The following is a 103,768-nucleotide window of genomic DNA, read 5'->3' as shown; positions in this document are numbered from 1 at the left end:
TGTCATCAGAACCTGGTGCATGAAGAAGCGCCGATGACGGACCTGGATGCCAGCAAAGAGCAGGGCGAGCTTGTGCTGAAGGAAGACGGCTGGGACGATTGGGAGGAAGATGACGATGACGACTACGAAGATGACGACGACGAGGACGACGACGATTATTAATTCGATCGAATTTTATCAAATGTCGTATCTTAAAACATTGCAATAATTTGCAAGTGGGTTATCTTTGTAGAATTATCGATGTTGTATTTAATAAATTCAGGTGATTAGACATGCGCTGGCCGCGTGGCCTCACCTGAATTTATATAGGTTCAGACGTTGTTGAAACCGGCAGTTAGTACGATACAGATTGAAAGATGAAGTTTTTTTGATTTAGTGACCCGCTATAGGCGGGTTTTTTATTTTAATTTGGGGTTGACTATGTTGCAGCATTTACCACAACCTGGTGTTGCTTATCCGCATCGCGGTCGTGACTATTTTATTGCTGGTTTTACATTTTTCTGTGTTGGAGTAAGTCTGGTAATAGATGGTAGCGCCAGTATGGAAGTGCAAAATCTTCTGGGCATTATTGCATGGGTTTTTTTGCTGGGGTTGCTGGTTGGAGAAAATAAAGAAGTCAGAATGCAGGTTATTATTGCCGTTGCATTTGCAACTGCCGGCGAACATTTTGCTTCTATCTACATGGAAGGTTACACATACCGATTTGAAAATGTACCGCATTATGTACCTCCTGGGCATGGGATGGTTTATTTAACAGCTGTTGCATTGGCGCGCTCAGGGTTTTTTCAAATGTATGCACGGAAAATAGCTATATTTGTATTTGTTACGGGTGGTTTATGGTCTCTTTGGGGTATCAGCGGAATCCCTGAACAGGGAGATCAAGTGGGTGCATTTTTATTTGTTATTTTTGTTTTATGTGTGCTCAAAGGAAGATCGCCACTTGTTTATTTGGGTGCTTTTTTTATTTGCACATGGCTTGAGATTATAGGTACTGCCGCTGGTACATGGAGGTGGGCCTCTATTGAACCTGTATTTGATTGGTCGCAAGGTAATCCACCCAGTGGTGTTGCAGCATGGTATTGTTTGGTTGATGCTGTAGCAATTGGATTTGCGCCAATTTTTTTACGCAAATTGCAAAAATTTAATCTATGGTATAAATCAACTATTATGAATCGTATATAGTTAATACTATTTGTGAATATAATTTTAGAAAATATTGTGTAATGCTGTGTTTTGGGATTGAGGAAAGGTTGTGACAGTAATAAGACTGCCGGATGGCACAGAAAAGGTTTTTGATTACCCTGTAACCGTGTTGGATGTTGCTTCTTCGATAGGACCTGGTCTTGCGCGCGCTGCTGTAGCAGGCAAGGTTAATGGGAAGCTCGTTGATTTGAACAGTCAAATAGATCAGGATAGCGAACTGACAATAGTGACGGAAAAAGATGCAGATGGGCTGGATATTATCCGTCATTCCAGCGCACATTTACTGGCACACGCTGTCAAAGAACTTTTTCCTGAAGCGCAAGTGACCATTGGGCCGGTTATTGAGGATGGTTTTTATTATGATTTTTCATATAAACGTCCATTTACACCGGAAGATCTTGCCGCTATAGAAAAACGCATGCATGAAATTACCAAGCGGGATCTTACAATAAAGCGCAAGATATGGGATCGTTCAGAGGCCATAAATTTTTTTAAACAACAAGGAGAGCATTATAAGGCTCAGATAATTGAATCAATTCCTGGCGATGAAGATTTATCGTTGTATTCACAAGGAGATTTTACTGATTTGTGTCGGGGACCACATGTGCCGACAACTGCCAAACTAAAAGTTTTCAAGCTAATGAAAGTGGCTGGCGCTTATTGGCGAGGTGATTCCAATAATGAAATGCTGCAGAGAATTTATGGAACAGCCTGGTTGACAAAAGATGATCAAAAAAAATATTTGCACAGGCTTGAGGAAGCCGAAAAAAGAGATCATCGAAAGATTGGCAAACAGTTGAATTTGTTTCACATTCAAGAAGAAGCGCCCGGTATGGTATTCTGGCATCCCAAAGGTTGGGCGCTCTGGCAGCAGATAGAGCAATATATGCGACAAATCCAGAATGATAATGAGTATAAGGAAATACGAACACCTCAGGTCATTGATAAGGAACTGTGGGTGCAATCCGGTCATTGGGATAATTTTCGTGAGAATATGTTTGTTACCGATACTGATGAGCGCAGCTTTGCGATCAAGCCAATGAATTGTCCGGGTCACGTTCAGGTTTTCAAGCAAGGTTTGAAAAGTTATCGTGATTTACCTATACGCTTAGCAGAGTTCGGGTCGTGTCATCGCAACGAAGCATCAGGGGCTCTGCATGGTATGATGCGCGTACGTGCATTTACTCAGGATGACGCACATATTTTTTGTACAGAAAACCAAATCCAAGAAGAAGTCGTCAAATTTATTCACTTACTTAAATGTGTTTACGCAGATTTTGGTTTCAAAGATCTGTTAGTGAAGCTTTCTACACGACCTGTGAAACGTGTGGGCTCGGATATGCAATGGGACAAATCTGAGGCAGCATTAGAAGCCGCTCTGAAGGAGGCTGCTCTTGACTGGGAAGTACAGCCTGGTGAAGGTGCGTTTTATGGGCCCAAAATAGAATTTTCTCTTAGAGACTGTATAGGGCGTGTATGGCAATGTGGTACGTTACAACTCGACTTTTCCATGCCGGAAAGACTGGGTGCGGAGTATGTGGCCGAAGATAATTCCAGGCAAATTCCTGTTATGCTTCACAGAGCGATTCTTGGGTCGCTCGAACGTTTTATTGGTATTTTAATTGAAAATTATGCGGGAGTATTTCCATTATGGCTTGCGCCTGTGCAGGCTGTTGTACTGAACATTTCTAAAAATCAGATGGATTATGCGCAAAAAATAACCAAAGAGCTTAACAGTCATGGATTTAGAGTTGATCAGGACTTGAGAAATGAGAAGATAACCTATAAAATCCGGGAACATAGCTTGCAGAAACTCCCGTATCAGATCATTGTGGGTGATGCTGAAGTCAGTTCAAACCAGGTTTCAGTGCGAAACCGAAGTGGACATGACCTGGGTCAAATGACTGTGATTGAACTGGTAAATCGCTTTAATGAAGAGATTGCTTTAAAGATATAATTCATTCTTTTTTAACTTATTGGAGAATTGCCATAGTACAAGAAAAGACAGCACGCATAAATGATGAAATCGATGTGCCTGAAATTCGCCTGATTGGTGTCGATGGAGAACAAGTTGGAATAGTAAAACTAGCTGATGCCAACGCACTTGCAGAAGAAGCGGGAGTGGATCTGGTAGAAATAGCACCAACCGCGAAGCCGCCGGTGTGTCGGTTAATGGATTATGGCAAGTTTCGTTATCAGGAAAGTAAACGTAAGCACGAGGCAAAACTCAAGCAGAAACAGATCCAGATAAAAGAGATAAAATTCAGGCCTAATACGGATGAAGGCGATTACCGTATTAAATTACGTAATCTGACCAATTTCCTTAATGAAGGGGACAAAGTCAAGGTCACGCTCCGTTTTCGAGGTCGAGAAATGGCTCATCAGGAATTTGGTATCAGACTACTTGAACGTGTAAGAGATGATCTTGAAATGCATGCTGTAGTAGAACAATTTCCAAAAATGGAAGGACGCCAACTGGTAATGGTATTGTCTCCGAAGAAAAAAGATGCCAAAACTGGCAAGGCAAGCCAGGCTGATAATAACCCGACTACAACCACATAACTTCTGCATGATTGGTTTAATTCATGTTTGTTAAGTAGTAATTGTGAATTTAATAATGCATTCGTAAAACACGGTTACGTGGTTAACTTATTTCACAAGTGACTATGGGTTGACAAGCTTTCCACAAGGGAACACCCATTGTCATATTATAAAAATGGAGGATAGTAAATGCCCAAAATGAAAACCAAAAGTGGTGCTGCAAAACGCTTTAAGGTTCGTGCAAGTGGTAGTATCAAGCGAGCTCAAGCGTTTAAACGTCATATTCTGACAAAAAAAACAACCAAAAATAAACGCCAATTAAGAGGAATTGCCGCAATTCATCCTAGTGATACGGCGTCGGTTCGTTCTATGCTGCCCTATGCCTGAAGGAGAAAACCATGCCTAGAGTAAAACGTGGTGTAACCGCGCACGCAAGACATAAAAAAATCCTGAATTTGGCAAAGGGTTATCGTGGTCGTCGCAAAAATGTTTACCGTGTTGCGAAACAAGCGGTAATGAAAGCAGGACAATACGCTTATCGAGACAGACGTCAACGTAAACGACAATTCAGATCATTATGGATAGCACGTATTAATGCTGCTGCACGAGAATGTGGATTATCTTATAGCGTATTTATGAATGGCTTGAAAAAAGCTAGTATTGATATCGATAGAAAGGTACTGGCCGATCTCGCAGTTTTTGACAAGCCCGCATTTGAGAAAATTGCTGAGCAAGCTAAAGCTGTTCTGGCGTCTTAATTCAGTGACGCTATTTTTACAGGGAGGTTGGGTTCGGCCCAGCCTCCCTTTTTGTTGTGAAATGTAAAGACTGTATGTCCGATTCGGATTTGAGTACACATGAGAAACTTGGATGAAATCGTAGATGAAGCAACCGAATTATTCAATTCAATAGACGATACCGCTGAATTGGAACAGGTCAAAGCGCGTTATCTTGGTAAAAATGGAGAATTGACTGATTTGTTAAAAGGACTGGGTAAATTACCCGCAGATCAACGTCCAGCAGCGGGTTTGCAAATCAATCAGGCCAAGAACCAATTAGAGGTTTTATTAAAAAATCGTCGACTGCTACTTCAGGAAAAAAAGCTGGAAGAAAGGTTAAAGGAGGAAGCCCTGGATGTTACAATGCCTGGCCGTGGATACGGCAAGGGTGGTCTGCATCCAGTAACTCAGACTCTTAACCGAATTGAGGCTATTTTCCATTCAATCGGTTATGAAGTAGCTTCCGGTCCGGAAATTGAGAAGGATTTCTATAACTTTACAGCACTCAATATTCCGGATAATCATCCTGCGCGTGCCATGCACGACACATTCTACATCGAGAATGGTGATCTGTTACGAACACATACCTCGCCTGTTCAAATTCATTTTATGCTTGAAAATGAGCCACCAGTAAAATTGATTGCGCCAGGCCGTGTTTACCGTTGCGATTCAGATGTAACTCATACCCCAATGTTTCACCAGGTCGAAGGTTTATGGATTGATGAACACGCCAGTTTTGCAGCCCTAAAAGGCGTCCTGGCAAATTTCATGGCCTGTTTTTTCGAGCGGAATGATTTGTCGGTACGATTCCGACCTTCTTTTTTTCCATTTACTGAGCCTTCTGCAGAAATGGATATCAGTTGTGTGAAATGCAATGGCAATGGTTGTCGTATTTGTAGCTATACAGGCTGGCTGGAGGTTCTGGGCTGTGGCATGGTTCACCCAAATGTGTTGAAGCATGTTGATATAGATCATGAACGATATGTTGGATTTGCGTTTGGTATGGGTGTGGAAAGACTTGCTATGTTAAGGTATGGCGTTGGCGATCTAAGGTTGTTTTTTGAAAATGATTTACGCTTTCTGAAACAATTCAATTAATTCATTTATTTCTATTTGATTCTAATTAACTAAACTCTAATGAAGTTTTCCGAAAATTGGCTTCGCACCTTTGTCAATCCGAGTTGCACGAGTGATGAATTGGCGCATACGCTGACTATGGCCGGTCTGGAAGTTGAAGCAGTTGAACCGGTTGCAGCATTGTTTGACAAGGTCGTTGTAGCAGAAGTACTTTCAGTCGAAAATCATCCGGATGCAAACCGCCTAAACATTTGCCGGGTTAATGTGGGTGAGCATGCAAAAGAGCCGCTTCAGATTGTCTGCGGCGCACCTGACGTATGCGCTGGTATTAAAGTACCTTGCGCACTGGTTGGTGCTGAATTACCGGGTCTGGTGATTAAAAGTGCGAAACTGCGTGGCGTAGAATCTTTAGGGATGTTATGTTCGGCTCGTGAGCTTGGCCTTAACGAAACCGCAGATGGTTTACTGAAATTGCCAGATACTGCACCTGTTGGGCAAGATTTTCGAACGTATTATGAGTTGAATGACCAGGTTCTTACATTAAGTCTTACACCAAACAGAGCGGATTGCCTGGGGGTGTATGGTGTGGCACGCGAAATTTCAGCTATAACTAATACTCAACTGTTGTCTTTTAAGATACCACCAGTTCAAACAGAAATAGAGGACAGTCATGATATACATATAGATGCACCAGACGCCTGTCCGCTATATTGTGGACGAATCATGCGCGACATTAATTCCGGTGTTGAGACGCCATTATGGATGAAACAGCGGTTGGAGCGCAGCGGTCTCAGACCAATTAACACGATTGTGGATATTACTAACTATGTATTGCTTGAAACGGGTCAGCCAATGCATGCATTCGATTTGGCGAAGCTTGATGGTGCCATACACGTTCGCTATGCTAAAAAGGATGAATCGATACAGCTGCTGAATGAAAGTCAAGTAGCGTTGACAACCGATATGCTGTTGATTGCCGATGACCGGAAACCGCTCGCACTAGCTGGTATTATGGGTGGACTGGATAGTGGTGTTAAAAATGAGACCAGTGATATTTTCCTGGAGTGCGCTTATTTTGATCCGGATACGATTTCGGGCAAATCATTCAGACTTGGCTTTAGTTCCGACTCATCATATCGATTTGAACGGGGCGTGGATTTTGCCGCAACACGCAACATACTCGAGTATGCTACTGATCTAATCAAATCGATTTGTGGCGGCAAAGCAGGGCCTATAACAGAACAAAGAGGTAAATTGCCGCAACGTTTGCCGGTTTTAGTTCGAACCAGCAGGGTACAACGTGTTTTGGGTATTGTCTTGGAGAAGACACAAGTCGCTGAGTATCTGTCTCGTCTGCAGTTCGATTATACCGAGCAAGATAATGAGTTTACTGTTACACCACCAAGCTATCGATTTGATCTTTCTATCGAAGAAGACTTTATCGAAGAGGTGGCGAGGATTCATGGCTACGATGAGATACCTGCACAGCTGCCAAAAGCCGAGCTTAGAATGTTGTCATCTCAGGAATCTATGCGCGTGCCGGCTCAAATCAAACAAATGCTTGTTTTGCGTGATTATCAGGAAGTAGTGAACTATGCGTTTGTCGATAAGGCATGGGAAACCGAATGGATGCAAAATCAGAACCCTATTGCACTAAAAAATCCAATTGCAAATCATCTCAATGTGATGCGCAGTAGCCTCATGAGCGGACTGATCGCTAATTTGCAGTTTAATCTGAATCGAAAGCAAGAAAGGATACGTTTATTTGAATTGGGCTGCTGTTTTGAGAAAAGCGCTACTGAACAATATCTGCAGATCGAAAAACTGGCTGGTCTCGCATATGGCAATGTGTTTCCAGAACAGTGGGGTATATCAGCGCGTTCAGTTGATTTTTATGACGTAAAATCGGATATTGAAATGCTTTATCAGTCTCAAGCAATTTCTTTTCACGCAGTTCAGCATCCGGCCTTTCATCCAGGCAAATCTACGCAAATCATGATGGGTGCTAAAAGTGTTGGATGGTTGGGTGAACTGCATCCTCGTCTGCAGAAACAACATAATTTATCACGCCCGGTTATCCTCTTTGAACTGATACTGGATAGCCTGTTGCCGATACCGCTTGCGCAAATTCACGAGATACCCAAGTATCCAGCAGTCAGACGTGATGTGGCGGTTATTGTCGATAATCAGATGCCTGTGCAGACTATCCTGTCAGGCTTGTATGAAAAAATGCCAGAAATCGTCACAGAAATTGTGCTTTTTGACGTATATCGTGGCAATTCGGTTGGTCAACATAAAAAAAGTCTGGCATTTAAAGTACTGTTGCAGGATACCCAAAAAACGTTAACTGATGATGAAGCCGATGCTGCATTATCCATTTTACTAGAGATTCTGAAAACAAAATTTGGTGCAACACTGAGGGACTAAGTGCACATAAAGGTTGATTAAAATATGCAGCCTGTCTTTATGTAGTGATTGTAACGTCATTGAAAGAATTTTCTTATTTGGTGCATTCATTCCAAAGAATGGACCCCACGGATACTGGTTTGGATGCTATGTCAGTTGAAGACGGCCAGATTTTATTGTAAGTAAAAATGCGCTTTAATTCATTTGATTGAAGTTGTTATACTATGGTATTTGGCTATCATGCTGTGCAAAAAGTAAAAAGAGACGGTTTATGAGGCCTTGATTGATTAGAAACGTGTCTGAATGATAAGTCAGAATATAAGCTGTTCTTAGCAACAAGAATTCTAATTTAAAATTATGTGGAGAAGAATAATATGGCTCTTACAAAAGCTGAGCTAGCTGATTTGTTATTTGAAAATGTTGGACTCAATAAACGTGAGGCCAAAGATATGGTCGAATCGTTTTATGAGGAAGTACGCGCCGCACTCGAAAAGGGAGAAGGCGTAAAACTGTCAGGTTTCGGAAATTTTCAATTGCGTACGAAACCACAGCGTCCTGGCAGAAACCCTAAAACCGGAGAAGAAATACCCATCACGGCACGTCGTGTTGTTACTTTTCATGCCAGCCAGAAACTAAAAAACATGGTTGAGCAGAATTATCATGGAAAGCAAAAAAACAAATAATCAATTTCCACCGATTCCTGCAAAACGTTATTTTACGATTGGAGAAGTAGGTGAATTGTGTGGTGTCAAACCGCATGTTTTACGTTACTGGGAACAGGAATTCACACAATTAAAACCTGTCAAACGTCGAGGCAATCGACGATATTATCAGCACCAGGAGGTTTTGCTGATTCGGAGAATCAGGGAATTATTGTATGATCAGGGATTCACTATAAATGGTGCGCGCAACCGGCTTGAACGAAACACGTCTAATTCGCAGTCTCCTCAGGAAACAGCAGCGAATGTCTCATCGCAAGCCCCGGTCGATCTGAAATATATCCGAAATGAAATTAAAAGCATACGTTCCATTTTGATTTCCTCGACATAAATGTAATCAAAGCCGTAATTTAAGTTTAGTTTAGTTTGCTATAATGACAGGTTTTCGGGGCGTAGCGCAGCCTGGTAGCGTACTTGCATGGGGTGCAAGTGGTCGGAGGTTCAAATCCTCTCGCCCCGACCAGATTACATTGGCGTAGAACTGTTTTTTATGCTTTTGGTGTGTTTTTGGTCTGCCTGGGTTTTGAAAATAACCGTGTCCCGGCTTTACGGGATTACATTTATTCAGCTTATTTTATGCGCAAGATTCTTCACAGATTAATTTTTTGCAAACGCTTTTGAGTTCACAATGCGTATCCTACTTAGCAACGATGATGGTTATTTTGCACCTGGGCTGGCGTGTCTGGCAAATGCTCTGGAAAGCGTCGCAGAAATCACCGTAGTTGCGCCTGAGCGTGACAGAAGCGGATCAAGCAATTCTCTAACACTGGATCGCCCGTTAAGCCTGCAACAGGCGCATAACGGCTTTTATTTTGTCAATGGTACGCCTACAGATTGCGTACATTTGGCGGTTACAGGCATGCTGGATGTATTACCGGATATGGTTATCTCGGGAATTAATCATGGTGCCAATATGGGAGATGATACAGTCTATTCAGGAACAGTCGCAGCAGCAACAGAAGGATTCCTGCTGGGTGTGCCCTCCCTAGCAGTATCGCTGACAGACGTATCTAATGGACATTATACGACTGCTGCACGCGTTGTGGTTGATCTTGTAAACCGCTTCAAGAAAGACAAACTAAAGATTCCGATATTGCTGAATATCAACGTTCCAGATATAGAGTATGAACAGCTTCAAGGCATGCGAGTAACACGATTAGGAAGGCGGCATAAGGCTGAACCAGTCGTTAGAGCCATAAGTCCGCGAGGAAATACTGTCTATTGGGTCGGTCCAGCTGGACCAGCCCAGGATGCCGGGAAAGGTACAGATTTTCATGCAGTGCAGTTTAATAATGTTTCTATAACGCCATTACAGATTGACCTGACGCGTTTTGATCAAATGGAATTTGTTTCGCAATGGCTGGGAAATTAATAAGAACATATATTTTCATTTATTTACAGGTGGTTGAATTCTTTGAGCAGCAATGAAATACTTTTTTATTCACGCTTTTCTGCAGTCAGGCTATCGTAAATTAATTAAAAATGATTTTCATCTGAATGGAAAGTAACCTGTGAGTATTCACCTTTCAGGCATAGGCATGACGTCACAACGGACGCGAATGCGTATGATTGAGCGTCTGCGAAACCAGGGGATAGGTGACGAGATTGTATTGTCAGTCATGGGCTCCGTCCCGCGCCACCTTTTTATTGAAGAAGCACTGGCAAGCCGGGCTTATGAAGATGTTGCTTTGCCGATTAATTTCGGACAAACAATTTCCAGTCCTTGGATTGTTGCACGAATGAGTGAATTGTTACGTGCAAACGGTTCGCTGGATAAGGTGCTTGAAATAGGTACTGGATGTGGGTATCAGACTGCAATACTGGCGCAGCTGGCCCGTCAGGTATATTCCATAGAACGAATTGGTCCGTTATTGACGCGTACTCGCATACGTTTGCATAAATTACAGATTCGGAATATTCAATTGAAGCACGCAGATGGTTTGCGCGGATTGCCTGAAATGTCTCCGTTTGATGGTATTATCATGACTGCGGTCACAACTCATATTCCGGATGCCTTATTGGAGCAGTTAGCCGTAGGTGGGCGAATAGTTTTTCCTAAAGGTGTTCAGAAACAGAACCTGTGTGTGATAGAACGAAATATGCAGGGGTATATTGAAAATGTCCTGGAAGAGGTCAATTTTGTACCCTTGCTGTCCGGTGTCATCAAATCATAGTGATACTGAGGAAATTACAATGGAAAATCATCAAATACATATGAAAAACAGTGTGTTTCCAGTAAAAATCATCCTTGCCGTCTACTGGTTGTTACCGGTTTTTTTGCTCCTTGGCTGTGAGACGACCAAGCCGCCAGCACCCGTTGTTGAACGAACAGTATCGCCTGAAAAAACTGCTGTCAATCTTCAAGATGATAAACAAATCGATCGCTTTTATATAGTGCAGAAGGGAGATACTTTTTACAGTATAGCGCTTAAACATGGTATTGATCAGAAAGAACTTGCTGAATGGAACAATATCACCGACACCACAAAGATCAAAACAGGCCAACGTATAAACCTTTCTGTTCCTTCAAAAAAAGCCGAACCGACATTATTTGCTGTTCCACAACATTCAGAAATGCCTGTTGTGGACCCAAGCCTCGATTTACCAAGTAACGCGCCAGGCGCTACGGTAGCTCCAGCATACGATACTGCCTCTCAACAAATCAAAACATATCCAAAAGCTCTGAAATTACCATACTCAGAACAAAATGTGGCCCGGCTGCAATATTCTGTTAATCCGGCTTTAACTCAACCTCAGACAGAGTATTCATCTTCGGGAACACGGATTGAGAATGCGCCGGAAATGGTTGGGTACAATACCGATACGTCGTTAAATACATCCGAGTCTGATTGGATATGGCCAGCAACCGGAACATTATTGTCTTCCTTTTCCAACAATTCAAAAGGTTTGAAAATATCAGGGCAGGCAGGTCAACCTGTTCTGGCCACTGCAGCTGGTGAAGTTGTTTATAGTGGTAATGGCCTGCGCGGCTACGGTAATCTGATCATCATCAAGCATAATGATACGTTATTGAGCGCATATGCTCATAACAGTAAATTACTTGTGAAAGAGGGTGAATCAGTTGTGCAAGGACAGAAGATAGCAGAAATGGGTGATACAGACACAGACGCACCGCAATTACATTTTGAAATCAGAAAACATGGAAAACCAGTTGACCCACTTGAATTTTTGCCTGCCAGTTCGCAATAATATCCATTTCCTGAATTGTAACGGACTATCTCGTTTCAATTAGCAGCTGCACTGTTTCTGCACGTATCGTTATTTGCAAGTGTATGTTTCTTCCATGTTTCCAGAATAGTGTGATGCATTTTGTTGACGGTTAACCTGGGACCTTCCAGACTGTTGGCTGCTTTACTTGTTGTTACGCATTGTGCAGCCGCAATAATTGTAGGATTGCTGTCTGTCACAGTGGAGGTTAAATTGGCTGGCTTAGTGGCGTTCATTGTCAGCTTGTGCTTCTATATCAGGGGTGAAGCATTACAAATATCTGGCCGCTCGGCGGTTTTGTTGGAGTTTACTGACAAAGTCATATGTAAGCTGAAAACTAAAAATGGGCAGAGCTTTGAATACAAAGTATCCGGATCGACTTTTGTGTCACCTTATTTAACCGTATTGATTTTAAGGTCACGTCATTCCTGGTCAACACAAAGTATCGTTATATTACCTGATGCGATTGATTCTGAGGAATTCAGACGACTCAGAGTTTTGTTGCGATGGAAATGGAAACAGTTAACAGAGAAAGGCGCATGAAATAACCGACTGCTATTTCATGCGATGTATTTTAATGAATAGATTTCTCTTTATTGCTTTTTAGCGCATTTGCCAGGGGGTATAAGTAGTTTCTCGGTCAAAATTGTCCCAGATATAAGCCGGTCTAATGACGGGTGTGGTTGGCACCAAAAAAGTTGCTATGTCCAGTGCACCTGCAAGACTGCGTCCAACACTGTGAAACAGACCGGTAAAGAAACCGGCTGTCATGCCGTATGTTGCACCATGTCTGCGTCCCGTTATCATCATGGTTTTGGGGATTTCAACAACTCCTGTAACTGCATTGGCAATTCCGTTACCAAGCTTTTCACCTACCTTGGTCGGATAATTGTGTGCCAAAGCAAAATTAGGAATACATAGTATTGTGCCGAGTACTATTATCATATAAATGTTTTTTTTCATGAGTCACCCCTCTGAATTATTGAAAATTGTAGTACCTTGTATTTCGTGTGCCTGACTAGAGACGGTGCCCGTCGCAATAGCTCTGGAAAACCGCATGAGAGCTGAAAAATCCTGAATATAATAAATCACTAGTCAGTGAATGAATCAGAATAGCCTGTTAATCAGGTTTTCGTTTCAGGAAATTCATAATTCTTTCGACTTCTGAGCCAATCTGATGAGATGGATAGTTCTGGTTTTCAAGTTCTGTTCTGATCAAAAAAGCCATTTCCAGAATTAAGAGTTCCGTAGTTTTTTTGTCGCCATTTTCGAGCGCTTCCTGATATTCTTTCTGGAACCGATTGATGGCTCTGGTCATACTGGTATTGTTTTCTTCGCTCGGCAAGATAGTACTGAGCTCATATTTCAGGTTGCTGGATATAATGGCAACTTGATCCGTGTTGGTCTGAATAGATTCTACTGGAAAAAGTTTCTGAATATAAATTGAAGTCATAATAAGCGTAACACCCGATACAATAACGGTAGCTACGAAACGTCCAAAACCATATTCTTTTCTAAAAAATCTAATTGTTTTGCTTTTTTTAAAACCACGTCTGATTAATGCTGCCAGTCCAATAAAAAATAAAATGGCACCAGCAGTCATAATAATGGGTACGATCGGATTCACGTTTTTAAACTCTCCCTGTATAAGCTAGTTTTATGATTTCTGGTATGAATACGCTGTTAACAAGCGCGTCTATTTGCAATATAAGCCAATATTATTGTCAAATTATGGCCGTATCGCAATGCCTGTATTTTAGCTTAAAAGGATGACGTCAGCGTTGCCGTGTTGTTATCAGTCACCAGGTTGTCCGCCGAGTCTGGCAAAAGGCAACCTGGATCAATTTATTGTGGGGGTGGCGGTGGTGGATTTCCCGGTGGTGGCGGTGGCGGTGTAAACCCGGGTTGAGACGGTGATATCTTAATCGGCTTTTGGGTCGCCGTTGTGGGTACTTCGCTGGTTATTTTACCGGAAACGGGTACACGGTGGCCTTTTGCATACATACACTGAATATAACTGATGTCATAACGATACTGATTTTCATAACTGGATGTTCTGGCAGTACCGCTTCCAGCCAGGCCGCCCGCAAGTAATCCGGTTCCAGCGCCAATGGCTGCACCCTCGCCTCCGCCAATAGCTGCACCTGCGGCAGCGCCAAGGCCTGACCCCACCGCTGCGCTGGTTAGACCGCTAGATGTTGCAGCTTGACTTGTTGTTACGCCGCCGATCTGCTCATAAGCATAGCGCCTGCAGTCATAATCATCGTAGCGGAACTGTTCAAAGCTTTTACTTGAGCCAGGCAAAACCATAACACTGGGTCCGGTTGGCAGGTTGACACACGCTGTCAATACCGCAGGCAATATGAAAAAAATTTTTTTACGTATTCTGGGCATGTCAAATCTCCTCGTAATGTTTACTGATGTTCTGGGGGGGTGGGACTAACGCGCAGCCAACCGCCTGGGCATTGTTTAACATAAGGATAATAACCTTCCGGGTTCTGGCAGTAATACCAATAATTCATCTGTGGTTGGGTCGGAGTGATTTGTTCCTGCTGTTGTATATATACAGGTGGTGTTGACGGCACAATGACGGGGGGCGTCATAGGAACAACTACAGGCGGGTAGCTATAGATCGGAGGATAAAAAAACGGGTCATAGAAGAACGGGTCATGATAGCCATAACCAAAATAACCCGGATGACCGAGATGTATGCCAAAATTAAACCTGTCTATACGACCGCCATGCGCAGTTGCCTGGGAGCATATCAGGGAACCTGCCAGCGGGATTACAAGCATCAATACAATTTGTTTCTTCATCTGAAAATTATCAACCCGGTGTAACAGTACTTTGCTTTTATGACAGATACGGGTCATATCTGTTTCCCTGATGCTAGAAATATTTAAAGTAAAATTTTTCATTTTTCAATATCGATCAATAGCGATAAGATGAGGGATAGCCTGGCGGTGGCGGCGGAGTTGATATCCTTTTGCTGCTAATGGATGGATTGATATGTGCTCCTATATTGCCAGTGACCGGAACATGATGGCCTTTGGCGTACATACACTGAATATAGCTATTGTCGTAACGTTGCTGGTTGATGTGACCGGAGGTTGTGGCGCTTCCGGAACCAGTAAGTCCGCCTGCCAGTAACCCTGTACCGGCACCGATAGCAGCACCCTGGCCACCACCAATAGCTACGCCGGCGATTGCGCCCAAGCCGGCTCCAATAGCTGCACTGCTCAGACCGCTGCTGATTGCGGCATCGGTAGCTGTTTTGCCTCCTAATTGCGCGTAGGCATATTGTCTGCATTCATCATCGTCAAGACGAAACTGATCAAAACTGCTGTCTGTTTTTGGCAAAACCAGAACACTTGGCCCGGTAGGCATGGCGACACAGGCAGAGAGAAACAGAACCGCAGCCAGCAGCATGATTTTGGCTAATAGGGTTTTCATTGGTGTATGACCGTTTTCAGGGCGATTGCGGGGCTGGCTGGGGAACGACTTGGAGCCATCCCTCAGGACATTGTTTTACATATGGATAATAGCCTTCAGGATTGCGACAGTAATACCAGTAGCTTGATTGAGACTGAGTCGAATTAACAGCAGTCACTTTTCTCTCGATATAAACTGGTGGCGTTGCAGGTGCAATCAGCGGGGAAGGATAAACATATGCGCGGGAATAATAGTAAGGGCTGCGGTATCTTGACCAATACGGATAACCATAAAAGCCGGGTCCATAAAAACCGCCAAAATTAAACCCGAAATTTATCCGCGAATGACGATGGTGTCCAAAATGGCGATGTCCACCGCTAAAATGACCGCGTCCGCCTCCAAAATGGCTTGGTCCGCTACTTCCCCTGAAGTGTCCTCCACCACCACCACCGCCGCCACCGCTTCCGAAGCTAGTGCCTTGTCCACCGCCGCCGCGTGCCCAGAGTGAATTACTGAATGCTAAGCTTAATACTGTAAAAAAAAATAAGAAAAATATTAGCTTTTTCATCGCTGTCACCTCGTTGAGGTTATGCAGGCATTTCATGTGCAGATACAATAAAAAAAGTAAAATACTGCCTGAAAATGATTGCACTGTTTCTTCATTTATCAGCTTTTTGTCCGGTTGACAAAGCTGCAGGCTAATTCTAGCGTGTTCAACCTGAATGTATACTGAACACTGCGATACTTCTTATAGCACCGTCCAAAATATGCGGAAAGCAGACTCATATTAGAGTAAAATGCCTTCGATCGTATTATTACCGGAATGGTAAATCTTTTGTAATAATTTTGAGGAGAAAATCAATATGTCGCAGAAACACCCGGTTATTGCAGTTACCGGATCATCTGGCGCAGGCACATCAACGGTTAAAAACAGCTTTGAGCATATTTTCAGACGGGAAAAATTAACAGCTGCTGTTGTAGAAGGTGACAGTTTTCACCGTTTTGACCGTGAAGCCATGAAAAAAGCGGTTGCTGATTCTGAAAAAGATGGTGGCCGGGCAATCAGTCATTTTGGCCCGGAAGCTAATGAATTTGAAAAGTTGGAAACCCTGTTCAAGGAATATGGTGAGAGTGGTTCCGGTCAGACCCGTTTATATCTGCACAACGAAGAAGAAGCCGCTCCCTGGAACCAAAAGCCGGGTACATTTACGCCGTGGTCGGCAATAAAGCCAGGTTCTGATTTATTGTTTTATGAGGGACTGCATGGCGGCGTTAAAAGTGACACTGCAGATGTTGCTAAGTATGTCGATTTGCTCGTTGGAGTGGTGCCAATCGTCAATCTGGAATGGATCCAGAAAATATTTCGCGATACCAGCGCGCGCGGTTATTCAGCAGAAGCTGTGACGCATACAATATTGCGCCGTATGCATGATTATGTGCATTACATAACACCACAGTTTTCCCGTACTCATATCAATTTCCAGCGTGTGCCGACAGTAGATACATCCAATCCGTTCATAGCCCGTGAAATTCCGACATTGGATGAGAGTATGGTAGTAATAAGGTTTAGACATCCGGAGCATGTGGATTTTTCAAACTTGCTGACGATGATTCATGATTCGTTCATGTCTCGCCCTAATACCATTGTGGTTCCAGGCGGTAAAATGGGTATGGCCATCGAACTGGTATTAACGCCACTCATACTGGATATCGTTGCCAAAAGCAGAGCTTAAATCTGTTGTCCGTGGTGATTAATTTAGAGATCAGATTTGCATGGCGTTGGTATTTTCCTGCCATTGATCTGATTCTGAATTAATCAACAGTTGAACAATTAGCAAAAAAGTTGATTTTTTGCTTTGTCTTTTCTTTCGTAACAATAAAATACCCTGTACCCTGAGCTGACCAATAGTGGTCCCCAGTGTATACAGCAAGAAATTATACCGTATTACCATGACTTCTCCCTTACTGGCGGGCCTGAACGCTCAACAACTGGAAGCCATTACGTTACCGCACCAGTCTGTACTTGTACTGGCAGGGGCCGGCAGTGGGAAAACCCGTGTGCTGACTACACGTATTGCGTATCTGATACAGTCTGGCCAGGCCAGCCCATACAGTATACTGGCAGTTACGTTCACCAATAAGGCGGCGAAAGAAATGCTTACACGGATAAACGCGATGCTGCCGGTGAATACACGTGGTATGTGGATAGGAACGTTTCATGGCTTGTGTAACCGTTTGTTGCGAGCACATTATCAGGAAGCCGGGCTGCCACAATCATTTCAAATTCTTGATACGGCTGATCAGTTGGCAATGATCAAGCGCATTCTGAAAAGTCTATCGGTAGATGACAAGCGATTCCCGCCGCGTCAGATACAATGGTTTATCAATCATGCGAAAGAAGCCGGACAACGCGCTGCTGATGTTGTCGTAGACGATCCATTTTCCCGGCATTTACTAGAGTTTTATCTGGCCTATGAACAGCAATGCAACCGGGAGGGCGTTGCTGATTTCGCAGAGCTCCTGCTACGCAGTTATGAATTACTGAATCGAAACGAAATTTTGCGTGATCACTATCGCGAACGTTTTGATCATATTCTGGTAGACGAATTTCAGGATACTAACCGGCTACAGTACAACTGGCTCAAATTACTGGCTGGTATCGGTTCCGCTCACGCAGCTGCAGTTTTTGTCGTAGGCGACGATGACCAGAGTATTTATGCATTTCGTGGTGCGGATACCGGAAATATGAATGATTTCGAGCGTGATTTTGGTATCTCGACAATTATCAAACTGGAACAAAATTATCGCTCGCATGGCAATATCCTGAGTGCTGCCAATGCATTGATTGAGAACAATGCGCAACGTCTTGGTAAAAATCTGTGGACGGCTGAGGGTGAAGGTGAACCAATTCGTGTGTATCGGGCGTTCAATGATACTGACGAGGCCAGTTACATCGTCGATGAAATCCGTGCATTACATGCGGATGGAGTCATGCTTTCCGATATTGCATTGCTGTATCGTTCAAATGCGCAATCGAGAGTATTGGAACATAGTCTGTTTAATGCTTCGTTGCCATATCGCGTGTATGGCGGTATGCGTTTTTTTGAACGTATGGAAATCAAGCATGCGCTGGCATATTTACGCCTTGTTGCCAATCCTGAAGACGACAATGCCCTGCTGCGCATTATCAATTTTCCTGCGCGTGGCATCGGTGCGCGCAGCCTCGAGCATTTGCAGGATATCGCGCGCCAGCAAGACAGCAGTTTGTGGGAGGCAGCATTGCTACAATGCGGTGGCGAAAAAAATCTCGACACGGCCGCTGCAAGCAACGCAAAAAATAAAAAAGGCATAACGGGTTTTGTGATTTTGATTCAGACATTGCGCCGGGACTGGGAGCACATGCCGCTACCCCAGATCATAGAACGCGTTTTACTGCACAGCGGACTGCTATCGCACTACACAACCGAAAGAGAAGGGGCGGACAGGCTGGAGAATCTGCATGAGCTTGTCAATGCGGCCATCAGCTTTGTGCACGAAGCAGAGGATGACAGCCTGACAGCATTTCTGGCACATGCATCGCTGGAAGCCGGCGAGCATCAGGCAGGGGGTGGTCAGGATGCATTGCAACTCATGACTGTGCATGCCGCAAAAGGACTCGAATTTCATTCGGTATTTTTAAGCGGCCTGGAAGAAGGACTGTTTCCGCACGAGAACAGTCTAAATGAAACAAACGGACTTGAAGAAGAACGGCGTTTGATGTACGTAGCGATAACACGCGCTCGCCGACGTTTGTACTTTACTTTTGCGCAGAGCCGCATGTTGCATGGCCAAACGCGTTATAACATAGCATCACGCTTTGTTGAAGAAATTCCAAATTCATTTTTGAAATGGATCAAACCATCCAGAGATATTACTGGTAGTGGCAGGATGTCAAGTTACGACAGGGGAGCGGCTTTTACGACTGCTTCAGTTGCAAGTGGCGAGAAACTGTTCAGCAGAACACCAGTGACTGACGGACAATGGCATATTGGTCAGACAGTTACACATGCCAAATTTGGCGAAGGTGTAATTCTTAATTATGAAGGAAGCGGCAGCGAGGCAAGAGTACAGGTAAACTTTGCTCGGGCCGGAACTAAATGGTTGATGCTTGAATATGCTAAATTGACACCCGGTTAGTATGCTGGTCTTTATTAATTGCAACAAACGCGTACCGAAGCGGATGCTCGACTGGTCATTTGAAAATCACATACAACATGTACCGGTGATTTTAGGCATCAGCTGTCATTCCGCGCGATTTGGCTGTGTGCTATACAGCATAACGAGGACTTGGTGCTGACCGATGTTCTTGATGTCATTAAAATAGAGTTCGCAAACAGCCTGCATTCCTTTTCCTGTATTGACCTCAAACTTGTGACCGATTCTCGAGAGAAAGCGAAGATAGGGATTGACGCGCCCCTCTGTCTTTTCGATCAGCTCAACTGCGGCCAGTTTGGGAATGACACTGGATATATGGTGTTTCCCTGAATGAGATTGATCCGGCGAATAGCCTAGTAACTGCGAGCCTTTCTGGTTTGCTTCCAGAATCATGCCGTCGTTCGAGAGTATAAAAATTGCCGCTTTGTCTCGATGCAATGGAACCGATGGTTGTCGCGTTATTTCGGATGCAAACGTTTTTGATTGCAGGTTCATAAACTGATCTCCTTTTTATTGCCAGCCCTTTGTCCATGCCTTGAGCGGCTGCCGGACCAAGTTACTGTGTTTAGTGATAATAAAATTTCTGTGCCCGAATAGGGGCGGTAGTTGTTATGGCTGCAAGAATGGTCAACCTGTTTGAATCTGCCTGCCTGGTAATTTGCAAATGGCTGGGTCGCCCGCCTTGTGCTTTACGTTTACGTAACTGGATTACTAAAGTTGCATGGACATCAAATTATCTCGATAGATGGTTTTTGTCAGTGTTGCATTTTTACATGACATTTTTTAGACAGTGGTGCGCGCAGAAAGCCGGCATGGTCGGAGTAATTAAAAAGTCATTTGTGCGCGAAACATGAAGGTATCCAGGTCATCTGCTTTACTGCCGTCACGTTTTGTCAGTGGTGAGTTCCTGATCGTTAGCACACGATCGTAACTTGCCATAAAGCGTACAATACGATTGGGGTACCAGTTCAAACCAACGGTAAGATTGCCCAGTTTTCCACCCTTGTACGTACCGTCATTCAGATCGACCTCTCCGTAACGGGCAGCGATTTCCCAGGCGCCCCAGCCACCGTTGTGTAAACTGAAAGCGCTGTTGGGAATGACCCGGTAAAATAAACCATCTCTATAGACCCGCGGTTCTTTTGTCAGTGTCCATGCAGCTTCTGTATACCAGCCGTGGAAATCCAAATTCGGGTTTCCCTGCAGATTTATCCAGCTGTGCGTATATTCTCCACCGACACTGAAAGGGCCCAGGAGTCCATGTCCCTCGATACCGAGCATGACAATATTATCGATACCGGAAATATCGGTTCTAATCAGATTAAGATTTGACATGTGAGTCGTTTCATACGCCAATGAAAGCGGTGCATCGATGAGTTCACCCGCATCATTTGGTTCGCGGTAGTTACCGGCAATACCGATATGGATAATACGTTCCGCTTCTGCAATCGGTGCGAAAGTCATTCGCGAATTGATCGCCCACCCTTCGTCCGCGAATGTGTTGCGTTTGTTTGGGTCAATTGTGTCACCGTATATCCCGATCTGGCTTGTCCAGTTTTGCCCGAGGCCAGATATATCTTGTCCGCTTGCAGATATATTCAATCCGAGCGCACGGTCTACTGTGGGTCCATTCAATACATTCATGACCGATCGCTCCAGAAACAGAAGGTCGTTTGAGCTTTCCTGCAGTTCACGGCTGAAAGCCTGTTTCTGTTCACCGACTCTGATTCGCGCAAATTCCGTTCCATGATACTGGATGAACATATCCTTGACCGAGACTTCGTTATCTGCAAAATCCACTTCACTTTTGAAAAACCAGTCCCTGAAAAAAGTACCTTCAAATTTCAAGCGTCCGCGGCGTATTTCGGTGCCATCATTCGCTTCGAATAGATTTCCACCAGCATCAACAAAATCGTCACCGTCACTGAAAGTTGCATCAGCATGAATCCGTCCACCTAATCTGAAATTGAAATCTCCGTTCTGCGATCCAAAACTGAATGCGCCGTCCTCTCTCAATGTAATGTTTGCATTCTGTTCATCCGATTCATTGGGAGCTTCGCTGTTAGTATTATCTTTGTCTGCAATAACGGTCTGTCCATCCGCGTGTGGTTCCTCAGGTATATCAATATCGGCAGGATTGTCCAAAACTAAAGTGCCAATTCGTTTTCTACCCGGTCCTGGCTCAATGTAAAGTTGTTTTGTTTCCGTATCGACATAGACATCAACGGCCAGTGAAGTCAAAGGCAAGGTCAGAATCAAGAGAATAAGTACAGCACCAAGTAATTGAAAACAGGGCACTGTTGACGGTCTTACTGTATTCATTTTCTGTTTTTTAGGGTTGTGGTGTGTTCAGTGATGATGTATGGCTGTTCTCAGCCAATACGTTCAAAATCTGAAATTTTTGTTGTAAGTATCGATATCATCAATACTTTAGTTGAAACAACGTAAACTTTTTGTGAAAACGGGGTTAACCCGGTAACCGTATTAAAAAATTGTTTAGAATGGTAACAGGAAATCAGCGATTATTTTGGTTCGTGATAATAATCGAGGCTGCTGCTTGGGATTTTTTACCGGGCGATGTTAATTGCAGGGCTGAAGAGCACGTGAAAAATAAGAACGATCCTGTTGAAAAAATCATGGCCAGCAGCACAGAAAGCGTACCTGGATACAGGGTGTATTGTAAGAAGTGGAAAAATCAGGCGTGATCGTTGTTCGAGCGTCGAATATCCGAACCACTGACCATATAGACGACATATTCTGCCAGATTATGTGCATGGGCATCGATACGCTCCAAAGACTTTAAAACCAGTATGATATTGATGGCACATTTCATGTTCAGCGTGTCTTCCAGTATGAAAGATGTCAATCTGCGAAAACTGGCATTAAATTTTTCATCCAGCCCGGCCTGACCCAGCAGTTTCCTAGCCCGTGTTATATCCAATATCCTGAGAACTTCAATTGCTTCACGCAGAGCAGTACAGGCTAGATCGCCCACCAGCTCAATTTCGCGCAGCATGCCGGTGTTTTTCCTGCCAGGTTCGTTAGCATGAATACGGGTGGAAAAATGAGTGATGCGAGTGGCTTCATCACCCAGGCGCTCCAGGTCGGTGACCACTTTTGAAAAGCCCATGATGGCACGCAGATCCCGCGCCATTGGACTCCGTTTCTTAAGTACTTCGGCAATTGTGTTGTCAATTCTCTTTTCTAACGAATCAACCTGGGATTCCCGTTTGAGAATGGCTTGTATGATTTGTTGATTGTCCGGCTGAAACGATTCTAGTGCTTTACGTATTTGTTCGAAAACAAGTTCGGCCATATCCAGAATTTCGTTATGTAACTGCTCGTGTTCGCCATCAAAACACCGAATAGTATGATTTTCCAGTCTATTAAGCATGGGATTTTTTTCCTTCTGTATTATCAGTCACTAACCTATATGGCCTGTAATGTAATCGCTGGTTAATTGGTGTGTCGGGTGGGTAAAAATCGGCTCTGTGTTTTCCACTGCAATCAAGTTATTGAGATGAAAATAGGCGGCCCGTTGTGAAACACGGGCCGCCTGCTGCATGGAGTGTGTCACAATGACAATTGAATAGTTCTCACACACTTCATTCATTAAATCCTCGTTTATCCCAGTCGCAAAAGTGTCCTGCGCGGAAAAGGGCACATCCATAAGAATGACTCCGGGATTGATTGTAATTGCGCGCGCTATACATAAATGCTGTTGTTGTTCGCCAGAAAGGCTTGTGCCAGGCTGGTCGAGACAGTTTTTGATTTCTTTCCATGTTTTATGCGGGTTGGGAGCCAGTTTGCCGCTGTTTTCAGGACCAGGAATCTGTTTGGCCAGTGACATAAACAGGTCTTTATGGGGCAGGTCAAATGGAGAAGCTATTTTTGGATTGACGATGACGATCCCGTCATGATCGATTTTTATTTCTATAATGTCTGTGACGCCATTTGCAGCACATATATCGATTTCTGACTGTTTGATGGCGCGCGATGAATCGGAGATGTTCGGGTATTTAATCCCGATTCCATTACAAAAAAGCTTAAAACCGCCACCGGAGCAAGTGGATTCTATTTTCGGTGTTTTGAATTGCGTTGTTTTTCCAAAGTTTTCAGCAACCAAGGTAGCAAATGGGTAGACTGTAGAGGGGCCGACAATGCTCATATAATCGCGTACCGCCTGAGCATGAGTCTGGTTTGAAGCAAGAAAAAGCATTGCCGTCAGGATGAGCAATCTTTTAGACATTTTTTTCTCCAGGAAACAGCAAAATATCGATGAACTGTCAGGAAAATATTGCATCAGGGCCAGTTCAGCGCTTAAATAACTGATATTTTGACTTTCACGTGTTACAGAATTATGACAATGGTTTTACTCGCCGACGCAACGGGCGGTCGTGCGGTTTTGATGATGCATGTTTCACAGTAATTTGCGGCAGATTGAAATGAGGCGCATGTGGCTGCGAGGATATGCGTGCCGGAAATGCCTTGCCAGTCAGATAATCTCTGTGTTTCGGTATGGCGTGCTTGTGTGCTTCAGGGTGTCATTAAATTATCATATTAATTTCATAATATTCATTCCATGCATAAATTTTATTTTGTAACTATGTTATGAATAGCAATTGTCATGATACTGAAAGCAGGTTTGAACTGCTTTACGATGAGATCAACGATTCGAGCGAGCATGTATGGATAAGGGGGCTTGCGTGCGTAGACCAGTATAGTGGTCGCGATAAATCCGGGACTTTGTCCAAAAGTATTGTAAATTGAGGCCACAATCTTGTGATGTGCGCGAATGATTTGCGTCCGCTTCAGGAGAAGCGGGCGCAGGCCGGATTATCCTCGCCTGGGCGGGATGATCGCGCGTGGTGATCTGGTTATCGAACTCGGTCATGGACGTACGGCTGAAATTCAAAAAGAAATCCTGTGGTGGTGTGAAGCGGCGCACGTGCCGGTGATCTGGACTACACAGGTGCCTGAATCCATTGCCAAGCATGGAATCGGTTCGAGAATGGAATTTATCGATGCGGCAATGGGTGTACGTGCGGAATGCGTCATGTTGAACAAAGGTCCTTGTATCCTGGATGCTTTGCGTTCACTGAATGCCGTCCTGAAGTGTATGCAGGCGCATCAGCCCAAAATAATATCCCGGTTGCGCCTCTTGCACTGGTGATCCCTGTCGGCAAATATGTCATCTGGTAGCATTTGTATTTCAGAATTCGGGAATTGGATATTGCATTTGTTACGCTGCAGATGTGATGTGTTAAATACGGCACGTAACGCAACAGGCGTTAAACACCAAGAAAATGATTCAGTGGATAGTGAAATGTATCGTTATGACACTTGAGTGCACTTAATATTGCGGTGCCTGGAAATAATCTGGCGTCGTACTGGCAGAGACTGATGACCGGAAACCGGTGTCCAAGTCCCTGGTTGTATCGGGTTTCAAAATTGTATAGTTCTTCCAGGCCGAATCCTTTTTGCAACGCCCAGGCCATGTCTCCGAGTACGCGCATTCCCTGAATTCCCTGTTTATTTGCCTGTAAAAAAGACTGCTCGAAAAAAGTGTATTGTTCCGAGCAGCTTGCCATGCCTTCAGAGACTACAAGCCGCCCCTCCCGAATATCCTGATCTAGGTCGGGTCTGGCATCGCGAAGCTCGTTTAGAATAGCTGTCTGGACATCAGCTGTAGCAACCAGGAAACAGCGGCTGTCTTCCTGAAACCCGCCAAGCAGGAAGGGTAGAGCCAGCTTTAATCTTCCCGGGTCGGTGTCATAAAAAGCGCATAAGTGTGCCGTAGTTGATTGAAATACCTTCCAGCGTGATATGTGCAGTCTGTCCTGGTGCTGGATCAGACGGTAAGGGATTTTCAAGGAACCTGTTCTGTTCAAGGTATGCGTTAAGATCGCTCAAACGAAACCTTCTTTCGCGCCTGGTGCCGATGCGTAAACATGGCAGTTTCCCGGCGTCTGTCCAGCGTCTCAAAGAAACTACACTGGCATTCAGAATTTTGGCAGCCTGTTTGATGTTTAACAGCGATTCTGCAGTATTTTCATTGGTGTGCATTGATGTTTTCCCCCGAATGATCGGATTGTACCCCAGCCAGCTTAGATTAGGTTGAACGCGGCAGACTTTATATACTGCTTGACAATTATTATAGCATCCATCACATTAGAAAATGAGTAGTATTGATTAATTATGTGTAGCATTGAATATAAAATAAGTAACAATGATGGGATGCAAACTAACCCGTAAAGGATACTGATATGAATTCAAAACCTGGAGTAATACATGATTCGAGTCTTTATAAGGCATTCAGTCAATCGCCCGTGCGAGCCGCAGGGAATAAGCCCGATTTGTCGATCTATCGTTCGCCGGGCAAGGCCGAATACGGTGCTTTTAGTTACACTGCTCCCGTTGAGGGTTTGCTGCAGATTGGCGGACCGCACAGTGCTGAGACAAAATGGACGGATGATTTTGAAATTGCCTGGACGAAAATGGGTGATAGGGGTCCCCTGGTTCTGTTTCTGCATGGTGTGCCGACAAATCGGTCGCAATGGGAAGAAGTACAGGGGCAGATATCACGGTTCTGCGAAACGATTTCGATTGATATGCTCGGTATGGGAGAAAGTTCCAAACCGCGTCTTTATGGTCGTAAAGACGATCCGGTTTCGAATGATCGCTGGCATTGGGCTAATGATGTGGATTACATCGAAAAACTGATGCAGCATGAATTCCCCGGTCGCCGGTTCATATTCATTGCCGATGACTGGGGCAGTGGTATCGCCTCGCATTATGCAGCCAGACATAATGACCGTCTGGAGGCACTGATACAGGTCGATCCGGTTGCCTTTGACGGTTATCCGGTCAATGAAATACAGGCGATTGGCAGGGCCTCTGAAATTCCCAACACGCCTGAGGGCGACGCGCAATTTGCCATGTTATTTGCCGCATTTGACCAGACGCTGGTACAAATTCTCAAGTCCATGGTTTACGACCCGTCCAGGTACAATCAATATAATCTGCGCTATCTGACCTTTCCGTATGTGGATGTGGATTACGAACGCAATGGTCAAAACGACGGTATTACCGATGTGGCCCGCTCTACTACCATGCGTCTAAAATTACACAATCTGCGCGTTCTGTCGGACAGGGCGGCCATTCTGAGTCCCGCTTTACTGCTGCCTTATCATCCGCAGTGTAATCCCAACGGGGTGCAATACCAGAATATAACGGTACCCACACTGATTATGTGGGGCGAATACGACAATATGATGCCGGCGGCACAGACACAGCGTTTTGTACATGCGCTGGGCACGAAGGATGTACAAATCAGTTATGTGCCGCGCGCCGGTCATTTTCCGGCAACAGATAATCCCGATCATGTAACCGATACAATCATCAACTTTATCCGCCGTATTGTCGGGCACCAGGCGCTTGCGGATATCTATATTGGCAATCACGGTATCTGGAAAGGTGATGAACGGCAGATGATACAGGAGTTGCGTATGATTTATGGATTAAAGGATTAGTACTCTATCAATATGATATTGCCTAATATTAAAGTATTCTCTCAATATATGCTACCAACATATTGAGAGATTAGATGAAGAAAAGATATATTGTTCGTTTAACTGAAGAAGAACGTGAATGGCTGGAGGAATTGGTTTATAAAGGGAAGGCAGCTGCATATCGGCGAACGCATGCACAAACCTGGCGACTGCTGTGTTTTGCTCTAAGGGAGCGCGCCCTGTCCACTATAACAGATAGAAAGGTTATGTTGTGATCAGTGTCACAGCTTAATGGCATGTGGGACCAATATGCGGTACGACCCGATTAACCGATTGTTTCGTTAGAGTAAATTTACGCAAAGATAGTGAACGACGATTTGAATCCACAAACATGGCTTGACGCGCATGGTGACTATTTGTACAGCTATGTATTTCTGAAAGTAAAAGACAGGCATGTTGCCGAAGACCTTGTTCAGGAAATGCTTCTCGCTGCCTTGACTGCAAACGAAAACTTTAATAATCGATCCTGTGTTCGGACATGGCTTACTGGCATACTAAAACATAAGATGGTCGATTATTTCCGGCGACAGGGACGCGTAATTTTTTCAGAAAAACGGTGTCTGGATTGAAAAACCGGAATCATTTCCTGGTCCCGAATCGGCATTTCAACGAAATCAATTCTGGAAAGTTTTTCAGCAATGCCTGTCCGGGTTAAAACCCAGGCAGGCCGCTGTTTTTCTTGCTAAAGAAATACATGATATGAGCAATGAGGCAATTTGTAACCAATTTTCAATAACACCGACCAACGCATGGGTACTGATGCATCGTGCACGTCTATCATTGATTCAATGTTTGAAAACTTCCTGGGTGGACAACGGAAAACGTAAATGCTGAACTGCAGGCAAGCCAGTCAACTGGCTTCTCGGGCAATGGATGAAATTTTGCAAAACAAAATCATTATTACTGCCTACTCCGGTTTCACATCATCTGCAACACTATCATCACAATATACCCGGGATCTGATTAAACAATTAGACATGGTATTGATTGAGTCTCCAGATTTTCATCGCAATGATACTCCCTGACAGATTAAATTTACATTCGGTCAGAAATAGTGCATTTATTGACCTGATTTATTTTACCGTAGATGGCTATTAACAAGATGTATATACGTAGAAACACGTATTCCTGAAAATCCAGGCTGTCTGAATTGCATTCCGTTTCGGGTCCTGGATGTTTGAAAAAACCTTTTCTGATTGCCGCAAAACATATAATGTACGTCAACATGATCAAATTGCGGCTGACAGCCATAATCATGATATTGAACGATGGGCGGGAATGCCGATTCAAATTGAATTAAATCCAGTCTGGTTCCATCTAAGAATAAACATACCAGTCTGTATTAATGATTTCAGTCACGATCAGCGACGGGAGAATCAATTTTGACGGTAACACGGTTGGCCTGACCGTTCAGGCAGGGTTCAGCGGATCATATAGGGCAATAATCAATTTTTCGAGGAGGTGATTCAAATGCTGGAATCGTCATTTCGCATCGGTACTGTTGCGGGTATTCGGATCGGAGTGCATTACACCTGGTTTATCGTATTTTTATTGCTGAGCGGTGCGTTGGCGACTTATTTCAGAGAAACGCACAGCGAATGGAGCGGAAGCGCGGTGTTATTGACAGCACTGGTGACGACGCTGATGTATTTTGTAAGTATCGTATTGCATGAACTCGGACACAGTCTGGTAGCGATAGCACGCGGTGTTCAGGTGCGTGCGATTACACTGTTTATATTTGGCGGCATAGCACAGACCGAAAAGGATGCGGATACCGCGGCGACTGAATTTTACATTGCGATTGCCGGTCCGCTGGTCAGTTTCGCGCTGGCTGTTTTGTTCTATTTTCTGGGTCAGTGGTTGATACCCTATAGTGAAATAGCCGCCGAAGCGTTGAAGTGGCTGGCAACGATTAATTTTGTTCTGGCGGTATTCAATTTGGTGCCTGGTTTCCCACTGGACGGTGGCCGCGTCTTTCGCGCCATAGTATGGCGGTTTACCGGCGATGCGGTCAAAGGCATGCAATGGGCTGTTATGGGCGGAAAAGTGGTGGCTTACGGGCTGATGTTGCTGGGTGCGCTTGTGGGGCTGCAGCCGGGAATGCTGCTTAATGGCATCTGGCTGCTGGCGCTGGGCTGGTTTTTGTTTGCTGCAGCAGAAGGAAGCAGGCGCGCCTATTTTTCGTCACGCCTGGCAGCGCATGTTCCTGTAGGCGAGGTGATGCAAAAAGATGTGCCGACGGTGTCCGCAGATATGAGCCTGCTTTACTGGATTGATGAACAAATGTTGCTGACAGGTCAGCGGTCGGCGCTGGTGACCCAGGGGGAAAAGACCGTTGGTCTGATCACTTTGAATGACATTATGAAATGTCCGCGAACGCAATGGCCGGATACTTCTGTGCACCAGTACATGACACCGCTGGAACGTTTTCACTTCGTCAATCCTGCCAACAGCATGTTTGAGGTGTTACAGATCATGCGTGAGCGCAATATCAATCAGGTGCCTGTGATGGACAGTGGCGAAGTAGTCGGCTGGGTCGACCGTGAACACCTGCTGAAAATTCTGGAACTGCATTCCGCGGTCGGTCATTGATGGCGTTTCCACAAATCAACAGAACGGCGTCATAAAGCGGCGCCAGTCAGTTCATTTTTATTTTACAGGGGTTTCCAGTTACCCGAAACGATAAAGCCTGCCCAGTAAAATGGATGGTTGTGATCTCTACCGTCGAGTATTTCCAGTTGTGTATTGCGCATGGCCTCTGAACGACCTTCTCGGTCGTTGATGAGACGGTCATAATATCCAGCCATTAAATCCACGGTTGCACGGTCATCAATTTTCCACAGACTCATTACCTGCGTTTCTGAACCGGCAAGCACCAGGGCGCGTCTCAGACCGAAAACACCTTTGCTGTTCTGAATATCGCCTACGCCGGTTTCACACGCTGACAATACCACCAGCTGAGTATCCCATAAGTCCATGCCGGTAACCTCGAGCGCGGTTACGATACCATCTTCATTTCCAGATTTGAGTTGGTTGGCGCCAGCCAGTGCGATACCAGAGCGCAGCAACGGATTTTCCTTGAGTAATCGTTTTTGAGAATTTGCCACCGTGGACAGGTCTGATGGGTAAAATCCCGAAATAGGAAGTGCGCGTGCGGCATTGCTGGATGCAGGCGCGGTTTCAACCAAATCGTTCAGAAAAAAACCATGTGTTGCGAGGTGCAGAATCTGTGGACTATCGAGCTGCTTCAGTGCGGCTTCTGTCGCAGCTTGCCTGGTAAAAAGTTTTGCGTTTCGAAGTTTTTTCTGGAGTGCGGCGGCTTCAGCCTGCGTGCCGGGCAGCGACTGAAAAAACATTCGGTTAAAATCGATAGAACGGCGATTGCCAGATTCGTCGGGGTCCGTGTCGTTAAATGCAACCAGGACGTCATTTTTTTGCTGAGGGACAACGCCGAAATCAACATCGGCAAAAATCGCAGGTGGTTGCCGATTCGCTGTGTTGTTGCCGGTTTGTGCGCCAACTCGTAATAGGTCCCGCCCGGAGCTGAGATAGGTGAAGTGATGCTGTTTTATCAAAAATTGATCATTTCCATCCATCAGTGCCGCAAAAGGGATCAGATTTAGTGCGCCATCCGGCGAGACCAGCACATTCTTAATGTTTCCAGTGAATTTGCGTAGCGGTTCCATGATAAGCGCATCGAGCTTGCGTGCTGTATGGTACACAGTGTCTTTGCGGGAATCATTCAGGTTGTCACGAAAATCGGAAATCAGCTTTTCAATGGTCTTCGCATCGCCCAAATCGACGGTTTCCGGATCGTCCTGGGATTTCAGGATGTAGGCTGCATATCGAGCGTCGCCCCATTGCTTTTTAATGGACGCTCTGGGGTTGAACGGCTGGTAACGTACATATTCAATCAGTACTGCATCTTTGGGAATTGCCTGCTGGACTGCGTCCATGGTGACGGGTTGAATTTGAGCCAGAAATGCCGCGCTCTTTTTGCTGATTTGATCTTCAAGTCTGGAGGCTTCCCGTTCAAGCCTTTTTTTGCGACTGAAATAATCTTTTCCCGATATTGTATTTTGATATGCAAGGTTATACAGCCGTGAACGTTGCTGGTTGAACTCGGACAAGCGGTCAAGCAGCGCTCGGTCTTTCGGGTCCATGCGTTTCCGAAATATAGACATGCTCGTATTCATGCTGTCCAGAATACGGCCTTTTCGTTGCAGCACAACTGTGGTTGCGAGTCTGGCTGCATGTTGTCGTACAGTGGCGGTTGTGCTATCCAAATGAAAGGAAATTGCAGCGTCCAGCTCTGTCTGGATCGTCGCCAGAAAATCATGTTTTTTCTGTTCGGTGCCGTGTGTCATCATTAAATGTAAATGACGGGCACTGATTTCATTCGCGCGCTGTTGTAGCGCAAGCGCTTGCCGAATACTGTCCGGCTCGCCCTGGGCCCATAGATTCAAGGCAAAATTTTGACTAAAAATGCCCACTTCGGGATGGTCCGAACCGAGCGTTTTGTCACCTGTTTGCATTAGCTGCTCAAATAATGGCCGAGCACTTGCATAACGCCCCTGATCCCAATGAAGCAGCGCCAGATTGTTGAGAGTTTTTGCTACAAACGGATGATTTGCACCCAGTTTGTTCTGGTATATTTCCAACGCTTGTCTTAATAATGGTTCGGCCCGATCCAGTTGGCCCTGGTTGCGGTAAAGCATGGCCAGACTGTTAAGACTGGCTGCCACATCCGGGTGGTCAGGGCCCAGCATTTTTTCTCGTATTTCCAGCGAGCGTTTGTACAGCGGTTCGGCTTTGGCGTACTGTCTTTGGTCCCAATAAAGCAGCGCCAGATTGTTCAGGCTCTTGGCTACATCCGGATGATTTTGCCCCAGTGCGGTTTCCCATATTTTTAATGACTGAAGATACAGTGGTTCGGCGCTGGCATACTGTCCCAGGATACGGTAATGTTCCGCCAGGTTATTCATGCTCATTGCAACATCCGTATGGTTAGCACCCAGTAACTTCTTGCGTATTGCCAGTGCCTGTTCAAGTAATGGTTCAGCCTTGATATGTTGCCCCTGTGCTTGATAAAGCAAGGCCAGGTTGCTGAGCGTAAGGGCGACATCCGGGTGGTCTGTGCCGTATGCGGTTTTCCATATTGTTAATGAGCGCTTCAGCAACCGCTTTGCTTTTGTATACCGGCCCTGATGATAATAAAGCAGTGCAAGGTTGTTAAGGCCGGTTGCCACATGCGGATGATCATTACCATATGCCTTCTTGAAAATTTCGAGCGATCGCTGATACAACGGCTGTGCCTTTGCATACAGGCCCTGATCACGATACAGTGCAGCAAGATTGTTCAGTCCTGTTGCAATATCCGTCTGGTCGGCGCCGGATGTTTTTTCATAGATACCCAGCGACCGTTCATATAGCGGTTCGGCTTCTTTATACAGACCTTGCGCATGATATAGGTCGCCCAGATTGTTTAAAATGAGCGCCACCTCAGGGTGTTCCGGGCCAAACGTTTGTTCTCGCATTCTGAGCGACTGTTCAAATAATGTTTTTGCTTTGCCAAACTGAAGCTGGTCCCGGTAAAGCGAAGCCAGATTATTAAGAATTAATGTTACATTTGGATCTGTTGGACCAAGTGTTTGTTCAAATATTTCAAGTGACTCCTTGTACAGCGCTGCTGCTTTCTTATACTGTCTCTGGTCATGATAATGATCAGCCAGATTATTCAGGCTGGCCGCTACCTCGGGATGATCAGGGCCGAGCACTTTTTTTCGTATAGACAATGCCCGTTCAAACAGAGGTCCGGCTTTGTTGCTTTGAGCCAGATCCTGATACAGTAGCGCCAGATTGTTCAGGCTTAATGCGACTTCCAAGTGGTCGGGACCCAAGGCCTGTTCCAGAATGTTTGTTGACCGTTCGAACAGCGGTATGGCCTTTGCAAACTGGCTCTGGTTCCGGTAAAACACGGCCAGATTGTTAAGCGCCAGCGCGACATCCGGGTGTTCGGGGCCGAACGCATTTTCCCGTATGGTAAGCGACTGATGAAACAGTGATTCGGCGTCGCTGTTCTGGCCCAGTTCCTGGTAGACAGATGCCAGCTCATTAAGAACAATCGCTACATCGGGGTGTTTTGCTCCAAGCGTTTTTTTTAAAATTTTCAGCGATTGGGCATACAATGATTCCGCTTTTAGAAATTGCCCCTGTTTTCTGTACAATGCCGCCAGCTCATTGTTGACCCATGCAACATCCTGATGTGTATCTCCATGCAATTTTTTAATCAGTTGCAGTGCACGCGTGAATTGCTTTTCCGCCTGGGCATACTGTGCTTGTTCAAAAAAAATCCTTCCCAGAAAAATATATCCAAGCGTACGGTATTCGGGATCCAGATCCGGTGTGCTTTCAGCAATCCGGATAAGTTTGCGCGTGGATATGGCGGCTTTTTCGTATTCACCCTGCTGAATCAACGTTATAACCTGGTTGAGTAACGATTCCGGGGCGTTGTTCTGGGCATACGTAGGCAATGGCACGCCTGGATTCAGCAAAAGAAAAAATAGCAACAATAACAATAATAGCCTTGCTTTCATAATCACACCCTTTTGTCCGGTTGTGTATCAGAGGCGAAATTTGCTGGAACTTTTTGTCAATCCCTTCTGATAATACCCGTCATGTATCTGAACTGATTCGCGATACAATGCGTTGTATTGCAGTTTGAGATCCGCATTCAGAAAAAATTCCTTCTGATATATCAACAGGTTATCAAGATTGATGTGTTTCGTACAGTTTGGGCGATTGTTTGAGGAAGATTCTTGCCCGGACTGTTTTCGATCAATAAAACAGCAAACTTGTATATGAAAGCTTCACATAGACAATACAGTATTTCGCTTTATTGCTGTGCAATTCTGCTTTGTGCTATGTCCAGTTTACCAGCGACCGCCGCCAGACATGCGCTCCTTATCGGTATTCAGAATTATCTGGATACACCGCATTTTAGGGGTCGCGGCATACAGCAGCTTGCCGGACCACATAACGATATAGCGATATTGAAGGAATTATTGCTGTCTGAACGTTTTCAGTTTCCACAGAAAAATATAAATACCCTGCTGGACGAACAGGCCACGCATACCGGTATTGAAAAAGCTTTTCAGGACCTGGCTGCGCGTGTCCAGCCAGGTGATTTTGTGTATGTCCACTTCTCGGGGCACGGCAGCGAGCATGACAATTTTGACGATGAAGAAATTTCCGGCATGGATCAAACCTGGGTGACATATGGTTCACCTGACGCGGGGTCAAAAGACAGTCGCGACATCATAGACGACCAGATCAATATCTGGCTCTCGAAAATCGGCACTACAACTGACAACATCGTTTTTGTGTCAGACTCCTGTCATTCCGGGTCCGTCAGCCGTGGTCTTTTACCGGGTGTTCGCGCGATAGGCAAGGATAACCGGCCTTATCCCGGAATCACGCGCAGCGATAATCTCAAACCGGTGGGTATTCGCATCGGTGCCAGCGGAGATAGCGAAAACGCCTATGAGTACCGTGTAGGCGGCAAGGTTTATGGTCGTTTTACCTGGCACTGGGCGCAGTCGTTAAGCATGATAAAACCCGGCGAAACCTGGAGCGATGTATTTCATCGTACCGAAGCGCTGATGCGCGAAGATACGATAACAGGCCTCGGCGTCAACAAACAACAGCCCCAGATCGCATCGCTGCACAGCCAGCATCACAATACCCTGGTGCTGGCTGGAGAAATACCAGAGAACCTGAACAGGATCATTGTTACAGCAGTGGATGAAGACGGGCAGTTACGGCTGAATGCAGGGCATATCAACAATATTACCAAAGGTTCTGTTTATACAATTGAATCTGCTGCGGATAAATCGACAGCAGTCAAAATAACCGACGTTGACACCTACACCAGTAAAGCGAGCATTATCAGCGGTGGCACAGTTGAAGTTGGCGACATTCTGATCGAACAGCACCGCGCTTACAGCTTTGACCCGATTCCGATTGTAATTGAAGGCGACGGACTGGTGGGGCAGGACCAAATTGATAGTTTTTCCGCCGGGATTGAAGAAAAGCTGGATAAAAACGAATACCGGATGGTCAGTGAACGGCAAAACGACGGTTTTATCATTCGTTTGTTCAGACCTGAACAGCGCAACGGTATGTACGTTCGAGAGACAGGCAACAGCACTTTGCCAAAATCGCATCCCGATGCCGACCTGCAGGCGTGGGTGATGACCATGCAGGAGGATGTGCTGGATGAGGCCCTGCATGTGAATCTTGCCGGCGGCTTTGAGCAGGGTATTGATCAGTTGGCCATAAACATGGGAATACTGGTTGATCTGCTGGACCTGAAAAAACTGCAGAGTTCCCCGCCTGATATTCAAATCAGGGCGCATGAAATTATCAAGGACGAAACCTGTGATGAAAGCCATCAGACAGACGATTGTTTTAGACTGAAGAACAGGTACCGCATTACCCGGACACTGGATTTGAACCAGTTGAACGGACAGCAATTGCCACAGGGAAGCATCCTCGGATTCTCGGTAGCAAACAACGCCGATGAACCCTATTATATTTATCTGATGAGCCTGAGTCTTCGTGACGGTGGTTTTGTACAGTTTCCATATGGCGGCAGAACGGCTGAATATGCCCTGATCAAAGCAGGTGAATCCAGAAAGCTGACCGATGGCGGCGCGCTTGAATTTGCCAGTCCTGGTCTGGAAATTATCAAAGCCATCATCAGCCTGAATCCCCTTGATACCCGCGCATTTGAATTCAAGGGTGTCGCATCCTACCGAAGTATAGCCAAAGTAATTACGCCGCAAAATCATCTGGAACAGTTGCTGAACCGGACGGCACGAAGGGCGGTCAGACGATATGCACCAGAACCTTCTGAATGGGGTACGATACAGGCTGAAATCATGGTGACGGAGCGTGAGGAGATACAATAAACCGCCGAAGCGTGATATCAATCATGCACTCAGGTGAGGACAGGCATTGTTCAGGCAGCCAGTTTTTTGACCATTTGAGCATGGCCTGTCAGTAAACCCACATACCGTTCAAGCACGTATTTGTCCGGTACATTCAGTATATGCCGAAAACAATCAGCGCGGTGCCGTTTATGGTAAAACGGCCCGGTATGTGCGATCTTTTTATTCTCTGGCCTGCTCTTTAAACATGCTTGTACTTTTGATGACGCTGGTAATTGCGCCTATGATGCCGACTACTGAGGCGGTCACAATTGAAACAGCTTCACCGGAGACAAGCGTAATGCCGCCGATAATCAGAATCATCAGCAAACCGATGGGTAATCGGTAATCTTTCCAGACACCGGCTTCTCCTTCGCGCACCAGTTGATTGATAGTATCTGCGGTTTCTGCATTGCGGACAAAGTACGCAAAACTGTTGTTAACGATTTCCAGGCGGCCATGTTCTACCTTAATTAACCCGTTCACAGCCAGGTGTTCAATCATCTGTGTATTGGACGGATTGAGTCTTTGTTGTTTATCGAGGTTGAGCAGTGCAAGTTTTTCGGCATTTGAACAGGACTCCCATTTAAATCGATAAAGCGCACCTGCGCGCATTAAAATGTAATGGATGGTTGTCAGCCGAGCTTCAATAGTTGCATCCCTGTGTTTATTCCATGAATCTTCTTTTGTGTTTTCGTATGTTTTCAGGGGCTCACGAGACAAAAATGACAATTCGGGAAAATCGGCAATCTCCCGCATTAAAAAGGATTGATCTATTTGCCGTTCAAACTCTTTAGCGACTTTGACATTGAAATCCATGAGGCACTCGGCCCATGACAGATATTCGGCATGCTTGAGTACTGAACCGCAATTCATTTGCAGCGGGTCTTTTATTTTGATTCGTTGTAAATTGTGGTGTTCCGCATAGATGGTGAATGAATTTAACTGATTTGCCAGTGTGAGTGATTTCATTTCCATGATTAAATCGAGCAGGTTTTGCCTGAAATCAGGCTGGGCAAGGCATGCCTCAATGTCCCAGATTTGAACATCCAGTTCTTTGTTGGCGGGATTTTGCTCGACGTTCAGCTTCAGATCTGGCTGGGCGTGCGTTTGCGCGCCTAGTCTTTGCAGACAGGGGCTGAGTTGATAGAGCGTATCAAAACCTGTTAACAGAATATGCTGCCTGGATTCGGCTGATTGACTATTGTGCATGGCGGCGGTTCCGAGCAGCAGGGTCAGGTCTATGCCATTCAGTTTTGTACGATCACACTCGATTATCAGTTTTGAATGATACTGGTTCCAGTCAGGTTGTGTAAATTTTGCCTGGGTTAGTTTTTTGATGTGCTGTAAAAAACGGTCCGAGCAATACAATCGTTTCCATAACGTTTGTCGAGTGAATTCATACCAAAACCAAATAATCAACAGGATCATGACAAATGAGACAACCAACGTGAAAATGGATGTGAAGGTTACGCTGTCCGTATGCCACCAAGAAGTATCGTTGTTTACCTGTTGCGATTTTTTGATAGTTTTACTGGCCGGCGGTTCAGAATTAACCAGTTGCAAATTGTATATCCATTGCCAGAAATCTATCAGGGAGTTCAAACTGAGATGGTTTCCCAGTTCGGTTTGAGATGAATAATTTTGACACACACTTTTATCCTCATCCAAACTCTCTTGTAATTCAGTCATGGGCAATAATGTTATTGGATGTATTCGATGGTCGGTGATAGAGTTCGGGTAGCGGCTGATCGCCATCTTGATACTTTCCTGACGTTCGTAATTGAGCCAGTTACAGTCAACTTGTTGATAGTGAAACTCCAGAGTTTTCAGTGGTATTTGTCCCACATCCACTGTATACAAATAACAGAATTTGAGGATTGACATTGACAGTAGAATAACTACGGGAATAAATTTTTTGGAACGAATAGTTTTGCATAGGAAAAATATCAATATTCCGGTAACTATCAGTATTCCGGCAATTGATTGCAAATCACATTTTTTCGCCGAATCAAACGGTGCCTTGTCCAAAGTCAAAAGTAGACTGGTATAATAAGACGTATAGATAACGCAAATAAGAATTGTAACGGCCATAAAGATCTTTCTACCGTTGATTGTTTCAGGTATCGATAATCTGTTTTTCAGACTACTGGCCCAGTTTAATTTGCGGATGACATAGAGTGAAAAAGCAAACAGCAGTAAAACGATGGCAAAGTTAACACTGATGATTAGAAACTGTTTGGCCATGACAACGTCCAGGCTCTCGTCTGGATAAAAGATTACAATTGCCCACTCGTCTACCGGCGCTTCAACTGACTTGAAACGTCCCGGTTGTCCGTGGTAATGGCCGCTCATCACTTCCTTGTCGACTATCCCAAAACGGTCCAGCCCCGTTTTGAGCCATTCACCCAGGTTGGATTGGTTGTTGCCGGAGTAATACAGGTTTTCGACCAGGGTACGGCTTTCATCACTATGAAACAGAACATCGCCGCTGTTACGTTCAATCACCATATAGATAAAATCATAAGGCGCGGGAGCCGCCAGACTGACTGAAGGCAAAATGACATCGGCTGTCAGAGTGTAGGCAAGTGCCGGTTTAGATCTATTATTGATTGAATCCTGATCAACCATGGGCATGGAAATGGTAGTGCCTCGAGTGCCATCGCTTATATTGAGTACACGCTGAATGTATACATTCTCAAAAACACACTTCCCATTTTTTTCTTTCTTGTTATCATCGCACAGATCCAAGTGCCAACCCTGATAGCTTCTGACTTTCTTGTAATAATCGCGGTGGGTCAAGTTCAGGATCAATGGGGGAGCATTACTTTCACGGTAGAATATCGGCGGCAATGTTATTTTGCCTTCATCATTTATAGATGTAACCCCAAGAATTTTATCGGGTATATAGTGTTTTCCCTCAGGTATAGAGAGATAGGAATAGATTTTGTCCGTATTTTTTGGATTATTCACCGCGATAATTTGGTTACCTGCCACAAACCCCAATGTATATAGGTTATCAGGTTTGTTTTGATACGCTTTAAGCAATACTTCCTCTGCGAATCGATCCAGCTTTATATCCGATAAATTGAACTTACAATGTTTGTCTTCTGAAGGTTTGTTGATTCGATAGTCTGTAGCATGCGTAAATGCATGACTCGGTAATATTTTTCTTAAACTGTGCGAGCATCCCCTGCTTTTAACGATGGAGTTCAAAGAGTCCTTGATAAGATTCGAAAATTCTTTAGTTGCGGGTTCGTTGCATTCAGGACGCTGTGGATTTTCCAAACAATTGGTAGAAACTGATGGTAATTGATCCAGTCCGGTGATTAATTTCTGATAGAAAGCTCTGTAATTGTCTAGTCTGTCAAATACCAATTTGAGATCATCCTCTAAATCCGAGGCTAATTTTTTTCCATATTCTGCTGCGTAATGATCTTTGTTTGCCTGTAAAGCAGTTTTTTGCATAAACGCCAGCAACAGAGCAATAAGCGCGATGATAAAGCCGTAACTCGAAGCCATGGTAAACCTTCGGTACCCGGAGCTGATCGACTGGTTTTTGGGTAGCAAATATAGACGCAACAGAGCCCATACAAACAATGAAAAGATGAGCGCTACCAGTAATAAGGGCAGATCTCTGTATTCGGAGCCTTCCGTATGTAATTTGTATTTTGGCAGAAGACCAACCAGGTAGAGGGTATTGATGTCCCTGTCAGCGTTAGTATCTGTAGATTTCTCCTTTTCCAGATTGTCTTTGACACCTTCCCTGATTAGAGGCGTCGCCAGTGAAAAAGGGAAAATGAAGATTCGAAATTCTTCATGGGACAATTTCATATCCACGTGACTGCTGAAGCTGGGTAAATCCCAACCTGCTTTCTTGCTATTGTTATTTGTTGGCTGATTCAATTTAAATTGAAAGCGTCGTTTATTTTTTTCAATTTCTTTGCTAACGCTTGTTAAAGTATCAATTGAGATGGTTTTTTCATCTCCAATTACTGCTAATACCTTGCCTTTGTTGCTAGCAAACAAATACTGACTGAAACCGCGTTTGGGAGTAGGTAAAATATCGGTGATTCGAATTTCAGCTATATCTTCAGCGTTATTGCTATCTCCGTCTCGGATTTTAATGCTTTGTCCTTTTAGAACAAATTTTAAATTTTTAGAAATACTTGAATTTTGTGGAATTTTTCGTTTGTAGCTGGGTAACTGGGTGCGGATAGAATTAAGACTTTCTTTATTGACGTGCATTTTGCGCAACTGGCTTAGGTTCTCATTCAACTTGTTCGAAGCCTCGTACAGCACGCGGTAATAATCATTATTTACGAGATCTTCTCTGCTGTCGACGTAGCTGAAATAACCAATAAGAACGCCGATTAACAGCGCTATGAGTGCAAAAAAACCTAATCGGCGATTTAACGCCGGTTTTCTGGGTTGCGCTGGCTCTGTGACTGTATTGACTGATTCGGTTGCCATCAGCACCTCCTCGCAAGCTAACAGTTAAGCATGTGAATGCCGAAATACACTCAGTAAGAATAAAAAAAACGAAACATACAGTTTGTTAAAAGCATCCTGGATTGTTCGTTTAAAAAACATATGCATCGTTTTTGCTGATAATTGCTTAGCCTTATCAACAAATAAGTAATTTTCAATTGTTATGTCAAATTCAGTCTATTAGAAAGACCATGACAAAAGTATGGGAAAACTCACTTCGAAGAATGAAAAAGCAATATCAATTTTTTTTCGCGCTCGAATGATGACGTATTGCGACCACCAGGATAGCGATGCTTGTCATGGAGAATATCTTGAAGAGTAGAAATATTGAAAATTGTCTGATAGCAAAAAGGGCCTGTGTTCAGGAATTAATAATACTACGGTGTTAGAAGGTTATCGTTGCCCGCCTTTTGTCGACAAGCGGTGGCGCTGAAAGGATTTTATTAGATGTGTGTTGCAAGACATTTAGTCAGGCAATTACAGGGCTACATAATGATGCGAGAATTATGAGAAGTACTTTACGCCGCAAGTTTTTTGGCAGTTTGAACATGACCTGCCAGTAAACCCACATAACGTTCAAGTACGTATTTGTCCGGTACATCCAGCATATGCCGAATAAAATCAGCGCGGTGCCGTTCATCGTAAAACGGTCGGTGTGGATTTTCAGCAAAACTACGGACAGCATGGTAAATATCGTCGCGGCAATGCATTGCAGACTCAGGTATATAATGTGAGATGGCGGAATACCCGGCATGCAGATAATCTGCGGAAAGCACCGGGATGCCGCGTTTGACGGCCTCAAATGCGACGGACGTGGCAACATCGATAATCATGTCCGCTGATGCGATCAGGCTGGCTGAATGTTCGCTGTCCTGCGCAACCTCCAGTCGTGATGACTGAATCTGTCTTAGAATTTGTTTAAGCGGCGTCTGCAAGTAGTCGCGCGTATGAGGTTTGATAATCAGCCGTATATTCTCAAACTGAATAACCATCCTGATAACACGCTGTATTTCATCCCAGAAAAGTGAAAATTCCTTTTTTCGAAGAAAAAATACAATGTAGATTTTTTGTTGATGCTTTCGGGTAACAGGCGGTGGTAACAGGCGGTGCAGTACGTTCAGCCATTCGTCGTTATACCTCGGGGAGCCCAGTATTTTTATTTTGGCCTCATCAATAAAAGGGCGGTAGCGTTTTGCGCATAATTCGTTCGGGCACACGATATAGTCGAACATGTCGCTGTGGGCATATTTGGCTTGCGGTCCGACATGAAATTCGTGATTGCGGATGAGTTCATTGTAGTGCGGACTGTCACCATGCGGAAGCGAGACGCTGATATGCCCCTGCTTTCGGGACAATGCGAGCACATGGCGCACAAACTCAATGGGCAGTGTTGATTTCTGGCTGACCCAGTCAAACACAACCACACCTGCTGAATCTGTCGGAAAAGCTGTCTTGAGCAGAAATGTTGCCAGTTTGTCCCAGAATTGCATGCGCGTTCTGACCGGCCAGAAAACTTCGAACAAATGGTACAGCGAGTGGGATATATATCGGCCTGAATGGCCATATAAAGCCAGGCTGAGAAATCGAAACCTGCACTGATCGGCTGTGGTCAATATGTTCTGGATATTCAGTACCTTGACGCCGGCAAGCGAAGCGATAAACTGTATGCGGTAGTCCCGGGCAATGCTCGAGAAGCCGATCAATACCACCGTGCAACGAAATCCCGAACGGGACCATTTGTATATTACGGGGACGATATGGTCGATGTCGTTGTAGTGTCTAAGAAAAAAAAGTGCCTGTCGCATAAGTCGTAGCCTGGTTGCCTGCATGGTTGTGCATCCGTATCAACACAGGCCGTTGAAAGGTTTTTTGTGTTTTCAAAAAGGCAGGTTCAAAAATTTCTGAAAACTTTTAGACGGCCTGTGTAGTGCGGGTTAATCGGTGCTGCGCACTATGGTGTCGCGCCGGCTTTTCTCAAAAACACCGTTGATACGGATTAGCTGTGTTTCGCCGTTTGAATCGTCAACACCGTCGTTATCGTTTGCAAATAGCATGTCACCTTTTCTCGTCACTGCCAGGCTTTCAATTTTCTCAAGCACCATGCCGCCCGTTGCTTCAAGATCGGGCATCAGGTCGCGTATCAGTGTTTTAGTCAATACGTCAAAGGTTTCACCCTCTGGCCTGAAAATGACATTGTTAACAGAGAACGCGTAGATGTGCTTGATTCGCGCATCCGTATTGGCCTGATTATCACGCTCGACGACAGCAAAGCGGCCATCTCTCAGTGCGGTTATTTCCGATAAGCCAACCCAGCCGCCATTCGGTGACTGACGTACCTCCAGTGGATAGTATGCAAATGTCCATTCCCGGCTCGCCGTGTCATAACGACCGATTCTGACCTGACCGCCATCATCGGAATTATTCGGCTCCGGGTCGCCTATCCAGGGGCGCTGGAATGCGACATATAGTACTTCATTGTCGCCTTCCTTGACCGAGGCTACACCTTCAAAGCCAAAGCGGCGTTGTTTTGCATTGACACTGTCGGGCAGTGTGACGGTGTCAATAATCACGCCGTCCGCAGCAACATGTACGAGTTCATTCAGACTGGTTACCGGACGTCCTGGGTCGTCTACCGATCCAGCACCTTCAGAAGCAATCCAGAAACTGCCGTCTCTATTCGAACTCGCAGCAATACCTTCAGCATCCAGATTGACAGTATGGCCGTTCTGATCTTTCAGTATGATCTCACCGGTAATCACAGCCGGTTTTTTATGAATGTTCATGACATAAATACGGCTTTGCTGATAAAAACTGTCATGTACGGCATACAGCGTTTTTTCATGTCTGGGATCAATTGCGAAACCTGATAAGGCGCCCCATGGGATGGGTGTGCCGTCGTCGCGGTTTTTTGAGAAAACAGTGGGATAATTCGCCTTGCCATGGTTGCTTTTTTCCAGTTGATAAATTGTGATAACGCTGCGGTATTTGTCATCGCGCGAATCGTTTTCGCTGGCGGCCACCAGCAAGTTCCTGTTCGGAATGGCTTTTATGCCTTCAGGTCCGACACCGGCTGGCAAGACTTGCTTCAATACGGGTTTGTGGTGTCTTCCTTTTATTTTGTATACGAAAATTACACTTGAACGCTCGGATGCGACAAATAAATACTGCTGATGGCGATATTCGGCGAATTCCACATTTTCCGGTTCATTGCCTTTATTACCTGAACGGCTGTCGGGATAGTGCCCCAGACGTACCACTTCATGTTCCAGTGTATTGCCGGCTTCAAACAGGATATTGCCATCGGTATCGAACAGCGTGAACCCGCGACTGCCCCCGAACAAGTCGCCCTCATCAGCTGTTGCAAAAACTTCGTTGGAAATCCAGGTTACACCATCGGGTTCGCGTGCAACATTTGTCAGCGTGTCCGTCAGACTGATCAACGCTGGGTCTTCTTCCTGGGTATCGATCTGATGCAGATCGGTTAAACCGGCGGAGAAGTGGTTGATGATTGTGCCTGTAGCCAGATCGATTAATACAATATGGTTGTTTTCCTGCATCGTAACAACGGCGATATTGTCAGTATTGATGTCTACATATTCGGGTTCTGCATCGCCTGGAAACAAATCGGCTAAATTATCCAGATTGACATCACGGATCGACCAGTCTGCCGGCACGCCAGTCAAATCGACAATCTGCAGTAAACCAGCAGGCGCCTGCGGCGGTTCTCCGTTTCCTAAATCCTCGTCGCGTTCATTTTCAATCACGATAGCAGCATAGCGTTCGTCCGGGCTGACGGCGACTGAATCCGGTTGTCCCGCCAGCTTATGCGTTGCGACGATTGTCTGCATACCAATATGGACAACATGAAGATGTCCGCTGGGTGAAATAAAGCTGGGAGATGTATTGACCGCAACCAGCGCGTATTCTCCAGCCACGGCGACCGATGTCGGTTCTCCACCGACATCAATGGCACCGAGTGCTTGAGGATTGTCGGGCCGCTGGATATCGACAAAACCCAGTTTGCCTGTTTCACTGTCGGTATAAACCAGTGTGTTGCCGTCTTTACTGGCATCGACAATTTCCGCGACCGTCTCAACGCCCATATCTGTGTTCAGATACACGGGAAAAGTTGCAATGCGGTTAAAAACACGTCCGTCCGCCAGTGCCGCGAACGGCAACAGAAAAAAGACCACGAGCACGATTACCCCGAATACGGTGTACGTGTGGACTTTAAGGCGGGATATATCACTATTAATATGCATTTAAAACTCCAGTTTTTTTGTTATGCATGGTGCTTGATTACAGGTGATCTTAAAATGTGTTGATGTCAATTTAATGACAAATGCATGAAGTTGCATGTACTGAAGTTGCATGTACTAATGGCGTGTTTGGAAATAATGCTGCGTCATTGATGCAGATAAAAGTATTGCTGTATGGATCGGGTCATCACATTTTTCCGAACTGTCGCCTGTCACGCCAGCGGAATCGGATATCCATACATAGCTGGCAACCATGCTTATCCGTCAATACGGAAACGATTCTGCGTTCAGGGTTATGCAGTTTGCAGTGAAGGAGATGCCAGGTATGGATCCTGATTTTCACAATTGCCGGACGCTCGGGTCAGGCTGTCACTTAATAATTGGTCTGTTTATCTGTCAAAGTGTAGCGTCATTCTGGAAAGAGTCAGGCCATCAAAATGTCTCACAAACCATGACAAATTGCTGTAAGGTAATAAACAATCCAGGAGAACAGAAGGAGCGCCGCCTGCGGCGTAAAAATACAATTTTTACCTGTTTTTGGTTATTCCGGGCAAATGAATTCTTTGTATCTGAGCAGAACGTGACCGGGATCGACTGGTTAACAGATCTATATCCTGTGAAGGAGAATGTATATGGATCAGATAGAATCGATAAGACATGACATTACATTGCTGACAGAAGGCGATATTTATCTGTTCAGGCAAGGAACGCATGCAAGGTTGTATGACAAGCTCGGTGCGCATCAGATTGTTCATAAAAATCAACAGGGAACATTTTTCGCGGTGTGGGCGCCGAATGCCCAGTCTGTTTCGGTTATCGGAGATTTCAATAACTGGAGCACTGATGCGCATCCGCTGAAAATGCGCCGCGATGATTCGGGAGTCTGGGAAGGATTTATTCCGGGCCTGCTATCCGGTACGGTCTATAAGTATCATATTGCCTCAAGGTATCATGGTTACCGGGTCGATAAAGGCGATCCTTTCGCTTTTTGTTGGGAAACACCTCCAAAAACAGCATCCAAAACCTGGGACATTGATTATGAGTGGAACGACGCGGACTGGATGAATAACCGGAAGGCCGTCAATGATCTGGATGCGCCACTTTCTATCTATGAAATGCATTTGGGTTCCTGGAGGCGGCAGGTCGAAGACGATAATCGACCGCTCAATTACCGGGAACTGGCCAGGTGGCTGCCCGAGTACATGCGTGAAATGAATTTTACGCATGTTGAGTTTCTCCCCGTTACGGAGCATCCCTTTTATGGTTCATGGGGTTATCAGACAACGGGCTACTTTTCTCCAACTGCGCGCTATGGTACGCCGCAGGATTTTATGTACCTGGTGGACTGTCTGCATCAGCAGGGTATTGGCGTTATTCTTGACTGGGTACCCTCGCACTTTCCCGACGATGCTCACGGCCTGCACTATTTCGACGGCACCTACTTGTTCGAGCATGCCGATCCCAAACGCGGCTATCATCCAGAATGGCAGAGCTATATTTTTAACTATGGGCGTCACGAAGTGCGTGCGTTTCTGATCAGCAGCGCACTGTTCTGGCTCGACAAGTATCATATTGACGGCCTGCGCGTGGATGCGGTGGCTTCCATGCTCTATCTTGATTATGGTCGCCGCGAAGGAGAATGGACGCCAAATCAGCATGGCGGTAATGAGGACCTTGATGCAGTCAGCTTTTTGCGCAGCCTGAATGAAGCGGTTTACAGAGATTATCCTGGGGTGCAAACGATAGCCGAGGAATCCACCGCCTGGCCGGCCGTTTCCCGGCCCACTTATGTGGGCGGGCTGGGCTTCGGAATGAAGTGGAACATGGGCTGGATGCACGATACGCTGACTTATTTCAGCAAAGACCCGATTTATCGCAAACACCATCATAACCAGCTGACTTTCAGTTTGTGGTATGCATTCAATGAAAATTTTCTGCTTCCCTTTTCACACGATGAGGTTGTTCACGGCAAAGGCTCGATGATCGGCAAGATGCCCGGTGACGATTGGCAAAAATTTGCCAATTTGCGCGCACTTTATGGTTATATGTACGGCCACCCCGGAAAAAAACTGCTGTTCATGGGGAGCGAATTTGCGCAGTGGAGCGAATGGAATCATGACCGCAGTCTTGAATGGGAATTGTTACAGTATTCGCCCCACCGGGGTATACAGGACTGGCTGAAGGATCTTAACCACTTTTATCGCAACGAAGCTGCATTGTATGAACAGGACTTTGCGTCCGAGGGTTTTGAGTGGGTAGACTGTAACGACTGGGAAGAAAGTACCATCAGTTTTATCAGGTCAGCAAAACGCAGTGGCGATGTCATTCTGGCGGTATGCAATTTTACGCCGATTCCCCGTATGAATTATCGCGTGGGTGTGCCGCGTGGAGGCTGGTGGCGTGAGGTGCTGAACAGTGACGCAACCCAATATGGTGGCAGCGGCCATGGCAATCTGGGTGGCGTGGAAGCAGCGCCGGTCAGCGTTCACGGCAGATCGCACTCTCTGATGTTGAGTCTTCCGCCACTGGCGACACTTTTCTTCAAAGTGGAGGAATAGATGGCCCATACGTTACCTGAAACAGGACAGTGCAGAGTAATTATCGAGCGCGTGGAACCGCAGGTGAATAGTGGGCGTTTTCCTGTTAAACGCACTGTTGGCGAACGGGTTGCGGTAGAGGCTGATGTCTTTACCGACGGACATGATCGAATTTATTGTGTGTTGTTGTATCGCCGTGAACATCAGTCAGAGTGGCACAAGACTCCAATGAAGCCGGTGGGCAATGATTGCTGGCAGGGTGCATTTTCCGTGCATGACGTGGGGCGCTACTATTACACCGTAACTGCCTGTGTTGATCATTTTGCCTCATGGTCAGGTGATCTCAAGCGGCGCACCGATCCCGGCGATATCGAGATAGCGCTGCTTGCTGGTGCCGAATTGATCGATGCCGCTGCCTCGCGCGCGCAAAGCAGTGATGCGAATAGGCTCCGATTTTTTGGTAAAGCATTACGCAGCGACGATGACTGGCGCGTTCGGTTTGATACGGCGTTCGATTCCGAGCTTGCACAACTGATGTCCCGGTACACGGATCCGAATCTGGCTGCGGTGTATGATCGGGAACTGACCGTTGTTGTTGATCCTGTGCTGGCGCGCTTTGGCGCGTGGTATGAGGTTTTTCCACGTTCTTGTAGCACAGAATACGGTCGTCACGGTACTTTCGCCGACTGCGAGGCGCGCCTGCCTTATATTGCCGCGATGGGCTTTGATGTGCTATATCTGCCGCCGATACATCCCATCGGTAATACAAAACGTAAAGGTCCAAATAATACCCTGGTGGCGGGCGAACATGATCCCGGCAGTCCATGGGCCATTGGGTCAGCGGAAGGAGGGCATCTCAGTATTCATCCGGAACTGGGTACACTGAAGGAATTCCACAGTCTGATCGCGCGCGCGCGCGAGTACAAGCTGGAGATCGCCATGGATATTGCATTTCAGTGCTCTCCGGATCATCCATATGTCAAGGAACATCCAGAGTGGTTTCGACACCGCCCTGACGGCAGCGTTCAGTTCGCGGAGAATCCGCCAAAAAAATATGAAGATATTTACCCTTTTGATTTCGAGAGCACCGGCTGGCAGCGATTATGGACGGAACTGGAAGGCGTGTTTCGCTTCTGGATCAAACAGGGTATACGGATTTTCCGGGTGGATAATCCGCATACCAAGAGTTTTTATTTCTGGGAATGGACAATCAACAGCATCAAGCGAGATCATCCTGAAACGATTTTCCTGGCTGAAGCGTTTACACGGCCAAAGGTATTGCACTACCTGGCCAAACTGGGATTCAGCCAGTCTTATAATTATTTTCCCTGGCGCAACACCAAATACGAGATTGTTCAATATCTCACACAGCTGTCGAAGGGCCGTGAGCGCGAATACCTGCGCCCCAGTCTGTGGCCGAATACGCCGGATATCCTGACGGAATACCTGCAATATGGTGGGCGGCCTGCGTTTATGATTCGGCTTGCGCTGGCTGCCACCCTGGGAGCCAGTTACGGTATTTATGGTCCGGCTTTCGAGCTTTTTGAAAACAAGCCGAGAGAACCCGGCAGCGAGGAATACCTCGATTCGGAAAAATACCAGATTCGGCACTGGGATCTGCAGCAACGTGACAGCCTGAAAGACTATATTGCACGAATTAACCGTATTCGCCGGGAAAATCCGGCCCTGCAATTTGACCACATGTTGCAGTTTCATGCTGTGGATAACGAATCGCTTATCTGCTACAGTAAAAACACTGAAGATCTTGACAATATCATTCTGGTACTGGTCAATCTGGATCCGCATCATACACAGTCAGGATGGCTGGATATTCCGCTGGATATTTTCGGGCTGGATGCGGATCATTCCTATCAGGTGCATGATCTGTTGAGCAATGCACGTTTTATCTGGAACGGTCCGCGAAATTATGTTGAACTGGATCCCCGGATTGTGCCGGCGCATATCTTCCGTCTTCGCAGGCGTGTGCGCAGTGAACGGGATTTTGATTACTATATGTAACCCAGGGAGCAAGTAATGGACTGGCAGATTGCTGACAAGGATGACGATCCATTCTGGTACAAGGATGCCATTATCTACCAGTTACATGTCAAGGCCTTCTACGACCATGACAATAATGGCATCGGTGATTTCGCAGGGTTGACGCAGAAACTCGATTATATTCAGGATCTGGGTGTCAACACTATCTGGCTGTTGCCATTCTATCCGTCACCACAACGTGATGACGGCTATGACATATCAGATTATCGTAATATCCATCCCGATTACGGCACGCGCAAGGATTTCCGGAATTTTCTGCGCGAAGCGCACCGACGTGGATTGCGCGTGATCACCGAACTGGTAATCAACCATACTTCGGACCAGCACCCCTGGTTTCGGGCTGCACGTGAAGCGCCAACGGGCAGTAAGAAAAGGGATTTTTATATCTGGAGCCAATCCAGTCAGAAATTTCCGGAAACACGAATTATTTTTACCGATACCGAGTCTTCAAACTGGACATGGGATGATGCGGCGCAAGCGTTTTACTGGCACCGTTTTTTTCACCATCAACCGGATCTGAACCACAATAACCCGAACGTGGTCAAGGCTGTGATTCGGGTTATGAATTTCTGGCTCGATATGGGCGTGGACGGATTACGCCTGGACGCAGTTCCGTACCTGTGTGTACGCGAGGGTACTAACAATGAGAATCTGCCCGAAACTCATGCAGTGCTCAAGCATATGCGCTCAGTTGTGGATGCGCGCTACCGTAATCGCCTGTTTCTGGCTGAAGCCAATCAATGGCCAGAAGACGTTCAGGATTACTTCGGTCAGGGCGATGAGTGCCATATGGCATATCATTTTCCGCTGATGCCGCGGATGTATATGGCCGTCGCATTAGAAGACCGTCATCCCATTGTAGAGATCATGCAACAGACCCCCGAGATTCCCGATAGCTGCCAGTGGGCGATTTTTTTGCGCAATCACGATGAGCTGACGCTGGAGATGGTAACCGATCGGGAACGTGATTATATGTACGAACGCTATGCAGCGGATCCGCGCATGCGTGTCAATGTAGGAATCAGAAGGCGGCTGGCACCGCTGATGGACAATGATATTGACAAAATCAAGTTGATGAACAGTCTGCTGATGTCCATGCCGGGATCACCAATTGTTTATTACGGAGACGAAATCGGTATGGGCGATAATTTTTTTCTGGGTGACCGACATGGCGTACGTACACCCATGCAGTGGAGCCCGGACCGCAATGCCGGTTTTTCCAAGGCGGACCCGCAATTTCTGTATTTGCCGCCCATTATGGATCCGATATACGGTTACGAGGCGGTTAATGTGGAAGCGCAGAACCGTGAACCTTCGTCACTGTTAAACTGGATGAAACGCATCATTGCTGCGCGCCAGTCATACCCGACATTCGGACGCGGCACGCTGGAATTCCTGAATCCAGGCAACCGCAAGATTCTTGCCTATATACGCGAATACGGCGACGAATCCATTCTTTGTGTGGCAAATCTGTCCCGTTCAGCACAACCCGTAGAGCTTGATTTGTCCCGGTTCAAAGGCAAAATACCGATAGAACTGCTGGGACGGACCGCTTTTCCACCCATTGGCGATCTGCCTTACATGTTAACGCTGCCCGGTCATCAGTTCTATTGGTTTTGTCTGACTGCCAACACTGAAGCGCCGGTCTGGCATTCGGAAGCACCGCTACCTTTAAAACTTCCCGTCATGGTTTTATTCGACGGTTTGCGCAGCTTCCTGAGCGAACAGACTGAATTAAGAAAGTCGACGATGGCCGAGAAACTACGGACACAACTCGAACGAGAAATTTTGCCTGATTTCTTGACCAATCAACGCTGGTTTGCTGCAAAAACCGAATCGCTGGACCGCATTGAGATTGTGCGCCTGACAACGCGTTCACAGGAATCTCATGCATGGCTCTGGTTGTGGGTCAAGGTTTATTTTGCGCAACAGGAAGCACAGATCTATTTTTTGCCTTTATCAATAATCTGGGGTGAAGCAGACGATGATCATATTCGGCCACTACTGCATGTTGCGCTGGCAAGAGCACGACAGCGTGCTCGAGTAGGCATCATTTATGATGCGGTGCACGACGAAGCATTTGTTCGTGCAATCATCAGTTCCATGAGCCAGTCAGCCGCTACGGAAACCGGTTCGGAAATGATCCATTTCCGCGCTACCACGGTCTTTGACAAATTTGTCGATGACAGCTGTATGGCGGAGGATCAGCGATCCTTGTCTGAAAGCACCAACAGTACTATTGCACTGGGAGACCGGTTATTTCTGAAACTGTATCGGCAATTGCAGCCAGGCGTGAATCTGGAAATGGAGATGGGGCGTTTCCTGACTGATGTTTCGCCATATCCGAATATCTCGCCGTTAATAGGTTCCGTCGAATTTCAGGAGCCAGATGTGCCTGCAACGACGCTCGTCCTGATTCAGACATACAAATCCAATCAGGGGGATGGATGGAGTTACACGATCGATTATTTGCGGCGATTTTTCGAGGACTGCCTGACCAACCCAGCGGTCATAGAAGAAACCGAAAACTGGCATGCCGATTATAAATGGCTGATACACATACTCGGACTGCGTACGGGAGAACTACACCGGGCACTTGCCTTTTCAAGTGGCAACCCTGATTTTGAACCGGAGCCCATCCTGCCGTCAGATTTAATAAACTGGCGTGAACAGGTCTGCCAGGATTTGCACAAAACGCTGGAGAAACTGATGTTACACAGTAGCGCTATTTCGGAAAATGACCAGGCAGGCGTGCATGCGTTACTGGACAAGTCGTCACAACTGCTGCAGCGAATCGATATGCTGATTCCGACAAACCTGAACGCTGTGAAGACACGTTACCATGGTGATTTTCATCTCGGCCAGGTACTGCTGACCGAGAACGATTTTGTCATCATTGATTTTGAAGGCGAGCCGGCAAGACCGCTGGAAACGCGCCGGGCCAAACATTCGCCTCTGCGCGATGTGGCCGGAATGCTTCGTTCCTTCAGTTACGCGGGTGCCGTGGCATTAATCGGCTGTGCGTCAGTACGACCGGCAGACCGCGAGCGATTGATGCCCTATGTTCAGGAATGGGAACTGGCTGCGCGCGATGCTTTCTTGTCCGGATATCGTGAAGGTATAGCGGATTGCCCGGCCTGGCCTTCTGCGGACGAGGATGCCGGTCGGTTAATTGAGTTGTTCATACTTGAAAAAGCATTGTATGAACTGCGCTATGAGCTGGATCATCGCGTGGAATGGGCTGGAGTTCCGCTGACAGGTTTGCTTGCTATATTACATACGACATCCAATGCATCCGGAGAAGGCGCATGAAAGAATTGAGATCGCAGCCAAAAATTATGGCTTTCGTGATGGCGGGTGGCGAGGGCAGCCGCCTGCAGCCACTAACTGAAAAACGTTGCAAACCGGGGGTACCGTTTGGCGGCCGCTATCGAATCGTGGATTTTGTGTTGAGCAATCTGATCAATTCAGAGATTCGATCGATTTATCTGCTGGTGCAGTATAAATCCCAGTCATTGATCGAACATATTCGCAGGGCCTGGACGATTTCGCCACTGCTTCCGGAACATTTTGTAACCGTCGTGCCACCCCAAATGCACAGAGGCAAGTCCTGGTTTACCGGTACGGCTGATTCTGTCTATCAGAATTTGAGCCTGATCAAAGAGCATCAGCCGGATCTTGTCGTGGTATTTGGTGCGGATCATATCTATCGAATGGATATCAGGCAGATGGTGCGATTCCACATCCAGCGGTGCGCAGATGTCAGTCTTGCTGCGCTGCCAGTGCCAATAGAACAGTCATCCAGCTTTGGTATCATTGAAGCGGACACTGATGGCCGGGTAAAAGGGTTCCAGGAAAAGCCAGCACATCCGCGGGAAATTCCCACTGATCCGTCGCGTGCCTATGCGTCTATGGGTAATTATATCTTCAACACTGCTGTACTGATTGAAGCGCTGGAAGTTCTGCATCAGCGTGAAGAAACCGATTTTGGACGGCATATGTTACCGATGTTGCTGCAAAGTCATCGATTGTTTGCTTATGATTTTGCATCCAACGAAGTGCCGGGTATCAAATCATACGAAGAAAAAAGCTACTGGCGCGATGTCGGTACCCTCGATGCTTATTTCGAGGCGCATTTTGATGTGCTTGGAATGGAGCCGCGTTTTGACGCATTCAACCCGCAATGGCCTGTCTACTCAAGCGGTTATCCGGGGCCGGTTGCCCGCGTGATAGGAGGACGTATAGACAACAGCCTGCTTGGCGCGGCCACTGTGATCAATGACGCCAATGTGCGAAATTGCATTATTCGTCGAGAATCCGTCATAGAGCCGGGTGCGGAGCTGGAAGATTGCATTATCATGGATTATGTACGGATCTGCCGTGGTGCCAAACTGCGCCGCGTGATTGTAGACCGGCATAATATTATCGAGGCGGGTGCGCGCATTGGTTTTGACCCTGAAGAAGACCGCCGGCGTTACCACGTTACGCCAACCGGTCTTGTGGTTGTACCATTGGGAGAGATCAGTTATTTTGCACGCAATTCACGCGGTAAGGGGCCTGGATATAATGAGTAACATGCAAAACAATATCAATAAACCTTTTCCACGTCTCTGGCCGGGCAGGCCCTATCCACTGGGTGCCACGTGGGACGGGGCAGGCGTTAATTTTGCATTGTTTTCGGAACACGCGGAAAAAGTCGAATTATGTGTATACGACAAAAAGGGTCATCGTGAAATCCAGCGGATTATTTTGCCGGAACAGACCGACCGGGTCTGGCACGGCTATCTCCCCGAGGCGCGCCCCGGTCTGCTTTACGGTTACCGGGTGTACGGGCCTTACAAACCTGAAGAAGGACATCGCTTCAACCCGAACAAGTTGCTGATTGATCCATATGCCAAAGATATTCATGGCAAGTTACGCTGGAGTGAAGCGCATTTCGGTTATAAAATTCACAGTAACCGCAAGGATCTGTCGTACAACTGGAGCGATAATGCACGCAGTATGCTCAAATGTCGCGTTATTGATCCTGCATTTACCTGGGAAGATGACCGTCCACCCAGAACGCCCTGGCATGAAACCATAATTTACGAGTTGCATGTTAAAGGTTTCACCCGGTTGCACCCGCTGGTGCCGCCTCACCTGAGAGGTACCTATGCGGCACTTGCCTGCGAGCCTGTGATCGAGCACTTTCACCGTTTGGGGATCACTGCGATAGAGTTAATGCCAATACATACGTTTATTAACGATCATTATCTGGCCGAGCGGGGTCTGAACAATTATTGGGGTTATAACTCTATCGGTTTTTTTGCGCCTGATAGCCGCTATGGTTCCAGTGGCGGGGTCAATGAATTCAAGACAATGGTTAAAACCCTGCACACCGCAGGTATCGAAGTAATTCTGGACGTTGTTTATAATCATACAGCCGAAGGCAACCAGCTTGGACCAACACTGTCTTTTCGCGGTATCGATAATGCGGTCTATTATCGCCTGATATCAGATGATCCCCGTTACTACAAGGATTATACAGGATGTGGCAATACCCTGAACCTGATGCATCCGCGCGTATTGCAACTGATAATGGACAGCCTGCGCTACTGGGTGCTGGACATGCATGTCGATGGCTTCCGTTTCGACCTGGCTGCAGCGCTGGCACGAGGTCTCCATGAGGTGGACCGTCTGAATGCATTTCTTGATACCATACATCAGGACCCTGTGTTATCGCAGGTAAAACTTATCGCTGAACCCTGGGATCTCGGCGCTGGTGGATATCAGGTAGGCGGCTTTCCGGTCGGCTGGACGGAATGGAACGGCAAATACCGAGATGTCGTTCGCGATTACTGGAAAGGCGAAGGAGGTGTCATCGACGAACTCGGTTATCGCCTCACCGGCTCCAGCGATCTGTACGAGCATAACGGACGCCGCCCTTATGCGAGTATTAATTTCATTACCGCTCATGACGGATTCACCCTGCATGACCTGGTGAGTTACAACCAAAAGCATAATGAAGCGAATCTGGAGGAGAACCGTGACGGTGAAAATCATAACCGTAGCTGGAACTGCGGCGCTGAGGGTGAGACCGATGATCCCGAGATCCGTAGCCTTCGCATGCGTCAGAAACGGAATTTTCTGGCGACGCTGTTTCTTTCCCAGGGTGTGCCGATGCTGTTAGCCGGTGATGAAACGGGCCGCAGTCAACAGGGCAACAATAATGCCTATTGTCAGGACAATGAGATCAGCTGGGTTGACTGGGAACTGAGTGAAGAAGACCGCGAATTGCTTAATTTCGCGCGGACGCTTATCAGCCTGACAAAAAAACATCCCAGTTTCAGACGCCGCAATTTTTTTCAGGGGCACAGCATCAAAGGAAAAAAAGATATTGTCTGGCTGAATCCGGATGGAAAAGAGATGAGCGAGGAACAGTGGCAGCATGATTTTGCGCGCTGTCTAGGTGTCTTTCTGGCAGGAACGGGGATTAACGAGCGTGATTCGCGCGGACATATGATTATTGATGATGATTTTCTGATGTTGCTGAATGCTTATCATGAGGAGATTCCATTCAGGTTGCCGGATTTCGCTGCAGAATATGACTGGAAAGTGTTGATCGACACCATGGAGTGTGCAATACCGCCAGCAGTGCAGCAGTACCGGTGCGGCGAAAGTTATCCCCTGCAGGGACGCTCGCTGGTGCTGCTCATACATGAAAGAAAGCAAATTCGATAACAGATTGTTGCAGCGCGTCAGTAGATTTCATTGATAAAAGTTGAATAGACAGAAAAGCGAAGGGAGAGTCAGTGTCCGCTTTTTTTGTCTATTCAGGGAGAGAGATGTTTAACCTGTTTCCAGATCTAAGCAGAATTCAGTTTTTGTAAAATCTGGTCGTGGCTTTCGATATAACGCTGGAATTTTTTTTCCTTGATAGCGTTTATCTGTACCAGAATCAATGCATCCACACAATTTGAAAATTTCGGATCGATATTAAATCCCAGGAACTTGCAGCCATTGGGCCGGCACAGCTCGACATACTGTTTATATAATACAGGGACTTTAACACCGAACACGTCCATTTTGTTCTTGAGTTGAGCATAGGCCTGCTTGTACTCGGTTTCACTGGTGATGGTGCTCAACCTGGAGAAACCGTCAGTTGTGTCAAATTGGAATGGCAGTCTCGGTTCGACGAGTGTTTTTTCACAGCTGAAAAGTGTGCTGTAAAAATCCGCGATAATTTGTTGTGCTGGTTCAGGCCATGAATTGCTCATTGATACGGGACCAAACAGATACTGGACTTCAGGGTGCTGATGCAGATAAGCGCCGATACCATACCAGAGATAGTCGAGGCTGCGCTTTCCCTGATACCGGGGCTGAATAAAACTGCGTCCCAGTTCTATACCATTTTCGAGGTAAGGCATGAATGCTTCGTCAAATTTAAACAGACTGTTCGTGTATAGACCTTTTTGTCCGTATTCACGCAGAATTTCACCGGCTTCGCCAATACGATAGGAGCCGATGATTTCCAATTCGTCCTCATCCCATAGAATCAGGTGACGGTAGTAACGGTCATAGCTGTCGATGTCAAGTGCGTTTCCCGTACCTTCCTGTACCTGCCGGAAGGACAGTTCGCGTAGGCGGCCGATTTCACGCATTACGCTGGAATTCGGTATGTAATCGAACAGATAAATATGCTTGCCATCCTGGGTTTCGCCAATCAGCTGAGAAGCCTTGAGTTCTTTGCGAATAAGTTTTGTTTTTGCCGGATGCACGATATTTTCAACCGGATTGAACAGATCCTTTTTCTTCTTTTTTCCCAACAGATAAACCTGTTTGCGCATTAACTTGGCAAGCGCTTTTTTGGGGAGGTCCATAGCTGCAATGGAATTCCACGGTATGGGATTACCTATTCGAAATGATATTTCATGGTCTTTCTGATTGAACATTTCATTGACCAGCATCATCGTGCCGAGTGGCCTGTAGATACTCGATAAACCGTAAAATAGCGTTGAATTCTTACCACCGATAAAAACCGGCAGAATGGGACTGCGCGTTTTCCTGGCCAATGCCAGAAAACCGGATTTCCATTTGCCGTCGCGGATTCCACTGGGACGAATACGCGATACTTCGCCGGTCGGAAACATGATCACGGCCTGATCTGATTCAAGCGCTTCGACAATCTGGTCAATCTGGTCACGTGTATTTCCATACCGTGAGAGATTGTCGACAGACAGGAAAAGGCTTTTCAACGGTTCAATGCAATCGAGCAGTGTGGTTGCGACCACCCTGACGTCGGTCCTGACCTCCGACACCAGCTTGAGCAGCGCAAGTCCGTCCAGTGAACCCAGGGGATGATTGGCAACGATTAATACGCGGCCCTGGTCAGGAATACGGGCGCGGTCCTTATTTGAAACCTGATAGGTAAAGTTAAAATGCTCAAGTACGGCGTCGTTGAACTCCAGTCCTTCCAGATGCTGGTGCGTTTTTATAAACTCATTGATCTCATTCTGGTGAAACAACTTCTTAAGGATGAATGATGCCTTTTTGATGAAAGGCCTGTCATGCTGTTCGCCCGCATGTTGGAAATAATCATTCAATAAAGCATCGACATCAAGCATGTCTCCGTTCTCCGGCAAAATGTGAATGATCGGTACAGTATAGAAAAAATATGACATTACAATGACGTTTAACAGTCTATGGTGACCTTGCAGTACAATGTTATTTCGTTCCGCATGTCCGCTTGGGCAACAGGCAGCGTATGATTGGTCTCTACATTATGCATACCGCAAATCGGCAGCGTGCGCTATTGGATGGGTTATGGCGGTATGTATTTTGTTAATCTGCGTCGTAGAAATTGATTTATCGGTCGGCCTTGTGAGAATGCAGCCATGCACCGATGGCGTTCACCAGCCATTCGGGTTCGTCCAGCGGCAGATCGTGACCAGCCGTCGCATGCTGCACGTAATCGGTTTGCAATACCCGTGCCAGTCGGGCGCTGCAGTGATAGTCGACCAGGCGGTCCGCCATACTGGTGATCACGAGGACAGGCCGGTTCAGTCGCAATAGGTTGGTAAAACTGGCTGCAGCAAGACACTGATGGATTGCGTTCGACAATGAGACAGGGTGCTGTTGCTGCCATCGCTGCCAGCATGACAGAAGTTTCTGGTCTCCACCATGACAATTGGATGTAAGCGCCAGAATATCAGCCTCAATGTCTATTTTTTTTTGCAGTATGGCTGTCAGAATCATCTTGGCAACGCGCGGATAAGCCGTCCAGCGCAGGCGATGATAAAATGGTGAAAAATTTTTGAGGCTGGTGTTGATCAGGACAGCGGAACGCACTTCATCCGGATAGCGCGTCATCCAGTCAATGGCGATCATGCCGCCCATGGATATCGCGATTAATCTGAGGCCCTGCTGCTGCCCTATTTGCCCGCGCAGCGCTTCGGTCATGTCAGCAATCGTTTTTGGGCTTGTCAGATGATTCAGTTTGCCGTTACCCGGTATGTCTGGCGTCAGGATGCGTGCTCGGGGGAATCTTCTTTGCAGTACATGTTTGAACTCGCCCCAGTGTCTGGCGTCACGCAACAGGCCGCGAATTAATACAAACTGTGGCGTTTGCATCAGGGATACCAGAGAGACAGCGCCAGTTTTTCCATTTCCGGTGTCTGGCTTTTATGAATCCAGTTTTGATAGGATAATGTAGCATGCAATAGAAAATCCAGCAGAATCAGGTGGCTGCGTAACACTCTTCTGAGGCGGTGCGGTTTCATCGGATGGAAAAGTCCCAACAATTGCCTGATTTGCAGTGGATTCTTGCGCACCCAGCGCCAAGAACCCATTTCCAGCGTCAGCGGCAGAAAAATATTGCCGCGCTCTAGTGATTGCAGATAAAGGAAGTCCCATAAATCGCCATGAACCAGATAATGTTGCGATTGCGGTTCAAACAGGTATTCCTGATGCGGATAGGCATGCATAAACAGCTTGCGCAGATAGTAGATTTCACTGATGTGCTTGATTGGTTCAAGCTTGCTGCGAGCATAAGGAAACCAGATCTGGTTGCGAAAACCGAAGCCGGAGTGACAGTCGAGTACAATACTGAACGGTGCCGGAAATACTTCCCGAATAATAAAATCACACAGTGCCTGTGCCTCCGGTTGCATGGGTTTGCCTGCTTTTCCCCGATACCATGGCAATAACGGTGATATCCTGTGTCCGCCGCCAAGCCAGATGGTTTTTTCATGGCTGTCAATCGGAGCGTTGCGCATCAGATCGACACCCTGCCCGTTGGAACGCGTATTGTTGTACATGCCGACGGGATTGATGAGCGGCAGTATGTGGATACGCACTCTTTGCAATAGATCAACAGCGACCTGATCCCAGTCGAGACGCTCGAGCAGCCCCTCCATAAAGGAGACCACAACCTGAGTACCAATGCGCTCCAACCCATGTACACCGGCTACAAACGTGACACAGGGCACATCCTGAACCTGATTGCCGAGGGTCAGCGCATAAATCGGTAACAGATCATTCTGGCAGGGAATATGTCCGAGCACTCTGCTGGATAAGTGTTTTTTGTCGCTCCATTTAATCAGTGTCTCAATTTGTTGCAGTTCGGGTATTTCTATGGATGTTGAGTAGGCCATGCTGTGATTAAATTATATTTGTTGTAGCGCGCTTGAATGGCCAACATGGTTTTGTCGATAAAAATATCTATTCTCTTACCATATTCGGATTTTCAGATAGTGCTCTTGAGTGGATGCGCTCGACTGCATACTCACGGCAGAACATACAACATCGGGTAACTGTGACTCTGCCATCATACCATTCGTTCAGGCCAACTTCATTTTTAATAAAAATGTAACTGGATTTTAATAATTGTTGGATTGCCAGAGCTGGGTGAATGCGCGTATGCTTCCAAAACAACGTAAGCTGGTGGGTGTAGCTACGGATAATTCAGTTGCTCGTATCGGATACAGCGTGCAATCGGTTTCTGTTTGATTGCTCCAGATGATCCAGTCAACCACAAGTCTTCGGGGTAATAATACATCTGAGACCCTGAATTTCTATTTCAGGCATAACGGTTTATAATTTTCAGGCCTTGTTGCAGGAAAATAAAAGACCGACAAATACTACTGTTTTACTGATGCCATCTAACCGTTGCAGCGATACACTGACCCAGTCCCTGAATTCAGTCTTCGAACAGAATCTGGATGAATGGAAAAAAATCTACGCCGACATTCGGGAAGTAGAAATTCCCGACAAGCATTTTCTTTACCGGCAGGGAGATCGCGACACAGATTTTTTCTGGATACGAAAAGGTATTGTCAAATTATCGTATCTGACAAAACAGGGTAGCGAGCTGACGCTTGCGTTGCTCAGGCAGGGTGACATCATTGGACGCCTGCAACACGATGCTGACGAACTCATGGCTGAGGAAAGCGCGCAAGCACTGGGGGACGTGACCTGCTGCTGTATCGGGCGTAAGGATTTCAGACAACTCATAATTGATCGACCCAATCTGTCATTGCTGGTTTTCGAATCGATTTATGCCCGGCAACGCAGGATCGAGCACAAATTACGCATGATTTTGACACAACCTGTAGAGCAGAGAGTGGTTGCAACGCTGCTGGATCTGGCGCAGCTTTTCAGCACGCGCTGTACACACGGTTTTTCTCTGGAAATTTTTCTGACCCAGCAGGAGCTGGCTGACCTCGTTGGCGCCAGCCGTTCTGTAGTCAGTACAATCATGAACGATTTCAGGAATCGAGGTCTGCTTGATTATACCCGGGAGCAGATCTGCATTAACGACAGTGCCTTTGCCAGCGATACTTTCGATAGGGACTGATTTTTTCGTCAGAGTTCGCCGGAATCAGACTTCCACCATACATTGCTTATGTACAGGCCGGCGTTCATCTGGCGGTTACGCGGATATCGGATTTTTCTCTGGGTGTTTTCAAATTGCTGGCTTTTAACTGCATGGCTTGATCGAGTACATTGCCGGCCTTGCACTCGTTGTCATATCTTTAATACTGAGATTTGCCGACGAGCCGGATGCGCGGAATTGTTATATAGCGGTGTGATCAGAATAGTGGCCGGATTTTTGACTAATTATCATCAGGTAGGTCGCAATAATAGTAAATTGTTCTGCGAACAACCCAGCTTAGCCTTGCCTTCTGACCGAGTCAGGTATTACTGCATTGGATTGCCAGTGAAATGAATAAGGGATCCAGTCGAGCAATGCTAGCAATCTGGCGCATATCAAAAGAGAGTATTTTAAATAATTCAAGCAATTAGCATCAGGCAGACCAACGACCCATCCCAAGGCCATCAAAGTTTCATACAATAGGCATAAAACAGAAATATTCACTCGTAAGCATGGGAAACTGTCCGGGTCGACCTATGGAGCGTCAACACTCCATCGGTCGAGAGATTGTGTCGTGTCTATCGCCCCGGTGCATCCAATCAACACAACATCATCACCAGAGGAGTGAATCATGAAGCGCATAATTTTGACAGGTGCTGCCGCACTTGTTCTGGCGTTGTCTACTGCAAGCCTGGCCGAAGATGACAATGAATCCGAAAAACACTACAACAAGGATCGTGGGTATGAAGTTCAGTTGGGGCCACGTCCGTTTTTTCTCGTTGAGAACATGGATCCGGGTCAACTGAAATCCAGGCTGGAGCGCTGTTTATCCGGTCCGTTTAAACGCACTGATTTTTCCATTGGCCACCGAGGTGCACCGATGCAGTTTCCCGAACATACGCTGGAATCGTATCAGGCCGCTGCAAGAATGGGAGCGGGCATCGTTGAGTGCGATGTAACGTTTACGCAGGATAAGGAGCTGGTTTGCCGCCATTCGCAGTGTGATCTGCATACCACTACCAATATGCTGGAAACGCCATTGGCTGAGAAGTGTTCCGAATCCTTCCAGCCCGCAGCTTTTGATGAGAACGGAAATCTGGTGACACCTGCCAGTGCACGTTGCTGCACCAGTGATATTACACTGGCAGATTTCAAAACCCTGAAAGGAAAAATGGACGCTTCCAACCCGCGCGCGGCAAGTGTGGCTGACTATATGAAAGGTACGGCTGACTGGAGGACAGACCTGTACGCCACACGTGGCACTCTGTTGACGCACAAGGAAAGTATTGCTTTGTTCCAGAAACTGGGGGTAAAAATGACGCCTGAACTGAAATCTCCGAGTGTTCCGATGCCGTTTGACGGTTTCACCCAGGAAGATTTCGCCCAGAAAATGATCGATGAATACAAGGAGGCAAGGGTGCGCGCTTCAAAAGTATGGGCACAATCTTTTAACCTTGGTGATGTCTTGTACTGGATTCAGAACGAGCCGGATTTTGGCAAACAGGCTGTTTATCTGGATGGCCGCTATGATGATCCGGCTTTCGACCACCGCAATCCAGCGACCTGGTCGCCCCCTATGGAACAACTGGTGATTGATGGCGTGCAAATCATAGCACCACCGATGTGGATGCTGCTGGAAACCGAGAATGGCCAAACGGTGCCATCCCGCTATGCCGAAGCGGTGAAAGATGCAGGCCTGGGTATCATTACCTGGACTTTCGAACGCGACGGCCCGCTCGATAATGGCGGGGGCTGGTATTTTCAGACATTGAACGGGCAAAATCCGAACCCGTCGCAGCCTGGCAGTGTCATTAACAATGATGGCGATATGTATGATGTATTGCATGTGCTGACAAAAAAGGTCGGTATTCTCGGTATTTTCTCCGACTGGCCGGCGACCGTAACTTACTATGCTAATTGCTTGAATCTGAAATAATAATTGTAAAGACAGGGCAGGATGGTTTTATCGGCTCCGCCTCTGGTCTTTGTCATTGCCAGGATTAATTGGAAGCGACGATGTTTAAGGCGTGTAAATTTTTTTTCAGGTGTTTGTGCCAGGTTTCCAGTGCCGGCATGATGTCCGGTTTGTTTGTTTTCGCAACCATTGTGTTGGCTGGCGGGAGCAATGAATCGGCCATTATTCAAAGTGACAAACCGTTTGCTTTTGCCGTAATTGGTGACGGTCCTTATGGCGACGACAGGGAAGCTGCTTTTGACAGAATGATCGATGCGATCAACCAGGACCGCGCAGTCAGGTTCGTTATTCATGTTGGTGACATCAAAAGCGGTGGTACTGAATGTACAAATGAACGTTTGCAACGCAGATTCGATCAGTTGCAAAATATCCGCACGGCGCTGATTTATACACCCGGTGATAACGAATGGACGGATTGTCACCGTGTCAGCAACGGCAGCTGGAATCCGCTTCAACGGCTGGCTTTTCTTCGGCAGCTCTTTTTTTCGAATCCAGGTATGACCACGGGGCAGAAACCGCGCCGGATTCAAACGCAATCAGCGTTGACCGGTTACGAAAAATACGTGGAAAATGGAATGTTCATGACCAACCAAATTGTCGTTTCAACGATACATGTGGTCGGGAGCAATAACAATCTGAATCCGTGGTCGGGTATCGACCCGGCAGACAGCTTTGATAATCCCAGAGGAGATCGAATGCAGGAATTCATCGAGCGTAATGCTGCCGCGATTGCCTGGCTGGAAGAGACATTCAGAATGGCAATGAATAGTAAAGCTGCCGGTATTTTTATTGCGATCCATGCTGATCCAAAATTCGAGCTGCCATTCCACGACAGTAATCGCGCCGGCTACAATCCGTTTATCGAGAAGCTGATTGCGCTCAGTCTGAATTACGATAAACCGGTTGTGCTCGGTCATGGTGATTCGCATGTTTTCCGTGTGGACCGGCCACGTCTAATACCGTGGTATGCAAATGCCGATGCAACGGGTCCGAATGACAATATACAGGTGCCCAAGCTGACACGTATGGAAGTATTTGGCGATTCAGAATTGCATTGGATCAAGGTAACAGTCGATCCACGCTCAGATGAAGTGTTTATTTTTTCACCGCAGCTGGTTCGTGGAAACTTTTAACAAGATTCCTTAGAAATTTCTTCCTCATCTTGTCTTGTTGTAATACTTGCTAGCTAATATCTACACGGGTGTTCCTGATAAAGCAGATACCGGCAACTTCCTCGGAGACAGCTGTCTTATTTTGTTGCCCGTTTCCCAGTCTGTATGATGCTGTTGTGGAAATTAACAGTACCTGACAACGGTGTGGAGCACAAAAACAGATCCAAGCCATTATTGCAATTTAATCAAAGGTTCATGAATTCTTAACAAAAATTTCAAGATAGTTTCATGTGGATACTCTAAGCTGCTTTGCATAATCAATCAATTCAAAACGGATTATGGCTAAGAATAGAGCACCGATCAAAGTAAGAAGTGTCTGGATTTCTGATGTTCATCTTGGGTTTCGTGGCTGCCAGGCTGAAACGCTGCTTCATTTCCTGCATTCTGTCGAAACCGATTATCTGTTTCTGGTTGGCGATATCGTGGATTTTTGGAGTATCAAAAAAAACCCGTACTGGCCTCAGGAACATACCAATGTAATTCGTTCGATCCTGGGAAAAGCCAAGCATGGCACCAAAGTGATTTATGTGCCCGGCAATCATGATGAAGCGTTGCGCGATTGCGCCGGCCATATATTTGGTAATCTGGAAATACATCTCGACTATGTTCATACCACAGCTGATGGAAGAAAACTGCTGATCATGCATGGTGACGAGTTTGACGTGATTGTCAAGCACAGCCGATTGATTGCCAGGCTTGGTAACGCTGCCTACGACTTTTTGCTGTGGCTTAATCGCTATGTCAACGGCATGCGTAAATTTTTTGGTTATTCCTACTGGTCGCTGGCAGCCTACCTGAAGCTAAAGGTCAAAAATGCCGTCAGCTTTATCAGCAGCTTTGAAAACGCTTTGGCGAGAATGGCCAAAGACCGTGGCGTTGACGGCGTTGTGTGTGGCCATATTCACCATGCCGAAATCAGAGAGATCGATTCGATCCTGTATTGTAATGACGGTGACTGGGTAGAAAGCTGCACCACACTGCTTGAGCACCAGGATGGGTCGCTTGAACTGATAAACTGGACAGACAAATTCGAACAACACAAAAATGTAGAAGGCATGATCGCAGCAAAAAAAGCGGCATGATTTGTATTGCAGAATGAGACCCGAACCGGCGCAGCACTTTAACCTACGGCCAGTTTTCTGGTCGATATTCGGAGATATTCCTTGCGACCGAGATATGTATTAAGTCTGGACGGAGGCGGCAGCCATTTGCTCATCCAGCTAAGCGTGCTGGCATGTCTTGAAGAAGATGCCGGTGTATCGACTTATGATTTGTTTGACATAATTGCCGGGTCGTCATCGGGCGGAATGCTTGCCTGTTTGATTTCAGGCCGAACGCTGAGTGCTTCTGGGATTATACGGCTGATACAGCAGGATAAGTTGCTTGAAAACATGATGACCGGGCACTGGCTGAACCGGTTGTTGAATACGCTGCAGATTCGCCCCAAATATTCTGGCATTTCAAAGCGCAGGAGATTGAAAAAAGAGCTCGGTGGATTAAGACTCTCGTCTCTGGACAAGCAGGTGTTTGTACCCTGTTTTAATCTGGACCGGGATCAGCTGGAGATTTTTACCAATCAAACAAAACCGGATTTCTTGCTGTGTGAAATTGCAGATGCCTGCACGGCAGCGCCTGCTTATTATCCGCCGGTAAGAATGGAAGATAAAGGCTGGCGAATTGACGGCGGCGTGGGTATGAATAACCCCGGACTGGGCGCCTATCTGCATGCAAGACAGCTCTGGCCCGACGCCGCTATAAAAATGCTCTCAATTGGGTCAGGCTGGCGCAGTTTCTCGTTTGACGGACAAAAAGCCCGCAGATACGGAGGCATGCAGTGGTCGGCGAAAGGAATTGCATCCGTTATTCTCCGCGAAAAAATGATGGCGAATGCAAAATTGACCGAGGCGGTTATCGGTGAACATGCGCTGTACATCAATGAATATCTGAAACACTTCGGTTTGCCTGATCATATGGATTCCGTAAATGATCCGGTGAATCAACAAAAAGCGCTTGAGATCGGCAGATTATGGTATGACCGTCACCGTGAAGAGATCAGACGGTGGATACCTGCTCAGAATGCCGGACATTCAGCTGCGGCATAATCCAGATTGCCGGCACAGCATCGACGTATTACATACCGTTAAACAAGTTAATGATCAAGCGTACATTGCTAACGGGCGTGGGTACGATCATTTTTGTTTTCGGAATTGTCCTGTTTCCTTTGCCAGGACCGTTTGGATTGCCGACTATGGCCATCGGTCTGACTATTCTGTTAAAGGCATCCAATCGTATCAAGCGCCTGACGATTAACCTGGTACGTAAAAATCGCTTGACTAGTGCACTCTGGCGTAAAACACGCGAATTCCACAGGCGCATTCGCAGTCCTAAAATTGTCATCAAATAATCATATATCTGTCATTCCGGTGTCACAGTTTCGCCATAAAATTGCTCGATTCTCTTTACAGGAAGGTAATGATGAATCGATTGGCTGACACAAATTCGAAAATTCTGATTTGTTTGGGCAGTTTGTGCAATGTGCCGTATCTAATCAGCAGTATATGGAATGCAAAGCCATGAAAGTCTTTTATGGAATTCAGGGTACCGGTAACGGCCATATAACGCGTGGCCGCATCATGGCGAGAGAGTTTCGGGCCGCCGATATTGCAGTGGATTATCAGTTTACAGGCAGGCCTAAAGATACATTTTTCGATATGGAAATTTTCAATGATCATCTATGGTGCGAAGGTCTGACATTCAGTGTCAAAAATGGAAAAATCAATCCCTTCATGACCGTGCTGAAATCCAGCCCGGTACGTCTGATCAGGGATATCAGGCAGTTGGACCTGAGCAGCTATGACCTGGTGATTTGCGATTTTGAACCTGTCACTGCCTGGGCTGCGCGCCAGCAAAAAAAGAAAACCTTTGGCGTCAGTCATCAGTATGCTTTTCAATACAAAATTCCGCGTGCAGGCAGTAATCCCGTTTCGGAAGCGGTGATGAAACATTTCGCGCCTGTTGATATCGGTGTCGGTCTACACTGGCATCATTTCGACCAGCCGATTCTGCCGCCAATTATCGACACACCGGATATTGCGAAACGTGTACAAAAAAACAAAATCGTGGTTTATCTGCCATTTGAGAACCAACAGAAACTTATTCAGATACTTGCGCCGTTCAGGAATTTTGAATTTAATATTTATTCGTTCGTCCCGGACCTGACCCAACGAATTGAGCATATCCATTGCAAGCCATTATCCTTGCATGGCTTTCAGAAAGACCTGCATGATTGTGCCGGAATTATCTGTAATGCGGGTTTTGAACTGGCCAGCGAATCGCTGTATCTGGGTAAGAAAATTCTGGTTAAACCTGTACACGCGCAGATGGAACAGACCTCAAATGCTGCAGCGCTGGTTGAGCTGGGTTACGGACACATGATGAATAAAATCGATCCCAAAATCATTGAGCAATGGCTCGGCATAACCAAAGCGGTTCGTATTAATTATCCCAATACAGCGAAATATCTGGTGGAATGGATCAAAAATGGTATGCCGCCAGCCGATCAGGGCTGGTGCAACCAGGTATGGTCCAGTGTCAGGGCAATGCCAGTGGATTTGTCGTAATAATAATGTGTGATCCTGCCTAGATAAGTTATTGCTGAAATATGAAGGATGCATGCAATGTCAGTCATAAACAAAAATAACCCGGTGCAAATGAAGCAGTGCTGATAAAAATACCCTCGCCAAATAATATTCTGATTTTTTACAATCCTATTTCCAGTGCAGGCAATACGCGGCAGACTGCTGAACGCATGGCGTCTCAACTGACGTATAGTGGCAAGCAGGTTACGGTACAGGTATCTGAAAAGAAAACGAAAGCCTATAAGCGTATGAAAGATGCCATAGCCGGGTATGATCTGGTCGTGATCGTTGGCGGAGACGGAACGGTCAGGAAACTGCTTGGAATTATCGGCAAAACGAAAACGCCATTGTATGCTATTCCCGGTGGAAATGAATCGCTGTTTGCACGTACCTATGACATGAGTGCGCAGCCTGGAGATCTACTGCAGACGATAGCCGCTGGCAACTGCCTTCAACAGTATTACGGCCTGATCAGCGGGCATGGCATCAAGGGAAAAAAACCCTTCTTTCATATGGCTTCGATGGGACTGGATTCGCTAACGGTCAAATATATCGGTAAGCGAAGCAGCCCATTGAATGACTCGGTCTATGTCTGGCACGGATTGAAAGCGCTGTGCTCGCTGCATCATCCAACGGTTTCACTCAATGTAGACGGGCAACCGGTAATTGCACGCGAATCAGGCTATGTCATTGTAGCCAACAGTTCGGCGTATGCCAGAAACCTGCAACTGGTGCCTGCTGCCAATCCTTCGAAGAACGAGCTTGTCGCGGGTTTCCTGCCAGGTGCGCGGCATCAGCATGAGCTAATCAAGGCGATGAAAATACTACAGCGGAAACCGGCTAATCTGCCCATGCAATATTTCTCAGGAAAAAAAATTGAATGCACTTTGCACGATCAGTCGTATCCTTTGCAGGTGGACGGTGATTATTTTCGCAACCGTGATATTGAGGCCGACGTAACTGTCGAATTCAGCATCAGTATAATTCCGATCCAGGTGCTGATACCGCCGGAATATGCAACAAAGCTGATAGAGCCCTCCCGGTTGCATGGCCAGCAAAAGGAGACTATAGTCGAAGCCGATTGTAGTAACAAAGCTTTACCGGAATAACAGCTTCGAAAAAGACATATGGCCCGCATTCTGCTTTTCCGGCGATTTGCCGCCATTCGCTGATTACAGACAGTCCATTACTGCTTAAGATAAACGGATATCGGTTAACAGTGCTACAGAATCAGACATCCCGGTTGACAGTTGTGGCTGACACGAACAGGTTTCCAGACGATGAAATCCTTACACAGCGCTCAATTCATTGTTTCACAGTCAATTGACAGTGACGCCATCTTCACATTGCTGCAGCATGAATTTTCGCTGTACGAAACCGGCCACACGCGCTTGAAATGTCATTATCTGGATACATTTGACTGGCGGATGTACCGAAAAAACTATGTCTGCTCCTGGTACCAGACGGCGAACAAGCGCGCCAAGAATCGTGAGGGGATTTTTTTTATCCATGAAAAGGAAACCGGCAACAGCATTTGCGAACTGCCTCTGAGCAGGGTACCTGGGTTTTCCAAAGATATTAACCATCAGGCGTATCGAAGAATGCTGGACAATATACTGGGAATACGGGCATTAATGACAGTCGCAGTTCTGACCGTCAGGCGCAGGCAATTAATAATTTTAGATGAAGAGCACAAGACGCTGGCGCTGCTGCAACTAGAGCAATATACGATCGATGAATCTGCTGACGACGATCAGCCGGCAGGCCGTCTGATCGTCTGCCCTGTCAGGGGCTATCCAAAAGTATTCAAACGGGTCGTACAACTCGTTACCGAACAATTAAAATTACCTCACTCGCGCGAAGCATTGCTGGATGAAGTGCTCGCAGTCACCGGCAAACGGCCCGATACGTACAAATTAACCGGATTTCAGGAACTTGAGTCTTCATTCAGTACGTGGGAAGCCGTGCGAATTTTATTACAGCACCTGTTCAGTGTCATGCAGGCCAATGAACCCGGATTGCGCGAAGCCATCGATACGGAATTTCTTCACGACTATCGTGTTGCGGTAAGACGAATCCGTTCGATACTGGGGCAGATCAAGCATGTTTTTCCGGATAAACTGCTGGCTTATTTTAAACGGGAATTTTTCTGGCTGGGAACGGTGACAACGCCGACGCGCGATCTGGATATGTATTTGCTCAAATTTGACGGTTATATACAGGCATTGCCGGATGATTTGCAGCAGCACCTTGAGATGTTTCGCTTATTCCTGCAACGGCACTGGAAGATTGAGCATGCGCGTTTGTGTCGCGCGCTTGACTCGAAACGCTATCAGAAGCTTGCCAGCGAATGGCAAAAAATACTGGCAAACGCCGATATGCCGCTGCAAAGTGAAATGTCAACTGGCAGCCAGGCGCAGGAGACATGTAATGCGGCCGAGCCGGTCAGGATTGTTGCCAGGCAGCGTATCTGGAAGCTTTACAAGCGTATACTGAAGGAAGGTGGATCAATCACGCCTCAATCGCACGATGAAGGCCTGCATGAGTTGCGTAAGAGTTGCAAAAAATTCCGATATCTGATCGAATTTTTCCAGGATTACTATGTCGGCAAGTCAATTAAGCAATTGCTGAAACCGCTCAAACAGTTACAGGATAATCTGGGTGATTTTCAGGATTTGTGTGTTCAGATTGAGCAGTTGAATGGTTTCGCAGAGCAAATGCAGCAAGAAGGTCTGGCGGATACCAAAACAATTATGGCGATGGGTGTGTTGGTAGAGAATTTGAACAAACGCAAAAAAGCGCTACGGGCTGAATTCGGGCGCCAGTTCGAGTCATTTATTCAGCCCGAGAAAAAAGCCGTTTTTGTAGAGGCATTGCGCGTTTAACAACATGAAGGTGTCACAAAATGAAAATTGTCGCATGCTATAACGTTAAAGGTGGTATCGGGAAAACGGCTGCTGCAGTCAACCTGGCTTTTCTCGCGGCGCATGAGGGCGCCCGCACGCTGGTCTGGGATCTGGATCCGCAAGGTGCGGCAAGCTTCTACTTCCGAATCAAACCCAAGGTGAAGAAGGGCAGCAAGGGGTTGCTCACCGGCAAAAAGGCGCTTGAAGAAGTGGTAAAAGGTACCGATTATCCAAATCTTGATCTGATACCGGCCGATTTTTCCTATCGAAACCTCGATCTTCAACTGGATGAAGTTAAAAAATCAAATACCCGTATACAGAAACTGCTCAAACCACTGGCCAGTGAGTATGATTTTATCTTTCTCGATTGTCCCCCCAGTATTTCACTGGTGTCAGAAAATACACTGATTGCAGCAGATGCTGTTGTTGTACCGACGATTCCGACAACACTGTCGCTGCGTACTTTGGACCAGATTATTGAGTTTTGTAACAAACTGAATATCGATCACACCAAAATTAGCACTTTTTTTTCCATGACGGACAGTCGCAAAAAACTGCATAAACAGATTGTTGAGAATCCGCCTCAGCATGTCCGGGTATTGGGCACCAGTATTCCTTATGCCAGTGATGTTGAGCGTATGGGGATTTACCGTCAGCCGGTCCCCGTCTTTGCCGGAAACAGTCGGGCGGCGAAGGCCTACCGGACACTCTGGGAAGAAATAAAATCAGTTCTGGGCTGATACTAAAACCGCGCCATATGAGTCTTATTGAGGTTAATCATCGTGTCACATTTGCTCTATTTGCTACGTCATGCAAAATCGGATTGGAAAAAGGAAGCCACCAGTGATTTCGAGCGCCCACTCTCGAAACGCGGTGTTGCAGATGCCCCCAGGATGGCGGCATGGCTGGTAAAGCAGGCCAATAAACCAACAGCAATTGTCAGTTCGCCGGCATTGCGTGCATACCAGACGGCACTGGTGTTTTCTCGTGCGCTGGATGTACAGGTCAAGGATATTTATTTTGACAACCGGATTTATGCAGCCAGCCTGGAGACCTTAAAGGAGATCATTCGTGCGTTGCCTGAACAGGAAAAGTCGGTGCTGCTCGTCGGTCATAATCCGGGCCTGGATTTGCTGCTGCAGGTATTATGCAAACAGGCGAGGCCGCGCACAGACGGTAAACTGATGACAACCTGCGCGATAGCAAAAATTGCTCTGGAAAGTCAATGGCGGGATATTTCAGACAAGCACTGCGAACTCTACAGCCTGTCCCGGCCGAAAGATGTATTGTAGAAAATTCATGCGCCCCTCGGCAGATTGTTGCAAACTATCCCCACAATCAAATAGCAGATTAATTTTGCGAATATATAACGTCAATTCTGACCGGATGATCGTATTGACATATCGGGACGATTTATCCGTAAAGGAGGTCTCGTCAATTTAACCGCTGAGATACAGCATGCATTTTTGATTTTTGCTGGTTTTGCTTTTTTTAACCAGCACTTGGCACTCTGACCTTGTATTCCGGGTTTGACCAGTGTATAGGCGCGGCATTTTGGATCATTTTTACAGGCATTTTCGCATTCAGAGGTATACATGTTGACATCGAAACCGGGCTTGATGTCTGAACCCGGACGATCAAAACCGATTTCCTTCTCGCCCATGATTTTAATGCCAGATACGCAGCAGTTGTTAGCTTTCCGTTTGGGTACGGAATCCTTGAGCCAGCACATGTTTGTCTGATTGACAAAAGTATAGGCCCGGCACCGGGCATTGGTTGCACAGGAACTGGCGCATTGACTGAAACCGTTTGCCTCGTATTTATGGTAATCGCCGCCTGGACGGTCGAACCGGAACTCGGCTTCTCCCATTGGATTGGCCATACCAGGTTTCCAGCCGAACATACAGGTTATGAAAAATAGGGCTACAACGGTAAACCAGTTTACTTGAACAGACTGAATGAGTTTAAGCATAAGATCTTTCCCTCTTAAATGATGTTTGAGGAATATTTCTCTGTTCTGTGGGTATTCAATCTACTGGAAGGGGAAAATGTTGTCAAATTAACTGATTCATCTGAAATGGCATCGCTGAAGACAAACGGCGTGTCAGAATTAATTGTTTCGGCGAGCTGGTACCACCAACCAACGTTTATTCCGGTTTTTTGCCAGTTCCTCGAATTGTAAATAGTTTGGAAATTGCATCGAACCAGAAAGGCGCTCCCAGTGTCCCGGCCAGTGCTGTAATGATCCATCCAATGATGATTAACAGCCAGTTGTTTTGGCCAGGCAACAGGAGAAACTCCAGTGTCAGGGGCTGTGATTCTGTTTTCTGTGTTGCAACAGTGTGTTCAACAGCATCCAACAGGGGAATATGCCAGCCAACCGGCAGTCCCAGGTTTCTGAAATCATTTGCATCGACATTCAACTTCCCGATTTGTCTCAGCAAGGCTTCCTCCGGATCAATTTTTTCTTGATCGGCGCTTGTGCCTGTTATGCCTGTTATGTTAATGCTGCTTTTGCCTGTTTCAGCTGAATATTCAGAGGCGATGTTTACTAGCAATTCGATCTGTTCCGGATTTTTCTGCATTTGCTGTACGATATAAATCGAGTCAACATTAAAACCGGATGCCAGAACAAACGCAATGACAAACATCATGAATTGAGATCGGCGCTTGTACCATCCGCCGACTCTGTCCATCACTGCGATATAATGCTGTTCAATTTTGAGTTTGAATTTTTCCAGATCGTAACCTGCTTCATCAAGCATAGGCATCAGCAGTTTATTCAACGGTTCGGGCCGTTTTGCCAGTGATTGTCGTACTGCGTCCAGGGATGCATTGTTATTGGATAACACTTGAACTAACGCAGTCGAAAAAACTGCAGGTGGTATATATGAAGGTTTTGATCCACCCGGTGGAGACAGGGTATCGATTAATGGATGCTGATACAGCAGACTGGTTAATTGTGCTTTTTGCCTGTCTATAAAACCCAGCATGCGCTTAAAATTACTGAACCATCTTTTGGAAGCAGATCCGGTCTCCCTGGGCAGTTCACCCAGAAGCGCTGCAATGCTCTCAAACAAAATCCTGCCTCGCATCGCGAGCATCTGCACAATCAACTCATTAAGGCCGCTTACCAATCCGGAAAAGAGTGCATAAATCAAAAAAACCGCGATAATGATATCGAGTATTCCAAGCATTCTTGTCTCCAGTTCATCAACTTATCACGTACTGTTAGCATTGAAGAGATGCATCGCGTTTAAGGTAATCATAGCGCGTTGGGCGATTGATAGCTATTCATGATTTCTGGTGCTGTGGCATGGAAGCTTCACACCGGACTCCCTGGTTCAATAGACAATAAAATGTTATTTGTTTTCCATGGTATCAATAAATGCATTAGCTTCATTGATTGAATCTTCCATGGAAGCGATCAGCGCGGAAACGTCAGATTGTATAGTGTCAAGTTCGTTTTTCAGGGACGCGATTGCACGTGCGTTCAGATTGTGTTTAAGGAACAAAACCTGATCACGGAAAACGGTCAGTATGGGCTGAATTTTAGATTCAGCTTTTTTCATGGATGCAATGAGTTGCTGGTAATGTGTTTTTGTGGTGTTCAGTTTATTCTGGCTGCTGCGTTTCAAGTTGGCATTACTGTACTGGGAGATTTCCTGTTCCCATTCTGCAAACAGTGCCTGCGACACATCTTCAATATCTTCAATGCGGTCTCTAACCTCTTCGGCTTTACTGACACTTGCTTCATATTCGTCATTGAGTTTGGTATAAATCGCTTCCAGATCGCCACCAGTGAAATGGGTGGCTGCGGTGAACTGTTCAAGTGCTGATTTGAATTGTTCTTTGGTTTCCTCTTGTGTGTCGCGTGCCTGCTCAACCCGATACACCATAACGTCTCGTTTGGGAATGCCGATTTTTTCCAGGCCCTCGTAATACATTGTTGAGCATGCGCCCAGTGCAAACAGCAGGGCGAGTACGGGTAACATCGCTTTTGAATTCATGATCCCTCTCATTAGTCTATGTGATTGCTTGGTTGATATAACAAAAGTCAGCGAATAGCGCCTTTGCGCAATACCTGCCATATAACCGAAAAACCCCAGATAATTGGGTGTCGACGCAGCCATGGTGTGATTTCAAGTTGAACACCGGTATGCCGCTCGATTTTCCAGGCGGCATAATCAAGGCAGTCCCTGAACGTCAGGGTGGCTTTGGATAAACGCAAGACTGAAAGTATGCGGCCCTGCCAGCGGCGAAGCAGCCAGTGCCGTAATGCACGTCGACGTATTTGTGGTGTATTTTGGCACAAATAGGTGTCGTTGTCCGGTTGATAGCTGAGCAGGTCAGTCAACGCCGGATAGGCATGACGCGTCAGTTGTGTGAAATCTTCCAGATTTGTAACTGCCAGATGTCGCGCACGGGTTTCGTTTTCGTGACGTAATTCGGCTGCATAGCTGAGCAATAGACAACGTGTCCAAAGCATTTCAACGGTCAACGAAGTATTTTCCAGTGTACGAACACCCGAACGAAGAAACGTTAACACCGACTGGGCATACGCATGATAAACCTGTTTCCGGTTTGCGTCGTTGCGCGCGAATAGTAATCGCGACGGTTGCGCAAAACGCGCCCATATATAGGAATGAAACCAGTATTTGGCGCCTTTCTCGAAATCGGCCGTTGAGATCACTGCGTACTTGGCACGCAGAGTTCTTCCCTGATGAAGAACTTCAAGATAAAAAACGTTTGGCGGCAGCCATGCGTTTAACAGACTGAGATAACGCTTATCGTATGCACGCTCGTAGTCGTCGACCAGTACATAAAGATCGGCGATGCCTTCGTCGAGATTGCCGGTGCGCAAACACGATCCGTAAAGAATAATCGCGTCGACAGCCGTTTTGAAACGTTCCTGTAGCGCATGCACAAACACCGCATAATCCTTGGTTACACCGCGCGTACATTGTGTGGCAACAGTGTTAAGCAGTTTTTCGGGTATCAGTGCAGGCGGTACAGGGTCGGTCGTCATAATAGTAACAAAGTCAAAGTACAAGAAATGTCACAGGGGGGGTAGCAGTGATACGCAAGGGCCCGTTGTCTGGCGAGCGATACAGTTCTCCGTCGACGATATATTCGTCATTCATTTGAATTGTTAATACATGGCTGTTGTGGCTGTGATAGCCGTCTTCTGCGCTGAGTCGTTCGCCCTGGCCCTTCAACAGTGGCCATAAAGAACGCCAGAGATGTTTGCGTTGTTGGTCGACCCACGTGACATGAAGTGGGGCCAGTTCCTTGCCCCAATAGGGACGCAGGTTTAACAACAGGCAATCGAGCGCGCTGATTAGTGTAAAAAGATAGGTGCCATGAACTTTCTCGCCATTTTCCCGGACTATTGACATCTTTACCGGCGCCCATTCTTTATTGTCGTGGCTGAAAATCAGGCCAATGAGCGAGCGCAACATGATCAGGAAAGTGAAGATGCTGCCGGTGATACCGATCTGCTTGACACTGCTGCGCGAAAACTTGACGCCGCGCGCAACCAGTCCTGCCGCAAAAAACATGCCGTAGATAGTTTGTCGTCCATTTTGTTCGATACATAAAACGGGACGCTGAACATGTTGAAACAATTCGCTGTTATCGGGATGTTGTAAGCAGTGTACTAGGCGCTGCAGAATTTTTTCAGGCTTGCCGCGCATACCCAGATCGAGCGGTGTCATGTTGGTTGTGCCACCTGGAACAATCATTAAAGCAGGCCATTGCGCTATGGGCAGGATACTAAACAGATGACTGAGCACCGCATGGGATGTGCCGTCACCAGCAATGATGACCAGAATATCCGGGCTGTCATGAATCAGGGTGTCGGTAGCTGTTATGAATCCAGCCAAATCAGTCGCTTCGCACATCATTGCGTTCGGTATCTGTGCAAGCGTTTGCCGTATGGCTTGTTCACGCTTGCGTACCTTGCCACTCATAGGATTGAGCAACAGCCCGATTTTTACCGGTGTTGATTTGAAAAGGTCTATGGCTGAACTCACAGTCATATGGAAAAGGACAAACTGTTAAGAACTGACGGATTGCAGCCGTTTGGGGTCAATTGGCGTGTGTGTGAATATTTTGACGGCAAACATCTTTCGATCCCGGACAGGATCGATATCCTGCAGCCAGGAGCGCAGCGTCCCCTGTTGCCGCCAGATACGCCAGCCGGCAATTAGCCGTCCCATCAGGATTGCCGTCGACAGCAAATGCCAGGCAACAACAAGTATCAGGCCAAAATCCGGTTGCTCGGTGGCCCATCCATAGGTCAGCAGAATCAGATTGGGGTTGCGGCGTGCGGTGATCAGCCGGTTAAATGAATCAATTTTGCGCCATATAAACATGTCGAACGGTGCAAGCCATAATTGAAAGGCACCTTCGCACAGGCGCCCGCCAATGTAACCGAAAAACATCAGCCATATCAGCAGATCGAGATTGTCGATCGGTGTCAGCGTACTTGCCAGACCGATGCCCCATGCAAGATACCAGAGTGGCGGATGAATGATATCGAGTCCATGATCGAGCACGTCACCGAGTTTGCTTGATGTCAGGGTTACCCGCGCTAATTTGCCGTCTACTGTGTCCAGAAATGTCATCAACCAGCCCAAGATCAAGCCGATTGCAAAAAAACCATACCAGAACGCAATACCTGCCAGCAGCGCAAAAATCGCGCTTAGCACTGTGACATGATTGGGTTTCCAGCCTTTACGAACACATAGGTGTGTGCACCAAAAAGCCGGCGCCGGCCATAGCCATTTCGTTACCAGATCAGTGACACCCTTGTAAGAGCCGGAAAACAATTCTTTTTCGAGCGGTTTCTGGTTGTCTTCGGTAATCGGCAGGATATAGGGGGGGTCCTTTTTTTTAAGGTTTTGCTGAAAATCGATAGGGAGATCGTTGAGCGTGAGACGCGGCATTCCGGACAAGATATGCTCCGGTCTCAGACTTCTCGGTTTTGTCAGTACGCTAAGCAAATGTGGTGCCTGACCACCATACGTACGAACGGCAGTCAGCTGATTGTCATGACTGCATAATACGGCAGGATCTTTCAACGCGATTAATGCCTTGAGCACCCTGTTGTCAAAAAGATAATGCGTATTCAATATCAGCAGGGGGGCGTTGACTGGAACGTTATCGACTTTCTCCGCCAGTGTTACATGAGATAACTGGCGTATCATGCGTTCGAGGCGTTGGCGTCCTGTCAGCCCCCAAATCAGAGCGTCACTACCGCCTATGAAGTAAATATAGGTTGTTTTTTGCATAGATTTTTGATTCATTGAAGTCTGGAGTTTACAGCAAAACGATTTGCAGCAGCATAGTTCAGTTCCATCAGATGTCAGACTGAGACACTATGACTCGCTGTATTTCGTCTTATTATAGTATCAGGTATTTAATAAACGTTTCGTAGCCACAGGATTGCCAGCAAAATTAATATCGCACTGGGCGCAAGTGCTGCAACAGCGGGTTCGAGGTGCAGTAGCAGGCCCGCATTAGCAAAAATCTGGTCAAGCAAATAAACCGCAACGCCGATGAGTGCGGCAATTACCAGTTTATTGGCCAGACCTGCTCGTATTGATCCGAATATAAACGGCATTGAAAGCATCAGCATTGCGATTGTTAATAAAGCGCTGCCTGCCTTACGCCATAACGCAAGAGCATACGAATCCGCATCCTGGCCAGTGCTGCGTAAAAAATCCACATGTCGTACAAGTTCAGTGGGAGATAAACTTTCTGGTGGCTTGGTGAGCGTCGCAATATCTTCAGGCTTTAGGAATGACTGCCAGCTCAATGTTTCGGCACGGGTTAGCAGAATTTGCGTTTCCGAAAATTTTCTGATGATTACATTGGTCAAAATCCAGGCGTCATTACTGCGTATGTCAGCAAACTCAGCATGGATGTGTGCTTGCAAAAGATTCTCTTGATCAAAATTCAGGATTTCAACATCAGCTGCTTTTTTTGCATGCAGCATCTGACCAATGCGTAAAATATTCCGCTCGTTGCGCGTCCATATGCCGAGCCCTTTGCCAAGTTCTGCTGTTTGATTCAGCGCTACGGCGCGGTTCGAAATGGCTTTTTGTTGCAACTGTGGCGCGGCAAACTGTTCAAGTCCGGCAATAAACACTATCAGGGCAATGCCTACAGCAAGTGGCGCCATGCTGATCTTCAACGGTGAGACACCGGCGCTACGCATGGCGATGAGTTCAGAATTTACGGCCAAAGCGCCCAGCGCAGCGACGGTGCCTAATAAAGCGATAAACGGCGCGATCTGAATGAACCGTCGCGGCAGCAGCATTATGGTATAGATGAACGCATCAATCGTGCGGTACGTACCCTTGCCAACATCGTCGAGCTGGTCCAGCAGGTCGAAAAAGCTGAACAATGGCAGAAGAACAGCGGTGGCAATTATCAGACCAACGCATACCTGAGTGGCTATATACCGGAAAATAAGCATTAACGGATCGATAGAAGTTTCTGTCCGGGTTTCATGGCGTACAGAAGCAATAGTACGAACATGGCAGTATAAAGCCACCAGATTCCTGGTGTTGTGCCAACAACGTTCTGTTCAACCCAGTTTTTGGCCAGGCCGCTTAAATTATAGTACACAGCGAACACAGTGGCAGCGACCAGATAGGTCTTGGTTGCCTTGTCATGCCGCGGCGTGATTTTTATAAACGCTACTGCAACCAGAGCCATCAAGATAGTGGAAACAGGGCGTGACAGACGCCATTGCAGTTCTGCAATTTCCCAGGGTTCCTCGGATTTCCAGAGAGTTCTTGTAGGTGCGGCTTTACGGCGATATCTTAAAGCAAGCTCGCTGTCTGTAAAATAGGTCATTTTTTCAAATGCGATTTTGTCGTCCCGGGATACATCGTGAGTCAGTTGATAAATATGCCCGTCCGATAATTGTATGTTAGGACGCTCTGCTTCTGTGGAAGGTTGTACTTGCATGGCCTTTTTGGCAATAATGATTTCATGCGTGTCAGGTCTTTTAATATAGTGAAAGACTTCATTCATCGTTTTGTTGGTCTCGTCCTTATGATGGACATAGACAACCCTGCCGCTACGTTCACTTCCGTAAAAACGTCCTGCCTGAAAACGATTGGTGTTCAGTTCCGCTTCTGCCTGTGCATCAAGCAAATAGCTTTTGGCATAAGCCCAGGGACGGACATAGGCCGAAAGCAAGCCGCTAATGATACCGACTGGTATCGCTACCAACAAAACGATAGAAACTATGCGCTTACCACTGATTCCCGTGGATTGCAGCACGTTTAATTCCTGATCCTTGTGCAATCTGCTCAGGCCGCTGATGATGGCCACATAAAGGGCAACTGGAATCAATACCTCGAGTGCGATCAGGGTTTTGAGCAGCACCAGCATGAAAAGCGCGCCAAGTCCCAGTGTTTCTGTAACGGAACCAGCCAGAAAGCGAGCACTGCTAAAACTCGCAAACAAGGCGACAAGGATCAGAATAACCACAAGAAACGGTATTGTCAGCTCGCGTGCGACATAACGCTCTATTATTTTCATGCAGCAATCCTATCAGAAATCGTGTGATATCTCATCGAGATAAATCTTGAAGGCAGCTTGGAAGACTCTCAGCTCCGTTTGTAAAACGGAACCGTGGCTTTGTTGAGTATGGATTCGGCAAGTATTAGATCTTCGATGTTATCGACGTCAATGCCTGCACGTGCATCCGGAAGCATGATGGGTGTTACACACACCCCGGATTTGACGGCTAAGGTATGCAGTGCCTGATTCAGAGAGAGTCTCCTGAATAAATAGGATAGGACAATACCGGGTTCAACGAAGCGTGCAATCAGACGCCAGGGCTGTTTGCGCAGATCTTCGACGGAACGCCAGAACTCAACAAGAGCCCGTCCGCCTGGATTGAACGTGAATAAATTGCAGCCGCAAACACCGCCATCACGCAAATGAAAGTAAGTGCGTCTGGCTTCTGGAAATACTGCGGTCATCTGTGCCTGCTTTACCAGTCCTACTGTTGCATCGCTGTCAGCATTGAGTGATTCGGTCAGAAAATACTGAACAATTTGTGGTGTCAGCAGTGCATGATCTGCAGTTGTCAGGAGTACCGGGGTATCGGCAGCCAAGTGTTCGAATCCATATTCTGCACTGCGACTGGGCGAGTCCTTATTGGGTAGCCAGATGATTTCTCCCGATTCTATCCGTGTTTTCAGGGGAGGGCAGTCATTCAATCTGGACCTGGGTGGGCCGCATAAAACAACAGCATCAATCAAATTGCAGGCAGTGAGTGCGTCCAGTACGCGTATTATCATCGGTTGGCCGCCAACAGATGCAAAAGCTTTACAAGCCGCGCCCGTTTGGCGGGTAATTGGGTCGTCTGCTGTTCGATCTGCTGAGAGAACCAAAGCAGTGAATTTTTTTTGTACAGGTTTATGTAAATCAGTCACAGCGTTTTTCCGTAAATGCGGTAGCGTTTGTATTCCGTACTGCCGATATTTTCCAGAATACTGCGCATCGACTTGTTGTCTTCCAGTATCCAGGACAGTTCCACTTCGCGAATACCGTGCGCTATACCGATTTTCTTGGGTGCTTCAATAACGGTGCAGGCGAGTGCCATTCCTAGTGTAGTATTGTGGTATTGTCTGCGCACGCCCATAAGAGGAATGCGTGCTGTTCTGATTTCATGGCGCTTGAGCTTTTTAATCAATTTCAACCAGCCGAATGGAAACAGGCGCCCATCGAGTTCAGCAAGTACTTCGTTCAGATTCGGAAGGGCGACCATGAATGCAGCAGGTTGACCGTTGACTTCTGCAATCTGGACATAATCATCGGACACCAGATGCTTGAGACTGTTGCCCAGTTCGGCGAATTCTGCCTCGGTAAACGGTACAAACCCCCAGTTTTCAGACCATGCATCATTGAAAATATCCCGCAACACCTCCATTTCTGCGGCAAGCTGTTTGCGGTTTAAGGGTCTGACCTGGATTTGACCGGCATGGCGTTTGATTAGTTGCTTCATGACCGGTGGCGGATCAAAATCGACTGCTATCCTGTATGCCAATAAATCTTTGGCGGGGAAGTATTCGTGCGACTCAAGCAACTGCGGATACCAGTACGCTGTATGAGGCATCATCACAGCAGGTGGTGTATCAAACCCATTTACCAGAATACCGCATTCCTGGTTGATGGATAAATTGAAGGGTCCTGTTACATGTCGTGTATGCCGCGCAGCCAGCCAGGCTTCGGCATGCAGCATGAGTGCCGTGAAAACATTTGTGTCATTGACACACTCAAGCAGCCCGAAATGCCCGGTATCGTCGCCATACCGCTGTCGATGCAATGTGTCGATCTGCGCACTGATTCTTCCTACCGGACGGCGGTGATGATAAGCAACCCAGGCCTGCCATTCACCATGCTGCAAGAAAGGATTGTATTTGGAGAAGTGAAAGCGTCGTTCAAGACGTAGAGGCGGTACCCACAACGGGTCGTCTGCGTAAATCAGCCATGGCACATTGATAAAATCACCCATATCCCGATATGACATCACCGGGCGCACCGTCAATTCGCCTGATACAAACTGTTCATTAGGATGATTCATAGACTGATTTTGAAAATTTTTTAATTGTTAATTATCTTTTCAGATTTCAGGCATATTATGAAGAATTCCTATCGGAAGCAATTCTTTTTGAGGAATAAACCCGGATTGTTCTTCAATCAATCCGGGTTTATTAAATTGTGTATGCTTTTTAATGAACTACTTCGAAATATATCAAACGTGAGAAATATATGTTTTCAAGTGGTTTTTGAATCTGGCGACGTGTCTCCCGATGCAGTATCGGAATGCTGCACCTGTTGCGTTGATTCACCGTGTTGTTCATGTGTGCCGGCGTCGAACTGACGCGATTCGTCTGTTTTTGAGGAGTTATTCGGTTCATCTTCTGTTTCGTTGCTGGGTTTGACATCAAACCAGCGATAAAGTGTCGGCAATACTACCAGGGTCAACAAAGTAGACGTGATCAGTCCACCGATCACAACAATTGCCAATGGACGTTGTACTTCGGAGCCTGGGCCGGTGGCGAACAAAAAGGGTACCAGTCCCAGCATGGCGACAGTTGCTGTCATCAGTACCGGACGAAACCGCTGCTCGCAGCCGCGCACCACTGAGACGGGTATGCTGGCGCCTTGTTCACGCTGCTCGCGGATAAACGAGATCAATACAACACCATTTAATACAGCAATTCCCCATAGTGCGATAAAACCGACCGATGCGGGAACTGATAAATACTCCCCGGAAATGAACAGGCCCGTGATTCCGCCAATTGAAGCAAAAGGCAGCACCAAAATGATCAGTGAGGCCAGTTTCACAGAGTTAAACAGCATAAAGAGCAAAAAGAAAATAGCCGCGATTGTTAAAGGCACGATTACGGAAAGCGTTGCCATTGCGCGCTCCATATTTTCAAATTGACCGCCCCATTCAAAGTAGTAACCATCAGGCAGGTTCATTTCTTCCGCTACCCGTTCCTGTATTTCCTCGACAAAACCACCCATGTCACGCTCATGAACGTTTGCACCGACAACAACACGGCGTTTGGAAAATTCCCGATTAATTTGCGCCGGACCGTCAATGACCTGGATGTTGGCAACAGATTCCAGCGGAATCAACGCGCCGCCTGGAACCATGCCGCCATTGCCGGGAAGTGTCTCGGGTGTACGCAGCAACAAGTCCCGAATAGCATCAACATTGTCACGAAAATCCAGCGGTAGGCGCATGACAAGCGAGAAACGACGCTCGTTCTCGAAAATGGTCGACACTTCTTTACCGCCAACGGTTCTGATTAAATCGTTGACGTCTTCAACGTTGATGCCATATCGTGCGATAGCGTCGCGGTTAATATCGATTACCAGAGATTGCTGTCCTGATAAGGGTTGTACCCGAATATCCCTGGCGCCTCTGACTGTTCTCATGATTCGTGCCAGCTGCTCGGACAATAGGCGCAGTTGCTCGAGGTCGTCGCCAAAAATCTTAACAGCAACTTGTGAACGCACGCCTGTAATCATTTCATCAACGCGCTGCGCGATTGGCTGAGAGACGACAATACTGACGCCGGGCAATGTTGACAATACTTTACGAACGTCTTCATCCACTTCATCCTGAGTACGCCCTGAATCCGGGTCCAGTGTGATAATGGGGTCCGATTCATGCGGGCCAGCAGGGTCGGATGGCTCTTTGCCGCGCCCCAGCCTGGAAACTGCGCTCTCGACTCCCGGTACGGTGGCGATGCGTTTCATTGCCTCAATTTCTATTTTTATTGAATTCTCCAGTGAAATAGAAGGTGCCCGAATAATGACGGGCGTCAGTGCGCCTTCCTTTAAAATCGGGATGAACGAAGTTCCCAAAAATGGAAACAGCATGAAGGAAGAAACCAGCAAACCAATTGCTACGAGGATAGTAGTTTTTTCGTGCGTTAGCGCCTTGTTCAATAAATTCTGATACCGTTTTTTGAGAAACGCGATAACCGGCGTGTCATGATCAGCGCCGCCCTTAAGGCCATAGGCGCAAAGTACAGGGGATAACGTAAGCGAAATAATTAATGAAACCGCCAGTGCAATGGCGATCGTATAGGCTAACGGACTGAAAGTTTTACCTTCCATACCTTCCAGAGTCATCAAAGGAAGGAATACCAGAATAATAATACAGATGCCAAAAATAAGGGGTACACCGATTTCAACCACGGCATCCCGTATAACCAGCAGTCTTTCTTTTAAGGTAGTGCCAGCATGTCCCAGGCGGTGATAGACATTTTCGACCACGACGACAGTTGTATCTACAATGAGGCCGATGGCGATTGCCAGTCCTCCCAGTGACATCAGGTTGGCTGAGATACCCTGATGATTCATTATCATGAAGGTAATAAGTGGTGCGACAATCAATGTTGCAACAACAATCAGACTGGAGCGTACATCGCCCAGAAAGATAAACAGTACGATAATTACCAGAATAATGCCTTCAATCAATACATTGGTTACCGTCCATAACGCTGCATCGACCAGGTCAGAACGATCGTAGAATGGAACAACTTGCAAGCCGCCGGGTAACAGGCCGCGTTCATTAATTTCAGAAACCTTTTCCTGAACTCTGGCGACGATTTCCTTGGCGTTACCGCCCATCAACATCATGACAATACCACCTGTTGATTCCGTGTAACCGCCTTTAATCAGTGCACCCTGGCGTACAGGTCCGCCAAATTCCACCTCAGCAACATCACGGACAAAGACGGGAATGCCATCGATTTCTCTGAGCACAATGTTTCGGATGTCGTTGAGAGTCGAGATCAATCCATTCGTTCGAATCAGGTATTGTTCTGCATGCAGTTCGAGAATATTCCCACTGGCATTTGCGTTATTGCTGGCCAAGGCTTCGTCAACGTCGGACAAAGTCAGGTCGTAATATCGTAATCTTTCCGGATCAACAAATACTTGGTATTGCTTCTCGTGTCCACCCAATGAATTTATTCCGGCTACCCCGGGAATCGAGCGCAGCATGGGTCGTACCATCCAATCCTGAATCGTACGGCGCTCCATCAATTCTTCCACGGTTAATTCACGTGTGCCGTCATCAGGGTGGTCCAGTGTATATTGATAAATTTCGCCCAGTCCTGTGGTTACCGGTCCCAACTCCGTTACTACACCTACCGGCAGTTGATCAACCACCCCTATGTAACGCTCCATAACAAGCTGCCGCGCAAAATAGACATCCGTATCATCGGTAAATACGAGTGTAATAATGGTTAACCCGCTTTTGTTCAGGGAACGCATCTCAACAAGGCCGGGCAGACCTGTCATGGCTATTTCCACGGGTATTGTTACCAAGCGCTCGATTTCTTCCGCACTGCGGCCTTCTACACGTGCGGCAACGATAACCTGTACATTGGTGACATCTGGAAAAGCATCGACTGAAAGTTTCGTGGCTGCCCGTAAACCGAAAGCTACCAAAATAAGGGCAATAATAACGACAAGAAGCCGCTGCTTAAGCATGGCCTGTACAATGGATGACAACATGAGTTATTCCTTTCTATCGAGCTTGCGTTCGCTATCTATATGGAAAGCACCATCAACTACAATTTGTTGTCCGACTGAAAGCCCTGATATGACAGGACGCAAATTGCCAATTTCCGGCCCCAGTTCAACCGGTACGCGTAAATAGGAATAGTTTCCCCTGTCTAGATAAACATAATCTTTATTTAATTCACGTACAACCGCCGATTCAGGTATCACAAGCTGTTCCTGCGGGGTTTCTATGATGCGCATGGATGCAAGCATGCCAGGCTTGAGTTTGCGATCCTGATTCTCGACGACAGTTCGTACCATAACTGTTCTTGTTTGGGGATTGACAGTATCTGAGACATATATGATCAGCGCATCTAAAACTATATTGCCCAGCGCAGGGACTTGAATTTCAACATGCTGGCCGGCCATCACATTGCTGGCAATATGCTCCGGTACGTCACCAACCGCCCAGACAGTCGATAAGTCAGCGACTTTGAAAAGCTGGTCAGATGGTTGCACTACTTGACCGGCTACCACGTTACGTTCGATGATTATGCCGCTTTTAGGAGATGAAATGCCGACAGAAGGAAGTATCTGTCCACGTTTGACCAAGTCGCTGACAGCATTTTCATAAACACCCAATAGGCGCAACTGGTCTTTTGCCGCGCTGAGTTCAGCACGTGAAACCTGTAGTTCGGCATCTCTGCGTTGCAGTTCCGCTGTGCCAATTACGTCAGCATCCAGCAATAGTTTCGCGCGCTTTGCTGCGCGTTCATTTAAAACCGTCATAGAGTGCGCGCGAAGATATGCTAGTTGGGCGGTAGTCAATTCAGGGCTTGATAGCTTGGCAAGTGTCGTACCGGCATCAACACTGTCGCCTAATTCAACGTTTACTTCGACAATACGTCCTGTGACGTTCGCGCCGACGCGGATTAACTGTTGCTCATTGACTTTGATATGGCTGGGTACCTGAATTTTATCAGCAAGATTAGTTAGATTGAGTGCTTTGGTTTCGATCCCCACCGTCATCGCTTCGCTGAGGGTAATCAGGTCTGTTTTGCCTGACTCCTCAGTATCAGGTATTCCGGTGGGCACGTTGTTAGCATTGCTATTGGCGTCTTTACTGTTATCATCTTCGCCGTTACTGCAAGCGATGAAAAGAAAAACAACGAACAGGGAACAGATTGATAAACGGATCGGGGATTTCATTCGATGGTGTGCTCCTTGGGATAATGGGCGCGTAGTCGATCTATTTCTGCAGCAGCAGACTGTAATTCAAAGCGGGCTTGTAACAAATCACCGAGCACACCACGCAACACACGTTGAGTATCCAGTACTTCGATAAATCCGCGTTCGCCAAGTCGGTAGGCCGTCTGTGCTATGCTCAGTGCCAGTTCCGCCTCTGTAACGATGCCGCCTTCAAACATTTCAACTCTGCGGCGTGCGATTTCTTTTGCTTGCCAGGCGGATTCCAGTTGCTGGCCAATTTCAAAACGCCGATAATCAAGCGTGTTGCGAATGCGTGCCGAATCATAAATGGCATTGTCTATTTCGCCGCGTCGGCGATAGAATAACGGAATTTCGAGGCTGACGCCGGCGGTGTTCGACATAAACTGGCGATCCTGAAAATTAGTAAACAGAACGCTCACGGAAGGTAAAACGGAAGCTTTCTGCTGATCAATACGAAGATTGGCGCTGTTTTGTTCAGCCTCCAGACGCTGAATATCAGGGTTGGCCTGTACAATTTCCTGGCGCAATTGCTCCAACGGTGGAAATTCGACTGGATCACTCAGCGATGCATTGATTGTAAAATTGCTTTGAAGCGCTCCCGCTGTCAGTTGGACCAATGCAACCCTTGCGCGCTCTGCATTCAACATTGCAGCTTCCATACGGTTTTCCGCGCTGAGCACCTCGGTTTCAGCACGAATGAGTTCAAAACGAGCGGTTTCTCCAACATCAACGCTGACTTTGATGCGTCGGTAGATTTCTTTCATCAAATCGTAGATGCTCGTTTCCATCTGCGCCTCTTCCTGGCGCAGCAATAATTCATAAGCGCGAATGCGCAGTTGAGCGGCTAAATCGGCACGAACCTGATTTAAACTCGCTTGCCTTGCATCAACAAGTGCTTCAGCTGAGCCGATGCGTGCAGATCGCAGAAAAGGATTCTCGATCGGCTGGCTGACTTTGACTTCACGTTGGTTGTCAGACGGGCCAGTGACCGAAGCTGGTAACCGCTTGCTTTGTGGACCTGCTTCAACACTGACCTTGGGATTTGGAAACGCACGGGCGCTGATCACATCAGCTTCGGCCATATCAATCTGCGAGCGCGCAGCCTGGACCAGCCCATTAGCCTGCAATCCCAGCTCCTGCAGTTCCTTAATGGTCCAGATGGATAATTCCTGGGCTGATAATGGTGCCGAAAGAGATATGAGAAAAAAAAAGAATAAAAATTGTCGCAATAGAAAGGTCTGCATGGTCTGCATTAGGCCTTTAGGGTGAGTATAGTATTAATGAATAGTTAAGAAATATTAACGGTACGGTTCGGTTGCCATGCTTTCGAAATTTTATCACTTACAAATCAATTGGGGTGTTGATCATCATTTATTACATAATATCGCACTATCAGGATTTATCAGCACTGAATTAGTACTGCTTTTTCTTATTAGTTTTGAAGATGGCATGTTATTGTCCATGAGTGTGTCAGGTACAGACTCCTGCCGATGATACTTGAAAAAACCTGAATGTTACCTGAATGACCGACAGATGCAAATTGGGGTCAGTTAAACAAAAACAATAAAGAAAAGCAGGGAACCAGACAGCAGATAGGCTACCCGATGCTTTGGGGAGCACAATCGATATTGCCTGATTCGTGGTCTTGATCAAGCAAACAATGTTGCAAAAGCAGCGGAAAATCAGCATATGGCTGCTTCATTGATTCTGAACCAAAATGACCTTCGCCAGATATAACAACCAAAGTGCCGCCAAGGGTTTTCCGCATAAATTCCCCTTGTTCATGCCCACAATCCCATGGGTCATTGTCGGAATGAATAAAAGTCAGCATGCGGCTATTTGTCCTTATGGTATCAACGCAAAATCCTGCTGGATAGGTTGTATCATTCGGTGGTGCCCCGTGAAGTGGCTTAATATATCCAGCAACAGAAATTGTGTGTTTCGCGGTAAAACCGCTCTGGGAAAGCAGTCTTAAAATTAATGGTCCCCCTGCTGAATGGCCAATCATCAGATCAAAATTTCGGCAGGACGTTCGAGTTATGATTTCTTCGACCCATTTATCCAATTCATCGAAGCCTGAGCAGTCGGATAGCGAAGGCGTCCATACATCAAATTTGTGCTTTTCCAATTCAGTTTTCAGCCAGGGAATCCAGAAACTTTTACTTGAACCACCAAGGCCGTGAAAAATAGCAGCTTTTTTTCTCATGATTACTTTTTAAAACATCAACCGGATCAAAAAGAGTAACACATTCACAGTATGACGCTACGCTCATCGCCTTATTTGCTTGGGGCGCAGTTCATACCGAACAGTCAACCGATTGCTTATGCATAGCTTGTTGAAACTGTTTTAGCGATTTGACAAGAAAACGTCAATAAATGCTTTAAGGAGAGTGTTTGAAATTTTATTATATTTGACGAAGGCTAGTTTATGAAATATCAAGAGCGAGCTATAATTAGAATTTTCCGAAAAAATTCATGAATCGCTTTTTATTCCCATTGTTGCCTCTTCTGGCTGTGTTACTGCTGTCAATATTTTCTGTTGCAGTTTCAGCTCAGCAACCCGAGATTTCGATTGCAGCCAAAGCTTATATGCTTACGGATTATCAATCCGGTCAGGTGTTGGCCAGCCAGAATCCGCACGAGCGCGTTGAGCCAGCTTCCTTAACCAAGTTGATGACGGCTTATATCGTTTTTACAGCGCTGAAGCAGAATCGCATACAGCACGATCAGGTGGTGCCTGTTTCAGACAGGGCCTGGCGTATGATCGGGTCGCGCATGTTTATCGAACCTAATAAGACAGTGACAGTTAACGAGCTGATTCGAGGTATGATAGTACAGTCCGGTAACGACGCATGTATTGCGTTGGCTGAGGTAGTAGCGGGATCCGAGGAAGTTTTCGTACAAATGATGAATCAGGAAGCGCAACGCCTTGGTATGAAAAATACGCATTTTATGAATACCACAGGTTTGCCTGATTCCGACCACTACACGTCCGTGCATGATTTGACCTTGCTGGCAGCGGCCATAATTCGCGATTTTCCAGACTTTTATCCATTGTATTCACTTAAAGAATATACATATAACAATATAACACAGCCAAACCGAAACCGGCTGCTATGGCTGGATCCACATGTGGATGGTATGAAAACCGGCTGGACGAAATCCGCCGGTTATTGTCTGATTACTTCTGCAAAACGTGATAAAAGACGCCTGATTTCGGTAGTAATGGGAACGAAATCAGCCAATGCGCGCAGTATGGAAAGCCAGCGTTTGTTGAACTACGGTTTCCAGTTTTACGATACTGTGCATTTATATAAAAAAGGGGAAGTGCTGACTTCGATCGAATTGTGGAAAGGCTCTCAGGATGCGTTGAAAGCTGGTTTTAACAGCGACGTTTATTTTTCCATACCTAAAGGGCAGGCGGATAATCTCAAAGCTACAATGGAATACAAGCAGCCATTGATTGCGCCGGTAAATGCAGGGCAAGTGGTTGGTTCGGTAAAATTTACTTTAAACGGTTAACTGGTCGAAAGTTATCCATTGGTTGCGCTGGAAGATGTAGAGCTAGGAAATTTTATCGGTCGCGCGTGGGATAGTCTTATGCTGCTGTTTAATTAGCCGTTCCGATGCGTATACAGTTTAGGTAATTATAAAGGCCAGGTATGATTTTTTTAAATGGGCAGTTTATGCCAATCGAAAAGGCTAGTATCTCTGTACTGGACCGGGGTTTTATTTTTGGTGATGGCGTATATGAAGTCATCCCTGTCTATTCTCGTCGACCATTTCGGTTGGATAAACATTTGCACCGACTGCAGCACAGTCTGGATGGTATTCGTCTCAAGAACCCTTATACCACCGAACAATGGAGTGATTTGATAGGACAGGTTGTAGACAAAAATGCAGGTGACGATCAATCCATATATCTTCATATTACCAGGGGTGTAGCCAAACGTGACCATCCTTTCCCCGATGTGCCACCCACTGTTTTTATGATGAGTAATCCGTTGCTGCCTCCGCTACCAGAATCACTGGAAAAAGGCGTGGCAGCGATCACGGCCAGTGATAACCGCTGGATTCGCTGCGATATCAAATCCATTTCACTGCTCCCAAATGTATTGTTACGCCAGATTGCGGTCGATGCAGGTGCTGCAGAAACAATTCTTATTCGGGACGGTTTCCTGACTGAAGGTTCAGCCAGCAATATCTTTGTTGTCAAAGATCAAGTATTGCTGGCACCGCCTAAAAGCCATTTGATGCTTCCAGGTATTACGTATGATGTGCTGCTTGAACTGGTCGCAGAAAATCATGTCATTCATGAAGTGAGAGAAATTTCTGAAGATGAATTATTTTCTGCAGAGGAGATTATGCTGACTTCTTCAACGAGGGAAATTATGGCAGTTACCCGGTTAAATGAGCAATCTGTCGGTACCGGCAGTCCCGGCGCTATGTTCAGACAATTGCATCAGTTTTATCAGCAATACAAGGCTACGCATATGCGAGGTGGTTTAACGTGCTGATTGGCATGGGCTTCATTGCGAGCAATAATGATAGATATGCATGAAGAATCATTAATTGAATATCCATGCGAGTTTCCGATTAAGATCATGGGCAAGGCAAAACATGATTTGGTTCGGGTCGCCTTGGAGATCGTCAAGCAACATGCGCCTGATTTCGATGAAAATACCATGGAAATTCGTGCCAGCAAGGGAGGAAACTATCTTAGTATCACCTGTACTATTCGCGCTACATCACGACATCAGTTAGATCAATTGTATTATGCATTAACCGATCATCCAATGGTGTCTTTGGTATTGTGAAATGGCGGTCGACATGCAAACTGCCTTGAATGCAGTTACACATCGAGGTTCGTGGTTTACCGTGAGGTATATGGGCGTGATCGATTATGAGATTTCGTGGCGGGCGATGAAAGATTTTACAAATACACGAACCTCGCAGACCAGCGATGAAATCTGGCTATTACAGCACCCAGCAGTGTATACACAGGGTATTGCAGGAAAACCCGAGCATTTGCTGGCTGACAGTAACATTAATGTGATTAAAACAGATCGAGGAGGGCAGATCACTTATCACGGTCCTGGTCAACTCATCGCTTATCTGCTTTTGGATATCAGACGACTGAATCTGACTGTACGTGATCTTGTCAGAAGAATGGAAACAGCCGTAATTCATATGTTGAATGAATATCAAATCAAGGCGTATGGCTGTGCTGATATGCCCGGTGTATATGTAGGGGCGGCTAAAATCGCTTCACTGGGATTGAAAATAAAAAAAAGCTATTGTTACCACGGTATTGCATTGAATGTTGATATGGATCTGAAACCGTTCTCGAGAATTAACCCGTGTGGATATGCTGGCTTGGCGGTAACACGGACAAAAGATCAAGGTGTCAAAGACGGACTTGATGTGTTAAGTCGCAAGCTGTCAGAATATTTACAGAAAGAACTTGTTAAATAAATAAAAGGAAATGATATACCGTTATGACTTCTGAAATACGTCAGAAAGGCGTTGATAAAACAGCGCGTAATCCTGTCAAGATTAGTCCGCAAACACGCGATGAAATTTTGCGTAAACCACCATGGATTCGGGTGCGTTCGTCAAATAGCCAGAAGTTTAATGAAGTCAAGCGGATTTTGAGAGAACAAAAGCTGCACACGGTTTGTGAGGAAGCTTCCTGCCCCAATATCGGTGAGTGTTTTGGCAAGGGTACTGCTACGTTCATGATTTTGGGAGATCTTTGTACGAGGCGATGCCCGTTTTGTGATGTGGCCCATGGTCGGCCTAAGCCCCCTGATTCGGATGAACCGTTACATCTGGCGCAGTCAATTGCAGCATTAAAATTGAATTATGTTGTGATTACCAGTGTTGATCGTGATGACTTACGTGATGGCGGTGCGCTGCATTTTGCTGAATGTATCGGCGAAATACGACGATATGCACCACAAACAAAAATTGAGATACTGGTACCTGATTTCAGGGGCAGGCTGGACGTTGCACTAGAAAAACTCGCCAGCTGTCCACCGGATGTGTTGAATCACAATCTGGAAACTGTGCCAAGACTGTATAAGCAGTGTCGTCCAGGTGCTGATTACATGCATTCATTGAAACTGTTGAAGAATTTTAAAGATCGTTTTTCAAATATTCCAACCAAATCGGGATTAATGGTGGGTCTCGGCGAGACTGACGAGGAAATTATCGAGGTTATGCGCGATTTGCGTGCGCACAAAGTAGAAATGTTGACAATCGGGCAATACCTGCAACCGAGTATAGGACACTTGCCTGTTCATCGTTACGTCACCCCTAAAGGATTTAAAATGTTTGAAGATGCAGCGCTGGATTTGGGTTTTACACATGCCGCATGCGGGCCATTGGTGCGCTCCAGTTATCATGCCGATCAGCAGGCACATGAAGCCGGTCTTATTTGATATGTGAATATAAACGATAGATGATCGTTTTTTTCGCTCAATTGAAACAGTTTTTTAAATAGGCTTGATCATTTTCTAAGATTTTGCTAGTCTAAATATATGTGAAACTAGGGTTCCGGTTTCATGTAATTGTATTTTAGAGAAAATTACATGAAATGGCTGGTTCGAGAGTTTCCGGTCTCATCAATAAATAACGAGACTCCACGGAGGGATAAAAGCCCGGGAGGTTAAGCACACATGGCTTATTAATATGTGTGACTACCGAATTAACGCGAGCATGTGTTTGTGTTAATTCCCGGCTGATATCGTGATTTGAGGAGTTTCCGTTATGTCAATTTCATCTCATCAAAATCGTTTGACGACTGACGATAAATATCCAGGCTCGGATGTGGATACACTCAACCGCAGCATGAGCGTCTGGCACAGTTTTACCATGGGTTTTGCGGTTGTATCACCGGTAGTGGGTTTGTATGCCATTATAGGTGTACAGACTGTTGTTACCGGGGGCGGCTGGTTCGCTGCGCTGGCAATATGCCTGGTCATGCAACTGCTGGTGGCGACCGTTTATGCTGAACTGGCATCGCAGTTTCCGATAGCTGGCGGTGCCTATAAGTGGGCAAGACAGCTCGGCGGTGTTACGGCTGGCCAGTATGCGGGTGTTATTTATGTCAGTTCAACCATCGCCATGCTGACGACTACCGCTTATACAGGCGGTGTCTGGCTAGCAACCTTTTGGGGCGCGCTCGATAACAGCGGTGTTTCCATGGTGATCTGGGGGGCAGTTTTTCTGCTGATTTGCATGGTGCTCAATCTTGTTCATGTCAATATTTTTAAGACATTAATAGCGCTTGGCGTTTACGCAGAGGTAATTGGGTCATTTGGTATTGCGCTGTTACTGTTTTTGTTTTTTCGGCAGTATGGTTTTACAGAGTTGTTTCAGCATATGGGGACAGGCAGCGCTCCAACAGAAACGGCGGCGTTTCTGGCGGCATTGGCCATTGCAGGATGGGCGTTTATCGGTTTTGATGCGTGTTCTACAACGGCAGAAGAAACGCACCAGCCAAAACGAATGGTTCCGCGTGCTATCTTCTTTGCATTAAGCGCCGTCGGTGCCGTTGTGTTGTTTAATTCATCCGCATTAATATTGTCTTTCGATCATGAAGTGCTGGCGACTACCAGCAAAACAGCCGATCCTGTCACACCACTGATTGCAAGTAGTTTTGGAGACTGGGTAAGCAAACCGTTTTCGGGTATTGTAATGATCGCTTTTCTCGCATGTGGTGCGTCGGTCGTTAAATACACTTCACGTATTGTTTTCTCAATGTCGCGCGAGGGAAATATGCCGGCATTTCTTAGTCATGTGACGGCAGACAGAGTCCCGCGCAATGCCGTTCTTTTTACAGTCACCCTTTCCGGTCTGGGATTATTGCTGGGATTAAATGACGGTGCTGTGGCTACAGTGATTGCATTTGGTACTGGCGGGCTATACGCGATGTTTGCCATGACTACCGGCGTTGGTCTTTTTACCCGCCTGACGGGCCGCTGGAATCCCGCACTTGGCGAACTTAAACTTGGTGCCTGGGGACTGGTAATCAATTGTGCTGCATTTGCCTGGTCGCTGTTTGAACTTATCAATATTGCCTGGCCGCGCACTTATGCGGTTTCAGAGAACGCGCCCTGGTGGCAGCTTTGGGCAATACCACTGGTGCTGGGCAGCATACTGAGTGTAACGACACTGTATATTCTGGTTCAAAAAATTCGCCAGAATTAAATTCAGAAACAAGCTGTTCACATTTTCACTCAGCATCTGAGTGTATCCATATTTATTTCAAAATCAATATGTTATTGAGCTGCGTATGCAATCAATATTCATCAAGGAGGCGATAATGAATCAAAATCTGCATTTTGTCTGGAAAGAAGTCGTGCCGGGTGGGTGCCACTGGTCCGGCCTAGTACGTCGTGGAATGACGCTGCGTTTGACTGACGTGGATGGGGGCGCCAATGCGGCCGTATTGTTTTATAACCAGGAAGAAAGACTGGAACGGTATAACATGGCGGATACACTTAAATCCCAGCATACGTTTTATTTGACTCAGGGCCATGCCTGTCATTCCGATATGGGGCGGATATTTTGTTGTATTACGAAAGACACTGTTGGCTGGCATGATACCGTGTGCGGAATCAGTGATGCGGAACAGGTACGTAAGCAATACGGAGTTGCGCGCTACCAGGAACATCGCAATCGCATGTATCGCAATGGCATGGATAACATGTTGCTGGAACTCGGCAAGTGGGGAATGGGGCGGCGTGATATTGTATCCAACATAAATTTCTTCAGTAAGGTAACGGCAAATCATTCAGGAGAATTGACTTTTCAATCCGGAAACAGTAGGGCTGGTGATTATGTAGATCTGAGTTTCGAAATGAAAACTCTGGTGGTGCTTTCAGCTGCACCGCACCCGCTGAATCCAGCAGATAAGTATCAGCCAGGCGCTATTGGTTTGTCATTGTATGTCACGCCAGCCGGTGCTTTTGAAAATTGCAATAAAATTCCCGAAAATACACGGGGATTTCAGAATACACAACGGTTTTACGAATCTGGTGGAGGTGAAGTATGAACGGACAGCATCAACAAAACAGTCTGACAGAAAGTAAACTGGATCCTGCGCACGCTATTATTGATGAAATCTGTTCGGCTGGAGAACCCTGGGTAAAACAGGTGAAAACCGGTCAGACTTTCCGGATTGTCGATCTGGAGGGCAATCAAGCCGTTGACACGCTATTTTTCAATGTCCATCATGCACTTGAACGGTACAGTGCCTCCGATACCATACGTGAACAAAACAAACTTTATCTGACTACAGGGAGCAAGCTATATTCAAATTTCAGCAATGTCATGCTGACAATAGTGGCCGATACGTGTGGACGACACGATACACTCGGCGGTGCCTGTGCAGCAGAAAGCAACACTGTACGCTATGCCTTGGATAAATATCCCATGCACAATTGTCGCGATAATTTTTTGCATGCTCTCTCTCATGATCCGTTGTGTGAGCAGCTTGGAATGAGCAAGCGTGATTTGCCAAGTAACATCAATTTCTTTATGAACGTGCCAGTTACCGAGGGTGGCAGGCTAGAGTTTGTCGATGGTATTTCCGCGCCTGGTAAATATGTTGAAATGCGTGCGGAGATGGATGTAATGGTGTTGATCTCAAACTGTCCGCAGCTTAATAATCCCTGTAATGCCTATAATCCAACGCCTATTCGTCTGTTGATCTGGGATTGATCAGTTATTTGCGGTGTGTGTATTTTCAAAAAAGGAGCAGACAATGTTTGACAAAGTATTGATTGCTAATCGAGGCGCGATTGCCAGTCGCATTATTCGTACCCTTCGTCGTATGGGCGTAAGCAGCGTCGCTGTCTACACAGAAGCAGATGCATTGTCACGGCATGTGACTGAAGCGGATGAGGCGTATTGCATCGGTGAAGGTGCTGCGGCAGACAGCTATTTGCGAACAGATAAAATCCTGGCAGTGGCGCAGCAGGTGCATGCGCAAGGAATACATCCGGGATATGGCTTTTTAAGCGAAAACGCGGATTTTGCCGATCAGTGCACATCACATCATATCCGCTTTATCGGGCCGACCGCACATCAAATGCGTGTTTTTGGTCTTAAGCACACTGCCCGCGAACTGGCTTTGCAAAATAATGTGCCATTGCTGCCTGGAACCGGTTTGCTGGAAGATTTGGATGAAGCAATGCATGCTGCCGCACATATTGGTTTTCCGGTGATGTTGAAAAGTACTGCTGGGGGTGGCGGTATTGGCATGAGATTGTGTTGGAATGAAAAAGAACTGGTCGATGCCTATGATGCTGTCCGCTACCTGGCGCAAAATAATTTCAGCGATGCCGGTATTTTCCTGGAAAAATATATTGAAAATGCGCGGCATATCGAGGTTCAGATTTTTGGTAACGGCAGGGGAAAAGTGATTGCATTGGGCGAGCGTGACTGTTCGATGCAGCGTCGTAATCAGAAAGTTGTCGAGGAAACGCCTGCGCCTAATCTGACAGACGATTTGCGCAAGGCATTAAGCAACGCAGCTGTTTGCCTGGGTGAATCCGTTCAATACCAGTCGGCCGGCACGGTGGAATTTATTGTCGATGGTCACAGCAATGAATTTTATTTTCTTGAGGTCAACACGCGTCTTCAGGTGGAGCATGGCGTTACTGAAATGGTGACCGGGGTCGATCTGGTTGAATGGATGATTCGACAGGCATGTGAAGAATTACCGGAACTGGATTCGTTCAACATCAGGTCTAAAGGTACAGCAATTCAGGCGCGGATTTATGCAGAGAATCCTGCACAGAATTTTCAGCCATCCAGCGGAATGTTGACTGCCGTTCAGTTTTCACCTGTCGCGCGTGTCGAGACCTGGGTGGACAGCGGTACCACCGTTACACCTTTTTATGATCCGATGCTGGCAAAGGTGATTGTGCACGCAGCGACACGTGAGCAAGCGGTCGATGGTTTAATTCATGCGTTGGAACAAACTGTGTTGCAGGGCATCGAGACCAATCGTGAATACCTGATGCAGGTTATCAATAGCAGTGCGTTTCGTGGTGGTATCTATGGCACGCGGTATCTAAACGGTTTTCACTATCATGCACAGACAGTCGATATTCTCAGTCCTGGCGTGCAAACCACAATACAGGATTATCCGGGTCGATTAGGATACTGGCATATCGGCGTGCCACCGTCAGGTCCGATGGATGGCCTGGCTTTTCGCTTGGCGAATCAGCTTGTTGGCAATAATAGCGATGCGGCCGGACTTGAAATCACGTTTGCCGGTCCGACAATCCGTTTTAACTGCGACAGCGTTATCGCGATTACCGGTGCACCGATAGCAGTCCATCTGGATGGTGAACCACTCTCCCTTTGGCGTTCTCATTCTGTTAAAGCTGGTGCAGTACTGCAGTTTGGCAAAATTACGCACCACGGCTGCCGTGCTTATCTTGCAGTCCAGTGTGGTTTTCAGGTGGTAGATTATCTTGGCAGCAAATCTACATTTACCTTGGGTCAGTTTGGTGGGCATGCGGGGCGTGTGCTACGCAGCGGCGATGTATTGCAAATTGAGAAAGCAGACAGGCATCAGCCGCGCTATCTGGAGGATGCAAATATTCCACTTTATACGGATCATTGGGTTATTGGTGTGCTGTACGGCCCGCATGGCGCTCCGGATTTCTTTACTGAAAAGGACATGCAAACCTTTTTTACCGCTGAATGGACTGTGCATCATAATTCCAATCGTACAGGTATACGGTTGCTTGGCCCCAAGCCGGAATGGGCGCGGAGTGATGGCGGTGAGGCCGGTCTGCATCCATCCAATATTCATGATAACGCCTATGCGATAGGCGCTGTTGATTTTACCGGCGACATGCCTGTTATTCTGGGGCCGGATGGTCCGAGTTTGGGTGGTTTTGTCTGCCCTGCGACGGTGGCACATGCGGAGTTGTGGAAACTTGGACAACTAAAGCCTGGCGATACAGTTTGTTTTTGTCCTTTGTCGTTGACACAAGCCGAGGCAATGGCGCGCGAGCTTGATGTGTCAGTTGAACAGGTAGACTTTCCGAAGCACATCCTGGTACCGTCTCAGCCATTGTTACTTGACAGTCCGATGATACACAGCATACCGGAGAGTGATCAGTCACCGGCTGTTGTTTATCGACAATCGGGTGATCGCTACCTGCTGATAGAGTATGGACCAGTTGTACTCGATATCAATTTGAGAATGCGTGTCCATGCATTAATGTTGTCGTTGCAGCAAGCTATAGATACTGGCGGGCTTGATGGCATTATTGATTTGACACCAGGCATACGGTCACTTCAAGTGCATTTTGATTCACTAGTTCTGTCTCGTGATAAGCTGCTGTCAAGTCTGATCAAAGCGGAAGCCGAATTGCCAGCAATGGATGATCTTGAAATACCGTCACGCGTTGTGCATTTGCCACTGTCATGGGATGACCGGGCCACCAGGCTGGCAATCGCAAAATATATGCAATCCGTACGTAGTGATGCACCATGGTGTCCGAGTAATATTGAATTTATCCGGCGAATTAACGGGCTTGAAGACACCGAGACCGTACGACATATAGTTTTCGATGCCAGTTATCTTGTACTTGGATTAGGTGATGTGTACCTTGGCGCACCAGTGGCTACACCCATTGATCCGCGTCATCGCCTGGTTACAACGAAGTATAATCCTGCCAGAACCTGGACCCCGGAGAATGCAGTTGGCATCGGTGGTGCTTATTTATGCGTTTATGGAATGGAAGGACCTGGCGGCTATCAATTTGTTGGGCGTACAGTCCAGATGTGGAATCGATATCGTCAAACAGACGACTTTAAGGATGGGAAACCCTGGTTGCTTCGTTTTTTCGATCAGATACGTTTTTATCCCGTCAGTGAAAGCGAATTACTTGAAATCCGTAACGATTTTATTACAGGAAAATTTAAACTGCGCATCGAGGAATCCACATTTAGCCTGAAACAATACAATCAATTCCTGCAGCAACACAATACCACGATACAGGCGTTTAAAGACAGCCAGCAGGCCGCATTTGAAGCTGAACGCGAACACTGGCGTGCTACTGGTCAATCAGAATACTCAAGTGAATTGAATGAAGACAGTCTTGACGAATCCAATGCGCAAAGCGAGCTTGATCTTCCGGAAGGCAGTGTAGCCATCGGTTCGCATATTACCGGTACAGTTTGGAAAGTTTTGGTGCAAGAAGGGCAGCATGTAACGGTGGGAACACCACTGATTGTCATTGAATCCATGAAAATGGAGTTTACCGTTGAGGCTGTCAGTGATGGAACGGTGCAGCAGATATCTTGTCAGGAAGGTGCGTATGTGACTACCGGGCAGATGCTGACAATTATTTCGAAATCTGCTCAGACTGACTGACGCTGTTTGTGCTGACTAAATCGTTTATGCAGGCTGGCAAGTTCACGCTGATGAGTAATCAGCACGATTTCATCGCCTGACCGGATTTGGGTATCTTGAGTCGGCAGCAGTAACTCGTCTTCCCGGTAAATACATACAATGCGGCTCGTATCGGGCAGTGACAGCTGCTCTAATTCACCTTCGAATGACTCCTGAACTACAAATGAAAATATTCTGGCATCACCTTTGATTATAGACGTGATTTCCAGAATATTGCGTCCTTCAGTCATATCAACAAGATAATTTGCAATTGTTCTTGACGGTACGATTAGGCTTTCCAGGCCTAGTTCGATGGCGATATGATCGAATTCCGGATCTTCAAGTTTAGTCACTGTTTTTTTAAATCCGAGCGAGCGTGCAACGAGGCTGGCGATAATATTGGATTGATCATTACTGGTAAAGCAGAAAATAATTTCTGTGTTTTCAGGATCGACTTCTTTTAAGATGTCTGGGCGCGTGCCATCGCCGTGAATGAATCCACAGTCGATTTGTTCGGATACCGTTTCAATTTTTTCTAAGTCTGCTTCGACAATGATCACATCATGGCCTTGTTTGCTTAGATTGCGGGCTGTGGCTATGGTGATGCTGCTGGCGCCGATAAAAACTAGTCTCATGCGTTGGTTCTCCTGATGGTCCATGTTGATGGGTAGACTAATATCAACAACGCGATAAATTCAAGGCGGCCGAGCAACATGCAGGCACATAACACTAATTTTAAATATGACGAAAGTTCGCTGTCTGTGATGCCACTGCTAAGACCGACGGTAGCCGTTGCGGAAACGACTTCAAACAGAGCAGCAAGCGGTTGATGGCCGGAATACAGAAAAACCAGCCATGCAAAAAAAACCGTAATGATAAACAGTAGAATGACCAATAATGCTTTGTTAATCTCATCGGTTTCAAGATTTTTACTTCCGAGGCTGGGTTTGATCACAGCATGTGGAATTGCAGCCGTCTTACGCAGCATGTGCTGTAATGCGCGCCAGAAAATCAATATTCGGAAAAGTTTTACACCACCTGCGGTTGATCCCAGTGCGCCACCGATAACCATCGCGACCATAATTACCAGCATGCCATGCAAGCCGATATGTGTTATTTCGATCGAAGTGAAGCCTGCGGTTGTTTGTGCGGAGATCGTGATTAGCAGGGCATGGAATAAGGCGTCGGAAAATGGAATCCTGATTTCATACAGAAATATTAATGTAAGCAGTATAGTGATACATGCTACAAAAAAGACCATGGCTCTGACTTGCGTATCGTGGAAAAGTGCTGATAAACCCGTTTGGTGCAGCCGGAAATACAGAAGCAGTGGTAAAGCCCCAAGAAAACATCCTGAGATAACACTCACCATGGCAATTGAGCTTTGTAAACCGGCCAGACTGTTGTCATAATTAGAGAACCCACCTGTTGATACTGCTGTAAATGCATGCGTGACTGCATTAAAAAGATCGCCAGTCGCTATCCAGATGATACATGTACCGATCACTGTCAATAGTATGTAAACCGCCATGATGCGCCGGGCATATGTACGGGTTGAACTGACAATATCGTCCTTCTCATCCAACTCAATCAGCTTTCTCAGATACGCGCCCGGTTTTAACAGCAACGCAATGGTCAGAACAACAATTCCCAGACCACCGATCCATTGCATATAGGCACGAGCGAACAGAAAAGTCAGCGGTTGTTGCTGTAATTCTGTCGCAACAGAGAGTCCTGTAGTAGTGAAGGCTGATACCGATTCGAACAATGCGTTTATAAAATTCATTCCGTTACCCATCATAGGTATCGTCATGACCAGCGGGGACAGTATGAAAATAAACCCGGTAACGACTAGACCTTCGTTGGTTTGAATATTGGCTGAAGCATTGATCCGCATGAGAGGCAGGCCTGTTGCCAGCAAAATGGCCTCAACGATCATGAAACGAACGGTGAAGTCGTATTCCATGAAGAGCAGCGAGAATGCCAGAGGAACAATCGATAGAGCGGCCAGAATAACCAATAACTGACCGAGGTACTTGCCAATCACCGGGAATCTAACCGATTTTTGCAGCAGGGTTGTATTATCGTAGTGGTACACGGTGAAATTCCAGCACGATGTTTAGTAACGATCATCCATGGTTCACTTTCTCAATGCTACTGAATTGGCCGTATGCTTTGTGTTTACTATCGACTAGAAACATTATAGCGTGAAACTGTTGAACATACCGACTGATTCGTGAGTATTGGCCGTACCGGCTGCATGAATGGCAGTATAACCTGTCGATCATGGCAGATTTCCGCTGCAATTTTTTAATCTGTCGTTTCTTCTTGCAAGTTCGGCAGACGTGTACTTTGAAGATATTGTGTATGATTACTCAGAAATGGACAGAACGCGCTGTCAAAGCACCAGCGAGCAGTCAATTTATTCGATCGGCTAAAACCGGTCAATAAAAACGGCAAAAACGTTACGAGCGAAACATTGAGGATGGCGACGGAAAAAAATTATTGTTGAGGTTTCATCAATAGTTTTTGTTTTTTGGGGGATATAATCGTTCATGAATGTTATGAAGCTCGGTTATTTCCAATGCAACTTCAATTGGAAAACCGGCTCTTTTACGATCTCTACAGTCGACAAGCAGCTTTTCGATAAATGGATAGAATTCATCATAGCCCCAGTGAAGTTCAATTTTTTCCGCAACATGCTGATAATGTTTATCGAGCAGTGATTCTTTTTCTCCCAGAAAAACACCAAATTCCTTGATAAATGTCTTTAATGGCATTGCTTGACGTCTCATGGATTGTTTGTGGTAATGATTTATTCTAGTGTTTGCCTGGCAATGATTATTTGTATATTAACGGGATGATTCTGCCGTAAATTTTACATTTGGTATGAAGAATGCTTGTTGCGTAGCTGAGATTCCTTTGTGTAACGCTTATTACACCAAAACATAGTATGGCAGTCTGCCCGGATTGGAAACAGAAATAGGCGAAAGTATTTTTTCATTCATGTTCGAGCGGCTAT

At 46.4% G+C, this 103,768-nt stretch carries 85 protein-coding genes, 1 tRNA gene, 1 pseudogene and 1 riboswitch; of the genes and pseudogenes, 49 read left to right on the top strand and 38 right to left on the bottom strand.

Translation table 11 applies throughout. From position 1 onward, the window contains the following. The first annotated feature begins 420 nt into the window (after positions 1-420). The 13 genes from BMX44_RS02610 to BMX44_RS02550 all read left to right on the top strand — a co-directional run bounded on the left by BMX44_RS02610 (position 421) and on the right by BMX44_RS02550 (position 11,935). Positions 421-1,182, top strand: coding sequence for a hypothetical protein (locus BMX44_RS02610; protein ID WP_090627665.1), 762 nt, complete (start codon positions 421-423; stop codon positions 1,180-1,182). A 70-nt stretch (positions 1,183-1,252) separates the two neighbouring features. Further along, a complete protein-coding gene (thrS, locus tag BMX44_RS02605; protein ID WP_090627661.1) occupies positions 1,253-3,160 on the top strand; it encodes a threonine--tRNA ligase in 1,908 nt (635 codons plus the stop codon). Between the two features lie 26 nt (positions 3,161-3,186). Further along, on the top strand, positions 3,187-3,765 hold the full coding sequence (infC, locus tag BMX44_RS02600) for a translation initiation factor IF-3 (RefSeq protein ID WP_090627660.1): 579 nt from the start codon (positions 3,187-3,189) through the stop codon (positions 3,763-3,765). Between the two features lie 168 nt (positions 3,766-3,933). Beyond that, on the top strand, positions 3,934-4,131 hold the full coding sequence (rpmI, locus tag BMX44_RS02595; RefSeq protein ID WP_090627658.1) for a 50S ribosomal protein L35: 198 nt from the start codon (positions 3,934-3,936) through the stop codon (positions 4,129-4,131). A gap of 11 nt (positions 4,132-4,142) precedes the next feature. After that, positions 4,143-4,502: a 50S ribosomal protein L20 gene (gene rplT, locus BMX44_RS02590; RefSeq protein WP_090627656.1), complete on the top strand. Its 360-nt coding sequence runs from the start codon at positions 4,143-4,145 to the stop codon at positions 4,500-4,502. A gap of 99 nt (positions 4,503-4,601) precedes the next feature. Beyond that, positions 4,602-5,621: a phenylalanine--tRNA ligase subunit alpha gene (pheS, locus tag BMX44_RS02585; protein ID WP_090627653.1), complete on the top strand. Its 1,020-nt coding sequence runs from the start codon at positions 4,602-4,604 to the stop codon at positions 5,619-5,621. 39 nt (positions 5,622-5,660) lie between these two features. Further along, positions 5,661-8,027: a phenylalanine--tRNA ligase subunit beta gene (gene pheT / locus BMX44_RS02580; RefSeq protein ID WP_090627651.1), complete on the top strand. Its 2,367-nt coding sequence runs from the start codon at positions 5,661-5,663 to the stop codon at positions 8,025-8,027. Between the two features lie 353 nt (positions 8,028-8,380). Then, the gene (locus tag BMX44_RS02575; protein WP_090627649.1) at positions 8,381-8,689 is read left to right on the top strand and encodes an integration host factor subunit alpha; all 309 of its coding nucleotides are present in this window, start codon (positions 8,381-8,383) and stop codon (positions 8,687-8,689) included. Then, positions 8,667-9,056, top strand: coding sequence for a MerR family transcriptional regulator (locus BMX44_RS02570; protein WP_090627648.1), 390 nt, complete (start codon positions 8,667-8,669; stop codon positions 9,054-9,056). Before BMX44_RS02575 ends, BMX44_RS02570 begins: the two co-directional genes overlap by 23 nt. A gap of 55 nt (positions 9,057-9,111) precedes the next feature. Continuing rightward, positions 9,112-9,188: transfer RNA gene (locus BMX44_RS02565), tRNA-Pro, on the top strand. Positions 9,189-9,353: 165 nt separating this feature from the next. Then, positions 9,354-10,097, top strand: coding sequence for a 5'/3'-nucleotidase SurE (surE, locus tag BMX44_RS02560; protein WP_090627646.1), 744 nt, complete (start codon positions 9,354-9,356; stop codon positions 10,095-10,097). 139 nt (positions 10,098-10,236) lie between these two features. Continuing rightward, the gene (locus BMX44_RS02555; RefSeq protein ID WP_090627643.1) at positions 10,237-10,899 is read left to right on the top strand and encodes a protein-L-isoaspartate(D-aspartate) O-methyltransferase; all 663 of its coding nucleotides are present in this window, start codon (positions 10,237-10,239) and stop codon (positions 10,897-10,899) included. A gap of 19 nt (positions 10,900-10,918) precedes the next feature. Next, positions 10,919-11,935, top strand: coding sequence for a peptidoglycan DD-metalloendopeptidase family protein (locus tag BMX44_RS02550; protein WP_090627641.1), 1,017 nt, complete (start codon positions 10,919-10,921; stop codon positions 11,933-11,935). Positions 11,936-11,970: 35 nt separating this feature from the next. Here the strand turns inward: BMX44_RS02550 and BMX44_RS16415 are convergent, their stop codons facing one another. Then, positions 11,971-12,189 carry a hypothetical protein gene (locus BMX44_RS16415; protein ID WP_143056871.1) on the bottom strand — a complete coding sequence of 73 codons (219 nt, stop codon included), beginning with the start codon at positions 12,187-12,189 and terminating at the stop codon, positions 11,971-11,973. Here BMX44_RS16415 and BMX44_RS17510 point away from each other — a divergent pair. Then, entirely contained in the window at positions 12,089-12,496 is a 408-nt protein-coding gene (locus tag BMX44_RS17510; protein ID WP_425433705.1) for a protein YgfX, read from the top strand. The genes BMX44_RS16415 and BMX44_RS17510 overlap by 101 nt on opposite strands. 60 nt (positions 12,497-12,556) lie before the next feature. Here BMX44_RS17510 and BMX44_RS02540 read toward each other — a convergent pair whose 3' ends face one another. The 6 genes from BMX44_RS02540 to BMX44_RS02515 all read right to left on the bottom strand — a co-directional run bounded on the left by BMX44_RS02540 (position 12,557) and on the right by BMX44_RS02515 (position 15,953). After that, positions 12,557-12,916, bottom strand: a complete 360-nt coding sequence (locus BMX44_RS02540) for an exosortase system-associated protein, TIGR04073 family (protein WP_090627636.1) — start codon at positions 12,914-12,916, stop codon at positions 12,557-12,559. Positions 12,917-13,073: 157 nt separating this feature from the next. Further along, positions 13,074-13,580 carry a hypothetical protein gene (locus BMX44_RS02535; protein WP_090627634.1) on the bottom strand — a complete coding sequence of 169 codons (507 nt, stop codon included), beginning with the start codon at positions 13,578-13,580 and terminating at the stop codon, positions 13,074-13,076. A gap of 218 nt (positions 13,581-13,798) precedes the next feature. Then, positions 13,799-14,347 carry a glycine zipper family protein gene (locus BMX44_RS02530; RefSeq protein WP_090627632.1) on the bottom strand — a complete coding sequence of 183 codons (549 nt, stop codon included), beginning with the start codon at positions 14,345-14,347 and terminating at the stop codon, positions 13,799-13,801. Positions 14,348-14,367: 20 nt separating this feature from the next. Continuing rightward, positions 14,368-14,826 (bottom strand): hypothetical protein, encoded by a 459-nt coding sequence (locus tag BMX44_RS02525; protein WP_218143908.1) that lies wholly within the window; start codon positions 14,824-14,826, stop codon positions 14,368-14,370. Between the two features lie 58 nt (positions 14,827-14,884). Further along, positions 14,885-15,406 carry a glycine zipper family protein gene (locus BMX44_RS02520; protein WP_090627630.1) on the bottom strand — a complete coding sequence of 174 codons (522 nt, stop codon included), beginning with the start codon at positions 15,404-15,406 and terminating at the stop codon, positions 14,885-14,887. Between the two features lie 16 nt (positions 15,407-15,422). After that, positions 15,423-15,953 (bottom strand): hypothetical protein, encoded by a 531-nt coding sequence (locus BMX44_RS02515; protein WP_143056870.1) that lies wholly within the window; start codon positions 15,951-15,953, stop codon positions 15,423-15,425. A 295-nt stretch (positions 15,954-16,248) separates the two neighbouring features. Here BMX44_RS02515 and BMX44_RS02510 point away from each other — a divergent pair, with 295 nt between their 5' ends. Next, entirely contained in the window at positions 16,249-17,118 is an 870-nt protein-coding gene (locus BMX44_RS02510; protein ID WP_090627626.1) for a phosphoribulokinase, read from the top strand. 30 nt (positions 17,119-17,148) lie between these two features. Here the strand turns inward: BMX44_RS02510 and BMX44_RS02505 are convergent, their stop codons facing one another. Further along, entirely contained in the window at positions 17,149-17,337 is a 189-nt protein-coding gene (locus BMX44_RS02505) for a hypothetical protein (RefSeq protein WP_090627623.1), read from the bottom strand. Here BMX44_RS02505 and uvrD point away from each other — a divergent pair. Further along, positions 17,336-19,561: a DNA helicase II gene (gene uvrD, locus BMX44_RS02500; protein WP_090627622.1), complete on the top strand. Its 2,226-nt coding sequence runs from the start codon at positions 17,336-17,338 to the stop codon at positions 19,559-19,561. The genes BMX44_RS02505 and uvrD overlap by 2 nt on opposite strands. 105 nt (positions 19,562-19,666) lie before the next feature. Here uvrD and BMX44_RS02495 read toward each other — a convergent pair whose 3' ends face one another. The 4 genes from BMX44_RS02495 to BMX44_RS02480 all read right to left on the bottom strand — a co-directional run bounded on the left by BMX44_RS02495 (position 19,667) and on the right by BMX44_RS02480 (position 23,828). After that, a complete protein-coding gene (locus BMX44_RS02495; RefSeq protein WP_090627620.1) occupies positions 19,667-20,074 on the bottom strand; it encodes a PAS domain-containing protein in 408 nt (135 codons plus the stop codon). Between the two features lie 330 nt (positions 20,075-20,404). Beyond that, positions 20,405-21,901, bottom strand: coding sequence for an OprO/OprP family phosphate-selective porin (locus tag BMX44_RS02490; protein ID WP_218143907.1), 1,497 nt, complete (start codon positions 21,899-21,901; stop codon positions 20,405-20,407). Positions 21,902-22,274: 373 nt separating this feature from the next. Then, positions 22,275-22,973, bottom strand: coding sequence for a phosphate signaling complex protein PhoU (phoU, locus tag BMX44_RS02485; protein WP_090627618.1), 699 nt, complete (start codon positions 22,971-22,973; stop codon positions 22,275-22,277). Positions 22,974-23,003: 30 nt separating this feature from the next. After that, positions 23,004-23,828, bottom strand: coding sequence for a substrate-binding domain-containing protein (locus tag BMX44_RS02480; protein ID WP_090627616.1), 825 nt, complete (start codon positions 23,826-23,828; stop codon positions 23,004-23,006). A gap of 546 nt (positions 23,829-24,374) precedes the next feature. Between BMX44_RS02480 and BMX44_RS02475 the strand changes: the two genes are divergently transcribed. Beyond that, the gene (locus tag BMX44_RS02475; protein ID WP_090627614.1) at positions 24,375-24,752 is read left to right on the top strand and encodes a pyruvate kinase; all 378 of its coding nucleotides are present in this window, start codon (positions 24,375-24,377) and stop codon (positions 24,750-24,752) included. 118 nt (positions 24,753-24,870) lie between these two features. Here BMX44_RS02475 and BMX44_RS02470 read toward each other — a convergent pair whose 3' ends face one another. Both BMX44_RS02470 and BMX44_RS02465 read right to left on the bottom strand, forming a co-directional pair. Next, positions 24,871-25,452 (bottom strand): MEDS domain-containing protein, encoded by a 582-nt coding sequence (locus BMX44_RS02470; RefSeq protein WP_177167643.1) that lies wholly within the window; start codon positions 25,450-25,452, stop codon positions 24,871-24,873. Beyond that, complete coding sequence (locus BMX44_RS02465) at positions 25,352-25,645, bottom strand: helix-turn-helix domain-containing protein (RefSeq protein WP_090627609.1); 294 nt, start codon at positions 25,643-25,645, stop codon at positions 25,352-25,354. The genes BMX44_RS02470 and BMX44_RS02465 overlap by 101 nt, the downstream gene beginning before the upstream one ends. 200 nt (positions 25,646-25,845) lie before the next feature. Between BMX44_RS02465 and BMX44_RS02460 the strand changes: the two genes are divergently transcribed. The 6 genes from BMX44_RS02460 (at position 25,846) to BMX44_RS02430 (ending at position 29,742) form a co-directional block, all read left to right on the top strand. Then, positions 25,846-27,111 (top strand): alpha/beta fold hydrolase, encoded by a 1,266-nt coding sequence (locus tag BMX44_RS02460; protein ID WP_090627607.1) that lies wholly within the window; start codon positions 25,846-25,848, stop codon positions 27,109-27,111. A gap of 74 nt (positions 27,112-27,185) precedes the next feature. After that, positions 27,186-27,365, top strand: a complete 180-nt coding sequence (locus tag BMX44_RS02455) for a hypothetical protein (RefSeq protein WP_090627606.1) — start codon at positions 27,186-27,188, stop codon at positions 27,363-27,365. Between the two features lie 90 nt (positions 27,366-27,455). Next, positions 27,456-27,719 carry a sigma factor gene (locus BMX44_RS02450; protein WP_177167642.1) on the top strand — a complete coding sequence of 88 codons (264 nt, stop codon included), beginning with the start codon at positions 27,456-27,458 and terminating at the stop codon, positions 27,717-27,719. Beyond that, the gene (locus BMX44_RS17505; protein ID WP_090627601.1) at positions 27,715-27,984 is read left to right on the top strand and encodes a sigma factor-like helix-turn-helix DNA-binding protein; all 270 of its coding nucleotides are present in this window, start codon (positions 27,715-27,717) and stop codon (positions 27,982-27,984) included. The genes BMX44_RS02450 and BMX44_RS17505 overlap by 5 nt, the downstream gene beginning before the upstream one ends. After that, on the top strand, positions 27,978-28,175 hold the full coding sequence (locus BMX44_RS02440; RefSeq protein WP_090627599.1) for a hypothetical protein: 198 nt from the start codon (positions 27,978-27,980) through the stop codon (positions 28,173-28,175). Before BMX44_RS17505 ends, BMX44_RS02440 begins: the two co-directional genes overlap by 7 nt. 445 nt (positions 28,176-28,620) lie before the next feature. After that, complete coding sequence (locus BMX44_RS02430) at positions 28,621-29,742, top strand: site-2 protease family protein (protein WP_090627595.1); 1,122 nt, start codon at positions 28,621-28,623, stop codon at positions 29,740-29,742. 62 nt (positions 29,743-29,804) lie between these two features. Here the strand turns inward: BMX44_RS02430 and BMX44_RS02425 are convergent, their stop codons facing one another. Continuing rightward, on the bottom strand, positions 29,805-33,746 hold the full coding sequence (locus BMX44_RS02425; protein ID WP_143056869.1) for a CHAT domain-containing tetratricopeptide repeat protein: 3,942 nt from the start codon (positions 33,744-33,746) through the stop codon (positions 29,805-29,807). Between the two features lie 327 nt (positions 33,747-34,073). Here BMX44_RS02425 and BMX44_RS02420 point away from each other — a divergent pair, with 327 nt between their 5' ends. Then, positions 34,074-36,122, top strand: coding sequence for a caspase family protein (locus BMX44_RS02420; RefSeq protein WP_177167641.1), 2,049 nt, complete (start codon positions 34,074-34,076; stop codon positions 36,120-36,122). 201 nt (positions 36,123-36,323) lie between these two features. Here the strand turns inward: BMX44_RS02420 and BMX44_RS02415 are convergent, their stop codons facing one another. From BMX44_RS02415 to BMX44_RS02405, 3 genes are all read right to left on the bottom strand, one after another. Then, complete coding sequence (locus BMX44_RS02415; protein WP_090627587.1) at positions 36,324-40,613, bottom strand: hypothetical protein; 4,290 nt, start codon at positions 40,611-40,613, stop codon at positions 36,324-36,326. A 536-nt stretch (positions 40,614-41,149) separates the two neighbouring features. Next, a complete protein-coding gene (locus BMX44_RS02410; RefSeq protein WP_090627585.1) occupies positions 41,150-42,460 on the bottom strand; it encodes a hypothetical protein in 1,311 nt (436 codons plus the stop codon). Between the two features lie 105 nt (positions 42,461-42,565). Next, positions 42,566-44,893 (bottom strand): esterase-like activity of phytase family protein, encoded by a 2,328-nt coding sequence (locus BMX44_RS02405; protein ID WP_090627582.1) that lies wholly within the window; start codon positions 44,891-44,893, stop codon positions 42,566-42,568. Positions 44,894-45,522: 629 nt separating this feature from the next. On the opposite strand from BMX44_RS02405, the gene glgB reads away from it, so the two are divergent. From glgB to glgX, 5 genes are read left to right on the top strand one after another with little or no spacing between them, the layout of a single operon-like run. Beyond that, positions 45,523-47,448 (top strand): 1,4-alpha-glucan branching protein GlgB, encoded by a 1,926-nt coding sequence (gene glgB, locus BMX44_RS02395; RefSeq protein WP_090627578.1) that lies wholly within the window; start codon positions 45,523-45,525, stop codon positions 47,446-47,448. Further along, on the top strand, positions 47,449-49,446 hold the full coding sequence (locus BMX44_RS16720; RefSeq protein WP_177167640.1) for an alpha-1,4-glucan--maltose-1-phosphate maltosyltransferase: 1,998 nt from the start codon (positions 47,449-47,451) through the stop codon (positions 49,444-49,446). Between the two features lie 15 nt (positions 49,447-49,461). Continuing rightward, positions 49,462-52,797 carry a maltose alpha-D-glucosyltransferase gene (gene treS, locus BMX44_RS16715; protein ID WP_177167639.1) on the top strand — a complete coding sequence of 1,112 codons (3,336 nt, stop codon included), beginning with the start codon at positions 49,462-49,464 and terminating at the stop codon, positions 52,795-52,797. After that, positions 52,794-54,059 (top strand): glucose-1-phosphate adenylyltransferase, encoded by a 1,266-nt coding sequence (locus BMX44_RS02385; RefSeq protein ID WP_090627576.1) that lies wholly within the window; start codon positions 52,794-52,796, stop codon positions 54,057-54,059. Before treS ends, BMX44_RS02385 begins: the two co-directional genes overlap by 4 nt. Then, positions 54,052-56,205: a glycogen debranching protein GlgX gene (gene glgX, locus BMX44_RS02380; protein WP_245738797.1), complete on the top strand. Its 2,154-nt coding sequence runs from the start codon at positions 54,052-54,054 to the stop codon at positions 56,203-56,205. The genes BMX44_RS02385 and glgX overlap by 8 nt, the downstream gene beginning before the upstream one ends. 125 nt (positions 56,206-56,330) lie before the next feature. Here glgX and olsF read toward each other — a convergent pair whose 3' ends face one another. The 3 genes from olsF to BMX44_RS02365 all read right to left on the bottom strand — a co-directional run bounded on the left by olsF (position 56,331) and on the right by BMX44_RS02365 (position 60,116). Beyond that, a complete protein-coding gene (olsF, locus tag BMX44_RS02375; RefSeq protein ID WP_245738796.1) occupies positions 56,331-58,145 on the bottom strand; it encodes a bifunctional ornithine lipid synthase OlsF in 1,815 nt (604 codons plus the stop codon). Positions 58,146-58,329: 184 nt separating this feature from the next. After that, the gene (locus tag BMX44_RS02370; protein WP_090627572.1) at positions 58,330-59,094 is read right to left on the bottom strand and encodes an alpha/beta fold hydrolase; all 765 of its coding nucleotides are present in this window, start codon (positions 59,092-59,094) and stop codon (positions 58,330-58,332) included. Continuing rightward, positions 59,094-60,116, bottom strand: coding sequence for a M14 family zinc carboxypeptidase (locus BMX44_RS02365; RefSeq protein WP_090627569.1), 1,023 nt, complete (start codon positions 60,114-60,116; stop codon positions 59,094-59,096). Before BMX44_RS02365 ends, BMX44_RS02370 begins: the two co-directional genes overlap by 1 nt. A 500-nt stretch (positions 60,117-60,616) precedes the next feature. Here BMX44_RS02365 and BMX44_RS02360 point away from each other — a divergent pair, with 500 nt between their 5' ends. From BMX44_RS02360 to BMX44_RS02310, 11 genes are all read left to right on the top strand, one after another. Beyond that, on the top strand, positions 60,617-61,318 hold the full coding sequence (locus BMX44_RS02360; RefSeq protein ID WP_090627567.1) for a Crp/Fnr family transcriptional regulator: 702 nt from the start codon (positions 60,617-60,619) through the stop codon (positions 61,316-61,318). Positions 61,319-61,967: 649 nt separating this feature from the next. Beyond that, complete coding sequence (locus BMX44_RS02355) at positions 61,968-63,272, top strand: glycerophosphodiester phosphodiesterase family protein (RefSeq protein WP_090627566.1); 1,305 nt, start codon at positions 61,968-61,970, stop codon at positions 63,270-63,272. 80 nt (positions 63,273-63,352) lie between these two features. Next, the gene (locus tag BMX44_RS02350) at positions 63,353-64,444 is read left to right on the top strand and encodes a hypothetical protein (protein ID WP_090627564.1); all 1,092 of its coding nucleotides are present in this window, start codon (positions 63,353-63,355) and stop codon (positions 64,442-64,444) included. A gap of 317 nt (positions 64,445-64,761) precedes the next feature. Then, positions 64,762-65,565 (top strand): UDP-2,3-diacylglucosamine diphosphatase, encoded by an 804-nt coding sequence (locus BMX44_RS02345; RefSeq protein WP_090627562.1) that lies wholly within the window; start codon positions 64,762-64,764, stop codon positions 65,563-65,565. Between the two features lie 81 nt (positions 65,566-65,646). Then, positions 65,647-66,585 (top strand): patatin-like phospholipase family protein, encoded by a 939-nt coding sequence (locus BMX44_RS02340; RefSeq protein WP_245738795.1) that lies wholly within the window; start codon positions 65,647-65,649, stop codon positions 66,583-66,585. A gap of 50 nt (positions 66,586-66,635) precedes the next feature. Further along, the gene (locus BMX44_RS02335; protein WP_090627557.1) at positions 66,636-66,887 is read left to right on the top strand and encodes a PGPGW domain-containing protein; all 252 of its coding nucleotides are present in this window, start codon (positions 66,636-66,638) and stop codon (positions 66,885-66,887) included. Between the two features lie 169 nt (positions 66,888-67,056). Beyond that, complete coding sequence (locus tag BMX44_RS02330; protein WP_090627555.1) at positions 67,057-68,103, top strand: MJ1255/VC2487 family glycosyltransferase; 1,047 nt, start codon at positions 67,057-67,059, stop codon at positions 68,101-68,103. Positions 68,104-68,201: 98 nt separating this feature from the next. Then, entirely contained in the window at positions 68,202-69,230 is a 1,029-nt protein-coding gene (locus tag BMX44_RS02325) for a diacylglycerol/lipid kinase family protein (RefSeq protein ID WP_090627553.1), read from the top strand. 171 nt (positions 69,231-69,401) lie between these two features. Then, entirely contained in the window at positions 69,402-71,006 is a 1,605-nt protein-coding gene (locus BMX44_RS02320; protein ID WP_090627551.1) for a CHAD domain-containing protein, read from the top strand. Positions 71,007-71,026: 20 nt separating this feature from the next. After that, positions 71,027-71,767 (top strand): ParA family protein, encoded by a 741-nt coding sequence (locus BMX44_RS02315; RefSeq protein WP_090627549.1) that lies wholly within the window; start codon positions 71,027-71,029, stop codon positions 71,765-71,767. A 42-nt stretch (positions 71,768-71,809) separates the two neighbouring features. After that, the gene (locus tag BMX44_RS02310; protein WP_177167638.1) at positions 71,810-72,319 is read left to right on the top strand and encodes a SixA phosphatase family protein; all 510 of its coding nucleotides are present in this window, start codon (positions 71,810-71,812) and stop codon (positions 72,317-72,319) included. Positions 72,320-72,399: 80 nt separating this feature from the next. Here the strand turns inward: BMX44_RS02310 and BMX44_RS02305 are convergent, their stop codons facing one another. The 14 genes from BMX44_RS02305 to BMX44_RS02245 form a co-directional block, all read right to left on the bottom strand. Further along, positions 72,400-72,999: a PAN domain-containing protein gene (locus BMX44_RS02305; RefSeq protein WP_090627547.1), complete on the bottom strand. Its 600-nt coding sequence runs from the start codon at positions 72,997-72,999 to the stop codon at positions 72,400-72,402. 175 nt (positions 73,000-73,174) lie between these two features. Then, complete coding sequence (locus BMX44_RS02300; RefSeq protein WP_090627545.1) at positions 73,175-74,224, bottom strand: hypothetical protein; 1,050 nt, start codon at positions 74,222-74,224, stop codon at positions 73,175-73,177. A 165-nt stretch (positions 74,225-74,389) separates the two neighbouring features. Next, a complete protein-coding gene (locus tag BMX44_RS02295; protein WP_177167637.1) occupies positions 74,390-75,037 on the bottom strand; it encodes a DUF2959 domain-containing protein in 648 nt (215 codons plus the stop codon). 47 nt (positions 75,038-75,084) lie between these two features. After that, positions 75,085-76,080, bottom strand: a complete 996-nt coding sequence (locus BMX44_RS16710) for a hypothetical protein (protein ID WP_245738794.1) — start codon at positions 76,078-76,080, stop codon at positions 75,085-75,087. Further along, positions 76,070-77,068, bottom strand: a complete 999-nt coding sequence (locus BMX44_RS16705; RefSeq protein ID WP_177167636.1) for a diacylglycerol/lipid kinase family protein — start codon at positions 77,066-77,068, stop codon at positions 76,070-76,072. The genes BMX44_RS16710 and BMX44_RS16705 overlap by 11 nt, the downstream gene beginning before the upstream one ends. An 18-nt stretch (positions 77,069-77,086) precedes the next feature. Further along, positions 77,087-78,337, bottom strand: a complete 1,251-nt coding sequence (locus tag BMX44_RS02285; RefSeq protein WP_245738793.1) for a CDP-alcohol phosphatidyltransferase family protein — start codon at positions 78,335-78,337, stop codon at positions 77,087-77,089. 113 nt (positions 78,338-78,450) lie between these two features. Beyond that, positions 78,451-79,590 (bottom strand): LPS export ABC transporter permease LptG, encoded by a 1,140-nt coding sequence (gene lptG, locus BMX44_RS02280; protein WP_342708014.1) that lies wholly within the window; start codon positions 79,588-79,590, stop codon positions 78,451-78,453. Further along, a complete protein-coding gene (gene lptF, locus BMX44_RS02275) occupies positions 79,512-80,588 on the bottom strand; it encodes an LPS export ABC transporter permease LptF (RefSeq protein ID WP_090627539.1) in 1,077 nt (358 codons plus the stop codon). The genes lptG and lptF overlap by 79 nt, the downstream gene beginning before the upstream one ends. Positions 80,589-80,656: 68 nt before the next feature. Next, on the bottom strand, positions 80,657-81,490 hold the full coding sequence (locus BMX44_RS02270) for a nucleotidyltransferase family protein (protein ID WP_090627538.1): 834 nt from the start codon (positions 81,488-81,490) through the stop codon (positions 80,657-80,659). After that, positions 81,487-82,641, bottom strand: a complete 1,155-nt coding sequence (locus tag BMX44_RS02265) for an N-acetyltransferase (protein WP_090627536.1) — start codon at positions 82,639-82,641, stop codon at positions 81,487-81,489. Before BMX44_RS02265 ends, BMX44_RS02270 begins: the two co-directional genes overlap by 4 nt. Positions 82,642-82,835: 194 nt before the next feature. Further along, complete coding sequence (locus BMX44_RS02260; RefSeq protein ID WP_090627534.1) at positions 82,836-86,102, bottom strand: efflux RND transporter permease subunit; 3,267 nt, start codon at positions 86,100-86,102, stop codon at positions 82,836-82,838. A gap of 3 nt (positions 86,103-86,105) precedes the next feature. Then, on the bottom strand, positions 86,106-87,299 hold the full coding sequence (locus BMX44_RS02255; RefSeq protein ID WP_245738792.1) for an efflux RND transporter periplasmic adaptor subunit: 1,194 nt from the start codon (positions 87,297-87,299) through the stop codon (positions 86,106-86,108). Further along, positions 87,296-88,564 carry a TolC family protein gene (locus BMX44_RS02250; RefSeq protein ID WP_090627532.1) on the bottom strand — a complete coding sequence of 423 codons (1,269 nt, stop codon included), beginning with the start codon at positions 88,562-88,564 and terminating at the stop codon, positions 87,296-87,298. The genes BMX44_RS02255 and BMX44_RS02250 overlap by 4 nt, the downstream gene beginning before the upstream one ends. A 353-nt stretch (positions 88,565-88,917) precedes the next feature. After that, the gene (locus tag BMX44_RS02245; protein ID WP_090627531.1) at positions 88,918-89,526 is read right to left on the bottom strand and encodes an RBBP9/YdeN family alpha/beta hydrolase; all 609 of its coding nucleotides are present in this window, start codon (positions 89,524-89,526) and stop codon (positions 88,918-88,920) included. Between the two features lie 269 nt (positions 89,527-89,795). Here BMX44_RS02245 and BMX44_RS02240 point away from each other — a divergent pair. From BMX44_RS02240 to uca, 9 genes and pseudogenes are all read left to right on the top strand, one after another. Further along, positions 89,796-90,938 (top strand): annotated as a pseudogene (locus BMX44_RS02240) (D-alanyl-D-alanine carboxypeptidase family protein). 44 nt (positions 90,939-90,982) lie between these two features. Next, entirely contained in the window at positions 90,983-91,837 is an 855-nt protein-coding gene (locus tag BMX44_RS02235; RefSeq protein ID WP_090627529.1) for a D-amino acid aminotransferase, read from the top strand. Between the two features lie 36 nt (positions 91,838-91,873). Then, positions 91,874-92,137: an HP0495 family protein gene (locus tag BMX44_RS02230; RefSeq protein WP_090627691.1), complete on the top strand. Its 264-nt coding sequence runs from the start codon at positions 91,874-91,876 to the stop codon at positions 92,135-92,137. Positions 92,138-92,150: 13 nt separating this feature from the next. Beyond that, a complete protein-coding gene (gene lipB, locus BMX44_RS02225; protein ID WP_090627689.1) occupies positions 92,151-92,795 on the top strand; it encodes a lipoyl(octanoyl) transferase LipB in 645 nt (214 codons plus the stop codon). Positions 92,796-92,818: 23 nt separating this feature from the next. Continuing rightward, positions 92,819-93,763, top strand: a complete 945-nt coding sequence (lipA, locus tag BMX44_RS02220) for a lipoyl synthase (RefSeq protein WP_090627527.1) — start codon at positions 92,819-92,821, stop codon at positions 93,761-93,763. Between the two features lie 96 nt (positions 93,764-93,859). Further along, a riboswitch (guanidine-I (ykkC/yxkD leader) is annotated at positions 93,860-93,991 on the top strand. A gap of 100 nt (positions 93,992-94,091) precedes the next feature. Further along, the gene (locus tag BMX44_RS02215) at positions 94,092-95,534 is read left to right on the top strand and encodes an APC family permease (RefSeq protein WP_090627526.1); all 1,443 of its coding nucleotides are present in this window, start codon (positions 94,092-94,094) and stop codon (positions 95,532-95,534) included. A gap of 115 nt (positions 95,535-95,649) precedes the next feature. After that, positions 95,650-96,381 carry an urea amidolyase associated protein UAAP1 gene (locus tag BMX44_RS02210; protein WP_090627524.1) on the top strand — a complete coding sequence of 244 codons (732 nt, stop codon included), beginning with the start codon at positions 95,650-95,652 and terminating at the stop codon, positions 96,379-96,381. Then, positions 96,378-97,049, top strand: a complete 672-nt coding sequence (locus BMX44_RS02205; protein ID WP_090627522.1) for an urea amidolyase associated protein UAAP2 — start codon at positions 96,378-96,380, stop codon at positions 97,047-97,049. The genes BMX44_RS02210 and BMX44_RS02205 overlap by 4 nt, the downstream gene beginning before the upstream one ends. A 43-nt stretch (positions 97,050-97,092) precedes the next feature. Further along, positions 97,093-100,728 carry an urea carboxylase gene (gene uca / locus BMX44_RS02200; protein ID WP_090627520.1) on the top strand — a complete coding sequence of 1,212 codons (3,636 nt, stop codon included), beginning with the start codon at positions 97,093-97,095 and terminating at the stop codon, positions 100,726-100,728. Here the strand turns inward: uca and BMX44_RS02195 are convergent. The 3 genes from BMX44_RS02195 to BMX44_RS02185 all read right to left on the bottom strand — a co-directional run bounded on the left by BMX44_RS02195 (position 100,716) and on the right by BMX44_RS02185 (position 103,541). Beyond that, on the bottom strand, positions 100,716-101,381 hold the full coding sequence (locus BMX44_RS02195; protein ID WP_090627518.1) for a potassium channel family protein: 666 nt from the start codon (positions 101,379-101,381) through the stop codon (positions 100,716-100,718). The genes uca and BMX44_RS02195 overlap by 13 nt on opposite strands. Next, a complete protein-coding gene (locus tag BMX44_RS02190) occupies positions 101,378-102,844 on the bottom strand; it encodes a TrkH family potassium uptake protein (RefSeq protein ID WP_090627517.1) in 1,467 nt (488 codons plus the stop codon). The genes BMX44_RS02195 and BMX44_RS02190 overlap by 4 nt, the downstream gene beginning before the upstream one ends. A 421-nt stretch (positions 102,845-103,265) precedes the next feature. After that, positions 103,266-103,541 carry a hypothetical protein gene (locus tag BMX44_RS02185; protein WP_245738791.1) on the bottom strand — a complete coding sequence of 92 codons (276 nt, stop codon included), beginning with the start codon at positions 103,539-103,541 and terminating at the stop codon, positions 103,266-103,268. Positions 103,542-103,768 lie beyond the last annotated feature (227 nt).

Origin of the sequence: Nitrosomonas marina (assembly GCF_900110145.1) — a bacterium.
Taxonomy (GTDB): domain Bacteria; phylum Pseudomonadota; class Gammaproteobacteria; order Burkholderiales; family Nitrosomonadaceae; genus Nitrosomonas; species Nitrosomonas marina.
This window is presented reverse-complemented; position numbering and strand designations above follow the sequence as displayed.

Bases quoted from the DNA above. Each gene is read 5' to 3' on its own strand.
- BMX44_RS02195 (WP_090627518.1), bottom strand. From the start codon at position 101,381: ATGAGACTAGTTTTTATCGGCGCCAGCAGCATCACCATAGCCACAGCC.
- lipA (WP_090627527.1), top strand. From the start codon at position 92,819: ATGACTTCTGAAATACGTCAGAAAGGCGTTGATAAAACAGCGCGTAAT.
- phoU (WP_090627618.1), bottom strand. From the start codon at position 22,973: ATGCTTAATAGACTGGAAAATCATACTATTCGGTGTTTTGATGGCGAA.
- glgB (WP_090627578.1), top strand. From the start codon at position 45,523: ATGGATCAGATAGAATCGATAAGACATGACATTACATTGCTGACAGAA.
- BMX44_RS02440 (WP_090627599.1), top strand. From the start codon at position 27,978: ATGCTGAACTGCAGGCAAGCCAGTCAACTGGCTTCTCGGGCAATGGAT.
- BMX44_RS02480 (WP_090627616.1), bottom strand. From the start codon at position 23,828: ATGTCTAAAAGATTGCTCATCCTGACGGCAATGCTTTTTCTTGCTTCA.
- BMX44_RS02255 (WP_245738792.1), bottom strand. From the start codon at position 87,299: ATGAAATCCCCGATCCGTTTATCAATCTGTTCCCTGTTCGTTGTTTTT.
- BMX44_RS02335 (WP_090627557.1), top strand. From the start codon at position 66,636: ATGATCAAGCGTACATTGCTAACGGGCGTGGGTACGATCATTTTTGTT.
- BMX44_RS16705 (WP_177167636.1), bottom strand. From the start codon at position 77,068: ATGACTGTGAGTTCAGCCATAGACCTTTTCAAATCAACACCGGTAAAA.
- BMX44_RS02550 (WP_090627641.1), top strand. From the start codon at position 10,919: ATGGAAAATCATCAAATACATATGAAAAACAGTGTGTTTCCAGTAAAA.
- BMX44_RS02260 (WP_090627534.1), bottom strand. From the start codon at position 86,102: ATGTTGTCATCCATTGTACAGGCCATGCTTAAGCAGCGGCTTCTTGTC.
- BMX44_RS02570 (WP_090627648.1), top strand. From the start codon at position 8,667: ATGGAAAGCAAAAAAACAAATAATCAATTTCCACCGATTCCTGCAAAA.
- lptF (WP_090627539.1), bottom strand. From the start codon at position 80,588: ATGAAAATAATAGAGCGTTATGTCGCACGCGAGCTGACAATACCGTTT.
- BMX44_RS02515 (WP_143056870.1), bottom strand. From the start codon at position 15,953: ATGAAAAAGCTAATATTTTTCTTATTTTTTTTTACAGTATTAAGCTTA.
- pheT (WP_090627651.1), top strand. From the start codon at position 5,661: ATGAAGTTTTCCGAAAATTGGCTTCGCACCTTTGTCAATCCGAGTTGC.
- BMX44_RS02525 (WP_218143908.1), bottom strand. From the start codon at position 14,826: ATGACCCGTATCTGTCATAAAAGCAAAGTACTGTTACACCGGGTTGAT.
- BMX44_RS02410 (WP_090627585.1), bottom strand. From the start codon at position 42,460: ATGCAGGCAACCAGGCTACGACTTATGCGACAGGCACTTTTTTTTCTT.
- BMX44_RS02355 (WP_090627566.1), top strand. From the start codon at position 61,968: ATGAAGCGCATAATTTTGACAGGTGCTGCCGCACTTGTTCTGGCGTTG.
- BMX44_RS02295 (WP_177167637.1), bottom strand. From the start codon at position 75,037: ATGAATTCAAAAGCGATGTTACCCGTACTCGCCCTGCTGTTTGCACTG.
- BMX44_RS02465 (WP_090627609.1), bottom strand. From the start codon at position 25,645: ATGCACACCAATGAAAATACTGCAGAATCGCTGTTAAACATCAAACAG.
- BMX44_RS02345 (WP_090627562.1), top strand. From the start codon at position 64,762: ATGGCTAAGAATAGAGCACCGATCAAAGTAAGAAGTGTCTGGATTTCT.
- BMX44_RS02205 (WP_090627522.1), top strand. From the start codon at position 96,378: ATGAACGGACAGCATCAACAAAACAGTCTGACAGAAAGTAAACTGGAT.
- BMX44_RS16415 (WP_143056871.1), bottom strand. From the start codon at position 12,189: ATGAACGCCACTAAGCCAGCCAATTTAACCTCCACTGTGACAGACAGC.
- lipB (WP_090627689.1), top strand. From the start codon at position 92,151: ATGCAAACTGCCTTGAATGCAGTTACACATCGAGGTTCGTGGTTTACC.
- treS (WP_177167639.1), top strand. From the start codon at position 49,462: ATGGACTGGCAGATTGCTGACAAGGATGACGATCCATTCTGGTACAAG.
- BMX44_RS02505 (WP_090627623.1), bottom strand. From the start codon at position 17,337: ATGGTAATACGGTATAATTTCTTGCTGTATACACTGGGGACCACTATT.
- BMX44_RS02420 (WP_177167641.1), top strand. From the start codon at position 34,074: ATGTCCAGTTTACCAGCGACCGCCGCCAGACATGCGCTCCTTATCGGT.
- rpmI (WP_090627658.1), top strand. From the start codon at position 3,934: ATGCCCAAAATGAAAACCAAAAGTGGTGCTGCAAAACGCTTTAAGGTT.
- BMX44_RS02265 (WP_090627536.1), bottom strand. From the start codon at position 82,641: ATGAATCATCCTAATGAACAGTTTGTATCAGGCGAATTGACGGTGCGC.
- BMX44_RS02430 (WP_090627595.1), top strand. From the start codon at position 28,621: ATGCTGGAATCGTCATTTCGCATCGGTACTGTTGCGGGTATTCGGATC.
- BMX44_RS02610 (WP_090627665.1), top strand. From the start codon at position 421: ATGTTGCAGCATTTACCACAACCTGGTGTTGCTTATCCGCATCGCGGT.
- rplT (WP_090627656.1), top strand. From the start codon at position 4,143: ATGCCTAGAGTAAAACGTGGTGTAACCGCGCACGCAAGACATAAAAAA.
- BMX44_RS02285 (WP_245738793.1), bottom strand. From the start codon at position 78,337: ATGAATCAAAAATCTATGCAAAAAACAACCTATATTTACTTCATAGGC.
- BMX44_RS02385 (WP_090627576.1), top strand. From the start codon at position 52,794: ATGAAAGAATTGAGATCGCAGCCAAAAATTATGGCTTTCGTGATGGCG.
- BMX44_RS02300 (WP_090627545.1), bottom strand. From the start codon at position 74,224: ATGCTTGGAATACTCGATATCATTATCGCGGTTTTTTTGATTTATGCA.
- pheS (WP_090627653.1), top strand. From the start codon at position 4,602: ATGAGAAACTTGGATGAAATCGTAGATGAAGCAACCGAATTATTCAAT.
- BMX44_RS02370 (WP_090627572.1), bottom strand. From the start codon at position 59,094: ATGCAAACGCCACAGTTTGTATTAATTCGCGGCCTGTTGCGTGACGCC.
- BMX44_RS02305 (WP_090627547.1), bottom strand. From the start codon at position 72,999: ATGCTTAAACTCATTCAGTCTGTTCAAGTAAACTGGTTTACCGTTGTA.
- BMX44_RS16720 (WP_177167640.1), top strand. From the start codon at position 47,449: ATGGCCCATACGTTACCTGAAACAGGACAGTGCAGAGTAATTATCGAG.
- BMX44_RS02330 (WP_090627555.1), top strand. From the start codon at position 67,057: ATGAAAGTCTTTTATGGAATTCAGGGTACCGGTAACGGCCATATAACG.
- surE (WP_090627646.1), top strand. From the start codon at position 9,354: ATGCGTATCCTACTTAGCAACGATGATGGTTATTTTGCACCTGGGCTG.
- BMX44_RS02215 (WP_090627526.1), top strand. From the start codon at position 94,092: ATGTCAATTTCATCTCATCAAAATCGTTTGACGACTGACGATAAATAT.
- uca (WP_090627520.1), top strand. From the start codon at position 97,093: ATGTTTGACAAAGTATTGATTGCTAATCGAGGCGCGATTGCCAGTCGC.
- BMX44_RS02530 (WP_090627632.1), bottom strand. From the start codon at position 14,347: ATGCCCAGAATACGTAAAAAAATTTTTTTCATATTGCCTGCGGTATTG.
- BMX44_RS02460 (WP_090627607.1), top strand. From the start codon at position 25,846: ATGAATTCAAAACCTGGAGTAATACATGATTCGAGTCTTTATAAGGCA.
- BMX44_RS02315 (WP_090627549.1), top strand. From the start codon at position 71,027: ATGAAAATTGTCGCATGCTATAACGTTAAAGGTGGTATCGGGAAAACG.
- BMX44_RS02455 (WP_090627606.1), top strand. From the start codon at position 27,186: ATGAAGAAAAGATATATTGTTCGTTTAACTGAAGAAGAACGTGAATGG.
- BMX44_RS02235 (WP_090627529.1), top strand. From the start codon at position 90,983: ATGATTTTTTTAAATGGGCAGTTTATGCCAATCGAAAAGGCTAGTATC.
- BMX44_RS02415 (WP_090627587.1), bottom strand. From the start codon at position 40,613: ATGGCAACCGAATCAGTCAATACAGTCACAGAGCCAGCGCAACCCAGA.
- BMX44_RS02520 (WP_090627630.1), bottom strand. From the start codon at position 15,406: ATGAAAACCCTATTAGCCAAAATCATGCTGCTGGCTGCGGTTCTGTTT.
- BMX44_RS02350 (WP_090627564.1), top strand. From the start codon at position 63,353: ATGTTTAAGGCGTGTAAATTTTTTTTCAGGTGTTTGTGCCAGGTTTCC.
- BMX44_RS02575 (WP_090627649.1), top strand. From the start codon at position 8,381: ATGGCTCTTACAAAAGCTGAGCTAGCTGATTTGTTATTTGAAAATGTT.
- BMX44_RS02230 (WP_090627691.1), top strand. From the start codon at position 91,874: ATGCATGAAGAATCATTAATTGAATATCCATGCGAGTTTCCGATTAAG.
- uvrD (WP_090627622.1), top strand. From the start codon at position 17,336: ATGACTTCTCCCTTACTGGCGGGCCTGAACGCTCAACAACTGGAAGCC.
- BMX44_RS02510 (WP_090627626.1), top strand. From the start codon at position 16,249: ATGTCGCAGAAACACCCGGTTATTGCAGTTACCGGATCATCTGGCGCA.
- BMX44_RS02490 (WP_218143907.1), bottom strand. From the start codon at position 21,901: ATGAATACAGTAAGACCGTCAACAGTGCCCTGTTTTCAATTACTTGGT.
- BMX44_RS02360 (WP_090627567.1), top strand. From the start codon at position 60,617: ATGCCATCTAACCGTTGCAGCGATACACTGACCCAGTCCCTGAATTCA.
- BMX44_RS02245 (WP_090627531.1), bottom strand. From the start codon at position 89,526: ATGAGAAAAAAAGCTGCTATTTTTCACGGCCTTGGTGGTTCAAGTAAA.
- BMX44_RS02475 (WP_090627614.1), top strand. From the start codon at position 24,375: ATGATTTGCGTCCGCTTCAGGAGAAGCGGGCGCAGGCCGGATTATCCT.
- BMX44_RS02405 (WP_090627582.1), bottom strand. From the start codon at position 44,893: ATGCATATTAATAGTGATATATCCCGCCTTAAAGTCCACACGTACACC.
- glgX (WP_245738797.1), top strand. From the start codon at position 54,052: ATGAGTAACATGCAAAACAATATCAATAAACCTTTTCCACGTCTCTGG.
- BMX44_RS02540 (WP_090627636.1), bottom strand. From the start codon at position 12,916: ATGAAAAAAAACATTTATATGATAATAGTACTCGGCACAATACTATGT.
- BMX44_RS02210 (WP_090627524.1), top strand. From the start codon at position 95,650: ATGAATCAAAATCTGCATTTTGTCTGGAAAGAAGTCGTGCCGGGTGGG.
- olsF (WP_245738796.1), bottom strand. From the start codon at position 58,145: ATGTCATATTTTTTCTATACTGTACCGATCATTCACATTTTGCCGGAG.
- BMX44_RS02320 (WP_090627551.1), top strand. From the start codon at position 69,402: ATGAAATCCTTACACAGCGCTCAATTCATTGTTTCACAGTCAATTGAC.
- BMX44_RS02365 (WP_090627569.1), bottom strand. From the start codon at position 60,116: ATGGCCTACTCAACATCCATAGAAATACCCGAACTGCAACAAATTGAG.
- BMX44_RS02425 (WP_143056869.1), bottom strand. From the start codon at position 33,746: ATGAAAGCAAGGCTATTATTGTTATTGTTGCTATTTTTTCTTTTGCTG.
- BMX44_RS02185 (WP_245738791.1), bottom strand. From the start codon at position 103,541: ATGAGACGTCAAGCAATGCCATTAAAGACATTTATCAAGGAATTTGGT.
- BMX44_RS02495 (WP_090627620.1), bottom strand. From the start codon at position 20,074: ATGAACCTGCAATCAAAAACGTTTGCATCCGAAATAACGCGACAACCA.
- BMX44_RS02250 (WP_090627532.1), bottom strand. From the start codon at position 88,564: ATGCAGACCTTTCTATTGCGACAATTTTTATTCTTTTTTTTTCTCATA.